A 113,058-nucleotide genomic window follows, 5' to 3' on the forward strand; every position below is an offset into this window, starting at 1 on the left:
TCGCGACCTGGCTGGTCGGGCGCCGGCTTTTCCCCCGTTACGCCGTGATTGCCACCCTGCTGGTGGGCGTGGGCGTTGCCGTTGCACAGGGCCTGCTGCATGCCGAACAGCTGCGGCTGGAACTGGCCATGCCGGTGTTCACCTGGCCCACCCTGTCATGGCCGGCGGTGTTCGGCATCGCCCTGCCCCTGTTCGTGGTCACCATGGCCTCGCAGAACATTCCCGGGGTCGCCGTGATCCGGGCGTCCGGCTACGACACCCCGATTTCCCCCGTCATCGGCTGGATCGGCGTGGCCAACATGGTGTTGGCCCCCGTTCGGCGCCTACGGCCTCAACCTGGCGGCGATCACGGCGGCCATCTGCATGGGACGCGAAGCGCATGAGGATCCGGCCCGGCGTTACACCGCTGCCGTGGCCGCCGGTGCCTTCTACATCGTGGTGGGCCTGTTCGGCGCGACGGTGGCCGCGGTATTCGCCGCCTTCCCGAAGGAACTGGTGGCCTGCGTCGCCGGTATCGCCTTGTTCGGCACCATCGCCAACAGCCTGGCCATGGCCCTGCGCGAGGAAAGCGACCGCGAGGCCGCACTGGTCACCTTCCTGGTGACCGCCTCGGGCCTGTCGCTGGGCGGGATCGGCTCTGCCTTCTGGGGCCTGGTGGCCGGCGGCATCTGCCTGCTCGCCTTGCGGCCGCGCGGTCCCGCCCTGCCCTGAGCACTGACCGCGCTTACTGGGGCAGGACGCGGAGGGTCTGCACCAGGCTGTGGCGCGCGCCCGGGGCCAGGGTGACCACGTCAGGGCCGGCGTTGGCCGCCTCCAGGCACACATAGTGCTTCCAGCCGGCGCCGACGTCGGCCATCTTCGCCGCTCCTGCCTGGCCGGGGTTCCAGGCCACCAGCGAACGACTGCCCTGGGTACTGATCTCGATGCTGCGCTTGAGCCCAGGGTCTTTCAGCACGTAGCGGCCACCGGCCTGGGTATAGATGCGGTCGCTGCGGCCGGGGTCACGCGGGTCGTTGAGCGACCAGTCGCCCTGTTGGGTGCGCGGGGTGGCGTAGTTCTCGAACTTGTCCAGGTAGGTCAGGCCATCCAGCCCGGACACGCTGACCTGCATGGCGTCGCTGACCTTGAAGTAGTTGTGCAGTGCCTGGGTGAAGGTGACCGGCTGGCGGCCGGTGTTCTCGGTGACCAGGCGCTGTTCGAGGGTGCGGCCGATCCGCAGCTGCATGCTCAGGCGCAGGTCGAGGGTGTCCAGCGCCGGCGGGGCGAGGGTCAGCACCACGGTGCCATCGGCTTCGCGCTGCGCGCTCTGCAGGGTCCACGGCACGTTGCGCACGAAGCCATGCGAGGGCACGTCACTGCCCTGCCCTTGTTTGCCGAAGTACGGCCAGCACACCGGGCTGCCGCCGCGGATCGGGGTGGGCAGCGCCTGCGCGGTGGGCGACAGCCACAGCACGTCCTGGCCGCCCTTGGGAATGAAGGACAGCAGCTGCCCGCCAAACACGGAGATCGCGGCAGTGGCCAGCGGGGTTTCCACCTTCCAGGCCGGGAAGCCCTGGATGTCGACGATGCTCAGGCCCTCCAGCTTCGGCAGCGCGGCGCCGGAGGCAGCCGGCGACTGCACGAGGCGGGCATGGTTGGGCGGCAGGGAGAACGCGGTGGTGTCGGGCATGGCGGTAGTGGGCTTGGGTAGAGGGGGTGCGCTGCGCAGCGCGGTGAGGATGCGTTGGCCGGCGCGGCCGTCCGGATTGGGCCAGCCCAGCGCCTGCTGTTCGGTCTGGATGGCACGCCGCGTGGCAGTGCCGACCATGCCATCGGCGGCACCGATATCGTGGCCGCGTGCCAGCAGCAGGGTCTGCAGCTCGCGGCGTTCAGTACGGCCAATGCCGGGATCGTCGGTGGGCCAGGCCGCCACGATGCCGGGGCCGCCGCGCAGGCGGTCGGCCAGGGTGGCAATGGCCAGGGCATAGCTCTCCGCAGCGTTGTAGGCGTAGATCGCGTCGTAATTGCGGAACACCAGCCAGGCCGGGCCCTTGGCACCGGTGGGCAGCAGCAGGGCGGCATTGGCATCCTCGGGCAGTCCCGCAGGCGCGAGCGCGCCGCCGCCGACGGGGGCGATGCCCAATGCCCGCCAGGCCGCCAGCGGCTTGCGCTGGGTGCGCCCGGAGAGGCTGGCGCTGAAGCCGGCGGGGATCGTGACTTCGATGCCCCACGGCTGGCCGGTGCGCCAGCCGGCCTGCTTGAGATAGTTGGCGGTGGAAGCCAGCGCGTCGGGAATGCTGGCGACCAGGTCGCGGCGGCCATCGCCATCGCCGTCCACCGCGATACGCGCATAGGTGGAGGGCATGAACTGGGTGTGGCCGAAGGCGCCGGCCCAGGAGCCGGTCAGGCCATCGGCACTCAGATCACCGGCGTCGAGCAGCTTGAGCAGGGCCAGCAGCTCGCCGCGGAAGAACGGCTGGCGGCGGCCGTTGCAGGACAGCGTGGCCAGCGACTGCAGCAGCGGGCGCTTGCCGAATACGCGGCCGTAATCGCTCTCCACGCCCCAGACCGCGACGATGGTGGCCGGATCCACGCCGTACTGCGCCGATACGCGGGCGAGCAGGTCGCGGTGCTGGTCCAGGCGGGCGCGACCGTCGTCGACGCGCTGGGTATCGACCAGGGCGGCCAGGTAATCCCACAAGGGCGTGGTGAACTCCGGCTGCGCATCCAGCAGCGGCAGCACGCTCAGGTCCGGGGTGAGGCCGGCGGTGAGCCGGGTGAACCCGGCCGCGCTGACGCCCTGCTTGAGCGCCTGCGGCTGCAACGTGGCCAGGCAGCGGTCGAAATCGTCCTGCGGCGCGGCAGCGACCGGGGTGCCGGCCAGGCACAGCGCGCCCAGCAGGCCGACGTTGGTAAACCTCATTGGCGTGAATCCCTGCAGCCAAGTGTTACCGCATCATAGCGGCAACCCATGCGGTTCAGGCCCGTTCCAGCAACCGCAGGCCGAAGGCGGGGGCATCGGCATTCCACTGCATGCGCACGCGCAGGCCGGCCTCGGCGATCAGCGCGCCGAAGGCGGCGTCGGTGTACTTGTGGCTGTATTCCACCGTCATCGCTTCGCCGTCGGCGAAATCGAACGCGCGGCCGGCCACGTGCACCCGCTGTGCGCAACGGCTGACCAGCTCGGTTTCAATGCGCAGCCGCGGCACGCTGTAACGCGCGCGGTGCTCGAAGCCGTCCAGGTCGAAGTCGCTGCCGATCTCGCGGTTGAGCCGGCGCAGCAGGTTGAGGGTGAACGCCGCCGTGACCCCGGCCGCATCGTTGTAGGCCGCTTCGATCAGTGCCGGGTCCTTGTGCAGGTCGATGCCGATCAACGCCAGCCCGGTGGGCCCCATGGTCTGGCGCATGGCATCGAGCAGCGCCACGGCATCGTCGTGGGCGAAGTTGCCAAGCGTGGAACCCGGGAAGAACAGCAGCCGGCGTGCCGGTTCGCGCTGCGGTTCGGGCAGCGTTACGGGGCGGGTGAAGTCAGCGCAGACCGGCAGCATCTCGATCTCCGGCAGCGCTTCGGCCAGGCGTGCCACGCTGTCGAGCAGCGCCGCGCGCGAGATCTCGATGGGGGTGTAGGCCACCGGATCGGCCAGGGCATGCAGCAGCAGCTCGGTCTTGCGCCCGCTGCCACTGCCCAGTTCCACCACGTGCAGGTGCGGCCCCACCGCGCGGGCGATCTCCGCGCTGACCTGCTGGAGCAGCTGCAGCTCGGTGCGCGTGGGGTAGTACTCCGGCTGGCGGGTGATCTGTTCGAACAGCTGCGATCCGCGTGCATCGTAGAAATACTTGGAAGGCAACTGGCGCGGGCGCTGCGACAGGCCGTGCAGGATGTCGGCGGTGATCCGCGCGCGGTCCGGCTGCAGGTCGGTCAACGCATCCAGGGCATCACTGACAGTGCTCATGCGGCATCCTTGGCCAGGCGCAGGCCGGCGAACTGCCAGCGCGCCGACGGTGCGAAGAAATTGCGGTAGCTGGGACGGATGTGGTCGGCCGGGGTGGCGCAGCTGCCGCCACGCAGCACCCATTGCCCGCACATGAACTTGCCGTTGTACTCGCCGAGGTTGCCTTCGAAGGTACGGAAACCGGGATAGGCCCCGTAGGCACTGCTGGTCCACTCCCAGACATCGCCGAACAGCTGCAGGTGGCGATCGGGCGCGCTGCCCTGGTCGGGCGCGGCCGGATGCAGGCGCCCGCTGTCGGCGAAGTTGCCCTGCGGCGCCTGACCGGCGGCGGCCGCTTCCCATTCGAACTCGGTGGGCAGGCGCGCACCGGCCCAACGGGCGTAGGCGTCGGCCTCGAAGTAGCTGAGGTGGCAGACCGGTGCATCGGGGTCGAGCGCGCGCCAGCCCGCCAGGGTGAACTCGCGCGCCAGTGCGTCATCCCAGTACAGCGGGTGCTGCCAGTGTTCCTGCTGGCACAGGCTCCAGCCCTCGCTCATCCAATGGGCGGGCTCGCGGTAGCCGCCGGCTTCAACGAAGCGGCGGAACTCGCTGTTGCTGACCGGGCGGTTGGCCAGCGAATGGGCAGGCACCAGCACGCGGTGCACCGGCGATTCGTTGTCATAGGCGAAGGCGGCATGCGCCGGCCACGCGGGCGCGCCGATCTCCACGATCTGTTCCGGGCTGTGGATCCACGCCAGCGGCGAGGCGGTGCCGGTGCTGCGCGGCAGGTCGTCGCGGTAGGCCGGCTGCAGCGGGTTGCTCCACAGCGCGTGTTTGATGTCGGTGAGCAGCAGCTCCTGGTGTTGCTGCTCGTGGTGCAGGCCCAGTACCAGCTGGCGGGTCGCCTGCTCATCCAGTGCATCCGCCTGCAGCGCCGCCAATACGCGCTGGTCGACCAGGTTGCGGAAGCGCAGCACTTCGTCCAGTGAGGGCCGCGACAGCAGGCCGCGCTGCGGCCGCGCATGGGCCGGGCCGATGCTCTGGTAGTAGCTGTTGAACAGGTAATGCCAATCGGCGTCGAACGCGACGTAGTCCGGCTGGGTCGCCAGCACGAAGCGCTCGAAGAACCACGTGGTATGGGCCAGGTGCCATTTGCTCGGGCTGGCATCGGGCATGCTCTGCACCATCGCATCTTCGGCGCTGAGCGGTGCAGCCAGGGCCACGCTGCGGGCGCGTACCCGGGCGAACTGGGCCGCCAGTGCGGTGGCAGCGGTGACGGCGGTAGGAGGCGGGGCAACGACGGCGTTCATCGCACGAAGGATCGGCGAGCATGGGTGAGCGCGATGTCATGGCGCGGCGTACGCGGTGTTACGCCGTTCAAGTTGAATAGGCGATCAGGGCAGCGCGTCGAGATAGAGCCAGCGCCCATCGAGGCGCACGAAGCGGCTGTGCTCCTGCATCTTCACCGCGCTGCCGCCGCCGATCCGATAGCGCGCGGTGAAACGCACCTGGGCGTGGTCGGCATCCTGCAGGGTCTGTTCGTGCACGGTCAGACCCAACCAGTGCGTGCGCTGCCCGGCCGGCTCGTCCAGAGACAGGGTTTCCGGGCGGGTATCGGGGTGCCAGCTGGCCAGAAGGTATGCGGGCAGCTGCTTCACATAGGCGCTGTAGCGCGAGCGCATCAACGCCTCGGCATCGGGCGCGGCGTCACCGGCGTGGAAGCGGCCGCAGCAGGCGGCGTAGGCGACGGGGCGGCCGCAGGGACAGGGATCGGCAGGGGTCATGGGCGTATTGTGCCGCGGGGAGGCGTATGCTGGCGCGCTTTCCGCCGTGATGCGCTGCCGTGTTCGAGCTGGTTCCCCCTGAACTGTTGTGGTTGGTGGCGATCGCCTTCATCGCCGGCCTGGTCGATGCCGCCGTCGGTGGTGGTGGGTTGGTGCAGTTGCCCGGGCTGTTCACGGTGCTGCCGCAGCACACCCCGGCGATGCTGTTTGGTACCAACAAGTTCAGTTCGATGTTCGGCACCGCCGCAGCGGCGTTCCGCTACGCGCGCAATGTGCGCTTCCCCTGGCGACCGGTACTGTTCGCGGCCGCCACGGCCTTCGTGTTCTCGTTCGCCGGGGCCACGGCGGTGAGCCTGCTGCCCAAGGACGCGGTGCGCCCGCTGGTGCTGGTGCTGCTGGTGGCGATGCTGGGCTACACGCTGTGGAAGAAGGACTTCGGCGCCCTGCACCGGCCGCGCGAGATCGGCCGCAAGGAACTTGCCACGGCGCTGGCGATCGGCGCGGTGATCGGCTTCTACGACGGCTTCTTCGGGCCGGGCACCGGCAGCTTCCTGATCTTCCTGTTCGTGCGCTTCTTCGGGCTGGATTTCCTGCGCGCCTCGGCCGCCTCGAAGGTGGTCAACCTGGCCACCAACGTGGCCGCGATCTCGTTCTTCGTGCCGACCGGCAACATCCTGTGGCTGTTCGCCATCCCGATGGCCACCGCCAACATCGTCGGTTCGGTGGTCGGGACCCGGCTTGCGCTGCGCGGCGGCACGCCGTTCATCCGCAAGCTGTTCGTGGGCCTGGTGGTGGTGCTGATCGCCCGGATGGGCTGGGACACGTTCGCCGGCTAGGCAGGTCAGTCCTCGACCTGCCCGGCCGCGCTGCGGGTGCGCTCGGGAAGCTTGAGCCGCTTGCCTTCTTCGTCGTACTCGATCAACAGCACGCCGGAGTCGTGGCGGCCGCTGATCTCGACGAAACAGGCGCCGCCGATGAAAGGCTCCAGCGTCATCACCGATTTCAGCGGGGTGGCCACCACCATCTGGAAGCCGAAGTTCTCGAAGATGTTCATCGCCAGGGCGGTGAACTCGTTGTCGGCCTTGTCGAACGCTTCGTCCAGCACCACGGCGGCGTAGCTGGGCAGCTGGCTGTCGGCGCCGCCGAGCTGGTAGCGCAGCGCCGCCGCCAGGCAGGTGGTGGCCAGCTTCTGGCGCTGGCCACCGGACTTGCCGGCGCCGCTGCGGTAGATCTCGACCTGCTGGCGGGTGGCGGCGTCCAGTTCCACGCCGATGAACTCCACATGCAGGCGTACGTCGAGCACGTTCTCGCGCCAGCGCTTGTCCTCGCCTTCCTGCGAGCCCAGCCGCTTGACCAGCTCGCGCAGCACGGCGAACTGGGTCTCGGCGACGTCGCGCTCTTCGGTCTGGTGATGCGACAGCACTTCGCGCAGGTGCTGGTGGAACTCGAGCACTTCCGGCAGACGCCGGTCGCTGAGCTCGATGGTCAGCAGGGTGCCGCGGTTGAACGGCACCTGCTCCAGCGATGCATTGACCTCGTCCAGGCGCTGGCCGATCGACTTGCGCGCTTCGGCGCTGTGCCGCTGCAGGGCGAGCAGGTTGTTCTTGCTCTGGTTCTGCAGCAGATCGAAGAAGCGCTCCTCGTGCTGCGGCAGGCCGTCGCGTTCCAGCCGCGCCAGGCGCGCCAGGTAATCCTCCGCGGAAGCCACCGAGGCGGTGAAATCACCGGACTCCTCCGGCCACGCCTGCGCGAAGCGCCGGAAGCAGCCCACCAGCTGGGTCTCGACCCGGTGCACGTCCTGCTGGGACGAGGCCAGGCTTTCGTTGATGCCCTTGCTGATCTCGCGCATGTGCGCTTCCAGCGTTTCCAGGCTGAGCCCACCGAGGAGATCCAGGCGCTTCTTGAGCCCGGCTTCCTGGGTGGCGCCCAGCGCCGGCAGCACCAGGGCGCGGCTGCGCTGGCGCTGGGCATCGAGCTTGTCGCGCTCGCGCGAGAGCTGGATGAGCTCGACCCGGGTGTCTTCGTAGGTGCGCCGTGCCTGCACGATGTCCGCCCGGGCCTGGTCGATCTGCTGGGCCAGGCGGGCCAGGTCGGTATTGCCTTCGCGTAGCTCACGCAGTGCCGTTTCGATGTCCTGCAGCCGTTGCAGCGCCGTTGCGACGTCGACCTCCTCCCATGCCACGTTCACCAGCTGGTGGCAGGCCATCCGACGCTCGTTGTCGAGGTCACGCTGGCCGCGCAGGCGCACGACATCCTCGTCGCAGGCGGCAATGCGTTGCGCCAGTTCCTGCGCTTCGCGGCGGAACAGCGCCAGCTTTTCCTGGTTGTTGAAGCCCAGCAGCCAGCGACGGCGATCGCCGATCGCGCTGCGGTCATCCTTCTCGAACCGGTCGCCGGGATGCTTGACCTGGCCTTCGCGTGAAATGCCGCGTTCGACATCGCGCAGCTGCCTGGCATCGACGCACTCATAGTCGAAGCGCTTGCCCAGCTCGCGGCGCAACCATGGCTCGAACACGCTGTCGCGCAGCTCCAGCTTGTGCAGCAGCGAGCGCGCGGACGGCGAGCGTGCGATCGCGTCGTCGTTGCGGCGGACCCGGTAGTAGGTCAGGCGCATGCCCAGCTGGGTGCGATTCACCCAGGCGTTGATCTCGTTGTAGTGCTTGTCTTCGACCAGCAGCGACTGTGCAAAGCCGAACAGCACGCGCTCGATCGCCCCCTGCCAGGCACTCTGGTCGTCGTGGACCTGGATCAGCTCGCCCACGAACGGCAGTGCGGCCTCGGGCACGCCGGTTTCTTCGGACATCCGGCTGCGCAGCTTCTGCAGCGGCGCGGGAATGCTGGAAGGATTGCGCTCCATGGCCTCCAGTTCCGCGCGGACATCGGCGAAGCGGCGGGTATCGTCCTGCTTGCCAGCCTGGCGCTCGGAGATGGCGTCATCCAGGGCGGCGGCGGCCTGCTGGCGGTTGTCGAGTTCGCCCTGCGCGCGCGCAACCAGCGCAGCGAAACCATGGGCGTCATCGGGAAGTTCGTTCTGCAGCCTGGCGGCGGCCTGGCGGGCCTGCTCGCGCTTGGACTGGCGGCGGTCCAGTTCGGCCTGGGCCCGGCCCTGTTCGCGTTCGAGTTCCTCGATGCGCTCGCCGCCCTGCTGGCGACGCTGCAGCTCCAGCTCGGCCAGGTGCTCCTCATGGTTGGCCAGGGCCTGCCGGCGCTGGGTTTCTTCACCCTGCAGCCCGCGGTTGCGCACATCGATTTCCTGCAGCCGCTTCTCCAGCAGCAGCTGCAGGCGCGACTCACGGAAACTGTCCAGGCCCAGCTTCAGCGTTTCCTCGTCGGCACGCTGCAGGTTCATCGCCTTCAGTTCGGCATGCAGCGCGCGCGCCGGCAGCAGGGTTTCCACCTGCAGGCGGGCGGTGACCACCGACTTGTGCGCGCCATCGAGCTCGGCGAAGTCGCTGACCAGCCGTTCGGCGGCATCGAAGGTGCGCGGCGTATCCAGCATGAAATCGCGCAGGAAGACGTTCAGGTCGCCCAGGTTCTTGGCCGACTGCGTCTTGTGCAGCAGGCGCAGCGCCATTTCATTGTCGATGCCCAGCAGGTGCCGGAAGCGCTCGGCGTAGCCGGTGAAGCTGTCGAAGTGGTGTACATCGCCCAGGCGCTGTTTGAGCTTGCGCAGGTCCAGGTCGAAGCCGCCGAGGTCCTTGGCGATATCGAACGGGCGCTCGGCGATCAGGTAATGCTTGCGGACGTCGGCGGCGGCGGCGCCGTTGCCGGCGATCCAGAACAGCCGCACCAGGCTGACCACGCGACCATCGCCGGCGCGGTACTCCAGCACGAGCGCGGTCCAGGTGGCGCCCTTGCGCAGGTATTGGGTGGCAATTTCGCCGGTGCCCCGGTCCTGCTGGTCCGCCCACGCGCCACGCACGTAGGAGACCAGGTTGCGGTCGCGGCCGCTGCGTTCGGCTTCGCGGGCGGCGGCGTTGAAGTCCACGATCGACGGCGGCACCAGCATTGCCGACATGGCATCGAGCAGGGTCGACTTGCCCGAACCGGAACGGCCGACGAACAGGAAGCCGCGCTCGGCGATCGGAACTTCGGTCAGGCCGTTGAAGGTGCCCCAGTTGTGCACCTGCAGCCGGCGCATGCGGAACTGCTGCTGGCGCGGGTCGGGCAGCCCTTCGGTGAACAGGGCAGGAGTGTTCTTGGAGATGGCCATGCGTTATCGGTCGTTCCGTTCAGGCTTTGGCAGCAGGGGTTTCGCGCAACTGGCGGTACACCGACGAAAGTGCGGACACGTCTTCGGCGGAGAACAGCAGCTTCAATGCGGGCGATACTTCGTGCCGGTCTTCCTGGCCCGCCAGGCGGGTCAGGATGTGGTTCTCTTTCATCTTCTGCACCGCCGCGGCGACGCGACGGTTGAACCCGGCGCGGTCGGTGGAGAGGTTCTTCTCGTAGATCGCCAGCGCTTCGGCCATCTCGGTGTCGGCCACGACCGCGCGATTGCCACGCGCGTCGGCCTCGGCCAGCTGCTGGCGCAGGTACAGCAGCAGCACCGAATCGATGAAGGTCAACGGCGAGCTGCGCAGCAGCACCGGCGCTTCGACGTCCTCGGTGTCGGCCTGGCGGGTGAAAGCCACGCCACTGTCGCGGTCCAGCACCAGTTCCAGGAACAGGTCGGCCAGCGAGGAGCGGATGGCCGCTTCACTGCGGATCAGCGCCGGCCACAGCTTGGGGTGGCGCAGCTGGTCGATGCTGGGGCCGATCAGCAGCTGGCACAGCGCGCGGCGCCCATCCAGCGGCAGTCGGCCGGTGTCGCCCAGGTAGTAGACGTCGTTGTTCCGCCGCGGCAGCGGCGTGACCACCACCGGCTCTGCGTCGAGGTCGGGTGCGTCACCGTCGATCAGGGCGGCGTCGTTGGAATCTTCATGCCAGCTCATGGCGTTTCTCCTGGGTGAACCAAACCAACGGGATACGGGCCCGCCGCCACTGTCCATCGCCGCCACGCCAATGCGCGGTTTCCTGTTCGCCTTCCACCACCGTGCCGTGGCGCGTGCCCAGCGACAGGTAGCCGATCACGCTGCCCAACCCCTGCGGCGCGTCGCGCTGCGACAGGGCCTGGGCAATGCTCAGCTTCGGTTGTATGGCCAGCAGGTCGTGCAGGTCGCGGCGCAGGGTGCGGAAGTCGATTTCCGACGAAGCCACCAGGTCGCCAACGCTTTCAAGGGAAATGCTGGCGGCATCGTTGCGCTGCACGCTGCCATCGACGTGGGCGCTGCGCGGGTCATGCAGTTTCCACTGCGACCACGAGCGCAGGCGGCTGGTGGTCAGCTGCAGATCGCGGCCGATCGGCCGCTGGGCGGTGAATTCATCGCGCAGCGCCAGTGCTTCGGACTGCGCCTGCTTGAGCAGCTGGTTGAGCCGGCGCTGCTCAAGGTACCCACGGCTCTGCACGAAGCCGCGCAGGCTGCGCGCGAAGTGCTGCAGGACATCGTGGACCTGGCCGCCGCGGTCGAGCATGGTACCGGTGAAGCCGCGCAGGAAGGCGCGCTCGTCACGGTCCAGCTTGCGGGCGAAGCCGCGCGCGAGCACGGTCTCCAGCGCCGCATCCAGCTGGGCGCTCTGTTCGGCATCGTTGAGCAGCCGCCAGAACGCCTGGAAGCTGCGCCCGGCGTCGCTGTCGCCGATCACATCGACGCCCTCGAACAGCCGCGACAGCACGTCGCCGCGTTCGCTCTCGTCGTCGATGATGCGTTCGCGGAACTCGCGGTTGAGCCGTTCGAAGTCGTCGCGGACACGGCGGAAGTCTTCAGTGAGATCGTCGGCCAGGCCGATGATCTGGCGCGCCCGCTCCAGCGCGCGCTTGCCATCCAGGGTCGCCACGCGGCCAACGCCGACCCGCGCGATCTCCGCGTCGATGCGGTCGCGCTCGTCGCGCAGCGCCGACAGGCGTGCGTCCGGATCGGATTCGGTCTGCGCGGCCAGCTGCGAGAGCTGCTCGATGACCAGCGCCAACCGGCTTTCGGTGGCTGCCACGCGCGTCTGCTCCAGGCTGTCGGCGAAACGGATCGCCTGCAGCGCCTGGGTGGACAGTTCGTACTGCTCCTGGTCGGCGCCCTCGGGCAGGCGCCGCTCCAGCCAGCCCTGGGCCAGCCAGTGGGCGATGTAGGCCTGGGCGGTGCGCGGCAGCTCGCGCGACAGTTCTTCGCCATTGAGCTGGTCCAGCGCGCGCTGCAGGCGCTCGTGCAGCGCTGCCGCCGGCAGGGTGCGCTCGCCGTCCATCAGCAGGCTCTGCAGCAGGCCGATGATCTCCGGGGCGTTGGCAGCGGCCAGCAGCTTCCACTGGGGCTGTTCGCGCAGGGTGCGGTAACGGGTGATGCGTTCGCGGTGCTTCATGCAGCCAGGACATCCGGATAGACGCCGCGCGGCCAGGCGCCGCGCAGCGGGAGGGGCATCGGCCCGGCACGCTCATGCCGGGCGCGCGGCGTACTCAGCGCTTGCCGCCCACTTCGATGAAGCGCAGGAACTCGGCCCGGGTGCGGGCGTCTTCGCGGAAGCTGCCCAGCATCTTGGAGGTGACCATGCTCACGCCGCGCTTGTGGATGCCGCGGGTGGTCATGCACTCGTGCGCACCTTCCACCACCACGCCCACGCCGATCGGCTGCAGCACGTCCTGGATGCACTGGGCGATCTGCGCGGTCATCTTTTCCTGGACCTGGAAGCGGCGGGCATAGGCCTCCACCACGCGGGCCAGCTTGCTGATGCCCACCACCTTGCCGGCCGGCAGGTAGCCGACGTGCACGCGGCCGATGATCGGCGCCATGTGGTGTTCGCAGTGGCTTTCGTACTCGATGTCGCGCAGCACGATCAGTTCGTCGTAGCCGGCAACCTCTTCGAAGGTCCGTTCCATGTAGGCACGCGGGTCGTCGCGGTAGCCGCTGAACCAGTCGCCATAGGCTTCGGCGACGCGCCGCGGGGTGTCCAGCAGTCCTTCACGGGTGGGATCTTCACCCGCCCAGCGCAGCAGGGTGCGCACGGCCGATTCGGCCTCGTCCTGGGTCACCGGGGTCACGTCGTTGTCTTGTTTGCTCATTACATACAGCACCCGAAGGGGGGCGAGCATCGTACCCGACAGAGCCCCCGGGCGTCCCCCGGCCGTTGGGCTGCGGTTGGGCCGGGGGTATTGATAGGAATGAAATTAGTAGTATCCTATCTATCTGCCATGAAACGCTCCCTCGACGAACGCACCCAGCTGCAGATGCAGCTCAGCTCCGGCCTGCTCCACTCAGGGCGGCAATGGCAGCGCCTGGCCGACCAGGCGTTGGGCAGCTATGGCATTTCCGCCGCCTGCACCATGCCGCTGCTGATGATCGGCCGCGCCGGCGGTGGTATCCGCCAGGTCACCCTGGCTCAACAGCTGGGCATGGAAGGCCCCTCGCTGGTGCGCCTGCTGGACAAGCTGTCGGCCAGCGAGCTGGTGCGCCGCGAAAGCGATGCCAGCGACCGCCGGGCCAACCTGCTGTGGCTGACCGACAAGGGCGAGGCGCTGGTAAGTGCGCTGGAGAGCCAGCTGATCGGCCTGCGCCAGGACGTGTTCGGCGAGCTGACCACCGAGGAACTGCGCACCGTGCTGAAGCTCTGGAAGCTGCTGGCCGAGGCGTCCGACCGCGTGACGTAAGCCGCTGCCCTGCCCCACCTCCCGGTGTTGTCCTGCGACGCCGTGGTGTTCCCCTTTCCGCTTTCCTGCGAACTTCCTGCCCCGATGTACGGTGAATTCAGTCTCTATGGTGTGTTCGTCCCGACCCTGCTCGGGCTGATGCTGCTGGCCTACCTGCTCAAGAGCGGGCTGCGCCTGGTCCTGCAGCGCACCGGCGCCTACCGCCACATCTGGCACCCCGCCCTGTTCAACCTGGCCGTGTACGTGATCGTGCTCGGCGGGTTGTTTTCCCTGATGCGTTGGATGCAATCGTGAACAAGATCCTCAAGCACACCTTCCCGGTCGTCCTGACCGTGGTTGCCGTCATTGCCGCCCTGCTGGTGCTGCGCCACCTGTGGTCGTACTACATGGACGAACCGTGGACCCGCGATGCGCACGTCAGCGCGGACGTGGTCCAGGTCGCGCCGGACGTGTCCGGGCTGGTGGAAGCGGTGAAGGTGGCCGACAACCAGCCGGTGAAGCGCGGTGAGGTCCTGTTCGTGGTGGACCGGGCGCGTTACCAGATCGCGCTGGAACAGGCCCAGGCCACGCTGGGCGAACGCCGCGCCACGCTGGAGCAGCTGCGGCGCGAGATCGCCCGCGACCGCAGCCTGCAGGACCTGGTGGCCGCCGAGGACGCCGAAGTGCGCCGCGCCAAGCTGCAGGCCGCGCAGGCGTCCACCGCCACCGCGCAGGCCGCGGTGGACCTGGCCAAGCTCAACCTGGCCCGCACCGAGGTGCGCAGCCCCAGCGACGGCCACGTCAACGACCGCACCGTCCGCGCCGGCGACTACGTCACCGCGGGCCGCCCGGTGATGGCGGTACTGGATACCGGCTCATTCCGGGTGGATGGCTACTTCGAGGAAACCCGCCTGCGCGGTGTGCATGCCGGGCAGAAGGTCGACATCCGCCTGATGGGCGAGGCGCAGCCGCTGCAGGGCCACGTGCAGAGCATCGCCGCCGGCATCGAGGATCGTTACCGCAGCGAGGGCTCCAGCCTGCTGCCGAACGTGACCCCGGCGTTCGACTGGGTGCGGCTGGCCCAGCGCATCCCGGTGCGCATCCACATCGACACCATTCCCACCGGCGTGAACCTGATCGCCGGGCGCACCGCCACGGTCACCATCGAGCCGGACGCCGCCACTCTCCCCCCCACGCCGGCGCAACCGGCACGGGCGGCCCTGTGAACCGCCCGGCCCTGCACCGCATCGCCTTCGCACTGGCGCTGACCAGCAGCCTGGCCGCATGCCGCACGGTCGGCCCGGATTACGCGGTACCGGCCGGTTCGGCTTTCCAGCGCCCTGAGGCCAACGCGGCGTTCATCGACACCGCCAACCCGCAGGTGGCCCCTGGCGCCGAGCTGCCGGCACGCTGGTGGGAGCTGTACCAGGACGCCACGCTCAATGGACTGGTGGAACAGGCACTGCGCGACAACGTGGAACTGAAGGTGGCCGATGCCAACCTGCGCCGCGCCGCCGCCGTGTACGAGCAGGCGCTGGATGCCGGTGGTTTCGAATACGAAGCCGAGGCCGGGGTCAGCCGCGCGCAGCTCTCGGCCGAATCGTTCCTGCTCGAGCACGAGCTGCCGCCGATCAACCTGGCCGACGGCAAGTTCGCGGTGTCCTACCAGTTCGACCTGTTCGGCAAGCTCAAGCGCGCCACCGAAGCCGCGCGGGCCGATGAGCAGTCGGTGGCCGCGGCGATGGACCTGGCACGGGTCTCGCTGGTGGCCCAGGTCGCCGGCAGCTACGTGGAGATCTGCCACGCCAACCACGAACTGCACGTGGCCGAACACTCCCTGCAGCTGCAGCAGCGCAGCCGCGACGTGACCCAGCGGCTGATCAGCGCCGGGCGCGGCACGCCGCCGGAGCTGGCCCGCGCCAACGCGCAGGTGGCGATGCTGGAAGCCGCACTGCCGCCGCTGCAGGCGCAGCGCCAGGCTTCCGAATACCAGCTGGCCGCCCTGCTCGGCCGCACCCCGGGCCAGCTGCCCGAGGGCGTGGACGCGTGCGACCACGCCCCGACCCTGGCCCAGCCGCTGCCGGTGGGCGATGGCCGCGCGCTGCTGCAGCGCCGCCCCGACATCCGCCAGGCCGAACGCAAGCTGGCTGCGGCCACCGCGCGGATCGGCGTGGCCACCGCCGAGCTGTACCCGGACATCCGCCTGGGCGCGTCGCTTGGCGCGGCCGGCCTGCTTGCTGATTTCGGCGAACCGCTGACCCAGCAGTGGTCGTTCGGCCCTCTGATCTCGTGGACGCTGCCGTCCTCGGGCACCCACGCGCGCATCCACGCCACCGAAGCCGGGGCCGATGCGGCGCTGGCCGAGTTCGACCACAGCGTGCTGCAGGCGCTGCGCGAAACCCAGACCGCGCTGAGCCGCTACGCACACGACCTGCAGCGCCTGCAGTCGCTGCAGCAGGCGCAGGCCCAGGCGGCGCTGGCCGCCGAGCAGAACCGCCGGCTGTACCAGGGCGGGCGTACCCCGTACCTGTCCAGCCTGGACGCCGACCGCACCCTGGTGTCGGCCGATGCCACGCTCGCGCAGCAGCAGGCGCAGGTCTCGCGCGACCAGATCCAGCTGTTCCTCGTCCTCGGCGGCGGCTGGAACGCCGACGCGGTGGCACAGGCGCCCGCACCGACGGTAGTGCCGACGGTAGTGCCGACTGTTAGTCGGCATGCTGCCAATCGGCAAGCTGCCAGTCGGCACGCCACAACCCAGCAGCACTAACCCAATGCTCCTGCTCGACCGCCAAGCCTGGCTGTTCTCGGTAAAGACCTTCCTGGCCGCCCTCGCCGCGCTCTACATCGGCCTGGCCGGCAATCTGTCACGCCCGTACTGGGCGATGGCCACCGTCTACATCGTCACCCAGCCGATGCTGGGTCCGACCCGGGCCAAGGGCGTCTACCGCATCGTCGGCACGCTCATTGCCGGCGCGGCCACGCTGTGGATGCTGCCGCACCTGGTGGAAACGCCGCTGCTGCTGAGCGCGGCGATGTCGCTGTGGCTGTCGGCGTGCCTGTTCATCGCCCTGCTCAACCGCGGCCCGCGCGGCTATGCGTTCCTGCTGGCCGGTTACACCACCGCGTTCATCGGCTTCCCGGCGGTGACCTCGCCGGACACCATCTTCGACACCGTGGTGGCGCGCAGCGAGGAAATCATCCTGGGCACGGTGGTGGCGGTGCTGTTCGCCTCGCTGTTCTTCCCGACCTCGGCGCGGCCGATGCTGCGCGCGCGGATCGGCAACTGGATGGACGATGCCGCGCAATGGTGCCGGCAGATCCTGCTGCGCGGCCAGGCCCATGGCCCGCGCAACCGGCTGGCCGCCGACCTGGTGCAGTTCGAGGCGCTGATCGAGTTCCTGCGCCGCGATGACCCGCGCCATGCAGGCGCAGCGGTGTCCATGGAGCGCCTGCGCGAACGCATGTTGCTGATGCTGCCGGTGCTGTCGTCCATCGCCGACCGGCTGGGCGCGCTGCGCGCGGGCGGCCGCGCGCTGCCGCCGGGGCTGGAGCCGCTGGTGAACGACATCGCGCACTGGCTGGAACAGCCGGGCCGCTCCAGCGCCAGCGCGTACGCCGCGCTGCGCGCGCGCATCCTGGCGCTGAAGCCGGCGGTGGATGGCGAGCTGGACCACCTGCTGCTGGTCACCCTGCTGCTCCGGCTGGAGGAACTGGTGGACCTGTGGCAGGACTGCGCCACGCTGCACCAGGCCATCGAGAACGGGACCGCGCCGCTCGACGTCGCCCACTACAGGATCAACGCCAAGCGTTTGGGCGCCAGCCGCCACGTGGATTACGGCATGGCGCTGTTCTCGGCCGCCAGTGCCGGCGTGGCGCTGATGACCTACTGCGCGCTGTGGATCGGGCTGGGCTGGGAAGGCGGTGGCAACGGCGCGATGATGGCCGCGGTGGCCGCCGCGTTCTTCGCCGCGCAGGACGACCCGGCGCCAAGCATGCTGCAGTTCCTGCTGTGGGCGATCGTGGCCAGCCTGGTGGCGGCGGTGTACCTGTTCGGCGTATTCCCGGCAGTGCACGACTTCGGCAGCCTGGCGCTGGTGCTGGCGGTGATCTTCCTGCCCCTGGGGCTGCTGCTGCACCAGCCCAAGACCGCGCTGATCGGGCTGCCGTTGACGGTCAACCTGGTGGCGCTGCTGAACGTGCAGAACACCTACAGCGCCAACATCCAGAGCTTCATCAATTCGTCGGTGGCGATGTTCATCGGCATCGGCTTTGCGGTGGTGATGACCCGGCTGTTCCGCTCGGTCGGCGCTGAATGGACCGCCCGCCGCCTGGTGCGCCAGGGCTGGACCACGCTGGCCGAAGCGGCCGAAGGCCGAGGCCAGCAGGACCGCCAGCAGTTCGCCGCGCGCATGCTGGACCTGCTGGGCCTGCTCGCCCCGCGCCTGGCGGCCACCCCCGAAGGCAGCGACATCGCCTCGGTGGACATGCTCACCGAGGCCCGCATCGGCCTGAACATCCTGCAGCTGCGCCGGGCACGGCATGGGCTGCCGGCGACGAGCATGCAGGCGATCGAGGCGATCCTGGACGACGTGGCCGCGCATTACCGCGCCCAGGTGGCGCTGCGCCGGCCACAGCCGGCGCCACCCGCGCTGCAGGCCAAGCTGGAGGCCTCGCTGAAGCGGGTGCAGACGGTGGAGGCCGGCAAGGCGCGTGATGAAGCGCTGATGGGCGTTCTGGGGCTGCGCTATGCGCTGTTCCCGGAGCAGCCGGCGGTCACACAGGGGGGAGTATCCTGACGCCCTGCATTCCTGCATGGAACAAGGTAATCCCAATGAGTTACGACGTGATGGTGTTCGACCCGGCCGTGGCGCCGCGCGAAGCGGAGGCGTTCCTGCAGTGGTACAACGCGCAGACCGAATGGAACGAGAAGCACGAGTACGACGACGCCGCCGTCTCGGTGCCGGCGCTGCAGGCCTTCTTCACCGAACTGGCCGAAGATTTCCCGCCGATGGACGGCCCGCTGTCCGATGACGAGGATGACCGCCCGCAGGTGACCGACTACAGCATCGGCACCCATATCATCTATGCCTCGTTCGACGACGAGGTGGCCGAAGACGCCCATGGCCAGGTGCAGATCCTGGCCAACAAGCACCAGATCGGCTTCTTCGATGTCAGCGGCGACGGTGCGATCGTGTACCCGGACGGCACCGTGCTGATTCCCGGGGAAGAAGAAGAAGAAGGCGACGCCTGATTCTGCAAGCGGCGGTAGCGCCTTTCTCTACCAGAGTTCGCCTTGGGCGGGCGCTGCAGGTACAGCCGGGCAAGGCCCGGCTCTACCCTCCAGTCGCTGCGCCAGCCCGGACAACCGGCTGGCATGCCGCGCCAATGCGGCCTGCATCACCTCTGCACTGCCCAGTACATGCAATGCCTGCCGCGCGCGGGTCATGCCGGTGTACACCAGCTCGCGCGACAGCACCCGGTTGTCGCGCCGGGGCAGCTGCAACCAGACCTCATCGAATTCCGAGCCCTGTGCCTTGTGTACGGTCATGGCGAAGGCACTTTCATGGGCGGGCAACGCCGCCGGGTGGAAGGCGCGTGGCTGCTCCGGGCTGTCGCCGGGGAACCAGGCCAGCATCGCGCCTTCGCGGCTGCGCAGGCACAAGCCGATATCGCCGTTGAACAACCGGTGCCGGTAACTGTTTTCGGTGATCAGCAGCAGCCGGCCATGGAAATAGCGGGGCCCGCTGCCCGGGCGCGCGCTGCCGGCCAGGGCGGCTTCGATCCGCTCGTTCAGCCCGCGCGCTCCCTGCGGCCCCTCGCGCAGCGCGGTGAGCAGGCGCAGCCGTCCGGCCTGCGCCAGCGCCTGCACCGGATCATCGGCTTCGCCCAACCCGCGCCAGTGCGCCAGCAGGGTGTGCCGGTGCTGCAGCAGTGGGTCGACCTGGTCTTCGTGGAACGCCACGCCGGCCAGGCTGCCGCCGCGCAGCAGCTGCAGCGCGGTAGCGCTGTCGCCCTCGCGCACCGCGCGCGCCAGCGGCGCCAGGTCCAGCGCATCGCTCTGCCGGTACCCGCGCTGCAGCTGCACGCGGCGACCGGCGAACGCGCGGGGCGGGGCCAGCGGCAGCAACGCAGGGGCGGCCAGCAGCGGGCGCAGCGCGGCCGCGTCATCGGCCTGGGTGCCCAGGCCGTCGCCGCTGGCCTGCAGGATCGCGCTGAGCACGTCGCCGGCTTCCACCGACGGCAGCTGGTCCGGGTCACCCAGCAGCACCAGCCGGGTGCCGCTGGCCACCGCTTCGACCAGCTTGGTCATCAGCGGCAGGTCGATCATCGAGGCCTCGTCCACTACCACGATGTCGTACGGCAGCGGGTTGTCGGCGTGGTGGCGGAAGCGTGGCGAATCGGGAATGACGCCGAGCAGCCGGTGCAGGGTCGCCCCGGTGGTCGGCATGGCCTCGGCCAGTTCGGACGCGACACCCACCAGGCGCAGCCGCTGCAGCGCCTGGCGCAGGCTGTCGGCCATGCGCTCGGCGGCGCGGCCGGTGGGGGCGGCCAGTGCCACCCGTGGCAGGGCCGCACCGGCCTGCTGCGCCTGCGCGGCCAACAGCACCAGCAGGCGCGCGATGGTGGTGGTCTTGCCGGTACCGGGGCCACCGGTGACCAGCACCAGTGGATGGCGCAGCGCCACTGCAGCCGCGCGCGCCTGGTGGTCGATGCCCTCCAGCGCCTGCGGGAACAGCTGGGCGAACAGCGTGGCGAGCCCGCCCGGATCGTGCGCCGGCAAAGAATGCGCGGCGATGCGCTGCAGGCCGAGTGCCAAACGGCGTTCATATTCGCGGTAACGGCGCAGGTACAGCAGGCCGTGTTCGAGCACCAGCGGTGCATCGGCGGCCAGCACGTCGTCGCTGTCGGGGGATGCCACCCACGGCGATGCACGCAGCTGCGCCAGCCATGTGTCCGGCGAAGGCCAGTCCAGCTCGGCATCCACCAACCGCCGGGGCGCCGCCGGGTCGACGCCGGCGTGGCCCTGCGCCACCGCCAGCGAGGCCAGCGCGGCGGCGGCCAGCACCGCATCCGGCGTCTCCGGCTGCAGCCGGCGCAGGCTCTGCGCCAGCGCATGGTCGAGCGTGCGCAGGGTGCCCTGCTTCAGCAGTGCGTCGAGCAGGCTCATGCCTCACCCCGCGCGCGTGCCACCAGTTCGGCGTGCTTCCCGGGGCCGCCTGCAAACAGTGCATCCATCGCCTCGACCAGGGCCGGGGCAAAGCGCTGCGCATGCACGCCCGGTGCGTCCGCGCGTCCCGCTTCCAGGCCGCGGCAGAACAGATAGCGGATGCCGCCCAAGTCGCGCTCCTGTATGTAGTGGCTGCCCAGCCGGAAGCGCAGCCAGCGGTGCAGTGCCACGGTGTAGATCAAGGCCTGCAGGTCGTACTCGCTGCTTTGCATGGCGGCCGCCAGGCGCGCGGCGTCGTAGCCGGGCAAGCGGTTGGATTTGTAGTCGAGCACGTACCAGCGTCCGTCGCGCACGTAGGTCAGGTCGATCTTGCCGGTCATCAGCCCCTCGAGCTGGCGTCGCGTGCCAAAGCCGCGGCGGTCCGGCACCAGCCCGTGGTGGTGCAGCAGCTGCAGCAGCGCCGGCACCGCGGTGGGCTGCATGGCGAAGTGGAACTCGATCTCGGCCCGCCTGTCGTGCAGCGGCACGCTGTGCAGCGCGCCGCCTTCGGGCAGCTGCACGGTCAGGGTCTGGCCGACCAGCGGCACCAGCACCGCCACGCCGTCGTCCAGGTCGGCATCGGCGTAGCCTTCGCTGCGCAGCGATTCGCGCAGCACCTCGGCCTCATCGCCTGGCGCCGGGTCGCCCGCGCGCCAGTCCGCCCAGCGCGCGAAATCGGTGTTCTCCAGTGCATCGTGCAGCACGTTGCCGAAGCGGCTGCCCATGAAGCGCGGGTCGATCTCCGGCTGCGGCTCACCGGGCGCGGGCGGTTCCACTTCCAGCGGCAGTTCCACGCCGGCCGGTTCGTCGGCTGCCGGGGCGGGCGCTTCGGTGGCCACCGCGTCGGTGTCGTGGCCGGCGTCGGCGTGGGCCAGCTGGGTGAAGCTGTACACCCACCAGTCGTGCGGCACCCGCCGGGTGATGGCGCGCACCGGCGGCAGCTCGCCTTCGCGCTGCACTGGCAGCTGCGCCGGGCGCGCCTCCACCAGGCCTTCGATGACCGCGATGTCCGGGTGCGCGCGCAACGCGTCGAGGTCGGACAGCATCGGCGCCAGCCGCGTCTTCGCCAGCCCGGCCAGGTCGCCGGCCGCGATCCACAGCGCATGCTCGGCGCGGGTCAGGCCCACATACAGCAGTCGCGCGTCTTCAGCGCGTTGCTCCTGTGCGCTGCGCTCGCTGGCCGCGCTCCAGGCCTCGTCCTTGTCCAGCTTCCAGTGCAGCTCGCGGCGACCTTCAGCGTACACGGTGCAGTTGGAGTCGGTGTTGCCGCCACCGCTGTCGATGCCCACGAACGGCAGGAACACCAGCGGGTATTCCAGCCCCTTGCTCTTGTGCAGGGTGATGATCTGCACCCGGTGCGCATCCGATTCCAGCCGCAGCAGCTGTTGTTCATCGTCCTGGTCGGCGTGTGCCATCTGCACCTGCAACCAGTCCAGCAGGCCGTGCATGCCCAGCGCCTGGCCCGCGGCCTGCTGCAGCAGCTCGCCGAGCTGCAGGTAGTTGGTGAGCCGGCGTTCGCCATCCAGCAGGCCCAGCAGGCGCTCGGCGTGTTCGGCGCACAGGTCGGCGATGACCGCGAACGGCCCGCCGCGCAGCCAGCGTTCCCGCCACAGCAGCAGCCGGGTCTGGAACGCGCGCTGCGGGTCGCCGTCGCGCTCCATCGCGTCGATGGAGGCGGCGTTTTCGCCCAGCAGCACGGTCGACAGCGCCGCGCGCAGGCGGCCTTCATCGGCCGGCTGCAGCAGGGCCAGCAGCAGCACGCGCAGCTCGCGGGCTTCGGCGGTCGCATACAGGCTCTGCTTGCCGGCAGCCACCGCCGGAATGCCCACCGCGCTCAGCGCGCGCTGGATGCGGGTGGCTTCGTGGTGGCGCCGCACCAGCACTGCGATGTCGCCTGGCTGCACCGGCTGCCCGCGCAGCAGCGCGCGGCCTTCGCGACCCTCCAGCAGCACCTGGTGGATCGCGGCCACGCAGGCGTCGGTGGCCTGCTGGCGCGAGGGGTCTGCCTTGAAGTCAGCACCATCGTCACTGCGCAGCAGGCGCAGGGTCAGCCCGGGTGCGGGCTGGCCATCGCGCAGGAAATCGGCATCGTCGCGGGTACTGCCCGGCAGCACCGGTTCAAAGGCGATGTCCGCTTCCAGGAACGCGCGCTCGCCTGCGGCGTCGTACAACGCCTGCAGCGCGCGCAGCACGCCGGGGCGCGAGCGGAAGTTGCGGTTCAACGCCGGTGCGGCCTCTGCTTCGCGCTTGGCCTTGAGGTAGGTGTGGATATCGCCGCCGCGGAACCCGTAGATGGCCTGCTTGGGATCGCCGATCAGGAACAGCGCCGGCGCCAGCCCGGCGTCGCGGGTTTCGGGCGAATCGCCAAACACGCGCTGGAAGATGCCCCACTGGCGGTCGTCGGTGTCCTGGAACTCATCCACCAGCGCAATGGCGTACTGTGCGCGCAGCTGCTGCACCAGCGCCGCGCGGTGCGGGCCCTCCAGTGCGGCGGCCACGCCGTCGATCAGGTCATCGTAGGTCTGCACGCGGCCGACCCGCTTGAGTTCGTCCAGCCGCGCACGGGCCTGCCCGCGCAACTGGTGCAGCAGCAGCAGCGCCTGCTGGCGCAGCCACTGGTCGCGGGCATCGGCGGCGTGCCACCAGGTCTGCAGCGCATCGAACAGCGGCGAGGCCGGGCAATGGCCCTGCTGGTCCTCCTTGCAGAACCCGAGCAACGCCACCGGCAGCAGCTTGCCCAGGTGCGAGGTGGAACCACGCGGCCAGGTGCGCGCTGCACGACCGGCCAGCAGCTCGGCAAAGGCTTTGTCGAAGCTCGGCCTCCGCGCGCGGCGACCGTCGAAGAGCTTGCGCTCGAAGGCGTTGGCGATGCTGGCCTGGGCGGCGTCGACATGCGCGTCGATCGCACTGCCGAGCGCCTCGGCGGCCACCTGCAGCGCGGGGCTGGGATCCTCCAGGTGCTGTTGCGGCAACGCGGGCAGCAGCGGCAATGGCTTGATCAGCGCCGACAGGTCGCGCGCCAGCGCATCGGGCGCGGACCACAACCGGGTCAACGCATCCACCGTGGCCGGGTCGTTGGCATGCACGCGCCACAGGTCGGCCGCCAGCTGGTCGTGCAGTTCGCGTTCGCTGGGCAGCAGCGTGGGCGGGTCGAAGGTATGCCCGCTTTCCAGCGCGTGCTCGCGCAGCACGCGGGTGCAGAAGCCATGGATGGTGAAGATCGAGGCCAGGTCGATCTCATCGGCGGCGGTCTGCAGGCGCTGGGCCAACGCTGCGGGTGTTTCCCGGCCCAGCGCCAGTTCGCGCTGCAGCAGGTAGCGGGTCAGCTGCACCTCGGGTGCGTCGTCGGCGGCCGGTGCGCGCGCCAGCAGCTGCGCGGCCAGCGCCAGGCGCTCTCGGATGCGCTTGCGCAGTTCCTGGGTGGCCGCGTCGGTGAAGGTCACCGCCAGGATCTGGCCGATGCGGTAGCCCTGCTCCACCACCAGCCGGGTGAACAGCGTGGCCAGGGTGAAGGTCTTGCCGGTGCCGGCGCTGGCCTCGATCAGGCGCACGCCGTCCAGCGGCAGCGACAGGTAGGGGTCGTCCTGCAGCATCAGCCCGCTCATGCCACGGCTCCTTCGTCGCTGAAGCCCTGGAACACCCGGCCCTCGCGGACCGCACTGAACACCACGAAGCTGGTGTGCAGCAGCTGTTGATAGCTGTCTGCGTCGGCGAACGGATCGCGGCCGCGCAGGGCCAGCTGCACCGCATCGCCGCTGGCTTCGCCCCAGCGGCGTTCGCCGCCATGCCATTGCGCCCAGCCTTCGCTTTCACGCTTGGCGGCGGGCGCGCGGTACAGCGTCCAGGCGGTGTACGGCCCGTACAACAGGGGCGCGCACATGCCTTCGCGACGCAGCTGCAGCAGCGCCTGCAGCGCCGCCCTGGCGGTGGACGCGGGCACTGCAGGCAGCACGTGCGGCCCTACCCCGTCGTCGCCGCCGTCGTGGAATTCGACCAGCGCCAGTGCATCGCCGGCGGCGTTGGCCAGCAGCCAGTCCAGCCCATGCCGGATCGCCGCCGGGCCGTTCAAGCTGCCCGCGCGCAGGCGCACGATGCCCTGCGGGTGGATGTCGTCCACCCGCCCATGCAGGCGCACGCCATCGATCTCCACCTCATAGCGGCGGCTGTCGGCGTCGCTGTCGCCACGCCATTGGGCCAGTGCCAACGCATACGGGCGGGTCTGCTCCTGCAGGGCCTGGAACTGGCGTTCGCCCAGTGCGCCCGACGGCAGCAGCGCGCGGGCGCGCAGGCGTGCATAGAGAGGGGTGTCATCGCCCTGCAGGGTCGCCTCGATCACCGCGTGCTGCAGCAGGCGCTGCTCCAGTCCCCGGCCGGCCAGCACCAGTGGCTCCAGGTCGTCGGCGGTGGTCAGGTCATCGGGCAGGCGCAGGCCCAGCCGCTGCGACAGGAACTGCCCGGCGGGATCGACCAGGAAGCGGCGCAGCGCGTCCAGCGAGAGTTCGGGCGCGCCCTCCTGCTCCAGCGGCGCCAGCGCCTGCTCGAACCACGCCGGCGGCGCGCGACGCACGCTGCCCAGCGAACCGGCGGCCGGGTGCCACTGCTGGCGGTAGCTGAAACGTCGCGGCTCATCGCCGCCACCGAAGGCGGCCGGCGAGAACGGCTGCAGCGAATGGCGCACGGTCAGCTGCTTTGCCGCCGCCGAGGGGTCCTCATGGTATTCGGCGGCGGCATCGATCAGCTCGCTGACCAGCACCGAGGGCTCGCGTACGCTGCCATCGCGCGGATCGGCGCCCAGGTAGCTCAGGTAGAACACATCCTGCGCCGAGGCGAACAGCTGCAGGAACAGGAAACGGTCGTCCTCGCGCAGCGAGCGGTCGCCGTGGCGGCGCTTGTCGGTACCCAGTTCGGCAGTGAGCTGGTTGAGCCCGGCGGCCGGGTCGCGGCGCGGGAAATCGCCATCGTTCAGGCCGAGCACGCAGATCACCCGGAACGGCAGCAGCCGCATCGGCACCATGCGCCCGAAGCTGATGCCACCGGTGAGCAGCGGCGCGCGCGTGTCGGCCTCGCTCAAGGCGCCGGCGAAATGTGCGCGCACTACCTCTGGCGGTACCGTACCGGTGAACCCGGCGCGTTCGGAATCGCGGGCGAACTCGTTGACCAGCTTGCGCAGCCGTTCCAGCGCGCGCTGGCTGCTGGCCGCTTCCGGTGCCTCGGGCAACAGCGCATCCAGCATGGCCAGCAGGCGCTGGCGCCAGTGCGCCGGTGTCAGCGCCTCGCCCAGTGCGCGCTGGTAACGGGCCAGTACCCGCATCAGCCCAAGCAGGCGGTCCAGCGCATCCAGTGCGCTGCCTTCCAGCTCCGGCCACGGCGCCACCCCGGCGATGTCGCCGTCGCTGCCGCTGGCATGGCCCAGCAGCAGGCGGTCCAGCGCGAACTGCCAGGTGTAGGCATCATCGTCCGGTGCCTGGTGCTGCGCGCGGTGCGCCGCACTCAAGCCCCAGCGCGCACCGGCGGCCTGCAGCCAGTCGTGCAGGCGGTCGAACGCGGCCGCATCCAGCCCGGCCGCTTCGGCCAGCGGCGCGCTCGCCAGCAGGTCCAGCACTTCATTGAGGCCAAAGCGCGACACCGGCAATCCCAGCAGGTGGACGAACACATCGGCGAGTGGTTCGCCGGTCAGCGGACTGGTATCGGCCAGGGCGTAGGGAATGTGGTCTTCGCCACCGCTGCGGCCGCCAAACACCGCTTCCAGGTACGGCACGTAGGGGTCGATGTCCGGTGCCAGCACCGCGATGTCGCGTGCCTGCAGCGGCGGATCGAAGCGCGGGTCCTGCAGCAGCGCACGCAGCTGGTCGTGCAGCACCTGCAGTTCGCGCAGGCGGGTGTGGCAGGCATGCACCTGCAGGCTGGGGTCGTTGCGCAGCAGCCCCGATCGCAACGCACCGGCCGGTTGCGCGCGGCGGTGGAACAGGTCGCGCTGCAGGCGGTGCAGCAGGCTGTCGGACAGGCCGCCGTGCGCCATGTCCGGGCGCGCGTCTTCTTCGGGATCGTCGTAGGCCGCGATCTCACCGGACGGATGCACCACTTCATAGCTCCCCAGCACCGCCATGAAGTCGCGCCCTGCCGCGCCCCAGGCCTGCAGCAGGCGGTTCTCATCGCTGCCATTGCCGAACGGATCAACCGCGCCAGCACGCAGCCGCCCGCCCAGCGTCTGCAGGTCGCCCCAGTAGGAACGTGTCGGCGTGGGCAGGTAGAAGTGCAGCGTGCCGACCCGCGCCTGGGTGGCCATCACGCGCAGCACATCCGGCGAGACGTTCAAGGTGGCGAAGGCGAACAGGCGCGGCGGCAGCCCCGCCGGCAATGGACGGTCCGCGCCTTCGAAGCCGTCGAGATAAGCATGGATGCGGCGCGCGCGGTACTGGTGGCCGCTGCCGATGTGGCGCCACAGGATCGCCTGCGGATCCAGCGGGTCGGCGCCGGCCTCCCAGCGCAGCAGCCAGTCGCGGCGCCAGGCCTGGTACTTCTCGAACACCGAGGCCAGCTCCCCGGCCAGCGCCCACGGCTTGAGCGGGTCGGGCTGGGACAGGTACGCCTGCAGCGCGCGCAGCGGCGGCTGCGCCATCAGCAGCGGGTCGGTCAGCGCGGCGTACAGCTTCCAGTGCAGCGCGGCGGCAGTGAGGTCGTCATGTTCGCCCGGCACATTGGCATTGAGCGCGCGGGCCACGAACTCGCCCGGGGTCAGGAACGCCAGGTTGGCGGCAATGCCATACTCCGCCGCCAGGGTGGACTGCAGCCAGCGCCGCATCGCCACCTGGGGAATCAGCACCACGTCCGGCTCCAGGATCGACTGCCCCGCCACCGGCTCGCGCAGGGTGCGGGCCAGCAGCGCGGCCAGCACGTCGAGCGAATTGGAGTGGTACAGGCGGAAGTCTGAAGCGGGGTCGGTCATCGCGGCAGTGTGCCGCAGCCCGGCGCCAATCTCGACCCTCGCCGATACGGGCGGCAGGCCGGTGACGTCTGTGACCTCCCGCACAGATCAGGGCGGTACGCAGTGTTGCGGGCCGGGAACCGCGCCGTGGCGGGGCTTGGGATGCCGACATGCGACAATACTGCACGGTCCAGTTCGGTTTTGTTCAGCCGCCCACCACGATCTTACAACGTTGGAATTTTGTTAATGGCGTCCATGACGGCTTCCGCAGAACCGCTGGTGCAGTTGGAGAACGTGCGTATTGATCGCGGCGGTCGGGCGATCCTGCGCGACGTTTCGCTGTCGGTACCGCGTGGCAGCATCACCGCCGTGCTCGGCCCGTCGGGCAGCGGCAAGTCGACGCTGCTGGCCGCCCTGACCGGCGAGCTGCGCCCCGCGGCGGGCAGCGTGACCCTGTTCGGCCAGCCCATTCCCACCGGCAGCAGCGCGTTGCGCGCGATGCGCCGCAGTGTCGGCGTGCTGCTGCAGGGCAATGGGCTGCTCACCGACCTGACTGTGGCCGAGAACGTGGCGCTGCCGTTGCGCACGCACACCAAGCTACCGGCGCCGGTGCTGCGCCGGCTGGTAGACATGAAGCTGCATGCGGTGGGCCTGCTGGCCGCCGCCGATGCCTGGCCGCGCGAGCTGTCCGGCGGCATGGCGCGCCGGGTGGCACTGGCGCGCGCGCTGGCACTGGACCCGCCGCTGATGATCTACGACGAACCGCTGACCGGGCTGGACCCGATCGCCAGCGGCGTGATCATGAGCCTGATCCAGCGCCTCAACCACAGCCTGGGCCTGACCAGCATCATCGTCAGCCACCATGTGCACGAGACCCTGCCGATCTGCGACCAGGTGATCGCCATTGCCAATGGCGGTGTGGTCTTCCAGGGCAGCCCGGCCGCGCTGGAGTCCAGCCAGGACCCGCTGCTGCGCCAGTTCCTGCACGGACAGCCGGACGGCCCGATCCCGTTCGATGCCGCGCCCCGCGCGAAGGTGGCCTGATGCCGTTCGTTGAAAGCACCCGTTCACTGGGCCGGGCCGGCCTGTTCTCGCTGACCGTGCTGCGCGGTTCGCTGCCGACCGCGGACTTCCTGGCCGAGCTGACCCGCGAGATCTACAAGGTGGGCGCGCGTTCGCTGCCGATCATCGCGGTGGGCGGTGCCTTCGTGGGCCTGGTGCTGACCCTGCAGGGCTACCGCACGTTGACCACGTTCGGCGCCGCAGATGCGCTGTCCACCCTGCTGGGCCTGTCGCTGTACCGCGAACTGGCACCGGTGCTGACCGCGCTGCTGTTCATTGGCCGCGCCGGCAGCTCGATTGCCGCCGAGCTGGGGCTGATGCGCGCCACCGACCAGATCAAGGCGCTGGAGCTGATGGCGATCGACCCGGTGGCCAAGGTGGTGGCACCGCGCTTCTGGGCGGCGGTGCTCACCGTGCCCCTGCTCACCGGCATCTTCTGTTCGCTGGCGATCAGCGCCAGCTACTTCGAAGCCGTACACGTGCTGGGCCTGGACAACGGCGTGTTCTGGTCGGCGCTGAGCAACAGCGTGGATTTCTGGGACGATTTCGGCGTGGCAATGCTGAAGTCGGCCATTTTCGGCGGCACCGCCGCGCTGGTGGCGTCGTACGTGGGCTTCCACGCCGAGCCCACCATCGAGGGCACGTCGGTAGCCACCACCCGCGCGGTGGTGAACGCCTCGCTGCTGGTGCTGATGTTCAACTTCGTGCTGTCGGCCATGATGTTCCGCTGACCCGCAACCCCCTTTGATCAGATACGGTGAGATGAACATGGCCATCCGCGGTCCCAGACTCGAATTTTCCGTCGGCGCGTTCCTGCTGCTGGCGCTGGCCTCGCTGCTGGTGCTGGCGATGGCGTCCACCAACCAGCGCTGGGGCTTCGGCAGCGAGGGCTATGAACTCAAGGCGCGCTTCACCCAGATCGGCCAGCTGCGCAAGCAGGCGCCGGTGAAGATCGGCGGCGTGGTGGTGGGCCAGGTGGGCAACATCGACCTGGACCCGGTCCGCTTCGATTCGATCGTCACCCTGAAGCTGGACCCGAAGTTCAAGGATCTGCCGGCCGACACCTCCGCCGGCATATTCACCAGCGGTTTGCTCGGCGAAAGCTATATCGGACTGCAACCGGGCGGTGACCCGGAGGTGCTCAAGTCCGGTGACGAGATCGTCTTCACCCAGCCGGCCGTGGACCTGATCCAGATGGTTGGCAAGTACATGTTCAGCGGCCCGGGCAATGCCGGCGCCGCTTCCCAGGAAGCTCCCGGCGCGGAAGCGCCGGCAACGGAACCGCAGAAATGAAAAAGACCCTGATTCCGGCGCTGCTCGCTTCGGCCCTGCTCGCCACCCTGCCCTCGCTGTCGTTTGCCCAGGCCGCCCCGGCCACCGCCGCCGCGCCGCAGAGCCAGGCCGGCAAGGTGGTACTGGATGCCAGCACCCGTATCCTTAACACCCTGCAGCAGCGCCGTGCGGAGTTCAGCAAGAACCCGACCGCGCTGCGCAGCTATATCGACAGCGAGCTCAACCGCACCTTCGACCGTGATTACGCGGCGCGCCTGGTGCTGGGTTCCAACGCGCGCACGGCTTCGGACGCGGACGTGAAGCTGTTCGCCGATGCCATGGCCGACAACCTGATGCAGCGCTACGGTTCGGCCCTGCTGACCATCCAGGGCAAGCCGAGCTTCCGCCTGAAGGGCGAGCAGCCGCTGCCGGGCAACCGCGGGGTCAAGGTATCGACCGAGCTGCTGCGCGCCGGCAGCGAGTCGACCCCGGTCGAGTACCTGATGCGCAACGTCAACGGCCAGTGGAAGATCTTCGACGTCAATATCGAAGGCATTTCCTACGTGCAGACCTTCCGTACCCAGTTCGACGGCCCGCTGCGCCAGAAGGGCATCCAGGAAGTGGCCAAGGAACTGCGGGGCGGTACCCTGCAGGCCGGGCCGGCCGGTAATGGCAAGTAACGCCACCGTACAGCTCGACGGTCCGCGCGCCCTGTTCACCGGCGTGCTGGACCGCGATGCGGTCGTGGCGTTGTGGCCGCAGCTGAAGGCCCTCCCCGACAGCATCTCCCAGCTCGACCTGGCGGCGGTGGAGGGCGTGGACAGCGCCGGCCTGGCGCTGCTGGCCGAGCTCTCGGCGCGCGCGCGCGCGAACGGGCGTACGCTGGTTCTCAACGGTACCCCTCCTGGTTTCACCGAACTCAGCGCCGCCTATCGGCTGGCGCCGTCCCTGGATTTCAATGCCCCTTCTGCCGCGAGCTGACATGAACGTCATACGCACCGCCTCCCTTCTCCTGCTGGCCTTGGCGCTGAGTGCCTGTGCAACCAAGCCGGCCCGCGACAGCGCGCCCGCCAGCGTGGCGGTAGCGCCCGCCTCCGCACCGGCGGCTCCCGCAGCGGCCGACAGCGCCGCCGATGCAGCGACCTCGCCGACCGTCGCCAGCCCTGCGGCACCCGTGGCCGCCGTTGATTCCGCCCAAGGCGATGGCGCGCCCGTGCCGGCCGCCACGGAGGTCGCGCCGACGGGTGCCGAGGACGACTTCGCCGCGCTGTACGGCGGTCCGGCGCCGACCGCCGACGGTGCCGAACCGGGTCGCTCGCCGTACGACCCGTGGGAAGGCTTCAACCGCCGCGTGCACGCGTTCAACAACGTGGTCGACCGCGCGGTCGCGCGCCCGCTGGCCACCGCTTACGTGAATGTCGTGCCGCGCTTCGCACGCACCGGCGTGACCAACTTCTTCAGCAACCTGCGCGCGCCGGTGACCATCACCAACCAGCTGCTGCAGGGCCGCCCCGGGGATGCCTGGGACAGCCTGGGCCGGTTCATGATGAATTCCACGCTGGGTATCGGTGGTCTCTTCGACCCGGCCAGCCGCGCGCTGGTACCGCGCCGCAGTGAAGACTTCGGCCAGACCCTGGGTGCCTGGGGCTGGCGCAGCTCGCGTTACGTGGAGCTGCCGTTCTTCGGCCCGCGTACCGTGCGCGACGTGTTCGGCCTGGCTGGCGACATTCCGCTGTCGCCGATCCGCACGATCGAGGAAGACAAGGTCCGCATTCCCCTGCAGGGCCTGCAGCTGGTGGACATGCGCTCGCAGCTGCTGGCACTGGACGATATCCGCGACGGCGCCGTGGACGAGTACGCGCTGACCCGCGATGCCTGGCTGCAGCGCCGCAACTACCAGATCCAGAACGACCTGCGCGGCCGCCGTGACCGCGGCAAGGACGCGGACGACGCGCCGATCCCGGTCGACGCGATGCCGATGCCCAACTGGGGCAACTAAGAAAAAACCCCGCTTCGGCGGGGTTTTTTCGTACCTGCCGGATTACAGCACTGCTTCAAGGCCCTTCCTGTCGATCAGATTCAGGAGCTTCAGCGATGGCCCGCTGGGCCGCTTGTCTCCCTGCTCCCAGCTTCGCACCGTGGAAACGCTGGTGTTCAGGACACCGGCCAGCACGGCTTGGCTGATCTTCAGCATGTCGCGCAGCGCGCGGATCTGCGCACTGCTGTATTCGGGTACAGGTTCAAGGCACAGTGCGTCGTACTGATGCATCCGTCGCTGGTCGATGAAGCCGTGATCCTGCAGGCCGCGGGCAGTGTCATGCACTGCGTCGAGTACCGCACTCCGGGTACCAGCCTTAAGGCTCTTGTTTGCCATGACAGATCTCCTGCAATTCGCCTCGTTCGAGAGCCAGGTCCAGGGAAGCCGACGGCATGCCCAATAGATCCACGGCCAAAAGCTGCAATGCATCGCGTTCAGCAGGCGTGACGTTGGCACGCACATTCTTCTCGTAGCCGAACAGAAAGAACCAGCGGTTTCCACGATTGCTGGCGAGCAATGTGCGCGTACTTCCCCGCTTGCCCCGCCCCGGTAGCGCAACCCGCTTCTTCAGGACGCCGCCCCCAAGATCCGCATCGACCAGTCCGTGGATCATCTCCTGCACCGCTGCGCAGAGTGCGGCATCGGTCAGATCAAGCTTGCGCATCATGCGGACGAACACCCGCGTCTTGAATACTCGCGTCATGAGTTTACCATACCACTGAGTGGTATGGTAAATCTGAGCATCTGGTCACCTGCGGGCGCATGGGCGCGCAGATGCGAGGCCCCTCAGGCGGCGAGTGCGGCGTCGATGGCGGCGATCAGGCGCGCGTCGTCGGCCGGCACGTCGGGGGCGAAGCGGGCGATGACCTTGCCGTCGCGGCCCACCAGGAACTTCTCGAAGTTCCACAGCACGCCGGGGGCCGGGTTGACGACCAGATCCGCGTACTTGGCGACCGCACCCTGCAGCTTCTCGCGCATCGGACCTTCGCCGGTGGCGGCCGGCTGGGCCTGGGTCAGCTGCTGGTACAGCGGGTGGATGTCATCGCCAGCCACGCTGATCTTGGCGAACATCGGGAAGCTCACGTTGTATTCCAGCTGGCAGAACTGCTGGATGTCAGCGTCGCTGCCCGGCTCCTGGGCCAGGAAATTGTTGGCCGGGAAGCCCAGCACTTCCAGGCCGGCAGCCTGCTTGTCGGCATACAGTGCCTGCAGGCCTTCGTACTGCGGGGTCAGCCCACACTTGGAGGCGACATTGACCACCAGCAGCACCTTGCCGCGGTAGTCGGCCAGCGAACTGGCCTGGCCTTCAATGGTGGAAACGGGAATGTCGTAGACGGTCTGGCTCACGGGAAATCCTGTGCGAAGTGAAAAGGGCACATCGGAGATGTGCCCTGGGAATGGGAAATCAATCGACGCAGATCGTGCCCTGGGCCACGCCGTTGTCGATGCGCTGGCGGCAGCCGAAGTTCTGGCTCACGTCGGTCTGGCATACACCACGCGCCTTCGCACCGGCCACGAGTTCGGTTTCGCCGTCGGCCAGGCACTGGCCGGTGCAGTCGGTCTTGGCGCTGCAGGCCTTGCCGGCATCCGCGTACGGCTTCACGCACTGCACCCGCTGCAGGCGGCCGAGCGGCTTCATTTCACCGCCGGCGGCGGCACAGCTGGCCGCATCCGCAACGGCTCCTTCGGTCCCGGGCGTAGTTGCGGTGGTATCGGTCGGGTGGGACGCGGTGCTGCAACCGGCGAGCACGAACATCAGGGACAACATCAAGCCAAAGCGCATCGGTTCAATCCTTTTGGAAACAATGAAGGCGGGGAGTGCAGTGTGCGGGCAGGAGGTGTCAGTCCTGCGCGAGGGTGGTCTCATCCACGCCGGTATCGTCATCGTCGCCGCTGGCATCGCCCAGCAGCAGATCGGTCTGCTCGCTGCCGAGTGATTCCACCCCGCGCAGGCGGCGTTCGATGGTGCGGGTCTTGCGGCTGGCCTCGCCCAGGCTGCGGCCGACCGTGCTGATCTGCTTTTCGGCCTTTTCCAGGATGCCGGCGAACTTGCCGAACTCGCTCTTCACCGCGCCCAGCAGGCTCCACACTTCACTCGAGCGCTGTTCGATGGCCAGGGTGCGGAAGCCCATCTGCAGGCTGTTGAGCAGCGCGGTCACCGTGGTCGGTCCGGCCACCACCACGCGGTGTTCGCGCTGCAGCAGGTCCACCAGCCCCGGGCGGCGGATCACCTCGGCGTACAAGCCTTCGGTAGGCAGGAACATCACCGCGAAATCGGTGGTGTGCGGCGGCACGATGTACTTGTCGCAGATCGACTTGGCCTGGATCCGGATCGCGCGTTCCAGCTGCGCGCCCTGCACGCGTACGCCATCGGCGTCACCCTGCTCCTGCGCATCGAGCAGGCGCTCGTAGTCTTCGCGCGGGAACTTGGAATCGATCGGCAGCCAGACCGGGGTGTCCTCGTGGCCGCGCCCGGGGAGGCGCACCGCGATGTCCACCATTTCGCCGCTGTCCGGGCGCACTTTGACGCCGCGTGCGTACTGCTCCTGCGTGAGGGTCTGTTCCAGGATGTTGTCCAGCTGCACCTCGCCCCAGCTGCCGCGGTTCTTGACGTTGGTCAGCACGCGCTTGAGGTCGCCGACGCCGGTGGCCAGCTGCTGCATTTCGCCCAGCCCACGCTGCACCTGTTCCAGGCGGTCGGAGACCAGCTGGAACGATGCACCCAGCCGCGCTTCCAGCGTGGTCTGCAGTTTTTCGTCGACGGTGACCCGCATCTGGTCCAGCTTCTGCGCGTTGTCGGCCTGCAGGCTCCGCAGCTGCTGCTCCAGCGTGGCGCGCATTTCGCCCATGCGCTGTTCGTTGCGCTGGGTCATCTCCTGCAGGCGCAGGCCCAGGGATTCGCCGAACCGGTGCTGCGACTGAGTGGCTTCCTCGCGGCCCAGTCGGGCATCGTCGGCCACGGCCTGGCGCAGCGCGGCCATGTGGGCGTCGCTGCGCTGCTGGGCCTGGCCGGCGTCCTCGCGGGCCTTGCGCGCGTCTTCGCCCAGCGCATCGCGCAGCTGGTCCAGGCGCTGGTCGGTGCGGGTGGACAGGTCGGTCAGCGCGCGCGCGAAGGTTTCCAGCCGTGCGTCCTGCTGCCGGCCCAGCCCTTCGAGCTGCTCGCGCAGTTCACTGCGGCCGGTCCGCGCTTCTTCGCGCAGGCTCTGCTCAAGGTCGCCATGGCCGGAACGCCGCAGCAGGGCCACCAGCTGCAGGATGAGGACGGCACACAGCAGGCCGCCAAGGATGAGGAATTCAGGTTGCATGGAAGAAGTGTAGGCTGAGCCGGTCTCATTCGCTGCGCCGGATCGCTCCATGCTGGATCTTCTGGGAAAGTCGACGTCGATCAACGTGCGCAAGGTGCAGTGGCTGTGCGCCGAGCTGGGCCTGCAGTACCGGCAGCTCGGGGCCGACGGCCACGATGCGGATTTCCTCGCGGCCCTGCACCCGCTCAACCCGAACGGCCAGGTACCGGTGATCCGCGATGGCGACTTCGTGCTGTGGGAATCCAACAGCATCTGCCGCTACCTGGCCGCGGCAGCCGGCCGCCACGACCTGCTGCCGCGCGACCTGCGGTCCCGGGCCCGGGTGGAGCAATGGATGGACTGGCAGGCCACCGACCTCAACACCGCCTGGCGGCACGTGTTCATGGCCCGCGTGCGCCAGCACCCGGCTTACCCTGACGATGGCGCCGCGCAGGCCAGCCTGGTGCAGTGGAACCGGCTCATGCAGCACCTGGATCAGCAGCTGGCCGGGACCGGCGCCTACGTGGCCGGCGAGGACTTCACCCTCGCCGACATCGTGCTGGGGCTTTCCACCCAGCGCTGGCGGCTGACCCCGGGCGACAAACCCGAACTGCCGGCCGTGGCGGCGTGGTTCCACCGCCTCGGCCCGCGCCCCGGGTTTGCCCGCCACTGCGACAACGGCGTGGCCTGAGGCTCAGAAGCCTTCCAGGACCACCTTGCCCACCGCGCGGTGGCTTTCGATGTGCGCATGCGCGCGGCGCAGGTTGGCCGCGTCGATGCGGCCGTAGTTCTCGCCCAGCGTGGTGCGCAGCACGCCGCTGTCGACCAGCTCGGCCACCCGGTTGAGCAGCACGTGCTGCTGCTGCAGGTCGGGCGTGCTGAAGCTGGAGCGGGTGAACATCGATTCCCAGTGCAGCGACAGGCTCTTGCGCTTGAGCGCCATCACATCGAGCTGGCCGGGGTCGTCGATCAGGGCCAGCTGGCCCTGCGGTGCCAGCGCGGTGACGATCTGGGCGTAGTGCTGGTCGGTGTGGGTCAGGCTGGCCACGTGGCTGACGGCCTCGATCCCGATCCGGCCCAGGCCTTCGGTCAGCGGCTGGCTGTGGTCGATGACGTGGTGGGCCCCCAGCGCGTACACCCAGTCCTGGGTGTCCGGGCGCGAGGCAGTGCCGATCACGGTCAGCCGGGTCAGCTGGCGCGCCAGCTGGACCAGGATCGAGCCCACCCCGCCGGCCGCACCGATCACCAGCAGGGTCTGGCCTTCACCACCGCCTTCGGCGATGCGCAGGCGGTCGAACAACAGCTCCCACGCGGTGATCGCGGTCAACGGCAGCGCCGCGGCGGCGCCATCGTCCAGGCTGGTCGGCTTGCGGCCCACGATGCGCTCGTCCACCAGCTGGTACTCGGCGTTGCTGCCCGGCCGGTTGATGTCGCCGGCGTAGAAGACCGCATCACCCGGCTGGAACAGGGTCACCTCGCTGCCCACCGCGTCCACGATGCCTACCGCGTCCCAGCCCAGCACGCGCGGCGCCTCGACGGCCACGCCGCGGCGGACCTTGGTGTCCACCGGGTTCACCGACACCGCGCGCACCTGCACGCGAAGGTCGCGCGGGCCCGGGGTCGGCACCGGCAGGGTGATGTCGACCAGCGCAGTCGGGTCGGTGATGGGCAGGCCGTGCTGGGTATAGGCGATGGCTTTCATGGGAAGGTCCTTGGATGAGGCGCTCAGGTTGGCTTGCCCGGCCCCAGCCGGAAAGGCGCAGAATGCAGCAGCACTTTCACTCCTGGAATGAAAATGGTCCGCTTCGAGGATCTTCAGCTGTTCGTCCGTACCGCCGCGCTGGGCAGCTTCTCCAGTGCAGCGCGCGAGGCCGACCTGCTGCCCGGCCAGGTAGCCGCCGCCGTGGCCCGGCTGGAGCGGGAGCTGGACCTGCGCCTGTTCGTGCGTTCCACCCGCAGCCTGCGCCTCACCGCTGAAGGCGTGCTCTATCTACCGTATGCCCAGGACCTGCTGGACACCCTGCACGAGGGCCAGGCCCGGGTGCGCGGCGAAGATGCCGAGCTGCGCGGCGTGCTGCAGGTGGCCGCGCCCTCTGATCTCGGCCGCAATGTGCTGCTGCCCTGGCTGACCGAGTTCCGCACCGCGCACCCGAAGCTGCAGCTGCGCCTGCTGTTGTCCGACCAGGTGGCCGACGTGTTCCGCGACCCGGTGGATATCGCGTTCCGGCTGGGCCGCTTCGACACCGCCAGCTACGTGGCGCTGCCCCTGCTGCCGGGCAACCGTCGCGTGCTGTGCGCCGCACCGGCCTACCTGCAGCGGCAGGGTACGCCGGCCTCGCTGGACGCGCTCAAGGACCACCACTGCCTGGTCTACCAGCTGGCCGGGCGTCCCTACGACCGCTGGAGTTTCGAACAGGACGGGCGGCGCGTGGTGGTACCGGTGCGCGGCCAGCTGGTGTGCGATGACGCTGACGTAGTGCGGCGTTGGGCGGTGGCCGGCGAAGGGATCGTGTTCAAGTCGTGGCTGGATGTGGCCGACGATGTGCGCGCCGGGCGCCTGCAGGTGCTGATGGGGGGCGCAGGCGACAGCCTGCCGTTGAACCTGGTGTGCCCGCACCGCAAACAGTTTTCGCCCGCGATCCGCCAGCTGCATGCGTTGTGCGCCCATCGGCTGCAGCCGATGCTGGCCGATCTGCCGGGACGTGCGCTGTAGCGCTGTCGGCAGCGGGCCGGGTAGCCGACAATGGCGGCCCCCGAAGTCGAGTCACCGCCATGCCGTGGATGGGCATCCAGGACCTGTGGACCTTTGTCATCGCCGTGCTGGTGTTCCTGGCGCTGCCCGGGCCGGGCACCTTCACCCTGCTCACCGCCACCGGGCGCGGTGGCGTGCGCGGCGGCTATACCGCGCTGTTCGGGCTGCTGCTCGGCGACCAGATCCTCATGTGGCTGGCGGTGGCCGGCGTGGCGGCATTGCTCAAGGCCAACCCGCTGGTGTTCCACGCGGTGCAGTACCTCGGTGCGGCCTATCTGGTGTGGGTGGGCATCGGCCTGCTGCGGCCCGCGCCGGCCAGCGGTGACACCGGCGGCATCCGGCTGCAGCCGGGGCACTACTTCCGCCAGGCGGTGCTGATCAGCCTGCTCAACCCCAAGGCGATCATCTTCTACATGGCGTTCCTGCCGCTGTTCATCGACCCGGCGCGGCACCAGGGCGTGGTGACGTTCGCGACCATGGCCACGCTGATCTTCGTGCTCAGCCTGGCGTACTGCTCGGTGCTGATCGGGGTGGGCAACCTGTTGCGCCGTCGGATCATCCAGCACCCGCGTGTGGGGGTAGTACTGAAACGCGTCGCGGGGGTTTTCCTGATCGGGTTTGGCGTGCGCCTGGGGCTGAGTGGCTGAACCCTTGTCGGGGTGGGCGTTTCGCCTGCATTGCCGGCGCGCGGCGATAGGCAACGTCATCGAAATTGTCCTCGGCGATCGATAGCGCGTAATTCTTCCCAGGCGCCGGCAGGTGTCAAATCGTTGCCATCGCGGGCATCCGACCCGTGGCGAGGCAACCGCGAGATGACCACTCCCATGTACTTCGTGCAGCACCTGGCCGGCCACGACGAGCGCCTGCTGGCATTGAGCACCGACCGGGTCGACCTGGCCCATCCGTCGGTCCAGCGGATCGTGGCGGACCTGCAGCCGCTGGATCGCATCGAGCTCCGGGGCTGCCGCTTCGATTGCGCCGCCAGCCTGTTGCTGGGGCTGCGCCGGCGCATCTGCGAAGCCGAGGCCGACGCGTGCGGCTGGCGGGTATTCGATGAACGGGGGGTTCTGCGCTGCAAGAAGCTTCCCGACGACACCTGCGTGATCTATCCACAGGGCGCCGACGATGTGGCGCGCTGGGGCCCGTTGATCGCGGCCAGCCGTGTCGTGCCAGATTCGTCAAGACGGGCTATTTGAAATGATCGTCAAGGGATTCACGACGTCCGGCAGTAGTAATGCTGCGCCGCGTTCGGTCACACTCGGAAAATTGTCGATACCAGTCACTCTGTGAGGTTCCATGTCATCGCTGCTACGGCGCAAGCCGCTCGATTCCGTCACCGTCCATGAAGCCGGCAGGAGCCTGGTTCGTACCCTCAGCTGGCCGCACCTGATCGCCATGGGCATCGGTGCCATCGTCGGTACCGGCATCTACACGCTGATCGGCGTGGGTGCCAATCTCGCCGGCCCCGCGGTGCTGATCTCCTTCGCCATCGCCGGTGCGGTCTGCGCCTGCGCGGCGCTGTCCTACGCCGAGTTGTCGACCATGATGCCGGCCGCCGGCAGCGCTTACACCTACAGCTACACCGCGCTGGGCGAAGTCTTCGCCTGGGTGGTCGGCTGGAGCCTGATCCTGGAGTACTCACTGGTGGTGAGTACCGTGGCGGTGGGGTGGTCGGGGTATTTCGTCGGCTTCCTGGAATGGATACACGGCAACACCGGCATCGACCTTCGGCTGCCGTTGGCGCTCTCGGCCGGCCCGCACGTGGAAGGCGGCGTGTTCAACCTGCCCGCGGTGCTCATCACCTGGGTGGTCGCCGGCGGCCTGATGCTGGGCACCAAGGAAAGCGCCACGCTCAATGCGATCCTGGTGGTGCTGAAGATCATCGCGCTGGGCGTGTTCGTCGCCGTGGCGCTGCCCGCGTTCGATTCAGCCAACCTGCACCCGTTCATGCCGCACGGCTTTGCCAAGTCGCTGGGCCCGGATGGCGTGGAGCGTGGGGTGATGGCCGCGGCCGCCATCATCTTCTTCGCCTTCTACGGCTTCGATGCCATCTCCACCGCCGCTGAAGAAACCAAGAACCCGGGCCGTGATCTGTCGATCGGCATCATCGGCTCGATGGTCGGCTGCACCATCATCTACATGCTGGTGGCGCTGGCCGCCGTTGGCGCGATGAGCTACGCGGTGTTTGGCAGCAGCGCCGAACCGCTGGCCCTGATCATGCGTGAACTGGGCCAGCCCAAGGCGGCGGCGGTCATCGGTGTGGTGGCCATCGTCGCGCTGCCCACCGTGCTGCTGGCCTTCCTGTTCGGCCAGAGCCGCGTGTTCTTCGTCATGGGCCGCGACGGCCTGCTGCCGCGCGGCCTGTCGGCAGTGAACAAGCGCACCGGTACCCCGGTGGCCACCACGCTGTTCAGCGCTGCCGTGGTCTCGGCCCTGGCCGGCGTGGCGCGGCTGGACGAGATTGCCGCGCTGGCCAACGCCGGCACGCTGGCCGCCTTCACTGCCGTGGGTATCTGCCTGGTAGTGATGCGCAAGCGTGCACCGGGTGCCAAGCGCACCTTCCGCACGCCGATCGCCTGGTTCATCGGCCCGGCCGCCGCGCTGGGCTGCATCTACCTGTTCATCAGCCTGCCGAGCAGCACCCAGCTGTACTTCCTGATCTGGAACGTGATCGGCCTGGCCGTCTATTTCCTCTACAGCCGCCGCAATGCGCTGATCGGCCGTTGAGGCCTTGACGATAAGGGTGCCGGGCGTTGCCCGGCACCCCAACGGTCATTTTTTGTTGGCATGATCCTGCGCCTGCTGCAGCACACGCAGCAGGTTGCCGCCCCAGATCCCCGCGATCTGTTTCTCGGTGTAGCCCTTGCGCAGCAGCCAGGCGGTGATCTTCGGTAGATCGCTCACGTCCTGCAGGTCGGTAAGCCCGCCGCCGCCGTCCCAGTCCAGCCCGATACCCACATGCTCGGGGCCGACCACGCCCAGGATGTGTTCGAAGTGGGCGAAGAAATCGTCCAGGGTTGCCTTCCGCAGGGGCAGGCGCTGGTCGATCTCGGCCAGGCCCTGCTTCAGCTGCACGCCCTGGGCCATGCTCAGGTCGTCGTAATCGGCGCCGATCTGCTTCATCAGGGCGTCTTCGGCCTGCGTTCGCGCCGCGTTCTTGCCGGTGTCGATCAGGTAGCCGCCATAGGCATTCACCTGGATCACCCCGCCGGCCTTGGCCAGCTGCTTCAGGCGCACGTCGTCCAGGTTGCGCGGGTGGTTGTAGATTGCCTTGGCCGAACTGTGCGACAGCACGAACGGCACCGGCATGCGCTGGATCAGGTCATCGAACACCGCATCGGAGGCATGCGACTGGTCGATCACGATGCCGAGCCGTACCGCTTCGTCCACCAATGCCTTGCCGGCCGGGCTCAGGCCCTTCCATTCGGCGCCTTTGGTGTCGGTGGCCGAATCGGCGAACTCGTTGTTGGCGAAGTGCACCGTGCTGAGCAGGCGCAGGCCGGCCTGGTGGTAAAAGCTGAGCAACGTGGGGTCGTCGACCAGCGGACTGGCGTTTTCCATGCTGATGTACACCACGCGCTTGCCGGCCGCCTTGATCCGGGCGGCGTCGGCGGCGGTCAGTGCCAGCGCGAAGGTCTCCGGATGCGCAGCGAGCATCTCGCGGATTTCCATCAACCGCAGCAGGCCCGCATCGCGGTCGTGCTGGTGTGCGGCCGGGCTGCGGTCGCCCTGGTCGGTGTAGATGGCCCAGAACCCGCCATCCAGCGCGCCGTCCACCATACGCGGCAGATCCACCTGCGACAGCGCGTTGTGGTCGTGTCGCTGCTGGATGTCGAAGCCTTCCCGGTGGAAGTTCGCTGGCGTGTCCAGATGGCTGTCGAGGGTAAGCAGTTTCTTCTGCAGGGTGGCAGCGCGCGCAAGCTCCTGCGCGCTGAACTCGATGGCGTGGGCCGACAGCGGCGCACACAGCGCCAGTGACACCAGCAGGAACAGGCTGCGCAACGTCATGACGCCTCTCTTCGGATGGGAATGCGTCAGACCATAGCAAAGCGTACCGACCAACGGTCGGTACCTACCCTGCCATTTCGCGGTGGGTGCCGACCGTTGGTCGGCACGCGAGGGTCAATCCAGCACGCGGCAGAACACGGCCTTGAGGTAACGCGATTCCTGCACGTGGGCCATGAACGGATGATCCGGGCCGGCGCCCGCGACCTTCAGGATCTGGATGGTGCGCCCGGAGTAGAACGCCGCGCGACGCAGCATGTCCAGGAACTGGTCCTCGGCCACCAGGCCGGTGCACGAGAACGTGGCGAACAGGCCACCCGGCTTGACCACGCCCAGCGCCAGCTTGTTCATGTCCAGGTACTTCTTCAGCGCAGTGATCACCTGGTCGCGGTCGCGGGTCATCTTCGCCGGATCCAGGATCACCACGTCGAACTGCTCGCCGCGGTTGGCCGCGTCGCGCAGCCACGGGAAGATGTCGGACTGCACGAAGCGTGGGCGCACGTTGTTCAGGCGCGCATTGCCCTTGGCGATGGCGATCACGTCTTCGTCGATGTCGATGCCCAGCACATCAGAGGCACCGCGCGCGGCCGCGTACACCGCAAAGCCACCGGTGTTGCAGCACAGGTCCAGCACCGACTTGCCTTCCACTTCCTGGCTCAGCCACTGGCGGTTTTCGCGCTGGTCGGCGAAGAAGCCGGTCTTGTGCGCACCGGCCGGGTCGGCGCGGAACTTCACGCCGTACTCGGTGATCACCGCTGCTTCGGTGGTGGTGTTGCCGTGGAAGTCGAAGCTTTCCTGCTTCTGCACGTGTTCGTCGGCGAAGCTGTGGAAGCGGCAGCCTGGGAACTGCTCGCGCAGCGCCTCGTAGACCCATTCGCGGTGGCGGAACATGCCGGCGGCGAAGAACTCCACCACCACCAGGTCGCCGTAGCGGTCCACCACCAGGCCGGACAGGCCGTCGCCCTCGCTGTGCACCACGCGCCAGGCATCGGAAATCGTGTCCAGCTTCAGGACATCACGGCGCAGCGACACCGCCTGGGCGATCTTCCGCGAGAACCAGCCGGCATCGACGGGGACGCGCTGGTCGGTCTCGAGGATACGCACGGCGATGCGCGAATGACCGTTGTAGAAGCCACGCCCGATCCACTCCCCATCCACGCCGACCACGTCGACGATGGCGCCGGGTTTCGGGCGGACGGCGGGCTTTTCGACCAGTTTCTGGAAGATCCACGGGTGGCTGGAGCGCCAGGCGTTTTTAAGGCGGACAACGGGATTGGGGACGGTATTCATCTGCCTATTGTAGACGGGCCCTATGGCCCGGCAGGCCGCCGATTTGACGCCAACCCATTCAGCCCGCAGAATCGGCCCCAGAAGGGGAGTAGCTCCCAGACGTTGTCGCCGTCAATTCGAGCCCGCAGGCTCCGGTGCAACGGCAGTCCCACCCGGTGGGACTGCGAGCGAGACCTTCGCCGTATGGCGAAGCTCTGTCCCCGGATCCCCTCCGATCCTCCGTTGCAGATCCTCGCCGTCCGGCTTGAGGCATTTCATTCATTCAACGGACAAACTCATGCAGACGATCGGTAATTTGTGGTTATGGGGCGGCTTCGGCGCGGTGGTGATCATCGCGCTGCTGGTCGATCTGGTACTGATGCGACACGGCGGCCCGCACAAGGTGACCTTCAAGGAGGCCCTGTGGTGGTCGATCGGCTGGGTGGTGCTGGCCCTGGCCTTCAACGGTGGCCTCTGGTACTACCTGAACGAGACCGCCGGCCAGGTAGTGGCCAACAAGGTCGGCCTGGAGTTCCTGACCGGTTACCTGGTCGAGAAGGCCCTGGCGGTGGACAACATCTTCGTGTTCCTCATGATCATGGGTTACTTCGCGGTACCCGAGGAACAGCGGCAGAAGGTGCTGATCATCGGCATCCTGGGTGCGATCGTGCTGCGTACGATCATGATCTTCGCCGGCAGCGTGCTGCTCACCAAGTTCCATTGGCTGCTCTACGTGTTCGGCGCGTTCCTGCTCTTCACCGGCTGGAAGATGTGGTTCTCGGCCGGGCAGGAGCCTGACCTGGAGACCAACCCAGCCCTGCGCTGGATGCGCAAGCACCTGCGCCTGCTGCCCGATTACGCCGGCAATGCCATGAGCGTCATGCGCGACGGCAAGCGCTGGTACACCCCGCTGTTCGTGGTGCTGATCCTGATTGCCGTCACCGACGTGATCTTCGCGGTGGACAGCATCCCGGCGATCTTCGCCATCACCACCGACCCGTTCATCGTGCTCACCTCCAACGTGTTCGCGGTGCTGGGCCTGCGCGCCATGTTCTTCCTGCTGGCCGGCATGGCCGATCGCTTCCACCTGCTGCCGTACGGCCTGGCCCTGGTGCTGGCCTTCATCGGCGCCAAGATGATGCTGATCGACATCTTCAAGATCCCCACCCCGATCTCGCTGGGCGTGGTTGCGGTGATCATCGCCGCCACCGTGGTGCTGAGCCTGAAGAACCCGCCGAAGACCGGCGACGCGTAACCCCTGATTGCCGCCGGCGGGATTGTCCCGTCGGCGGCACCTCTGTCTCCCGTCGCGTTGCCCTTGTGTTCAGGCTGGCGCGACGCAATCCCTTTGGGTATGAACGCCAACCTGCCCCTGCCTGCCGGCGAGCCGCCGGTCTCTCCCCGCAACGACCGCGGCCGCGTGGTGCGGGCGTTCAACCTGAGCCTGGCCTTCGTGCTGGTGCTGGTGGCGGTGTTCACCGCGCAGGGCCACTTCGATTGGCGCCCCTGGGCCGTGGCCCCGCTGGAAAGCGAAGGCCTGCTGGGCATCCTCGGTGCGCCGCTGCTGCATGGCTCGGTCCAGCACTTGGCCGCCAATAGCTTTGCTCTATTAATTCTTGGCACTTTGGCAGGCAGCGTCTATCCAAAGGCGACCCTGCGGGCCTTCCCGCTGCTGTGGATCGGCTCCGGGCTGGGCGCCTGGCTGCTCGGCGATATCGGCAGCCGCCACCTGGGCGCCAGCGGCATCACCCACGGCCTGATGTTCCTGGTGTTCGTGCTGGGCCTGCTGCGTCGGGACCGCCCCGCCATTGCCGCCGGCCTGATCGCCTTCCTGTTCTACGGCAGCATGCTCATCACCATTCTCCCGCATGAGCCGGGTGTGTCCTGGCAGTCGCACATGGGTGGCGCCTTCGCCGGCATCATCAGCGCGCTGCTGTTCCGCCTGTCCGACCCGATGGCCCCGCGCAAGCGCTACAGTTGGGAAGAGGAAGACGAGGACGCGCTGGAGGCACAGCGCGACAGCGACCTCGAGCCGCCCTCCCCGCACCGCGTGCCGGTGCTGTGGCAGCCGCGCGAAGGGCAGGATTTCGTCGTGTTGCCGTTCCGCCCGCGGGATTCGGATTCCTCCCGGTAGGCATCGCAAGGAACGGTAATGCCGTTCCTAACGTCGCTTGCGACGGCCCGAAGGGTGCCCGCCAACGGCGGGCATACCGTTGGTCGATGCGCTGCGTGCCGATCATTCTCCGTACCGACCAACGGTCGGTACCTACCTGCGCGGCGTCGTTTTTACGGGGTGCCATCCACCGCTTTGCGCCCCAATGCCGGATCATCGGTGAAAAACGCATCGATCCCGGTGGCCAGGTAGGCGCGCATCTCCGCCACCGACCCGTCGGGATTGCGCGTGTTTGGCTCACCCTTGCGGAATTCGGCGGCCATGAAGGCATTCTCCGGCCGGAACGTATACGGCACCACCATCAGGCCTACCGCGTGCGCATCACGCACCAGCGTGGTCGGCGTGCCCAGGCGGCCGGCGGCATCCAGCGGAATCACCATGCGCAGGCTGGGTCCAATGCCATCGGCATAGCCGGCGATCTGGTCCAGCCCGGCGGGCGTGATCATGTCGCCATAGCGCTGGCTGCCCTTGGCGGCGAGCACGTCGCCCGGCTGCTGCTTCGGGTCGCCCAGCAACTGCAGCAGGCGGATGTTGCTGTCGCGGCCGAGCTTGGCGCGCAGATAGCGCAGGTTGCCCACCTCGAACGACTGGATCGTCACCGGGGCCACGCGGGTATACGGGTTGGCCTGGAGGGTTTTCACCAGCAGGTCTTCCATCGGCAGGCCGATGCCCTTGAAGTAGGTGCCGTGCTTGATCTCCGGCACCAGCCCGATCCCGCGCCCGGCGCGACCGGCCTGCTGGACCAGGAAGGTGACGATCTCGTCCAGCGTAGCAATGCGGAACTGGCCGTCGAAGGCAGTGCTGCGCAGCTGCGGCAGGCGCTCGCGGGCGTACAGGGTCTTCAGCTCGGCCAGGGTGAAGTCTTCGGTGAACCAGCCTTCGATGCGTTCGCCATCGATGGTCTTGGTCGTTCTGCGGCTGGCGAACTCGGGATGGGTGGCCACATCGGTGGTGCCACTGATCTCGTTCTCGTGCCGCGAGACCAGCACGCCGTCCTTGGTCATCACCAGGTCCGGCTCGATGTAGTCGGCGCCATCGGCAATGGCCTGCGCGTACGCGGCCAGGGTGTGTTCGGGCAGCAGCGCGCTGGCGCCGCGATGGCCGTACACCGCCGCCTTGCGCGGCGCGGGTGGGGAAGATTCAGCGCTCATGGCCACCGATGGTGCCACGGCCAGCGAGAACAGCAACGCACAACCCCACAACGACTTCGACACTGCAAACCCCTGTTGGTACCGCCCCGCCGACGCGGCGGGGCCGGAGACGTGGCGCATTCTGCCAGCGCGGTGTTACAGCCGGAAGAAGAGGTTACTTCCCGATACAGAAGCTCGAGAAAATCCGCCCCAGCAGGTCATCGGCGCTCATCCGTCCGGTGATCTCGCCCAGCGCCTCATGCGCCAGCCGCAGTTCCTCGGCGGCCAGCTCCAGGTGTTCATGCACCAGCTCTGCTTCGGCGCGCTCGGCGTGGCCGATCGCCAGGGTGATCGCTTCCACGTGGCGGGCGCGCGCGGAAAACTCGCCCTCCACGCTGTCGCCGGCGCTGCCGCTGGCCAGCTCGCGCAGGCGTGTGTGCAGGCGGTCGAGGCCCTGGCCGGTGGCGGCCGAGACGTGCACGACGTTGGCATCGATGTCGGCCGGCAGTGCCTCCAGCAGGTCGCTCTTGTTGTGGATCCACAACTGCAGCGGCACCCCGGCGATGGCATCGGCCACGGCGGCATGGCCGGCCTGCGGGTCGCGCGCGTCGAGCACGATGATGGCCAGGTCGGTGCGCTGCATCTCCGCGCGCGCACGCCGCATGCCTTCGCGTTCAATGGCATCGCCGCCGTCGCGCAGGCCGGCGGTGTCGACCAGGGTCAGCTCGAGCCCATCAATGCGGATGGTTTCGCGCAGGGTGTCGCGGGTGGTACCGGCAATGTCGGTGACGATCGCGCGTTCGCTGCCAGCCAGTGCATTGAGCAGCGAGCTCTTGCCTGCGTTGGGCGGGCCGACCAGCACGGCGTGCAGGCCATCGCGCAGGCGGCGGCCGCGTTCGGCGTCGTCGCGCAGCGTCGCCAGCGCCAACTGCACTTCGCCCAGGCCCTGCCGAACCTGATCGCCTCCCAGCGTATCCAGCGGTTCGTCGGCGAAGTCGATCGCGGCTTCCACATGGATGCGCAGGCGCACCAGCTGCTCGCCGGCATCTTCCACGCGGCGCGAAAACACGCCATCCAGCGAGCGCCGCGCTGCGCGCGCGGCACGGGTATCGCTGGCTGCGATCAGGTCGGCGATGGCCTCAGCCTGGGCCAGGTCGAGCTTGCCGTTGAGGAAGGCGCGCTCGCTGAATTCCCCTGGCCGTGCCTGTCGCGCGCCGAGCGCGATGCAGCGGCCGACCAGCTGCTGCAGCACCACCGGGCTGCCGTGGCCCTGCAGCTCCACCACGTCTTCGCCGGTGAAGCTGCGCGGATTCGGGAAGTACAGGGCGATGCCGTCATCCAGCACCTCGCCGGCGGCATCGCGGAAGCGCGCGTAGTGCGCGTGCCGCGGCTGCAGTTGCGGGCAGCCCAGAGCCACGGCGATGCGCAGCGCCTGCGGGCCGGACACGCGCAGCATGCCCACGCCCCCGGCACCGGGCGCGGTGGCGATGGCAACGATGGTGTCGGTGGCGGCGTTCATGGCTCAGAGCTTCTCCAGCTGTGCGCGGGCCTGGGCAGCGCCGCTGCCCTGCGGCTGCAGCGCCAGGTAGGTGGTGTAGGCCTGCCTGGCCTTGGCCTTGTCGCCGCCGTGGAAGTAGGCATCGCCCAGGTTGAGGTGGGCTACCGCGCGTGACGGGTCGATCTTCAGCGTGTTTTCCAGCCAGCGTGCCGCTTCAGCGTAACGCTGCTGGCGGTAGTAGACGAAGCCGAGGTTGTTGGCCGCCTGGGCGAAGTCCGGGCGCAGCTTCAGCGCTTCGGTGAACTGGGCAACGGCCTCGTCATAGCGCTTCTCGCGGTACAGCTGCAGGCCCCGGTCGTTGGCCTGCTGCGCCCGCTGGCGGTCGGAGGTCGGCACGGCGGCCGGCACCACCAGCGTGCTCTTGCCGCCCTGCAGGTCGGCCACGGTCACCGGCGCCTCGCCAGCGGGCTTGGCGTCCTGCGCCGCATCCACCCGGTTGTTGAGCGCGATCGCGTCCGCCGAGAGCTGGCGGGTATCAGCAGTGAGGTATTCCTGGCTGTCGGGCACCTGGAACACGAACTCACCGCCCTGCGAACCGGGCAGACTGCCGAACGCCGGGGTCTGCCGCGACACCGCCGACACCGCCGGCGCCACGTAGGCCGCCAGTTCGGTGCCGGTGATCAGGCCATCGCCATTAAGGTCGCCCTTGCCTGCCAGCGCCTGCAGCAGCACCCAGGTGAACACCGAATGGCCGTTCGGGCCGCTGTCGGCCACCTGCTGGTCGCTGCCACCGGCGGTGAGCATCTGCCGCGCGCTGCGCTTGGCGTTCTCGCGCAGGAAGGCCGACGACGAGGGGCCGCCACGGGTCAGGCCCAGGCCGCTGTAGCAGGCATCCATCACGAACATCACGTGCTTGGCCTGCATGCTTTCGGCGATGTTCTGGATGTCGGTCATCGCGATGGCATCGGTGGCGAACTCGTTGGGGTCCGAATCCACCGGGATGATGTAGCCCAGGTCGCGGCCCGACGCCAACCGCCGCGTGGCGCCATGGCCGGCGAAGAACACGAACACGCGGTCGTTGCGGCCGGTGCGGTCGTCGGCCAGGCGGTCGTGGAAGGCGGCCAGGATATTGTTGCGGGTGGCCTGTTTGTCCTTCAGCACGATCACCTGCGAGGACGGGAACCTGAACTGCCCGGTCAACGTATCGGCGATGGCCTGCGCATCGTGGCTGGCGTATTCCAGCCGCGGCCACTTGGCGTATTCGTCGATGCCGATCACGATCGCCCACGACTTCTCGTAGCCGGTGGTGACGGTGGCTTCGCTGGCAGCCGCGCTGCGCGGGCGGCTGACGGTGAACTCGCGGCCATTCCAGCCGGCGAACTGGTAGCCCTCGGCAATCAGCCGGTCCAGGATCTGCGGCAGTGCCTTCACCGCGCGGTCGTGGATGTCGTGGAACAGGATGATCCCGCGCTGTTCCTTCTGCACCTGGCCCAGCACGCGCTGCACGATCGATTCGGGCACCGGGTCGGCCCAGTCCATCGAATCGATGTTCCACATGATCGACTTCAGGCCGGCCTCGTTGAGCAGCTGCAGGCCTTCGGCATTGCGCGCGCCATAGGGGAAGCGGAACAGCGGCGCGCGGCGCTTGTCCACGCCCTTGAGTAGCGTGTCGGTCACCAGCACCTGCTGGCGCAGCGCCTCGCCGGTGGTGCGTGACAGCTGCGCGTGGGTCAGGCTGTGGTTGCCCACCGCGTAGCCCTGTTCCATCAGGTTGCGGCTGATGCCGGCCATCGGACCCAGCTTCACGCTGCCATCGGCATGCACTTCGCCCAGGTTGCGGCCGACTTCGAAGAACACGCCTGGCACGTCGTAGCGCTTGAGGATGGCCACCACTTCGTCGGTGTAGGCCTTGTGGGGTCCGTCATCGAAGGTGAGCACCACGGTCTTGGGCGGCAGGTCGCGGCCGAAGATCTCGCGGTCGCTGTCCTTCATCGACATCGGATAGGGCTCGATCACGCCGTAATCGCGCAGGATCGCCTCACGGCTGTACTGCTTGTGCAGGTGGGCCAGGTAGTCGTCCCACTTCTCGCGCTTGAGGGTGATCGCGCGCGTGCGGTCGAAGCGGCTGAAGATGTTGGTGATTTCCTGGTTGTAGTTGCGCTCGATCTCATCGAGCGCGTCCAGGTCTTCGCCCACGCGCTGGTGCAGCTTCACCGCCGGCAGCGAGGAATCGGTGCCGATGCGCTCGTGCAGGTCACGCAGCACTTCGCGGAACGCCAGGCGGTCGGCGTCGTACAGCTCCGGCGCCGATTCGACGTAGTCCAGCACCGTGCCCAGGGTGGCAAAGCGCTGTGGGCTGCCGTCGCGCAGCAACGCATCGAACTGGGTCGCAATGGCCTGGCGCTGGTCCAGCCCGTCGTGGAACAACTGCTGGCCGATGCGGCTGGAGGTGTCACGGTCACGCGCGGACTGCTGCGCTTCGTCGGCCAGCAGCACGATGATGCGGCGGTGGCCGTCGAGCTGCTTCTGCAGGGCGGTGAGCAGCGGCGCGGCCGCGGGGTCGGCGGAGGCCGCAGCCTGCGCGCTGGGCTGCGTCGGGGTGGGCGTTGCCGGGGCGGCGGGGTCGTTGTTGCCGCAGCTGGCAACGGCCAGGGTCAGCAGCAGCAGGGACGGCAGGCGGAACAACGACGACGCACGGGGCATGGGGGGCTCGGTGAGGTGCTGCGGGTGGGTGAGTGCAGGCGATTGTATCGCCGGCAAAGAAAAACCCGCCGGAGGGCGGGTTTTTCAGGGGTTTTATTTTTTGGCGGTGGCCGGGACCGGGTCGCCGCCATGGCGCTTGGTCATCCACCACTGCTGCAGCAGGCCCAGGCCGCCGTTGACCACCCAGTACAGGACCAGGCCGGACGGCATGAAGGCCATCATGACGCCGAAGATCAGCGGCATCATCTGCATCATCTTGGCCTGCATCGGGTCCATGCCCGGTGCCGGGGTCAGCTTCTGGGTGGCCCACATCACCGCCACGTTGATCACCGGCAGGATGAAGTACGGGTCGCGTGCGGTCAGGTCCTGGATCCAGCCCAGCCACGGGGCCTGGCGCAGTTCCACCGATTCCACCAGCACCCAGTACAGGGCGAAGAAGATCGGCATCTGGATGAGGATCGGCAGGCAGCCGCCCATCGGATTGATCTTCTCTTTCTTGTACAGCTCCATCATCGCGGTCTGGAACTTCTGGCGGTCATCGCCATAGCGTTCCTTGAGCTGCGCGATGCGCGGCTGGAAGCGACGCATCTTGGCGCCGCTCTTGTACTGCACCGCCGACAGCGGGTACAGCACCAGCTTCAGCAGCACCACCAGGCCCACGATGGCCCAGCCCCAGTTGTTGACGACCTTGTGGACCTGGTTCAACACCCAGAACAGGCCCTGGCCGATCACGGCCATGATCGAGAAGCGGCTGTAATCGACAACGCGATCCAGGCCCGGCACATCTTCCTTGGCGATCTGGTTGACCAGCTTCGGGCCCACCCACAGGCGTGCCTCGCTGCTCACCTGCTGGCCCGGGGCCACGGTGAACGCCGGGCCGGTGGCCTGGATCTGGTCGCGGCCATCATGCTGGGACAGCGAGTAGTTCGCGGCCTGGTCCTTCTGCGGCACCCACGCGGTGAAGAAGTGGTGCTGCAGCATCGCCACCCAGCCACCGGTGACCTGCTGGTTCAGCGGGCCATCGTCCAGGTAATCCTTGAAAGCCCGGCGCTGGTACTTGCCGTCCTTGTCGAACCAGGTGGCGCCGTTGAAGCTGAACGAGTCCGGGTTGGTCATGCTGCGCGACAGGATCGTCGGCGTGCGGTCCAGGGTGCGGTACACGTAGCCGCTCCACGGGGCGGTGCCGGCGTTGATCACTTCGTCCTTGACCTTGACCGCGTATTCATTGCGGTTGACGGTGAAGGTGCGGCGGATGCTCACGCCATTCGGACCATTCCACACGAACGGGATCTGCAGTTCGTTCTGGCCCTTGGCCAGCACGAAGTCCTTGGCATCGCCCACCAGCGTGAAGCCGTTGGCTTCCGGCACCGGCATGCTCTTGTCCTGGCTGGTCCAGCCGGTCACCGCGCGGTACGGGTGAGCCGGGTCTTCGGTCAGCAGGCGCACCGGCGGGCTGCCGTCGTCCTTGGTCTGCGGGAACTGCAGCAGCTCCGCATCCAGCACGGAGCCGCCGTCGAGCACCAGGCGCAGCACGTCGGTGGTCACGGTCACGCGCGGCGCGCCGGCCTGGGCCTGCGCGGTCGGCTGGGTGGCCGGGGCACTGCCCGGGGCCTGCGGCACGTTGGCAGCGGGCACGGCGCCCGTTGCACCCGGCACCGGTGCCTGGGTCTGGGCGGCCACCGGCGCGGTAGGCGCCGGCTGGGCCTTGTCGCTACCCCACTGCATCCACAGCAGGATGGCCACCATCAGCCAGGCAACAATCAGGAAAACGCGGGTCTGGTTCATCAGCGTGCAGGCTCGACGGGGCCGGCAGCAGGTGCCGGCTCGGACTGGGAAAGGGGTGCAACCCCGGGCGGCGGCATTGTGCCGTCCGCGCCCGGCATGGGCAATGCGCCCAGCCGGCGCAGCAGGCGCTCGAAGGCCTGGCGGATCTCGGAATTACTTGCGGTACGGGCGGAACTGCGGGCAACCACGACGTAATCGCCGGACGTCATCCACGGCCGTAGGTGGCGGGTGGCGTCGCGCAGCACTCGCTTGATACGGTTGCGACCCACGGCTCGGGGATCGACTTTGCGCGAAACGGCAAGACCCAGCCTGGCCGGCGTGTCGCTCTTCAGCCAGTGCAGGGTCATCAGCGGTTCGGACACACGGCGGGCGCCGTTGAAGACCGTTGTATATTCGGCACGCGTACGAACCCGCGCAGAGCGAGGAAATCGCTTGCGCGGGTCGGAACTGCTCACAGTCAGGATTGCGTCTGCCGCGGGAAGCGGCATTGCAATCAAGCGCTCAGGACTTTACGGCCCTTGGCGCGGCGACGCGACAGGATCTTGCGGCCGTCAGCGGTCTTCATACGGGCACGGAAGCCATGGTCGCGCTTACGCTTGAGGTTGCTGGGTTGGAAAGTGCGCTTGGTGGCCATGCGGGCCTCTATATGAAGGGGACGGAAAGAACCGGAAATTCTATAGACCTACCCCGGGGCGCGTCAAGCCCATGTCACTACGGGATTTCACCGGCCTGTGCAATAGCTGTGGATCATTTTGTGAATAACTTCGGGACAACCATTCCCGGCACCCCGCGTCGGTGGTAGGCTGCGCCATCCATTCTTTCCCCTTCCGGCCTGCGGCACGGCGGCTTTCTGCGCCCCAACCGCCGGCCCCAGACGATTATTGCCGATGGATGCCTGGTCCCGTTGTCTCGAACGCCTTGAGGCGGAGTTCCCGCCCGAAGATGTTCACACCTGGTTGAAGCCGCTGCAGGCCGATCTGCGCGCGGACAGCCTGGTGCTTTATGCGCCAAACGCCTTCATCGTCGACCAGGTGCGCGAGCTGTACCTGGCGCGGATCAAGGAACTGCTGGCGCACTTCGCCGGTTTTGGCGACGTTTTTCTTGAAATCGGCTCGCGTCCGCGGGCCGTGGAGGCGCAGATCGCGCCGATTCCGGGCCATTCGGCGCCCGCTGCGCCGGTTGAGCCGCTGGTGCCGTTCGCCGGCAACCTGGATTCGCACTACACCTTCACCAACTTCGTGGAAGGCCGCAGCAACCAGCTGGGCCTGGCCGCAGCGTTCCAGGCCGCCCAGAAACCGGGCGATCGGGCGCACAACCCGCTGCTGCTGTACGGCGGCACCGGCCTGGGCAAGACCCACCTGATGTTCGCCGCCGGCAACGCCATGCGCCAGGCCAACCCGGCCGCCAAGGTGCTGTACCTGCGTTCGGAACAGTTCTTCAGCGCCATGATCCGTGCGTTGCAGGAAAAAACCATGGATCAGTTCAAGCGCCAGTTCCAGCAGGTGGACGCGCTGCTGATCGATGACATCCAGTTCTTCGCCGGCAAGGACCGAACCCAGGAAGAGTTCTTCCACACGTTCAACGCCCTGTTCGACGGCAAGCAGCAGATCATCCTCACCTGCGACCGGTACCCGCGCGAAGTCGAAGGCCTGGAAGCGCGCCTGAAGTCGCGGCTTGCCTGGGGCCTGTCGGTGGCCATCGAGCCGCCGGACTTCGAAACGCGCGCCGCGATCGTGCTGGCCAAGGCCCGCGAACGCGGTGCTGAGATTCCCGACGATGTGGCGTTTCTGATTGCCAAGAAGATGCGCTCCAATGTCCGCGACCTCGAAGGTGCGCTCAATACCCTGACCGCCCGTGCCAACTTCACCGGCCGCGCGATCACCACCGACTTCGCCCAGGAAACCCTGCGCGACCTGCTGCGTGCCCAGCAGCAGGCCATCAGCATTCCCAACATCCAGAAAACCGTGGCCGACTACTACGGGCTGCAGATCAAGGATCTGCTGTCCAAGCGCCGGACCCGCTCACTGGCCCGTCCGCGACAGGTCGCCATGGCGCTGACCAAGGAGCTGACCGAGCACAGCCTGCCGGAAATCGGCGATGCCTTTGCCGGTCGTGACCACACCACGGTGCTGCATGCGTGCCGGCAGATCCGGACGTTGATGGAGACCGACGGCAAGTTGCGGGAAGACTGGGACAAGCTGATCCGGAAGTTGAGCGAATGATGCATGTACGCCGCATAGGCGTCATCGCATAAAACGGTGCAAAATCCGGGTGTAAGCGAGGGACAGGCTGTGGATAAAAAACCGGTTTGAGTTGGCGGGATTTTTATCCACAGGCTTCCCCACCCCTTGGGGGGTAGTAGTGCAGAGGGTTTCGAGGCCATAAAAGCCTTTATTTACAAATACTTAGATGTGTTTTCCCGCAATTCTGGCTCTACCATCACCACCAAGCTTTTGATTTATTCCACATCTTTTTAAAGCATAGGGGCACGGAACCACATGCGTTTCACACTGCAGCGCGAAGCCTTTCTCAAGCCGTTGGCACAAGTCGTCAACGTGGTCGAACGCCGCCAGACCTTGCCGGTTCTGGCTAATTTCCTGGTCCAGGTCCAGAACGGGCAGCTGTCGCTGACCGGTACCGACCTGGAAGTGGAGATGGTGTCGCGGATCGCGGTGGATGATGCCCAGGACGGCGAGACCACCATCCCGGCACGCAAACTGTTCGAGATCATCCGCGCCCTGCCCGACGGCAGCCGGATCACCGTCTCGCAGACCGGTGACAAGATCACCGTGCAGGCCGGCCGCAGCCGCTTTACCCTGGCAACGCTGCCGGCCAATGACTTCCCGTCGGTGGACGAAGTGGAAGCCACCGAGCGCGTGGCCATCGGCGAAGCCACCCTGAAGGAGCTGATCGAACGCACCGCGTTCGCGATGGCCCAGCAGGACGTGCGCTACTACCTCAACGGCCTCCTGTTTGACCTGCGCGGCGATGCGCTGCGCACTGTTGCCACCGACGGCCACCGCCTGGCGCTATGCGAAACCGACCTGGAAAAGGCCAGTGGCGCCAAGCGCCAGATCATTGTGCCGCGCAAGGGCGTAACCGAACTGCAGCGCCTGCTGGAAAGCGGGGATCGTGAGATCGAACTGGAAGTCGGCCGCAGCCACGTGCGCGTCAAGCGCGACGATGTGACCTTCACCTCGAAGTTGATCGACGGCCGCTTCCCGGATTACGAGGCCGTGATTCCGATCGGTGCCGACCGTGAAGTGAAGGTGGATCGCGAAGCCCTGCGTGCCTCCTTGCAGCGTGCCGCGATTCTGTCCAACGAGAAGTACCGCGGCATCCGCGTGGAAGTCTCGCCGGGCAACCTGAAGATCAGCGCGCACAACCCGGAGCAGGAAGAAGCCCAGGAAGAGATCGAAGCGGATACCACCGTGAGCGATCTGGCCATTGGCTTCAACGTGAACTATCTGTTGGATGCCCTGTCCGCACTGCGCGATGAGCACGTGGTCATCCAGCTGCGCGACTCCAACTCCTCGGCCCTGGTTCGCGAAGCCAGCAGCGAGAAGTCGCGCCACGTGGTAATGCCGCTGCGTCTCTGACCGGATGCTTGGTTCCACGTGGAACCGCGGTAACCAGGAAGCCCGGCCAAGCGCCGGGTTTCTTTTTGCTCGGACGTTCCACGTGGATCCTCGGACAAGCAGCACGCGTATAGCCAGGCCGTGCGTGACTGCTTGTGATCTTGCTTCTTGCCGCTGCGGTTGGACAACCGAACCTACTCGAGGCGGGGGACGTTCAAATCTCACGACAAGATCAGCCAAGCAGGGCATGGTTCACCAGGTTCGCAGAACGCGTGGGTTTGCCCCCTGATTCCCAGCTCTAAGCTTTTAAAAACTGTATATAAATCTAAAGCTAGGTGGTGGTGGTAGAGGCAGATTTGGTTGAAAAGTACCTTATCTCCCTGAATTTAAAGGGAAATATGGTGCTGAAACCCCCGGTAGAACAGGGTCTGAGCCTGGGGTTCAACCTGTGGATATCTTTCAGCGGTACCCAAGGTGCCTTTTTTATCCACAGATTGTGCAGAGATTGTGCATAAGTCATACAGACCCCCTGTGGATAGCCAGAAATGGAAGACGTCAATCTCGCAAGATCTGAGAACGCCTACCCTGCTCCGCGTTTCAGATTTCAAAGAATCGAGCGGGTAATCCCATTTGCCCGACGTGCACCCCCATCCCGAAGACGCGCGAATTTCTTGAAATCTGCACGGCTTCACCCTTGACGCTCTGTCAGATTTCAAAGGATTCACGGCGTCTCGAACGTGCGGCGAATCCACCCCGATGCAGTAAGCTGATCGATTCCCCCAACCTCTCTGCCGCATCTGCGGCGTTGATCCGACCGCATGCACATCCGTCGTCTGTCCCTGCACCAGGTTCGCCGCTTCGACAGCGTGGAACTGGCGCCGCAACCGGGCATCAACCTGATCACTGGCGACAACGGCGCAGGCAAGACCAGCGTGCTCGAAGCGCTGCACGTAATGGCCTACGGGCGCAGTTTCCGCGGTCGCGTGCGGGATGGGCTGGTGCGCCAGGGCCAGGACGCTTTGGATGTCTTCGTTGAATGGGACGAACAGCGTTCAGGGGCGGAATCGGCCGCGCGCCGCAAAGCCGGGCTGCGCCACAGCGGGCAGGAATGGAAGGGACGGCTGGATGGTGAAGACGTTGCGCAGCTGGGAAACCTTTGCGCGGCCTTGGCTGTTGTCACCTTTGAGCCGGGCAGCCACGCGCTGGTCAGCGGTGGCGGCGAGCCGCGTCGCCGGTTCCTGGATTGGGGTTTGTTCCACGTGGAACCAGACTTCCTCGCCCTCTGGCGGCGGTACTCGCGGGCGCTGAAGCAGCGCAATGCCCTTCTCAAGCAAGGCGGGCACCCGAATGCACTGGATGCATGGGACCGCGAGCTGGCAGAAGCCGGCGAACCGCTCACCACCCGGCGCCAGCACTACCTGGACCGCCTGCAGGACCGAACCATTGGCCTGGCGCAGGATCTGGCCCCGAACCTGGGCATCCAGTCACTGACCCTGAGCCCCGGCTGGCGCAAACACGAGCTTTCCCTGTCCGACGCCCTCCTGTTGGCCCGGGAACGTGACCGGTTGGCGGGCTACACCTCCGTGGGCCCGCACCGGGCCGACTGGAGCGTGGGGTTTGCCAGCATTCCCGGCCGCGACGCGCTCTCGCGCGGGCAGGCCAAACTCACCGCCCTCACCTGCCTGTTGGCCCAGGCAGAGGATTACGCCGAACAGCGCGGCGAATGGCCGGTAATCGCGCTGGATGACCTCGCGTCCGAGCTGGATCGGACCCATCAAGCCCGGGTACTGGATCGTCTGCGCGCAGGCCCGGCGCAGATATTCATCACCGCCACCGAAACGCCCGCCGCGCTGCAGGACCGCACCGATATCACCCGGTTCCACGTGGAACATGGCCACGTCCAGCTTGTGCCATAGTGCCGGCAGGGGCCGAAGCGCCCGGCTGGTATAATTGCTGTTGCAACCCCTTATCCATCGGCGCCCCGCTTCCTGCGGCGGCCCGAACTGCGGAGCCTATGGCAAGCGCAATGACTGAAGAACAGAACACTCCGGCACCTACCGGCAATTACGACGCCAACAGCATTACCGCCCTGGAAGGCCTGGAGGCGGTCCGCAAGCGGCCCGGCATGTACATCGGCGACGTCCATGACGGCACCGGTCTGCACCACATGGTGTTCGAAGTCGTCGACAACTCCATCGACGAAGCGCTGGCAGGCCACGCCGACCACGTTGCGGTGACGATCCACGCCGACGGCTCGGTCTCCGTGTCCGACAACGGCCGTGGCATCCCCACCGGCAAGCACGGACAGATGAGCCAGAAGCTCGGCCGCGACGTGTCCGCTGCCGAAGTGGTCATGACCGTGCTGCACGCGGGCGGCAAGTTCGACGACAACAGTTACAAGGTTTCCGGCGGCCTGCACGGCGTCGGCGTCAGCGTGGTCAACGCACTGTCGCAGAAGCTCACCCTGGACATCTTCCAGAGCGGCTTCCACTTCCACCAGGAATACGCCGATGGCGCGGCCGTAAGCCCGCTGGCCCAGGTCGAAACCAGCACGAAGCGCGGTACCACCCTGCGCTTCTGGCCGTCGGTGGTCGCGTTCCACGACAACGTCGAGTTCCACTACGAGATCCTGGCGCGCCGCCTGCGCGAACTCTCGTTCCTGAACTCCGGGGTCAAGATCGTCCTGGTCGATGAGCGTGGCGATGGCCGCCGTGACGACTTCCACTACGAAGGCGGCATCCGCAGCTTCGTGGAGCATCTGGCGCAGTTGAAGACCCCGCTGCACCCGAACGTGATCTCGGTCACCGGCGAATCCAACGGCATCACCGTCGACGTGGCGCTGCAGTGGACCGATTCCTACCAGGAAACGATGTACTGCTTCACCAACAACATCCCGCAGAAGGACGGCGGTACCCACCTTGCCGGCTTCCGCGGCGCGCTGACCCGTGTGCTCAACAATTACATCGAGCAGAACGGCATCGCCAAGCAGGCCAAGATCAACCTGACCGGCGACGACATGCGCGAAGGCATGATCGCCGTGCTCTCGGTGAAGGTGCCCGACCCCAGCTTCTCCAGCCAGACCAAGGAAAAGCTGGTCAGCTCGGATGTGCGTCCGGCCGTAGAAAGCGCGTTCGGCCAGCGCCTGGAAGAGTTCCTGCAGGAAAACCCGAACGAAGCCAAGGCCATCGCCGGCAAAATCGTCGATGCCGCCCGCGCCCGCGAAGCCGCGCGCAAGGCGCGCGACCTGACCCGCCGCAAGGGCGCGTTGGATATCGCCGGCCTGCCCGGGAAGCTGGCCGACTGCCAGGAGAAGGACCCGGCGCTGTCCGAACTGTTCATCGTCGAGGGTGACTCCGCAGGTGGTTCGGCCAAGCAGGGCCGCAACCGCAAGAACCAGGCCGTGCTGCCGCTGCGCGGCAAGATCCTCAACGTGGAACGTGCCCGCTTCGACCGCATGCTGGCCTCCGACCAGGTCGGTACGCTGATCACCGCGTTGGGCACCGGCATCGGCCGCGACGAGTACAACCCGGACAAGCTGCGCTACCACCGCATCATCATCATGACCGACGCCGACGTCGACGGTGCGCACATCCGCACCCTGCTGCTCACCTTCTTCTACCGGCAGATGCCGGAGCTGATCGAGCGTGGCCACGTCTACATCGGCCTGCCGCCGCTGTACAAGATCAAGCAGGGCAAGCAGGAGCTGTACCTGAAGGACGACCCCGCGCTGGATGCCTACCTGGCCAGCAACGCGGTCGAAAACGCCTCGCTGATTCCGGCCGAGAACGAGCCGGCCATCGAAGGCGTCGCCCTGGAAAAGCTGCTGCTGGCCTACGCCTCGGCGCAGGAAGCGATCGGCCGCAATGCCCATCGCTACGACCGCCAGGTGCTTGAAGCCCTGGTCGATTTCACTCCGATGGACCTGGAGCACCTGCGCAAGGCAGGCGCCGACGAAGGTCTGGCCGCACTGGCCAAGCGCCTCAACCAGGGCAGCCTGGGCTCGCCGCGCTTCAGCCTGGAACTGCAGGAACCCACCGAAGAGCGTCCCGCTGCGCTGCTGGTCACCCGTCGCCACATGGGCGAACAGTTGATCCAGGTGCTGCCGCTGTCGGCCTTCGAAACCGGCGAACTGCGTGCCCTGCACCAGTCCTCGCTGCTGCTTCATGGGCTGGTGCGTGAAGGTGCCAAGATCGTCCGCGGTGCCAAGTCGTCGGAGATCGGTGGTTTCGCCGATGCCCGCAACTGGCTGCTGGACGAAGCCAAGAAGGGTCGCCAGATCCAGCGCTTCAAGGGCTTGGGCGAAATGAATCCCGAACAGCTGTGGGACACCACCGTGAACCCCGATACGCGCCGGCTGCTGCAGGTGCGCATCGAGGACGCCGTGGCGGCCGACCAGATCTTCAGCACCCTGATGGGTGACGTGGTGGAACCGCGCCGCGATTTCATCGAAGACAACGCGCTGCGGGTCGCCAACCTGGATATCTGACACAATCGGCTCAGGGCCGGCCGGTTGCGACCTGCAACCGGCCTGGCCACCGCCTATTGCTGCCAGGAACCCGATGTCCGCTACCGCCCCGGCGTCCACCACGCCTCCGCTGCCGCCCGCCCTGCCCAAGGCGCCCCAACGGAAACCAGGCTCCCCGATCGCGGGATTCCTGATCGATCTCGGTATCGCCACGCTCTCGCTGCTCGCCTTGAGCATGGCCAGCGGCCTGCTATGGGGCCTCTACCGCGCCGTGATCGTGGTTCGCGACACCGGCGCGCAAGCGGCCGATGCGCTGGCCCAGCAGGTGGGCCAGCCTGGCGCGCTCGCGCAGATCCTGATGGCCGTGTTCGCCACCGGCGGCGCTGCGATTTTCCTGTACTTCCTCAGGCGCCGTGCCGACGCCACCGAGCGCCGCGCCTCGTTCGAGGCGGCCCGCCGGCCGTCCACCTGGGGCTGGACCGCGCTGGTTGCGGTGGGCGTGATCATCGGCAGCAACGGCATCGCCTGGCTGGCCCGGCAGGCGGGCATTGAACCGGTACCCACCAACCTGGCCCTGATGGAACAGGCGCTGGCCCGTTTCCCGTGGTTCCTGGCCCTGTTCGCGATCGTGCTCGCCCCGGCCTACGAAGAACTGCTGTTCCGCCGCGTGCTGTTCGGCCGCCTGTGGCAGGCCGGTCGCCCATGGCTGGGCATGCTGCTCAGCAGCCTGGCGTTCGCGCTGGTCCACGAAGTGCCCGGCACCAGTGCCAACGGCCCGTGGGAAATCGCCCAACTGTGGCTGGTGTACGGCGGCATGGGCGCCGCGTTCGCGTGGCTTTACCAGCGTACCGGCACCTTGTGGGCCCCGATCGTGGCGCATGCGTTGAACAACGCCATCGCCCTGGCGGCGCTGGTATTCCTGGGCTTGCACTGACTCGACGGTTTGACAAAACCTTACATTCGGCCCGCCACACTGCAGACATGAACACGGGAGTCCCCGCCTTTGAAACCCTTGCTGCTCGGACTTGTCATCACCTTGGCGCTCAGCGCCTGCGCCACCACCACCTCGCCCACCGGGCGCAAGCAGATGGTGGGCGGTGTATCGCAGGCCGAGCTGGACCAGCTTGGCGCGCAGGCCTTCGCCGAAACCAAACAGAAGCAGAAGATCAGCAGCGACGGCCGCCAGAACGGCTACGTGCAGTGCGTGGTCAATGCGCTGGTCGCGCAGCTGCCGCCTCAGTACCGTGGCGTACGGTGGGAGACCGCGGTATTCGTCGATGCCGAGCCGAACGCCTTCGCCTTGCCCGGCGGCAAGGTCGGCGTGAACACCGGCATCTTCACCGTGGCCAAGAACCAGGACCAGCTCGCCGCCGTGATCGGGCATGAGATCGGCCACGTCATCTCGCGCCACCACGAAGAGCGCCTCACCCGCCAGATGGGCGCGCAGACCGGCCTGGCCGTGCTTGGTGCGCTGGCCGGCGCGGCATACGGCGACGGCGCGGCCAGCACGGTCAACCAGCTCGGCGGTGCCGGCGCACAGGCCGCCTTCCTTCTGCCCGGGTCGCGCACCCAGGAAAGCGAAGCCGACGTGGTCGGCCAGCGGCTGATGGCCGAGGCAGGGTTCGACCCGGCCCAGGCGGTCAACCTGTGGCAGAACATGATGGCCGCCAGCGGCGGGCGTTCCCCGCAATGGCTGTCCACCCACCCGGACCCGGCCAACCGGATCCGGGAGCTGCAACGCGATGCCCCCGCCCTGACCGGCGTTTTCCAGCAGGCCCAGGCCGCTGGACGGCGCCCGAAGTGCGGGTGATTCGACTAAAGGATGCTGTATTGCAGCATCGGAAACGATTTCTCACGCCATCGGTTTCTGATACGTTTGGCGGCTCAGATTTTTCTGACAGTCCGTTTTGATGCCGCCGCGGCGGTTCGATCGAGGTGAAAGATGATTTTCCGCAACCACAAGCAAGCCGTGCTTTCCGTCCTCATCGCGACCGCCATTGGTGGCGTTGTGGTCACTGACGCCGTCGCCCAGACCCGCTCCACCGATCGCAGCGCCGATCGCCGTGGTGGCAAGAAGGACCAGGCCAAGGCTGAAGCGCTGTACCCGCAGGCCACCCGCGCCGAGCCGGACATCAAGGCATCGCCGAAGCTGGGCAAGCAGCTGCAGAAGATGATCGACAGCTACAACGATCAGAAGTTCCCCGAGACGCTGGCTGCGGCCAATGAAATCCTGGGCAACAGCGCCGCCAATGCGTACGACAAGTCGCTGGCCGCGCAGCTCGCCTCGCAGGCCGCCTACAACACCGACGACAACGCCGCTGCCAAGAAGTACCTGCTGCAGGTGCTGGAATTCAATGGCCTGGACAACAACGGCCACTTCCAGTCGATGTTGATGCTGGGCCAGCTGCAGATCCAGGACGACCAGCTTGCCGAAGGCCTGGCCACCCTGGACAAGTACTTCGCTGAAACCAAGTCGACCAAGCCGGAAGAGCTGATCATCAAGGGCCAGGCCCTGTACCAGCTCGAGCGCTACCAGGAAGCGGTGCCGGTGATCCAGCAGGCCATCGCCGGCGCCACCGAGCCGAAGGACAACTGGAACCAGCTGCTGATGGCCGCCCTGTCCGAGTCCGGCCAGACCGGTGAAGCAGTGAAGCAGGCTGAAGCCCTTGCTGCCAAGAACCCGGCCGACAAGAAGGCCCAGATGAACCTGGCCAGCATGTACCTGCAGGCCGACCAGATGGACAAGGCCGGTGCGGTCATGGACAAGCTCTTCAAGGGCGGCCAGCTGACCGAGGAGCGCGAGTACAAGCAGGCGTACTCCATCTACGCCAACTCGGACAAGAAGGAAGCCGAGGTCATCGCGGTGATCAACGATGGCCTGCAGAAGGGCATCCTGAAGCCGGATTACCAGGTGTACCTGGCCCAGGCCCAGGCGTACTACTACTCGGAACCGCCGCAGGTCGAAAAGGCGATCGAAGCGTGGCAGAAGGCCGCCCCGCTTTCCAAGGACGGTGAAACCTACTTGAACCTGGCACGTGTCTTGCATTCGGAAGGTCGCATTCCGGAGGCCAAGACGGCCGCCCAGCAGGCGCTGGCGAAGGGTGTGAAGAACCAGGCGGATGCCAAGAAAATCATCAACCTGAAGTAAGTAGGAATAACGCCTGAACGCCTGCGTGAGTGATGCGCAGGCGCTCAGGATTGGTATAAGCTTGGAGGTTCCTGCGGTGTCATGCACCGCTGATCATGGGCTATCTGTCCCCAGGTACCCGGCCCCACTAATGAGCTCTTGGCGCATGACGGAACAACTAGTCGTTCACAGGTACGAACAACGCGATGACACCGGCCTCAGCTGGCCGCGCATCGTGGGTATCGCCTTTGTAATCGCATTGCATCTCGCCGCCCTGATGCTGCTCCTCATCCCCGCCGTGGCCCCCAAGGCCGTGACGGAGAAGGAACGCAACATCATGGTGACCCTGGTCGACGCTCCGCCGCCGCCCCCACCGCCGCCGCCGCCGCCGCCGCCGACTGAAACGCCGCCGCCGCCGGTCAAGAACCTGTCGCCGCCCAAGCCCTCGCCGGTGCCGCCGCCGCCGCAGGCGCCGGTGATCGACGTGCCGGAACCGCGTCCGAACGACATCGTCACGCCGCCGAGTCCGCCGAGCCCGCCGCAGCCCCCGAGTTCCATCGAGGCCAGCGTCGATATCTCGTCCAAGGCCATGAATCCCCCGCGTTACCCGCCGGCCGCGTTCCGCGCAGGTATCCAGGGTGAAGTGATCCTGATCATTGATGTCGATGCCAACGGCAACGTCACCAATGTGTCGGTCGAAAAGTCCAGCCGTAACCGCGATCTGGACCGTGCAGCGATGGAAGCCGCCCGTAAATGGCGCTTCAACGCAGCCGAATCGGGCGGGAAGAAAGCTGCAGGTCGCGTCCGCGTCCCGGTCAACTTTGCGCTGAATTGATGGGCCGGGTGGCCTGCCGGCCACCCTCCTGTCACTTGAACCTAGCTACAACATTCATCACCACACACAACAAAGGTAAGCGTCATGCTGCAGGAACTCTTCATCGCCGCTGCTGCCGGGGGCAACCCGTCGAATGCCCTCTCGCAGATGGGCTTCGAGCATCTGATCCACGAAATGACCTCCAAGCCGGGCGACTTCGCCGTCTCCTGGGTCGTGCTTCTGACCCTGGTGATCATGTCGGCCATGTCCTGGTACTGGACCGTCATCAACATCTTCCGTGCTACCCGCCTGAAGAGCGCTGCTGACAAGGTCGTGAGCCTGTTCTGGGATACCCCGAACGCACAGGACGCCATCCGCGCCATGGAAGAACAGCCGGCTTCCGAGCCGTTCTCCAAGATCGCCCTGGACGCAGCCCAGGCTGCTGCCCACCACCAGCGTGCCGAAGGTGGCGCCACCGGTGGCCTGGGTGAAAACCTGAGCCGTTCGGAGTTCGTCGACCGCGCCCTGCGTCAGGCCGTGACCCGCGAAAGCAACAACCTGCAGTCGGGCATGACCCTGCTGGCCACCGTCGGTGCAACCGCTCCGTTCGTCGGTCTGCTCGGCACCGTGTGGGGCATCTACGGCGCGCTGATCAAGATCGGTGCAACCGGTTCGGCCTCCATCGACGCCGTTGCCGGCCCGGTGGGTGAAGCCCTGATCATGACCGCCATCGGTCTGTTCGTGGCAATCCCGGCCGTGTTCGCCTTCAACTTCTTCAGCAAGATCAACAGCGCCACGATCAGCAAGTTCGATACGTTCGCTCACGACCTGCACGACTTCTTCGCCACCGGTTCGCGCGTCCGCTAATTGCGACGCGCTGTACCCAGCGAGAACGTAGTCAACACGATCTAGACGGAGCCCGTTATGGCTTTCAGTAGTGGTAACAGCGGCGGCCCCATGGCCGACATCAACGTTACGCCCCTCGTGGACGTGATGCTGGTGCTGCTGATCATCTTCATCATCACGGCGCCCCTGATGTCCCATAAGGTCAAGGTCGACCTGCCTGAGGCCAACCTGGTGCAGAAGCCGGAAGATGCGGCTGATCGCAAGGGCCCCATCACCCTGGCGGTGAAGGAAGACGGCTCGATTTACTGGAACGACGAAGAGATCGACAAGCAGACTCTCGAGTCTCGCCTGGCGACCGCCGCCCAGCAGACCCCCCAGCCCCCGCTCAATCTGCGTGGTGACCGCACCACCAAGATGCGCGTCATCAACGAGATGACGAAGGTCGCGCAGGAGCAGGGCATGCTCGACGTTGGCTTCGTGGCCACCAAAGAGAAGGGGCAGTAAGCCATGGCATTCAGTTCTGGTGGTGGCAAGGGCCCAATGGCCGACATCAACGTTACGCCCCTCGTGGACGTGATGCTGGTGCTGTTGATCATCTTCATCGTTACCGCGCCGATCATGACGTACCCGATCGCCGTGGACCTGCCGCAGCGCGTGCTCAACCCACCGCCGCAGCTGGTCGAACCGCCGCCGCCGATCGAGCTGCGGATCGACGCCAGCAACCAGGTGTTCTGGAACAACAGCCCGGTTGCAACGGCTGAGCTCCAGCAGCGTATGGAACAGGAAGTGCAGCGTGACCCGACCAACCAGCCCGAGCTGCGCATCGACGCCAGCCCGGACTCCGAGTACGACGTGATGGCCAAGGTTCTGGCCGCCGCGAAGAACGCGCAGATGAAGAAGATCGGGTTCCAGCAGCAGCAGTAAGACGCAACACCAAGTCATGACGCGACTGGAAAGCGCCCCTGGAAACAGGGGCGCTTTTTTTGTTGGCGCGTTCGGCCATTGACATCAATCCGGGGCCGTTCCACCATGGTCAGGCGCAAGCAACACATAGCCGAGCCATTGCGCATCCCACCTGGTCACCAGGTCCCGGCCGGCCCGGGTATATTCAAGGGAATCGGACTCACGGAGCCTCGCCCAGCATCGCTGGCCGGGGCTTTCGTTCTTGAGGCGCCTCCAGTACATCCGCGAATCGTCTTGGATCGGGTTCATCGTCCTGCTTTGCGCGTCCCCGCAGGATCTCTCCCAATAAAAGATTGAAGGAATAGCGTCCCTTGCCGGGATGCGGCTTGCGCGGATCAAGCGGATACGCGGATTGCACCAGCAGCAGCACACTGTTCGAGCCGTGCCGCTTCCACCGTTTAAGGTTGAAGAAGACGCCATAGCGTTCGCCGCTGTCCAGCCGCACGGCGACATAGTTGTCCGCTGCGGTGCGCTCGCAGGATTGTCGCCCTTCGATCACGTGGCGGATGATCTCCGGAAGCCGCTTCGACAACGTGTATCGAACACCATCAAATGCGCGGCACTCGCGATTGTCGGAAATCATGTCGTCATCAGCTCCACGACTCTGCACAGAGAAGCAATGAAGCCCAAAGCCGACATACAGCACGACCTCCCGGCTGGGGTGCCCCTTAGCGGCAAGCAGGGCGTAGTTGAGACGAAAGGGATGCAGGTGATTCAATGGGAAGGCCTTGCCCTGCCTGTCCCTGTGGGGCATCCAGCGGATTAGACCGCCTGACCAGTTGACCGCCATCCCTTGCTCCATGACACCCTGTTGTGCGTCAAGAGACTCGGGCTACAGGCGCCCCGACTTCAAGGCCAAAACAGTCACGCATGCGTCGGACGCCTTTGTCCGGCTATGATCCGCGGATGCTTGCCACCTACCCCGCGCTTGCCGACTGGCTCCACTGGCTGGATGCCTTTCCGCACCTGCGCCCGCTGCTCATCGCTGCCTACGTCCTGTACCTGCTGTGGTTGATCGGCTGGATCATGCTGCAGAAGCGCGAGCCGGTGGCCACGCTCAGCTGGATCCTTTCGCTGGCCGCCCTGCCCTATCTGGGCCTGTTCGTGTACTACCTGCTCGGGCCGCAGAAGGTGAAACGGCAGCGCCTGCGCCGTGGCCGCGCGCGGTCCGGCATGGAGCACTACAGCAGCGTGTGCCCGCCTGATGCGGACTGCACCGAACTAGCCAAGATCGCGCAGGCCACCACCGGCCTTTCCCCCAGCTCGGCCACCGAAGTGGAGTGGCTGGTGGATGGCGCGCAGACCTATGCCGCGCTGTTGAAGGCCATCGCGCAGGCGCGCGACCACCTGCACGTGGAGTACTACATCTTCAATCCCGACCACGCCGGCACCGCGCTGCGCGATGCCCTGGTCGAACGCGCCAAGGCCGGCGTGCGCGTGCGCCTGCTGCTGGATGCGGTGGGCTCGTCCGGCATCCGCACGCGGTTCCTCAAGCCGCTGCGTGATGCGGGCGCCGAAGTGGCCTGGTTCCACCCACGCCAGCTGCTCAAACCGTTCAAGCGGCCGTGGATGAACATGCGGACCCACCGCAAGCTGGTGGTGATCGATGGACGCGTCGCCTTCACCGGTGGTATCAACATCACCGACGAAGAAGACGAAAGCCGCCGACCCGATGCCTACCGCGACCTGCACATGCGCCTGACCGGCCACGTGGTGCGCAGCCTGCAGCTGGTGTTCGTCGAAGACTGGATCTACGCCACCGGCGAACCGAAGGAGCGCTTCAACATCGCCCAGCTGTGGCCCACCGACATGCCGGGCCGCCAGGACGGCGCCATCAACGCCCAGGTGCTGGTCTCGGGCCCGGACTCGGGCTGGGAAACCATTCACCGCCTGCAGGTGGCCGCCATCCATGAAGCGCGCGAGCGCGTGTGGCTGGTCACGCCCTACTTCGTGCCGGGTGAAGCCGCGCGCATGGCGCTCACCTCGGCCGCACTGGGCGGGTTGGACGTGCGCCTGCTGGTGCCCAAGATGAGCGACTCCTGGTTCGTCACCCAGGCCGCCCGCTCCTACTTCGACGAGCTGCTGCAGGCCGGGGTCAAGATCTACGAGTACGGCCCGCGCATGCTGCACACCAAGGCGTTCATCGCCGACCACGACGTCTGCATCGCCGGCAGCGCCAATTTCGACCACCGCAGTTTCCGCCTCAACTTCGAACTGTCGATGATGATCAGCAGCGCCCAGTGCGTGGCGGAACTGGAGAAAATCCTCATCGCGGAATTCGCCGCTTCCACGCCCGTGCGCAACGACCGGCAGCGCTCGCTGTGGCTGCACCGGGTGCCCGAGGCGTTCGCCCGCCTGGCCTCCCCGCTGCTGTAGCCGCCACGTGGAACCGTCCCCCACCCCGGCGCTACACTGCGCAGGTCAACGGGGAGAATGACAATGTATTGGCTGTTCCTGCTGCTTTCGCTGGGCTGTTTCACCTTTGCCATCAAGACACCGTCCACCGGCCTGATGATGCTGTGGCTGGCCGGCGCACTGGTGTTCCTGCTGGCCTGGATCCGCGGCCGCTACCTGGCCAGCTTTGGCGGCAGCCAGCGGGATACGGCCGGGCCGCACGACATCTACAACGCGATCGACCCTGCCGAGCTGCGCCGGCTGCGCGAGCAGGCCCAGGCCCGGCGCGAGGCCGACCGCGACCCGAATGACCTTCCCCCGAGCCTATGACCCACCTCAGCGTCAACGTGAACAAGATCGCCGTCCTGCGCAATTCGCGCGGCGGCCAGGACCCTGATGTACTGAAGGCGGCCACCGCCTGCCTGGACGCCGGTGCCCACGGCATCACCGTGCACCCACGCCCGGATCGTCGGCATATCCACGCCGAGGACGTGCTCGCCCTCTCGGCGCTGACCACCGCGCGCGGCGTCGAATTCAACATCGAAGGCAACCCATTCGCACCGCCCCGACCGGGTTACCCGGGCCTGCTGCCGCTGTGCGCGCAGACCCGCCCCGCCCAGGCCACCCTGGTGCCCGACAGCGACGGCCAGCTCACCTCCGACCACGGCTTCGACTTCAGCCGCGACGCCGACCGCCTGCGCCCCTTGATCGCCGAACTCAAAAGTTACGGCTGCCGGGTCAGCCTGTTCGTGGACGCCGGCAACCCGGACCTTGCCCAGGCCGCCGAGATCGGCGCCGACCGCATCGAGCTCTACACCGGCCCCTATGCCGAGGCGCACGCCGCAGGCGACGCCACCGTCATGCTCGCTCTGTTCGCCAACGCCGCCCGCCGCGCCCAGGCCGCCGGCCTCGGGGTCAACGCCGGCCACGATCTCTCCCAGGATAACCTCCGGGATTTCCTGCAAACGGTCCCGAACGTCCTCGAAGTGTCGATCGGCCACGCCCTGATCAGCGAAGCCCTGTACGCCGGGCTGGACGCAACGGTAAAGGGCTACCTCGCCCTCCTTTGATGGATCCCGCGCAAACCGTAGATCCGGGCCCTGCCCGGATGCTCTTGGCCGCAATCCAACCGAGCTGAAGAATCCCCTGTGGATAACCCTGGGGAACAAACCCCAACCATTCAGCCCAAACCCAACAGGGGCGCGGATTGCGCTTCCCATCGACCCTGTGGTTAGTAATACTACTAACCCATACCTACCGCTCCGCCCTCCGCCACGCTCCACCCAAGGTCTCAACCCCTGAGACGTCTCGCCGGTAGCCTCTGAAGATGGGTATCGCAATCAAAGGCCGTGGTTCCACCACGCACCTCGCCGGACGTTTCGAAGTCACGGTCAGCGAAGCCATGGACGACGGCTGGGAACCGGAAACCAGCGAAGAATTCGCCGCCCCGCGCCTGCGCACCGAAGTGCGGGCCGAAACAGCGCGGAGCATCATCAGCCGCAACAAATCCCCCGATGTAGGTTTCAGCCAATCGGTGAATCCCTACCGCGGCTGCGAGCACGGCTGCTCGTACTGCTTCGCGCGCCCCTCGCACGCCTTCCTCAATCTGTCCCCCGGCCTGGACTTCGAAACCAAGCTGTTTGCCAAGACCAACGCGCCGCAGCTGCTGCGCAAGGAACTCTCGCGGCCCGCCTACACCCCGCAGCCGATCGCCCTGGGCATCAACACCGACGCCTACCAGCCGATAGAACGCAAGCTCAAACTCACCCGCCAGCTGATCGAAGTGATGCTGGAAACCCAGCACCCGTTCTCGCTCATCACCAAGAACGCCCTCGTCGAGCGCGACATCGACCTGCTCGCCCCACTGGCGGAAAAGAACCTGGTCAGCGTGCATTTCTCGGTGACCTCGCTGGACCCGCACCTGTCGGCCCGCCTTGAGCCGCGCGCATCGGCCCCGCACGCGCGCCTGCGCGCCATGCGCCGCCTGCACGACGCCGGCATTCCCGTGGGCGTGATGGTGGCCCCGGTGATTCCCTGGATCAACGATTCCGAGCTGGAAGCGGTGCTCGAAGCATCACGCGACGCCGGCGCCAGCACCGCCGGCTATGTGCTGCTGCGTTTGCCTTTGGAAGTGGCACCGCTGTTCCGCGACTGGCTCGATACGCATCACCCGGACCGCGCCGCGCACGTGATGAGCACCATCAACCAGCTGCGCGGTGGCAAGGATTACAACAGCGAGTTCGGCACCCGCATGCGCGGCGAAGGCGTCTACGCCGACCTGCTCTCCAGCCGTTTCAAGCTTGCCCGCAAGCGCCTGGGCTTCGACGCGCAGAACAGCCATTGGCCGAAGCTGGACTGCACGAAGTTTGTTCGGCCGCTGCCGCCGAGGGAAGAGTCGCCGCAGGGGTCGTTGTTCTGAATCCCAAGATCTACGACGAAGCCGCTAAGAGAACGGAAGCGGCCAAGACCAACGCTGGAGGTGAGGGCTGTGGCTGCACAAACTAAACCTGTTCTCTATCTTGCTGCAGTTCTTTTATTGGCAGCTTGCAATAGCACGTCAGTAAATTTGAGAACAGGGGAAATTCCTAATGCGACCAACTGCCGTCCGACCTCTGCAATCGCCGATGAAATAGCTGGATCACAGATGGCATGCCATCAAGGAATTGCGGGAGATGGAGTTCAAGTGCTTATTTCGAACGCAAATAGGCGCGCGTCCGTGCGCAGTGACAAGGCTGAAAGAGAGATGACATCGATCTTTATTCGGCCGGCTAGCGCAATAGGCGAGGCAGGCCCTGTCAGGTTCGATGCGTTCTATTCGCAGGGCTTGTTTGACCTGAGGGGAAAAACTGGCTGCGTAGGCGTGTTGGAAGATGGAACAGCGGAGATCAAGAAGTCGGCAAATACAACTACCCTGCACTACAAACTCCAGTTTCGGCTTGTGAGTCCGCTCGGTTGGCCGGAGGACTGCAAAGAACCCCATCGCATAGCAGGAGCTGTTGAGCTGTAGAACCCGCGGGCAAACACCGGCACCGCTTGGCACCAACGCAGGGCAATTTGATGGCACCTTCCCGGCTCTGGTACAACGGATTCGGGCGCTACGACGCCAGTGTCGGCAGCTACATTCAGAGCGACCCAATTGGGCTGAGTGGAGAAGGATCGAGCTGGTAAGGTTCCAAGCGGACTTTCTTTGAGAAATGTAAATGAAGATGAGTGGTCAGGCCCAAAGATGGACACTTCTTGGAGCGCGCACGATCTCCTTGGTCGCTTTCTTCTATGCGCAGTTCAAGGCGGTCAGCACATACAAGCAACTACGCGAGTGCGTGGAACAAGTAGCGCAGCCGGTGGTAATCGAGCTCTGCCAGAATTATCCGGTTTCGATTGAGGGCTACATCTATCTCATCATTGCATCTGTTCTTGTCCTCTTCATTGCTTCTCACCTTCTTGACAAGCAAATCTGAAGTTCGCCTCCTGACCCCAGGTGAATCGTGTAGCCATCTGGATGGTGAGTCCTCTGCCCTGTAACCTCCACCAAGACAGTGAGCCGGCCCGCTTTCCGGCAGAGGTGTCTGCTCCGTCGCCCGTCGCGGCCGCCGCGTGAGGATTCGCCGCAGGGGCAGTTGTTCTGAAGCGTCACACGCCGATACCATTCCGCAGGAGCTGCTCATGGAAGGCAAGAGGACAATCGCACCACCGCTCTCCCCGAAAGAAAGAACACGCCTCTGGGTCGGTTTCCTCCTCTCATGGATCGCGTTGCCTGGGTGCTGGACACCGGCACCGACCTGGTCACGTTTTCAACGGAGCGCGTGATGGACATTGAGAGCTACCTCGCACTCATGCACTTTCACCCCAAGTGGAAAGAGTACGGGCTGGTACCGGCGGACCAGCTGCAACTGCTGATGGAGAGCTACGAACCTGGTATGGAGGATGCTTCCGAACACGACCGCAATGGCGTCTTCCATTGGTGGCTGAAGCAATCTCCGTCGAAAGACGTTCTGCTGAAGCTGGTCGAGCTTTCCTACCTGGACGCTGACCAGCTGATGGCCGACGACGTCAGAAGACACATCACCAAGAGTGAGCGCTTTGACAGAGAAGTCGCGCAAGCCATCGCCCACGGCGCCATCAGAGAGCGTTGAGCTGGGAGCTGCGCGCCCGGGAAAGCAGGATGTCCGTACGCGCCCGCAGCCGCTCCGGATGTTGGGCATAGAGGCCAGGTGCCCATGTGTAGGCAACCACCATCGCAGCCTCTTCGTCCGACAGCGCATCCAATGGCTTGGTGAACAAGCGCTGCGAAAGGGAGTTCAACCCCTGCCCCTTTCCGTTGTAGGCAAGGCTCGCATAGAGTCCCAACACCTCGTCCTGTGACAGGTGCAGGGAGACAAGCCGCTCCCAAAGGAAGCTTCGCACGTGCCAGTCAAGCATGCCTCTGCGGGGCAGCCAACGGGAGTGCAACTGACGCGCCACCACTGCGGACGGCAACGCGCCATCATGCTGTGCGCGGATGTAGGCGCGAACCTTTGAAGGCGGCGAACGATCCAGCGGATCTGCATTCTCCAGGACGGTTCGCATGTGATCGCGATGCGGCCAGAACACCAATGCGTCATAGATCAGGAATGCCACGGCGGGCGCCAGCATCAAGGTGCACACGATGGCGATCAGTACTTTTGCGCGGCGCTTCATGTGCCCTCCTATCCCTGAATGACAGAACCATGGCCTGGCTGTACAACCTCGCCACCGCGACCGCCAGACAGCATATCGCCCTGGCGCCCGCCCGCGCATGCAGGAAGTGAAGACGCAGGTCTCGCCGATTTCACCTGCCTTCGCGCAGCCTCTGGGTGCCAGCTGCACATGCAGCATCCAGACGGAGCGAAGTACCGATGAACACCCGAGTTGATTACCCTGATCGAGGCGCCCTCGGGCCCGACATCGCCGTTGTGACTGAAACATCCGTCATCGAACCCGCGCCCGAAAGCGCGGTGTCATGGGGCGCGATCCTGGCCGGTGCCGTCGCCGCCGCAGCACTGTCGCTGGTCCTGCTGATCCTCGGCGTCGGGCTGGGCCTGTCCTCGGTATCGCCGTGGGCATTTGATGGCGTCTCGAAGGAAACCTTCGGCTGGGGCAGCATCGTCTGGCTGACCTTTACCGCACTCGCAGCCTCCGGCTTGGGCGGCTATCTGGCCGGCCGTCTGCGCACCAAGTGGACTCGCCTGCACGGCGATGAAACCTACTTCCGCGACACCGCCCACGGCTTCGTCTCCTGGGCCGTCGCCACCCTCCTCACCGCCGGCCTGCTGACCTCGGCCATTGGCGGCGTGCTCGGCACCGGCGTCAAAGCCGTCGGCGCAACTGCAGGTGCTGCAGCATCCACCGCCGGTGTTGCCGCCGCGGGCGCCGGCACCGCCGTCGCGGGCTCAGACCAGGGCGACCTGAACTACTGGGTGGACTCGCTGTTCCGCACTGGCAGCATGCCCGCACCCATGCCCGGCCAAACGCCGGCTGATCCGGCCGCACCGGTCGATCCGTCGGCGATGGTTCCCGCGGTGGGTCCTGCAAACGCTGCACCGCCGCGCCCGCTGCCGCCGCAGGGCCCGCGACCGGGCGGCGACCGCCGTGAAGTACGTGCCGAGGTGAACCGCATCATCGTCACCAGCCTGCAGTCCGAAGGCCTCAACCCGGCAGACAAGCAGTACCTGGCCCAGGTGATTGCCCGCGAGACCGGCATGAGCCAGGCCGAGGCCGAGGCCCGGGTTACCGAAACCCAGACCCGCATGCGTGCTGCACTGGAAGAAGCCAAGAACACCGCCAAGCAGGTGGCCGACGATGCGCGCAAGGCTACCGCCTACGCGGCACTGTGGCTTTTCATCACCCTGTTGATCGGCGCCTTCTTCGCCAGCCTCAGTGCCACCTGGGGCGGCCGTCGCCGCGACCTGTAACTTCCCAATCGAACAAGGAGACTTCCCATGAAGACCCTGCTGCTCTGGGCGCTTGGCGTTCCGATTCCGCTGCTGATCCTCTACGCGATTTTCTTCTAAGCATCGCAACCTTTAGACCATCAGGCCGCCCATGGGGCGGCCTGATGCGTTGCACAGTAAACTTGCCCCGGAAGTAGAACCCTATAGCGCAAATGGAATGCCTCATGACCAATACCCAAGGGAAGCCGCATCAGCGCGGCGCAACCATCAAGATCCTTACTACCCTGCTTGTTGGCGCCTTGTTCGCTCCGGCAGCGCAGGCGTTCGACGCGGCGCAATGGCAGGCCGTAGCACCCGCGATCCAGGCGGCTGTTGAATGCCGCGCAAAGCCCGATACCACCGCTACGGCCTGGAAGGCGCTGCCCCGCGACGAATCCGGTGCCATTGAGGCAATCAAGCCACCCGTGCCATTCACGGTGTTCGGTCTACCGGTGCAGGAAGTAGCCATCTTCATCGACGCGGACGGCGAACTGGGCGAGAGTTACACCGCAACCCTGGGTGCCAACGCAGCGGCGGTGCGCAAAGCTGCAAAACTCAGCACGGCGGGTGGGCGCACGACTACGATGGGGGAACTCATGCTGGGCGAGGGCGTAGCGCCGCAGCTGACCTGCACGGTTGCGGGCACGTACGATGAAAGCGATTATCAGGAAAACTGATCGATTTGCCGGGCTCAACTACTCGCCATCCCGCCCGGCAAGCTTCATGACCCAGCCAGGCACCGTGGGCTCGCCCGCGTAGAAGGACTTCGGCACCTTCTCGGCCATCGCCCAGCGCTGGATCCAGCTCATGCCGCTGCCGCCGTTGTAGCCGTCGGCGTGCTGGTACGCAGGATCCTGCAGCGCGGCTTCGAGCGAAATGAAAAGGTAGCCGCGCCGACGGGTGGCGGCTACCAGCTCGCCTACGGAATCGACATTGAGCGCATTGGCATGCATCAGCCAGACCTGTGCCGGCAGCCGGCCGAGTAGTTCCTGCGAGCGCTGTTCGTAGTAGTCGAGCTTGTTGAGCATGTACGGCACGTAGCCACGGCGCAGCTGCTGCATCAGCGCATCCCGCTTGGCCGGATCGCTTTCGGTGTCGCGCACGTGGTCGTACGCAAAGGCCCAGATCCATTCACTGTTGTCGATCGTGACCGGGGCGATCTTATAGCCGTGCCGCTTCAGGAACGCGCCAAGCTCCGCGCGCACCTCCGGCGATTGCCCGGCATGCAGGTAGGGATGCCGGAACCAGCGCGGCGTCTGCCCGGTTTCGGCCAGCAGCGGGCGCAGGGTGGCTTCACCGCGCAGGATGTCCTGCTCGTAAGCTTCCAGCGGCATCGCATGCAGGTCGACATGCCCGAAGGTGTGGTTGCCCAGCTCGAACCCGGCATCACGCCAGTCGCGCAGCATCTGCACGCGCGTGGGTTGCACCTGGCCGCCGACCTCAAGCTTGGCCTCGTTGACGAAGCCCACCACCGGGACGCTGGCGTGCTTCAGCGCGGCAAGCAACCTGGCGTGTTGGGCGGCGAGCTCCGGCTCGGTACGTTCGCCCAGCCGCTGCCAGGGAAGATCGTCGATGGTCAGCGCGATGCGCCGATCCGGCTCGGCCGCATGGGCCATACCCGAAATGCACGCGAGTGCCAGAACGACACACCAAGCCCATCCACTTCGCACCCGCAGCTCCCTTCTTGATAGCTGGGCCAGCATAGCGCCGTCTCCGGTCACCCTCAAACGCTGGGCCCAGGCATGCCACTATCTGTCGTGCCCTCGCGGCGGGTATGGTTGCGAGAAATTCCGGAGGTACCCATGAAGACTCCCCGCAAACCAGCCTCCCAGACACACCATTTGGAATCGGGAACGCCCTCGGCGTTGTTCGTCGCATTGCGCGATCTGCTGCTGGCCCACAAGGAGGCGCTGGCGGTCGTGCACGATACCGACACCCACTTCTACGCCAACTGCAAAGACGATGACAGCAAGGGCAAGGCGCAGTTCTTCGGGGCGGTGAAAGTCTCTGCCAGAAAGCACGCCTTCCACTTCATGCCGGTCTACGACTTTCCCGAGCTGCTGCAGAGCCTCAGTCCTGGCCTGAAGAAGCGCATGCAGGGGAAATCATGCTTCAACTTCGACGTCATCGATCCCACCCTGCTGCAGGAGCTCCAGCAGCTGATCGAACAGGGCGTCTCCCGTTACAAGGCAGCTGGCAAACTCTGAAGCAACGGTCAGACCAGCAGGACTTCGCAGGCCACCCTCCCCGTCGCAGTTTCTGAGAGCCGGAACGGTAATGCTCTCGCCCATGCTCCCGCCCGACTTCCGATGGATCAAACCCGCCGCCACCGCCTACGACGAAACGGTGATCGCCCATGGCGACACGTGGGTGGTCCACATCTATCAACCCGAGCGAGGTAGGGAATGGGTGGCCATGCTTGATGCGCATCGCGAGCCGGAAGTCCGGCGGCATCGGCGCTGCACCGCCTTTGCCAATGGCAAAACCGGCGCCGAGCTATGGGTGCAGCGGGAGCAGGCGCGGCTTAGGTTGGAGATACAGGATAGGGTGGGAACTCAGAGGTTTCTGATACAACGAACCTGAGGAAGCAGGTAGCCTTCTGCATTCTTGCCCAGGTCGCGACGCGCCGGGTCTTACACGTTGAAGGAACCAACGATGACGAACGAAGAAACTTCCGTTGAGGACTTCAACAGCAAGATCGCCCGCATGCGGAAGGACCTGGCTGCTCGAGGCGGTAGCCTGAGCCTGAGCTTGGCCGCTCCACCGCTTTGGAGAATCGCCTGGCGGTTGGGCTTGAAGTGGACACCGCCGTTGTTCCGGAGCTTCTGGGTCAATGCCCTGGCGTTCGGGAGCGTATGGGCCGTGGTGTGGCTGATCGCCTGGATGTACCTTCCGTTCCTTCCAATGCCCGATGGCGTAGCGGCCGTTGGAGCGGCACTATTCGGCGGATCGACCTTCGCGGTGGTGATGGCCGGCGTCGCGGATGTTCACCGCAAACGACTGCAACTTCCACCCTGGCGCAGATACTGATCCGAAATGGGCTGCACTTGGCGGTGAGTACTTCTGCCGCTCACGCCATCAGCCACACCCGGATCAGCGATACCAGCTTATCCACGTCCAGCGGCTTTGCCACGTAGTCGTTCGCACCGGCCTGGATGCATTGCTGCTGGTCATCGGGCATCGCCTTGGCGGTGAGGGCGATGATCGGCAGCTTGCCGAAGCGCCCGTCCTGGCGGATCTCACGGGTGGCGGTAAGGCCATCCTTGACCGGCATCATGATGTCCATCAGTACCAGTTCGATGGGCGACGCGCCGCCCACGGCCGCCGTCAGCACGTCAATGGCTTCCTGGCCGTTGCGCGCGATGGTGACCTTGCACCCGTGGGGCTCCAGCACGTTCATCAGCGCATAGATGTTGCGCACATCATCCTCGACCACCAGCACGCGGCGGCCTTCCAGCGCGGTGTCGCGGTGCTGCGCAGAACGGATCATGCCCTGCTGTGATTCGGGCAGGTCGCTCACTACCTTGTGCAGGAACAGCGTGACCTCATCGAGCAGGCGTTCGGGTGAGCGCGCGCCCTTGATGATGATCGAACTCGAGTACCGCCCCAGCCGCACTTCTTCGGACGGCGACAGCACCCGGCCGGTGTAGACGATGATCGGCGGCAGCGCATGCGGGCTCTGCTCGCTGAGCAGCTCGAGCAGCTCGAAGCCGGAGGCATCGGGCAGGCTCAGGTCCAGCACCATGCAGTCGAACGTGTGCTGGGCCAGCGCCTGCAGGCACTCCGAGGCCGAGCGCGCGCCGATGGTTTCCACATCGGCCAGCGCCAGCAGCTGGCGCACCGCGTCCAGCTGCACATCGTCATCTTCCACCACCAGCACCAGGCGCGGCCGCTGCGACAGCCTGCGCTCCAGCGAGAGCAGCACGTTGCCCAGCTCCTCGCGGGTGGCCGGCTTGCCGAGATAGCCCACCGCACCCAGCGCCAGCGCCTTGCGCGAATGGTCCGTCGCCGACACCACATGGATGGGAATGTGCCGCGTGCGGATGTCGTGCTTGAGCACGTCCAGCACCGACAGGCCGGATTGGTCGGGCAGGCCGATGTCCAGCACGATGGCGTGCGGAAGCTCCGTGCGCGCTGCGGCCAGGGCCTCTGCCGCCGTCTGCGCCACCTGTGCACGGAAGCCCATCTCCACCGCCAGGTCGCTGACGATCTGGCCGAAGGCCGGGTCATCCTCGATGATCAGGATCAGGCCGCGGCCGTTGCTGCTGGCCTTGCTGCCTGGAGCGGCCAAGGGGCGCGCCTCCAGCGCCATGGCCACACCACCCGCTGCGAACGGCGCGCGTGCAGGCACCGGCGCCGGCAGTGCTTCAGGCGCTGCCGGGCGCTCGGTGGTTGCCAGCCGTGTGGCCACCACCAGCCGGAAGCAGCTGCCCTTGCCGGGCTCGCTGTCCACCGTGATGTCGCCGCCCAGCAGGCGTGCAAGTTCCTGGGAAATGGACAGCCCCAGGCCCGTGCCGCCATAGCGCCGGCTGATCGAACCATCGGCCTGCTGGAAGGCATCGAAAATGCGCGCCTGCTGCTCCGGCGCAATGCCGATGCCGCTGTCGGTCACCGCGAACGCCACCTTGCCGTTCCCGGCCGACGAAACCGACACCGTCACCCCGCCGGTTTCGGTGAACTTCAGTGCGTTCGACAGCAGGTTCTTCAGGATCTGCTCGATGCGCTGGCGATCGGATTCGATCACCACCGGGCAATCGGCCGTCATCGACACGTCCAGCGTCAGGCCCTTCTCGCTGGCCACCGGACCCAGCAGCGCCGAGATGTCGGTCAGCAGCTTTTCCACGCCGAAGCGCTCGGCGTGCACTTCAATGTGCCCGGCCTCGATCTTGGACAGGTCCAGGATCTCGTTGATGAGGTTGAGCAGGTCGGTGCCGGACGAATGGATGGTGCGCGCGAACTTCACCTGCTCCGCGCTCAGGTTGCCGTCGCGGTTGTCGCCCAGCAGCTTGGAAAGAATGAGCGCGGAGTTCAGCGGCGTACGCAGCTCGTGCGACATGTTGGCCAGGAACTCGGACTTGTACTGGCTCGCGCGCTGCACCTTGTCCGCCTCGGCCACGATGGCCGCGTTGGCCCGCGCCAGCTTGTCGCGCTCGTTCTCCAACTGCTGCGACTGGTCGAACAGCTGGTTGTTGGTCTGCTCCAGCTCGGCCTGCTGCTCTTCCAGCTCGTGCTGGGAGCCGCGCAGCGCCCGGCTTTGCTCCTCCAGTTCCTCGTTGGAAACCCGCAGTTCCTCACTCTGCACCTGCAGCGCTTCGGTCTGCCGCTGGGTCTGTGCCAACAGCTCGGAAAGCTTGGCGCGGTACGCCGCTGACCGCAGCGCTACCGCCATGTCGCCGGATGCCAACTGGAGAAGCTCCACCACTTCGCTTGGCACCGCGCTGAAGAAGCCCAGCTCGATCACCCCGCTCACTTCGCCCTCGTGGATGCTGGGGGCGATGACCAGGTGGCGCGGCTGTGCCTGCCCCAACCCGGAGCCGACCGTGAAGTAGCCCTGCGGCACGTCCGACACTACCAGCACGCGCTTCTCGTCCACCGCGCGGCCGAGCAGGCTGCCGCTGTCGCGCAACTGGTCGGTCCCGTCCGGGGCGGACGCGGTGCCCACCGCACCGATCTGCCGGAAGCCGTTGTCCTCCGGCACGAACAACATGCCGGCTTGTGCGCCGGTGAAGCCGGCCAGGAAGCCCAAGCTGGCCCGCGCGAGCGAACCGCTGTCCAGGTCGCCACCGGTGGCGGTGGTGAGCTCCAGCCGACCCCGCTGCAGCCACGCATCGCGCTCGCGGGCGCGGGTATGGCGGCGCAGCAGGATGGCGATGAAGATCGTCAGCACGATGCCCAGCACCGCGCTGGCCGCGCCGGAGCTCAGCGCCGTGTTGTAGGCCGATTCCATCTCTTCAAGACGCTTGGCGCGCTTGTCCAGTTCGATGGCCCCCATTGAGGCCAGGCGCGCACGGATGTCGTCCATGGCTGCCTTGCCGCGGTTGGAACCGACCACCTCCAAGGTGGGCTCCAAGCCTTGGGTGCGCCGCACCTCGATGGTTTCATGCAGTTCGTCCAGCTTGTCCTGGACCCGCCGTGCCAGCAGCTTGAGCCGGTCGACCTGGGCCGGGTCATCGGCCAAGGACTTTTCCACTGTCTCCAGCCGGGTGCTGGCTACCCCCAGGGCGGTGCGATAGGGCTCCAGGTAGCTGTCATCGCCAGTGAGCAGATAGCCGCGCTGGCCGGTCTCGGCGTCCTGCACCGCAGAGAGCACATCGCCCAGCGCGGTCATCGTCTCCTGGGAGCGGATCACCAGCGCGTTGCCCTCGCGGATGGTGTGGATGTTCTTGCCGGCCAGGAACCCACTGCCGAGGAAGAACAGCATGACCGCCAGCAGGGGCCAAAGCGTGCGGAAGCCGGTTCCGGCCTGGGTGGCAACGCGGGGTTTGGGCGTGGTGGGCATGGGTTGGCAGGTGGGTGGGTGCAACCCATCAGATTATCACGCGCGCAGGCTGTGGAACTCTTGCCGGATCGCTTGTCAGCCTGTGCTGTCTGCTGGATGGTGAACTCCATCCTCCACGGGAACGTTGGGTATGGCGAAGGGGTTGATGCCTTCCAGGCACCCGACGTTGAACCCGTACTGATGAGGGTTCGAGCGGCGCTGGTGGTGGGTATAGATCCCGCAGATGCCGCAGAAGTAGTGCTTGGCCGTGTGGGTGTTGAACTCGTAGCGCTTGAGGTGCTCTGCCCCCTTCACGACACGAAGCCCGGAGAGAGGGACCGAAGCCACCACCGCGCCTTTGCGCCGGCAGATCGAGCAGTCACACCGGCGTGGGCTCTCGATACCGTTGGGAAGATCAAGCTCCAGCTCCACGGCGCCGCAGTGGCACGTGGCGCGGTGCTTGGGTTGGATGGGGACGCCGCCAACTTCCTTCAGCATGTTCAGTTCACCTTGGCTCTAACCAAATCCAATCTGGTGCGCGGACCGAATCCACGTCGTATCCACTGGGCCATTGAAGCCCACCACGGCATCCACTCCGCAACGCGGGCAGAGCGCGGTCTGATCCTGATCATCGCCATCGCACCATTCGTCGACGGCGCTGGGCGGAAATTCCGAGAAGCAGTAGTAGCAGGCCGCCACATCGCTTGCGAGCAACTTCTCGCGGTGCAAGGTTGAATCGCAGGTTCTTCCCACTGCCCTACTCCTAAGGTTCAGACCGGATTGCCTACCCGGCGAAGGTTAGCACCGCCAAAGGGCCACGCCATCGGCAGCACCCGATGATCAGACGATGTGGTTTTCAACCGAACCAAGTGCCGCAGCGACTCGGTAAGAGGTCATAGCGTCGGTTGGAGCCTGTACCGGCTCCACGGAAAATCGCGCGCATGCGGGGCGAAGTACCGCGTTGGCAACTGCAGCCCAATGCGCAAGAGCCCATCGCGTAGTGCATCAGGTGCGGCCGGCGAGCTGCTTTCGGAAACATCTGTGCAAAGGACAGACTCCGCAGGCGAGTAAACCAGGGTGCATTCGAACTCCAGCTCTCCGGCCCACATCTCACACCTGTAGTGCAGGATGGGCTGTCCAACCTGCAGCGCCAGATGCGCGGTAGAGAGGCGACGCTGCTCTGGTATCTGTTTGTCGGCAGGCAAGTGCTCTGCCAGCACAGCCGTCGCAGTCACGCTTAGCAGATGCCTGGCCTGTTCTCCCTCCTCTCGCCACTCGCCAGCTCCTGCAGACGCTCCATCAGGCAGGCGAATGGCGAGGAACCCGCCTTCCGGAAGGCCATGGGCTGCCTCCGGGCGATGCCACGGATAGCCGTCGAGGTCAGTGATGTGAAACGCATAGGGCGCAAGACTCGACCTACCGACAATCTCCACTGCACGCCTGCTGCCGGCAAGAAGGATCTCGTCTGCGGACCAGGTCACGCGGTGCACCAATCAATGCAATGAGGCGCCGCAAGCCCGCCTGGTCGCTCACATCGCATACTGCGCCAAGCCATTGCCGAACGACCAGTTCTCGCGCTTCACCTCCACCAGGTTGATGAAGACATCCTCAAGGCGAATGCCCACCGCGTCGTGCAGGCCATGGGCGACGGCGCTGTAAAAGGCTTTCTTCTGCTCCAGCGTGCGGCCCTCGTTCCAGGTGACCTGGATGCAGATGAAGTCATCGGTGCGCGCAATGCCCAGGTAGCCGGGGTCGTAGATGAGTCCATCCGGTTCGTGCTCCTGGATGATCTGGAAGCGGTCATCCTTGGGCACCCCGATGCTGAGCATCGCGTCATAAACCACCTGGCCAATCTGCTGGCGGTAGGCGGCGGGCTTGCCTTTGCGGAGGTCAATGCGGGCCAGGGGCATGGCGGACTCCTCACGGATCTGTGTGCCTGGCAATGGAAGCACATGGGCGGGTGCGGTGCCACTACATGGCGCTGCGTGGGGGCCCGCCCAGCCTCGGTCCTCAGCGGTCCTTTACTTGCGCCCGCCACGTGATGGGCTTGTCTGCCGCAGTGCCCTGGCCTTCGAACTGGCTGTCGTTCCACAGCGGCCTGACGGTGATCTGGCCGTGGACCACTTCAATTCTGATATGGACACCCACTTCAAAGCCGAACCTGCGCAGCCAGGTGCCGCGCAGCATGACAAAAGGGACGGGGCCAACGTGGTCGCGGTCGCGCTCGCAGATCTGCGGAACCGCACGTACGTTGTTGATCTGGCTGTACTGCATCCACCGCTCGCGCGGGACGCGTTGGTCTTCAGTCGGCTGGGCCGGGTCGCTCTTCATGGTTTGCCTCCAAACGGGGAATGGCCCTCGCCGGTGAGGGCGAGGGCGTCGGGAGGTCAAAAACCGTACAAGACAACGGCGGGCGTATTCCCCCATTGAGGGTGTTGTATTAGCCACCCTCCCGACATGGGGCATCCGGATATTGCGTCTTGTGGAGTTTTTGAGCTCCGGCACCCACCTTGCAGACCTCGCCCGCGCAACACAAAACGATTGTTTCTGTTGAATTTTCGATTTCAGTAGGCACAGCCTACTGATTGACGCGTGCAGCCCGTTGCAGCATTCCGATTGGTGTTTCTGTGTGAACCAGCCCACGCATCTCACCCACCCCCGTAAAGCTTCTCCGCGCTCTGGAACAGGATCCAGCTTGTCGCAATGAACTTGTCCCCGCCCTGCGGGCGGTTGCCCCGGTGGGTGTGGGTGAATGCGGTAGGCGCAATCAGCAGGCTGCCGGTGCGCGGGGCGATCTTCCGGTCCTGGAACAGGAACTCGGTTTCGCCGGCGTCGAACTCGTCGTTGAGGTACAGCGTCCACAGCAGGTGCCGGTGCAGGGTCTCCGCACCGGGGTCGCGCGGGTAAAGCTCGCAGTGCCAATAGGGGTAACCGCCCTCGCCCGCCGCGTACCACTGCAGGTTGATGGCGCCCGGGCGCAGGCAGGTACGGGCCAGTTCGGACAGCGCGTTGTCGTCCATGCCGGGGAAATCTTCAGCCTTCAGGCGGCGCGCGGTGCCATCGTTGTCTTGAACCTGCAACATCAGCGGGGAGATCAGCGCCTGTGGATAACGGCGTAGATAAGTCAAAACCCCGCTGAATACTGCTTGTTGCAGCTGGATTTCCGCCTGGCGCCACTCGGGACGCCCACTTATGCGCAGATCCTTGCTGTGCTTGAGTTCCGGGAACACGCCGCTGCCTACTTCGCCGGGCTTCAACTGTGCGCTGGCGCGCATCTGGGCCTGTATGGCGGCGCAGGTCTCAACGGGGATGGCGTTGTGGATTACTTCGATGAAGTCGAGCGGGGTATCGGCCGGCATGGGGTCATCCGTGGGCGTTTCAGCCCGATGGTGACCTGTGTTGGTGCAGGTGTCACCCCGTTGCCATGATTGGGAACGGGGTCACAAAGGGTCGCGCTACGTCAGGCCCGGGCGTCGTGCTCGCGGTGGTAGCGGGTGGCTTCGGCCACTTCGTTGCGTGAGCCGAGGAACACCGGCACGCGCTGGTGCAGGTGGTCGGGCTGGATGTCCAGGATGCGCTCGCGGCCGGTGGTGGCGGCGCCGCCGGCCTGTTCCACCAGCAGGCCCATGGGGTTGGCTTCGTACATCAGGCGCAGCTTGCCGGCCTTGCTGGGGTCCTTCTTGTCCCACGGGTAGATGAAGATGCCGCCGCGGGTAAGGATGCGGTGCACGTCGGCCACCATGCTGGCGATCCAGCGCATGTTGAAGTTCTTGCCGCGCGCGCCTTCCTTGCCGGCCAGCAGGTCCTGCACGTAGCCCTGCATCGGGGCTTCCCAATGGCGCTGGTTGGACATGTTGATGGCGAATTCCTGGGTGTCCTCTGGAATGCGCATGTCACGCTGGGTGAGCACGAATTCGCCGGTTTCACGGTCCAGGGTGAACGAATGGGTGCCGTGGCCGGTGGTGAGCACCATCTGCGTGCTGGGGCCGTAGATGCAGTAGCCCGCCGCGATCTGGGCAGTGCCCGGCTGCAGGAAGCTCTCGTCGGTGGGCTGTTCGGTGCCCGCCGGGCTGCGCAGCACCGAGAAAATGGTACCGACCGAGACGTTCACGTCGATGTTGGAGCTGCCATCGAGGGGATCGAACAGCAGCAGGAAGTCGCCGCGCGGGTAGGTGTCCGGCACGGGCTGGCAGTGGTCCATTTCCTCGGAGGCACAGGCCGCCAGGTGGCCGCCCCAGGCGTTGGCCTCGAGCAGGATCTCGTTGCTGATCACGTCGAGCTTCTTCTGCGCCTCGCCCTGGACGTTGCCGGTACCGGCGTCGCCGAGCACGCCGCCCAGCGCGCCCTTGCTGACCGCGATGGAGATGTTGGTGCAGGCGCGGCCAACCACTGCGATGAGCTGGCGCAGGTCGGCATTGATGCGGCCTGCGTGCTGCTCTTCAATCAGGTACCGGGTAAGCGACGTACGGGACATGGAATGGCTGCCAAAGACATTTCGGGGGCCGTATTGTGGCCCGTTCGGCAGGGCATTACGAGGCAACCGGGACACGTAACCGGTTTCAACCTGCCTGCACGAAAAGAAAAACGGCCGCACGTGGCGGCCGTCCTTCATTTCACCGTTGCAGCAGCTCAGCCCCTGGCGACGGTCGACACGGCCTTGGCCACGTATTCCAGGTTGCCCTGGTTAAGCGCGGCCACGCAGATGCGGCCGGTGCCGACAGCGTAGATGCCGTACTCGTCGCGCAGGCGGTCCACCTGCGCGCGGCTCAGGCCCGAATACGAGAACATGCCGGCTTGGTCGTTGATGAAGGCGAACTCCGGTGCACCGGCAGCCACCAGCTTGTCCACCAGGCCGTGGCGCAGGGCGTGGATGCGCTCGCGCATCTCGGTCAGTTCCTGCTCCCACAGCTGGCGCAGCTCGGGGCTGGTCAGCACGCCGGCCACCAGGGCGGCGCCGTGGGTGGAGGGGCTGGAGTAGATGGTGCGGATGATGCGCTTGACCTGCGACTGCACGGCCTTGGCGGCGTTCGCATCCGGGGCCACCACCGACAGCGCGCCCACGCGCTCGCCATACAGCGAGAACGACTTGGAGTACGAGTTGGCGACCACGAAACTGTCGATGCCGGCCTCGGCGATGATGCGCACGGCGGCGCCGTCTTCGTCGATACCCTTGTCGAAGCCCTGGTAGGCCATGTCGATGAACGGGAACAGCTGGCGTTCCTTCAGCAGCTCGGCCACCTGCTTCCACTGGGCCACGGTGAGGTCGGCGCCGGTGGGGTTGTGGCAGCAGGCGTGCAGCAGCACCACGGTGCCCGGCTGCAGCTTGTTCAGGTCAGCCAGCATGCCGGCGAAATCCACGCCGTGGGTTGCCGGGTCGAAGTAGGCGTACTCGACCACTTCAAAGCCGGCCGCGCCGAACACCGCGCGATGGTTTTCCCAGCTCGGGTTGCTGATGGCGATGGTGGCGTGCGGGAGCAGGCGGTGCAGCAGGTCCGCGCCCACGCGCAGGGCACCGCTGCCACCGATGGTCTGCGAGGTGGCCACGCGGCCGGCGGCCAGCAGCGGCGAATCTTTGCCGAAGACCAGTTCGCGGGTGGCCTGGGTGTAGGCAGGCAGGCCGTCGATCGGCAGGTAGCCGCGCGGTTTGGCTTCGCCAGCCAGCTGCTGCTCGATCTGCTTCACGGCGCGAAGCAGCGGAATGCGGCCGCTTTCGTCGTAATAGATGCCCACGCCCAGGTTGACTTTGGTGGGGCGGCTGTCGGCGTTGTATGCCTCGGTCAGGCCCAGGATCGGGTCGCCCGGGACCAGTTCCACATTTGCAAAGAAGGACACGGCGGTACTCATTCGGATGACGGATGGGGGAGGTTGGCGCGAAACTACCTCATCGTAACAAAGCCTCGGCGTGGGCGCGGCGGCCGCCGTCACGCTTGGGACCGTACCCTGTCGTGCGGTGCTCATTTTTTGGAGATTCCCCTCTGCGTATGTTCCGTCTTACCCCGCTGGCCCGCTGCTGTGCGCTGCTTTCGGCCACCGCCCTGCCGAACCTGGCACAGGCCCAGGCTGCCCCGTCCTCTGCCGCACCCATCGAGCGGCTGCCCACGGTTCAGGTGCAGGCCGCACGGGGCCAGCAGGTGGCCGATGTGGATCTGCCGGCCTCGCTCAGCACGGTGTGGCTGGATGACGATGCCAACGGCACCCTGGCCCAGATCGCTGACGCATTGAGCGGGGTGCCCGGCGTGGTCGCGCGCGACCGCCAGAACCTGGCCCAGGACACCCAGCTTTCCATCCGGGGCTTCGGCGCGCGTTCCACCTTCGGGGTGCGCGGGGTGCGGGTGCTGGTGGACGGGGTGCCGGCCACCATGCCCGATGGGCAGGGTCAGCTCTCGCACGCCAGCATGCTTTCCGCCCAGCGCGTGGAGGTGCTGCGCGGGCCGTTCTCGGCGCTCTACGGCAACTCGTCCGGCGGCGTGGTGCAGGTGTGGAGCGCCGATGGCCAGGCCGGCGATCCGTGGCGGCTGCGGGTGGCTGGCGGCAGCGACGGCACGCTCAGCGCCGGGGCGCAGCTGCGCGGCGAGCAGGGCCCGGTGCGCTACAACGTGGCGGCCAACCACTTCCGCACCGATGGCTGGCGCGAGCACAGCGCAGCGCGCCGCGAATCGGTGAACGCGCGGCTGGGCACCGACGTGGGCGGTGGCCAGCTGGACCTGGTGCTGAACTACTTCGATTCCCCCGACGCGCAGGACCCGCTGGGCCTCACCCGCGAGCAGGTGCGGCAGAACCCGCGCCAGGCCACGGCGGTGGCCATCCAGTACAACACCCGGAAATCGGTGCGCCAGGCGCAGGCTGGGCTGGTGTTCACCCGCATCCAAGGGGCCCAGACCTGGCGCGCGATGGGCTATGCCGGGCAGCGCAGCGTGGAGCAGTTCCTGGCCATTCCGCCGGGGCCACAGGCCAACCCGCTGCATGCCGGCGGGGTGATCGACCTGGACGGCGGCTATGGCGGGCTGGACCTGCGCTGGGCGTGGCAGGGCGACTGGGCCGGGCGGCCGCTGGAAGTGGTGATCGGCGCCAATGCCGACCAGCAGCAGCAGGATCGACGCGGTTATGAGAATTTCGTCGGCGATGCGCTGGGTGTGCGCGGCGCACTGCGGCGCGACCAGGCCGACCGGGTCCGCAACGTGGACCAGTTCGCGCAGGCGTTCTGGCAGTGGGCGCCGCGCTGGTCGCTGCTGATGGGCGTGCGCCACAGCGAGGTGCGGTTCCGCTCCAACGACCACTACATCACCGCGCGAAACCCGGACGACAGCGGCGTGCGCGACTACTCGGCCACCACGCCGGTGGCCGGGGTGGTGTTTCACGCCAGCGATGCCTGGCGGGTGTATGCCTCGGCCGGACGCGGGTTTGAAACGCCCACCTTCAACGAACTGGGCTACCGGTCAGATGGCGCGGCCGGGTTGGCGCTGAACCTCTCGGCCGCGCGCAGCCGGAACCTGGAGCTGGGCGGAAAGTGGCGCGGTGCCGGTGGCGCGTCCTTCGACGCGGCGGTGTTCCGCGCCGATACCGATGACGAGCTGGCGGTGGCCAGCAACACCAACGGGCGCAGCACCTACCGCAACATCGGCAGGACCCGCCGGCAGGGCGTGGAAGCCAGCCTGCAGCTGCCGATCACCGCGGCGCTGGAGGCCAGCCTGGCCTACACCTACGTGCAGGCCACGGTGCGCGAGCCGTATCTGGTGTGCGCGGGCACCGGCTGCGCCGTCCCCAACACGGTGGTGGCGGCCGGCTCACGCCTGCCCGGCGTGCCGGAGCAGCAGTGGTTCGGGCGGCTGCAGTACCAGCCCGGCGCGTGGCAGTGGGCGGGCGAGGTGGTGGCCTCAAGCGATACGGTGGTGAACGACCTGGCCACCGACCAGGCGCCGGGGTATGCCCTGTTCAATCTGGAAGCGGCCCGCAGGTGGACCACCGCGCAGGGCGCGCTGCGGGTGTTCGCGAGGGTGGACAACGTGCTGGACCAGCGTTACATCGGCTCGGTGATCGTCAACGACGGCAACCAGCGGTTCTTCGAACCGGGGCCGGACCGACGCTACAGCGTGGGCGTGCAGTGGGCGTGGCAATGATCCACGCCCACCCTGCCCCATTCACTTGGGAATCTTGGCCGGCACGAACGGCGACGTAGGGTCGCTGGCGGGGAACGTCTCCTCCAACGCCTCGTCCTGGTTGTCGCTCTCATGCGCCTTGCGCGCGGCGCGGTGATGCTCGTGCTCATCCCCGCCCGGGTGAGGCGCGGCGGCCGGGTCCTTGCGGTCGCGGGAGGGGTGTACCTCACCGGCGTGGACCGGGTCGATGCCGGTGCGCATGTGCTCGGGCGCTTCGGAGGGCGACATGCCGGCGCCGCGGTCTTCTTCGTTCTGCAGGTCGTGCTTGGCGCGCTGTTCGCCCGGTACCGGGGCGGTGGCTTCGCGCAGGGGATCGCGTTGCATGGTGGTGGTCTCCGTGGAGGGTTGGCTGGACTGTACGCACCCCGGAGGGGAGGCCGACGTGAAGCGGAGCGCGCCGATCTCAACGGATCTGTCACGGCTGGATAACGGCGGCGGGGCTATTCCTGCCAACCCCCCACCCCTGCCGGAGACGTGCCATGCCCCGCCTGGATCGCCGTACCGCACCCGCGCTGTTCAACGCCTACCTGCAGCCGGACCGGAACGCGCGCCGCGGCCGTCGTCCGCGCGCCGAAGAGCCGGAGGCCGTGGCGCAGGACTACCTGCAGTACATGCGCAGCGATTACGAACGCCGCCGCAGTCAGGGAAGGCGCAGCTGGAAGGATCTTTACCCGGCGTATGCCTTCGCGCTGACCACCCACTATGCAGACTGGCCGCGTGGCAGCGACGACGACACCGACGGCGAGCTGGCCGAGCACTGGGAACAGATGCGCGGCCAGTCACGGCTGGGCTGGCAGCAGGCGCGCGCGATTGTCGAGGACGCCTGGATGGCGCTGGACCACATGCCCGCCGCCGCAGTGCACGGGCAGCTGCAGTAAGCGGCGCGTGCAGCCGGCCTTTACGGGCCGGACACGGGCGTTTCACGCCCTGCGCGGTACAGCTGGCCTCCCGCCTTGCACTGGAGTGGCGCCGCCATGGCCCGACCGATCTGGACTGGAACCCTGTCATTCGGGCTGCTGAATGTGCCGGTGTCGCTGATGTCGGGCGAGCGCAAGACCGACCTCAGCTTCCGCATGCTCGATTCACGCGACCGCAAGCCGATCCGCTTCGAGCGGGTCAACGCCGATACCGGCGAAGAAGTGCCATGGAAGGACATCGTCAAGGCTTACGAATACGACAAGGGCAGTTATGTCGTGCTGGATGAGGCCGATATCAAATCGGCCGCGCCGGAAAGCCACGAAACCGTGGAAGTGGAAAGCTTCGTCGACGCCAGCCAGATCGACCCGCGCTACTTCGAAAAGCCCTACCTGCTGGTACCGGGCAAAAAGGCCGAGAAGGGCTACGTGCTGCTGCGCGAAACCCTGCGCAGCACCGGCAAGGTGGGCATTGCCCGCGTGGTGGTGCGCACCCGCGAATACCTGTGCGCGGTGATGCCGCACGAGCATGCGCTGGTGCTGCTCATCCTGCGCTACCCGCAGGAGCTGGTGGATCCTGAAGAACACAAGCTGCCTACCGGCTCGCTGGCCGACTACCGGATCAGCAGCAAGGAAACGGCGATGGCCGAGCAGCTGATCGAATCGATGTCCGGTGAATGGAAGCCGGACGACTACCACGACGAATTCCGCGAACGCCTGCAGGCAGTGCTGACCAAGCGCATCAAACAGAAGGGCGGCACCACCACCGTGGAAGACGAGCCGGCCGCGCCGCATGACGCCACCACCAACGTGGTGGACTTCATGTCGCTGCTGCAGAAGAGCCTGGATGCGAAGAAACGGACCCCGGCCAAGAAGACGGCGGTGTCGAAGGTGGTGAAGAAGGCGGCACCTGCTAAGAAGGCAGCCAAGACCACCAAGGCGGCAACCAAGGCAACCAAAGCCACGAAGGCGACGAAGAAGACTGCCAAGAGCGCGCCGACGCGCAAGGCCGGGTAAGCGCCATGTCATTGCAGGAGTACCGGCGCAAGCGCCGCTTCGGTGAAACCCCCGAACCCGACGACGAGCGCCGGGGCGCCGTCGCGCGCCGCCCCATCTTCGTGGTGCAGCTGCATCACGCCAGTGCACGTCACTACGATTTCCGGTTGGAAGCCGATGGCGTGCTGAAGAGCTGGGCGGTGCCGAAGGGACCGTCGCTGCGCGTGGGCGAGAAGCGGCTGGCGGTGGAGGTGGAAGACCACCCGCTGTCCTACGCCACGTTCGAGGGCGATATTCCCGAAGGCCACTACGGCGCCGGGCATGTGGATGTCTACGACCACGGCACGTGGGCCTGTGATGGCGACCCGCTGGAGGCGATCGCCGCCGGCAAAGTCGACTTCGTGCTGCATGGGAGCCGGCTCAAGGGCGGCTGGAAGCTGGTGCGCACCAACATGAAAGGGAAGCAGCACCAGTGGCTGCTGATCAAGCGTGATGACGAAGAGGCGCGCGATACCGACGCGGACGCGCTGCTGGAGGAAGGTGTGACCACAAAGACAAGCTCCAGCCGCTCTTCCAGGACGACAAGGACAATCAAACCGGTTGCACGCCGCAATGCCGACGCGCGCTGGGAAAAACGCGCGCTGTCACTGGAGCATGCACGCGACAAGCCCTATCCCCACGACTTCAAACCCCAGCTCACCGATCACCGCGACACCGCACCCGACGGCGAAACCTGGCTGCACGAGATCAAGTGGGACGGCTACCGCCTGCTGGCCGATGTGCGCGATGGCGTGGTGGCGCTGCGCTCGCGCAACGGCCTGAACTGGACCGAAGACTTCCCGGAAGTGGTGCAGGCCATTCAGGCACTGCCGGTCACCGACCTGCGCCTGGATGGCGAGCTGGTGGTGCTGGATGCGCAGGGCCGCAGCGATTTCACCGGCCTGCAGAAAGTGATTGACGGCACCGCCAGGCAGCCGCTGCGCTACGTGGTGTTCGACATGCCCGGCGTGGCCGGTGTGGATATCAGCCGCGCGCCGCTGCTGGAACGCAAGACACTGCTGAAGGACCTGCTGGGTGACACGCCCGGCACACTGGCATACAGCGACCACGTGCTCGATCACGGCCCGGCGGTTTTCGAGGCAAGCGGCAAGGCCGGTTTCGAGGGCATCATCAGCAAGCGGGTGGATGCGCCGTACGTCAACGCGCGCTCGCCCAGCTGGGTGAAGGTGAAGCACGAGAACACCGATGAGTTCCTGGTGGTGGGATACACCGACCCGAAGGGATCGCGCAGTGGCTTCGGCTCACTGTTGATGGCTGCGCCCGACAAAGGCGGTCTACGTTATGTGGGCCGCGTGGGTACCGGCTTCGATGATGCCAAGCTGGCTGCCATGCACCGCCAGCTGAAGGCATTGGATACCGACAAGGGCGCCGTGGAACTGCCTTCGCACGTGCCGTTCAAGGCGAGCAGCGTGCATTGGGTCAAACCCACGTTGGTGGCCGAAGTCGCCTTCCGTGGCTGGGCCAAGGAAGGGCTGCTGCGGCAGGCCAGCTTCAAGCGCCTGCGCGAAGACAAGACGGCCAAGGAGCTGGGTGCGGCTGCCAGTGCGGTACCTGCCAAGGCCGCGAAGGCGACGAAGGCACCCGCAAAGGCGAAAGCGCCCGATCGCGCCGCCGACGGCGTGAACATCTCGCACCCCGAACGTGTGGTGTTCGCCAAAGCCAGGCTGACCAAGGGCGACGTCGCCGACTATTACCGGCAGATGGCGCGCTGGATCCTGCCCGAGGTCGCCCGCCGCCCGCTGTCACTGCTGCGCTGCCCCGATGGCGTGGACAAGCAGTGTTTCTTCCAGAAGCACCACGGCACCGGCCTGGGCGACGCGGTGGAAGCCATCCCGCTGGAGCAGAAGAGCGGCCGCGAGGACTACCTCTATATCGAAGACACCGAAGGCCTGCTGCAGCTGGTGCAGATGAACACCCTGGAACTGCACCCGTGGGGCGCCAGCGTGGACGACCCCGAGCATCCGGACCGGTTGGTGTTCGACCTGGATCCCGGTGAGGGCGTGACCTGGGCGGCGATCAAGGCCGCAGCACGCGATGTGCGCGACCGCCTGCAGGATATCGGGTTGGAAAGCTTCGTACGCCTGTCCGGCGGCAAGGGCGTGCACGTGGTGGTGCCACTCACGCCCAAGGCGGATTGGGCGCAGGCCAAGGATTTCTGCGAGTCGTTCGCCCAGGCGATGGCCGAGCACGCACCGGATCGCTACGTGGCCACGATGAGCAAGGCCAAGCGCACCGGCGTGATCTTCATTGATTGGCTGCGCAATGCGCGCGGCGCCACAAGCGTGTGTTCGTGGTCGCTGCGTGCCAGGCCATCAGCCGGCGTGGCAGTGCCGCTGCGCTGGGAAGAGCTGGGACGCATCACCGCCGCCGATGCGTTTCCATTGCCCAAGGCGCTGCAGCGTGCGCAGAAGCTGAAGAAAGATCCCTGGGAAGGGATAGATCAGGTCAAGCAGGTGTTGCCTACGCTGTGATCGGGCGCGCGGACTCACCGAGTCCGATACCGCGCCCCCAACCAGATTCCAATCGCCTGTACCGGCAACGACACCAACAACGTCACCACGAACCAGAACGGGTAATCGCTGCCCAGGTCCCACGCGGCAAACACCGACGCGGCGGCAATCAATACCCACACCACGCCGCCATGTGCGTACGGCCACATCGGCGCATAGCGCGCAGCAAATGCCGTAGCGGCAATGCCACCCAGGATCGTCCAGCCCAGGTCCCACGCCAGCCGCACCTCGCCCTCGCCCAACCCCAGCCAGGGCGCGATCCATCCACCGGCACCGCTCACCATGCCCAGCACGAACAGCGCCACCACGACGCAGAGCACCGAGAGCACTACGGTCTTCGCGGTGGACAGTGCGGACATCGAGCTCAGCCCACCAGCGCCGCCGACGCCCGCGCCAGTTCCTCGATCCCCGCCCAATCGCGCGCCTGCAGCAGCGCCCGCGTGGTCAGCCATGAGCCACCGACGCACAGCACATTGGGCAGGTGCAGGAAATCGCGCGCGGTCTGCGCGCTGATTCCGCCGGTCGGGCAGAACCGCACATCGCCGAACGGGCCGTTCCAGGCCGACAGCATTGCCGTGCCACCGGCCTGCACGGCGGGGAAGAACTTGAACGTATCCAGCCCGTGCTCCAGCCCCAGCATCAGCTCGGACGAGGTGGCCACGCCCGGCAGGAACGGCAGGTCGGTATCGCGCGCGGCGGCGTACAGCCGTTCGGTCGCACCGGGCGCCACCGCAAAGCGGCCACCTGCGGCCTTGACCCGCTCCGTCTGGGTGGCGGTCAGCACGGTACCGGCACCGACCACTGCATCGGGCACGGCTTCCACCATCGCCTGGATCGCCTCCATCGCAATGGCGGTACGCAGGGTCACCTCGATCACCGGCAGCCCGCCGTTGAACAGCGCCTGCGCGACATGCACCGCCTCGTCCACGCTTTCAGGGGTGTACACCGGAATCACCGGGGCCAGTTTCAGGACTGCGCGTACGCGCGGATCAGCGCCGGACATCGAATCGCTCCTCGCCCGTCAGGGCCAGTACGTCAGCTTCACTGACGGGGTTGAAATCACCGGGGATGGAATGCTTCAGGCTGGCCGCGGCCAGGCCGAAACGCACGATCATGTCCGGTTCGAACCCTTGCATCATGCCATGCAGGATGCCGGCAGCGAATGCATCGCCGCCGCCAATGCGGTCGACGATACCGATCAATTCGCGCGTGGGTGCCACGGCGCGGGTGCCGTCGCGGCCCAGCAGCATCGCGCCGAGCGTATGGTGATCCACGCTGACCGGGGTGCGCTGCGTGCATGCCATCCACTGCAGGCGCGGGAAGGCGGCGAAGGCCTGTATCGCAGCGGCGTCCACGCGGTCGGCCAGCGCGGCCTGCTCGAATTGCCCGCCCAACACCACGCCGATGTCGCGGTAGTCGGCAAACGCCACCGTGGCGCAGCCGAACAGCTCGCGCAGGATGCGCGGTGCATCGCCTTCCCAGCGCGCCCACAGCGACGGGCGGAAGTTGCCGTCGAAGGAGACCTTGACCCCGCGTTCGCACGCCGCGCGCGCTGCGACCAGGGTCGCCTCGGCCATCGCCGGGTTCAGCGCCGGGCTCACCCCGGACAGGTGCAGCCACTGCGCGCCGCGCAGCAGCGCATCCCAGTCGTAGTCGGCCGCCGTGCCCAGCGAGAATGCAGAGTCCACGCGGTCGTAGACCACTTCGCTGGCGCGTTGCACCGCCCCGGTGGTGAGGAAGTACAGTCCCATGCGGCCGGGACGGGTCTGCACAGTGGAGGTGCCCACGCCATGCTTTCGCAGTTCCCCGGCCACGAACTGGCCCAGCGGGTTGGCCGGGAGCGTGCTGACCATCTGCACGGTGTGCCCGAAGTGGGCCAGCGAAACCCCCACGTTGGCCTCCGCGCCGCCGGCATGCACGGCCAGCTGCGGCGTCTGCAGCAGCAGCTTGCGGCCCGGCGCGCTCATGCGCAGCAACAACTCCCCGAAACAGACAACACGACTCATGGCGATGGATCCCTTCGTGGTGGGCATGACCTGCGGGTCAGGGCCCGGACAGTAATGGCTAGCGGTGTCATTTTAGCGGTGCGGCGGCCTTCGTCTACCCGGCCGGTTTGTCGGAACCTATGTCCCGCAAGCGTCTACGAGACATTGAAAGTCTGTTGCGGTGCAAGATGCCCGATCCCCAACGGACTGTTAACGTCCGCCCTGACCAGCGGTGTCATTGCACTGACATGTCGCCGGATAGCTGTTTCATGTAGCACCTTGGGAGAGGGAAAACATGCAATATCGAAACATCCATAAAAAGACACCGGTTACCTTGCTCGCCCTGTCCATCGGCCTGGCGCTGAGCGGTACCACCCTGGCGCAGGATCCTGCCCCGGCCACAGCCACCGACCTGGATACCGTCACCGTCACCGGCTACCGCGCCAGCGTCGAGAAGGCGCTGGACATCAAGCGCAGCGAATCGGGCGTGGTCGACGCCATCGTTGCCGAGGATATCGGCAAGTTCCCCGATCTGAACCTGGCCGAGTCGCTGCAGCGCGTGCCGGGCGTGGTCATCACCCGTGAAGCCGGTGAAGGCCGCAACATCTCGGTGCGCGGCCTGGGCCCGGATTTCACCCGCGTCCGCATCAACGGCATGGAAGCGCTGACCACGGTAGGGGCGGGCGACCAGAGCGGCGGCACCAACCGCGGCCGTGGCTTCGACTTCAACGTGTTCGCCTCGGACCTGTTCTCGCAGCTGATCGTGCGCAAGACCGCGTCGGCCGACGTGGAAGAAGGCTCGCTGGGCGCCACGGTCGACCTGCGCACCGCGCGCCCGTTCGATTACGACGGCTACACCTTCGCCGCCAGCGGCCAGGCCAGCTACAACGCCATGGCCGAGAAGGCCGACCCGCGCGTCGCCGCGCTGATCTCCAACACCTGGGCCGATGGCACCTTCGGCGGCCTGCTGTCGGTGGCCTATTCCGAGCGCCAGGCGCTGGAAGAAGGTTCCAACACCGGCCGCTGGGCCAACGGCCCGAGCAACGGCAACTTCAGCGCGTCTTCGCCGTTCGCCGCCGCGCGTTCGGCCAACGTCTACCACCCGCGCTTCCCGCGCTACGTGCAGATGGAACACGAGCAGAAGCGCCTGGGCGTGACCGGCACCCTGCAGTGGAAGCCGACCGACGCCACTGAAATCTCGCTGGATGCGCTGTACTCGAAGATCGACGCCGAGCGCGACGAGCACTACATCGAAGCCATTTCCTTCAGCCGCGGCACCAGCAGCACCCCGCGCCTGGTCGGCAAGCCGAACATGATCGTCAAGGATGGCGTGATCGAGAACAACGCGCTGGTCTACGGCGAATTCGACAACGTCGACATCCGCACCGAAAACCGCCACGACGAGTGGAGCACCGAGTTCAAGCAGATCGCATTGAACGGCCAGCACCGCTTCGGCGATGACTTCACCTTGTCCGGCAAGGTCGGCATCTCGCGCTCCAAGCACGAGAACCCGATCCAGACCACCATCATCATGGACAAGTACGATGTGGATGGTTACAGCTACGACTACCGGGGCAACAGCCGGTTCCCGAAGCTGAACTACGGCATCGACCCGACCAACCCGGCGGGCTGGGAACTGGCGGAAATCCGCCTGCGCCCGCAGTACGTGGACAATGACTTCGACACCGGCCAGGTCGATTTCAACTGGAACATCAGCCCCGGCTTCCGCCTGAAGGGCGGCATCCTGGCCAAGAACTACACCTTCAGCACCGTGGAACTGCGCCGCGCCAGCGAACTGGCCGTGCCCAACTTCCCCAACGGCACCAAGATCGTGCCGGTGGACATGACCGAGCAGGCCGGCCTGAAGGGCATCACCGGTACGCCCGACCAGTGGGTCGTGCCGAACCTGGACGCCATTGCCGACCAGTTCGACATCTACAGCAACTCGGGCATCTTCGCCGTCGCGCCGCGCGCCAACAACGTGCGCAGCGTGGATGAGGAAGACCGCGGCGGTTACCTGATGGGCGAATTCTCCACCGACCTGGGCAGCATTCCGTTCTCCGGCAACTTCGGTGTGCGCTACGTCAAGACCAAGCAGAGCTCCACCGGTCTTTCCACGCTGGCCACCGGCACCGTGTCCACCACGGTGGACCGCAGCTACGACGACACCCTGCCTTCGTTCAACGTGGTGGCCGAAGTGGCGCCGGACTTCCTGATCCGCCTGGGTGCGGCCAAGGTGATGAGCCGCCCGGGCCTGGGCAGCCTGACTCCGGGCGCGACGGTGGCCGTGGCCGGCGGTGCGCGCACGATCTCCAGCGGCAACCCGAACCTGGACCCGATCCGGGCCACCAACGTGGACCTGGGCTTCGAGTGGTACTTCAGCGAAGGCGCCATGGCCGGTATCGGCCTGTTCTACAAGGACATCGAAAGCTTCGTGCAGACCACCCGCGAAGTGGCGCCGTACAGCGCCAGCGGCCTTCCGGCCGAGCTGCTGATCGGTACCGGCGCGTCGCCGGCCGATGACTTCACCTACACCAAGCCGGTCAACACCCCCGGTGGCGAGCTGCACGGTGTGGAAGCGAACTACACCCAGCCCTTCACCTTCCTGCCGGGCAACTGGTCCAACCTGGGCATCCAGTTGAACTACACCTGGGTTGAATCGCAGATCCAGTACATCAACTCCAGCGGCCAGCCGGTGATGAAGGCCGACCTGACCGGTCTGTCCAAGTCGAGCTGGAATGCCACGCTGTTCTACGAAGGCAAGGTGTTCTCCGGCCGCGTTTCGGCCACCAACCGCGACGATTACCTGACCCAGGTGCCGGGCACCGAAGCAGGCTTCAACGTGGACGGTACCCACGGCATGACAGGCACCACCTTCATCGACGCCTCGATCCGCTACGCGATCAGCGACAAGCTGGAGCTGAGCCTGGAAGGCATGAACCTGACCAACGAAGCCAGCGACGAGTGGGTGTACTCGCCGGCCACCGGTCGCCTGCCGCTTCAGTACACCGAAACCGGCCGGCAGTTCATGCTGGGCGCGCGCTACAAGTTCTGATCCATCGCAGACCCGGCGGCGGCGTGCACGTGCACGCCGCCGCTGCTGCGACGCAAGATGTTGGGGAACCGCCGCTTTGCTAGCGTGTGCTGCGTGCAGGCGTGCGGCGGGGATGTCCGCGCGCCTGCGCGCAGCGCACGTGCACTGCGTTGTGCCGCTCTCCAACGCCACTGCCGTACTGCTGAGTTGTCGAAAGGAACCTGCCATGCCGCTGCACGTTGTCCGTTCGCCCCGCCGTACCCGCCTTTCCGCCAGCCTGATGTTGCTGCTGCTGGGAGGCAGTGCCGGCGCCTGGGCACAGGGCGCGCCGCAGCTGCTGTTCCATGTGTCGGCCGACAACGGCTTTACCGCCGATACCGCGCAAGGCGACGCGGTTCCGAACTTCCAGGACAAGGTCAAACGCGTGCCCGATGGCGCGCACGGTGCTGCCATCCAGTGGGAAGACGACGGCGTGCTGTCGTGGAACGCGCCGGGCAACATCCAGGCACAACGCGGCACCCTGGGCTTCTTCTGGCGCCCCCGCTACGCGGTGGGTGAAGCGCCGTTCGTGATTTTCCGGGTCGGCTATGCCGACCACAGCAGCTGGGACATGGCCTGGCTGCGCATCGACTGGAACGGCCACGGCTTCGATGCCTTCGTGACCGACGCCAACCTGGCGCGCACCCGCGTGTCGTTCAAACTGGATGCCCTTCCGTCGCCAGAGCAGTGGCAGCACATCGCCTTCGGCTGGGACGAGAACCACGGCGTGCGCCTGTACGTGGACGGCAAAGAGGTCGCCCGTCAGGAAACCACCGCCGATTACGATGCCGCCCTGGACCAGCTCGGGCTGGCCGGCCGGGTGATGGCGCCCTACCAGGTGCAGAGCCGCTACAACTTCCTGCGCGGCAGCGATGTCGACGAGATCCGGGTGTACGACCAGTTGCTGGATCCCGCCGGAATGTCCGCGCTGGCGGCGAACAAGGCACCGAGCACCGCCGTCGCCGATACCGGCGCGACGCGCGCCTGGAACCACCGCTTCGGCTGGGACAGCGCCGCTCCGCCCGCGTTGGCCAGCCCGACCACCACCATCCGCAAGATCGAGTTCGCCGACACCAAAGACCACAAGCAGTGGATGTGGAAGGCCACCGATGGCATCGCCGAGACCACCTGGCCGGGCGTGTACAACCGCTCGCGCCTGCCCGGCCGCAACGACTATTTCCAGCTGCCCGACTGGAACACCTATGTGGAAGGCGGGCAGCAGCTCGACCTGACCCTGCCTGACGGTGAGACCGTCAACCGCATCGAGGTGCGCGGCGCGGCCTTTGGCGCGCTCAGTCACAGCGCGGGCAGCGCGGCGCCTACACCGCTGCTGCAGCGCCCGCAGGGCGTGGTGCGCAGCGTTGACCAGATTCCGGCGCAGACCGGCGGGGTGCTGCACTTCCGCAACAGCGCGCAGGAAACCCCCATCCAGGAAATCTGGGCCTACCAGGTCAGCGACGCGGCCGAGCCGACGGGCACCGTCAAGCAACGGTACCTGATCGACAGCCGGGCGCTGCCCGACTACCTCAACATCACCGCGCTGCGCGACTACATCGACGGCCGCTATCCAGCGGCCGAACGCAGCACCGTGATGGCCCTGCCCAAGGGCGCAGGTTCGCGGCGGCGTGCGGCCGATACGCTGCCGGCCAACCCGCTGCCGATCGTGCACGTGCTGATTCCTTCGGGCGTGGGCGACGCCCCCGCTGCGCAGCCGTTGATCCGCAGCTGGGCGCACAGCTGGGAAAACATGCATGACGGGCTGGACGGCGTGGCCATCGACCTGCCTGCGCTGGACCTGCCGGCGGCGAAGGACGGGCTCATTCCGCTCAACATCCGCATCAAGGACCCGATCTGGCCGGCGCGTGACATGATCGACGTGTCGGTGTCGGTGAAACCGAACGAGAAGCGCACGCTGTGGCTGGACCTGCGCGACCGCATCCTCACCGCCGACAGCCTGTGGATCAGCATCGCTTCCGGTGCGCCCGGGTTCAACGCCGGCTCGCTGGACGGTGCGGAAATCCGCATGGTGTACAAGGATCGCGCCGAAGCGAAAAAGGAACATGTAGCCGACCGCTTCAACCAGGCCCGCGACAACTGGGGCTTCCTGGTCGAAGAGCACACCACCTCCAAGCGCCAGCGCCTGTATGCGCGCGTGTACGCGGACCTGACCGACCTCTTGCGGGTCGACCCGGACCACGAACTGGGGCGGCTGTACTGGAACTACATCAGCTACAACAGCCAGGGCAAACCGCCGTTCACGCAGCCCGATGCGCCCAAGGGCGTGCCGCTGTGGGCGTTCCGCCAGACCGAAGACCTGAAGTACGTGCGCCGCTTCGTGGACTGGTGGATCGACAACCGCCAGATCGCCTACGGCGATTTCGGCGGCGGCATCTCCGACGATACCGACCTGACCCAGCAGTGGCCGGGCCTGGCGCTGATGGGCGTGGAGCCGGACCCGCTCAACCGCTCGCTCACCGCGCTGTCCGATGCGGTGTACCGCAACGGCATGTTCTCCAATGGCCTGAGCACCATCGAAACCGATGAGCTGCACGCCTACGAGGAAGGCATCAACGCCAACAGCGCCATGCTCTACCTCAACTGGGGCGACCCGCTCACGGTGGAGCGCCTGATGGAAACGGTGAAGGCGTTCGACGAGCGCATCATCCTGCCCAACCCGCAGGGTCACCTGCTGTTTTCCAGCAACTGGTTCGGCGGCAACAAGGTCTACCGCGAGCCGAACTGGCAGTGGCAGAAGCCGTACTCGTTCCCGGCGCTGCACCCGGCCTTCCTGATGGGCCAGTACAACGCCGACCCCACCGGCCGCAAGCTGGTCACCGGACTGGCCGACAGCTACCTGGCCCACGCCTACACCGACGACAAGGGCCGCTGGGCGCTGCCCAACGAGATCAACTGGGCCACCGGCAAGGTGCGCGGCGGTGAGCTCAACAACGGTTCCGGCGGCGGCGATGTCATGCACACGTTCTGGGCGGCGTGGCGCTGGACCGGCGACGACAAGTACCTGAAGGCGCTGGACTACCGCGTGCAGCGGGGGGGCCCTGGCGCACTGGCCAACCTGGGCGAAAACTTCGTCGAGGTGCTGGGCAAGGGCGCGGATTGGAGCCCCGGCCTGGTCGCCGATGCCGATGCAGGCAACACCGGGTTCACCAGCCTGATGGCGTGGCAGGCCACTGGCGACAAGAAGTACCTGGAGGCGCTGCACGCCGATGGCATCCAGGCCAAGGCGCAGCGCGAGTACATGAACACCGAAGGCCACTGGTGGTCCGACCGCGTCGAAGCACCGAGCGAGTTCCTGCAGCGCGCCCGCCTGGGCGGTATCGCGCTCAAGCGCAACCAGAGCTGGCCGGGCCACACGGTGAGCTGGCGTTTCGCCCAGCCCGATGCAGCCGAACAGGTGGCGCTGCTGGTGCATGCACCGTCCACCGAGCGCTTCAAGGTGATTGCCTACAACACCGGCAAGCGCGCGGTGGATGCGCAGATGAGCACGTGGAATGTCACCGCCGGGACCTGGCGGATGACCAGCGGGGTGGACCGCGACGGGGATGACCGGATCGACGGCAAGGCCGACGTGCGCGAGGTGACGCTCGAGCGCAGCGCGTCCGTGCCACTGCGGTTCGCGCCGGGGCAGGCGCAGGTGGTGGAGTTCGAGCTGATCCAGGCGGGCATGCCGGTGGAACAGCGGCCCGACCTGGCGGTAGGCCGTGGCGACGTGCGCGTGGATGGCCGCCAGGTGCACGTGACCGTGCACAGCCTGGGGCATGTGGGCACGCCGTTGGGCACGGCGGTGCTGGAAGATGCGGGCGGGCGCGAGCTGGCGCGGATCGAGATTCCAGCGATGGCAGCGCCCACGGATCTGGTGCCGAAGACCACTACGGTGGCATTGCCACTGCCGGCCGGCAACCGCAGCGGCCTGAAGGTGCGGGTGATGTTGGCCGATGGCGGCGCCGAAGTGACCCAGCTCAACAACGTGGTGGCGGTCGAGTGACCGCCTACAACGTCACCGCCCCCTCGATACACGTCACGCAGGCACCCCCGATCCACAGCGCATCCCCCACCCGTTCCACCTGCACGCGGCCGGCGCGACCCATCACCGTGCCCTGGCTGATCACATACCGGTCCGGCGCCGCGCTCTCCCGCAGCAACCACCGCGCGATACCCGCATTGAGGCTGCCGGTCACCGGATCCTCTGGCGCGGCCTCGCCGGCAATGAACGCGCGCGATTCAAACTGTGCATCCACTGCGTCGCCTTCGCCACACGCCGCGAACACGCCCACCATCAGCCCATCCAACGCCGCGTAATCGGGGCGCACCGCCAACACGGCCGCACGGCTGCGCAATCGCAACGCCAACCACGGCGGGCCGTTGTCCACCCATTGCGCATCGACCAGTTCATCCACGGCCACCCCCAATCCCGCCCGCACCCGCTCGCGCAACGACGGGTCCAACGGCCCTTCCCGCCGCAACGGCGGCGCCTCGAACGCCAACCCGGCCGCATCGTGGCGGATCCGCACCAACCCGATCCCGCACTCCTGCACGATTTCCCCGCCATGCGGCACGCCGCCATTGGCCAGCCATGCATGGCAGCTGCCCAGCGTGGGATGCCCGGCGAACGGCAGCTCGCCCAGCGTAGTGAATATCCGCACGCGGTAATCGGCACGCGGGTCGTTGGGCTTCGATACGAACGTGGTCTCGCTCAGGTTGGTCCAGCGCGCAAAGGCGGCCATGCGCGCATCGCTCAACCCATCGGCATCAAGCACCACGGCCAGCGGATTGCCCAGCAGCGGATCGGTGCTGAAGACGTTGACCTGGAGGAAGGGGTGGGACGTCATGGGCAGCGGTTCCTTGGCGGGATGTGGCGACATGCGGGCATCCTGGCGGTGAACCCTGCATCAAATCTAGGATCTTTTTCAACGCACCACCCCAATGGCCGCAGATAGCATCTGGTCGTCATCACCACACCGATGCACAGCGCCACCTCTCTTGGGGAAACACCTATGAACACCAACGTCGCCGACATTGATGAGGCGGTGCCGATCGAGGCATGTCCGCGGCCACAGCCTGACGCTTCCGGCGCAACTCATGATTGGCGGGTGCGGGAGTACCAGGACGGCGGCGTGGACCACGTTGAAGTCCGCGACGGCACGGGCCGGGTGCAACTGGTCATCGCCTACGCCGCGGGCGTGTTCTGGGCACTCCACGTAGGGTTTCCCACAGCGCGGGTGTCGTTGCCGAACTGGCGGTTGAAGTTGCCCGAGGGCGCCAGCGCCACGGAGGTCTACGCCGGAACGCGCTTCTCCCTCACGCGTTTCAGCAGAGGCGAAGAAGCGGTGTGGCGCATCCAACCAGCATGACTGCGGGTGCGGCAACGCCGCGTCACGCGACGTCGGTTTCCATTTCCTTCATGCGGCGCTCGTACCAGCCGTCGTGGTCGGGTTCGAAGATCGCGCTGCGGGTCATTTCGCCCTGGTAGACGTGCACGGAAATGGCCAGCCGCTCGTCGCTGGTGTTGCGGATGGTGTGGTACTCGTGCGGCGGAATCAGGCTGCCGGCGCTGCCGCAGTCGCCGATCACCGACGGCTCGGCCTGGAAGCGGAAGCGTTCGCCCCTGCGTTCGAGCAGCCGGTACTGGGTGACTTCCAGTTGCCCCAGCCACACCCCTTCCACGCACCACAGGCCGCTGTGGTCATGCAGCGGCGTGCCCTGCCCCGGCGCCCAGCTCATCGCCACGATGCTGTAGCCGTGCGCCGGGCTGCGGTACAGCTCGCGGCGTGCGTAGTGGTCGCTGATCGGGCGGTGCACGCAGGCCGGCAGCTGGATGCGGCTGTCGGCAATGGCCTCGCAGAGCGCACCGCGCAAGGTTCTGGCGATCTGCTGGGGATCGTCATGCTGCACGGCGTGATCGATGGCGGCTATCAATCGATCGCGGCCATGGAACGGCGGAAAGGGATCGCAATGGTCCTGCATGCCCCCAGTCTAGGCGATGGAGGTTAAGGACATGTTTGATCTGAATCACGGCTGATCACCGCTTTTTGGCCGAAAATCTATTGGATTTCGTTGTTTGGTTGGCGCTGCCTATCGTTGTTTGGAGCGGGCCGACGGTGGGTGGGACACGCGTGGCGTGTCGCTACATCGTGCCTCGCTGTACAAACGGGGCCTGCTGGTACAGGCGTCGTTCGCCGCCACGCGGGTCGTCAGCGAGCTGCGGCGGGGTGTTGAACAGCATCGTCTGGCGGCGATCAAGCCCGTACTGCTCCCACTGCGGCAGCCCAGGGTGCTGCGGGTTGCCGGTGCGGGCGAAGGCGATCAGGGCATCGCTCATCGCTGCCGCCATGCGCTGCGCGTCGGCCGCTTCACCGGTACGCGAACCCTCTACCCGGGTGTTGTCGAACACCAGCGGGATATCCAGCGTGTGGAAAGCGCCCAGCCTGCCCCCGTCCAGCGGTGAGCCCCAATCGAGCTGGTACGCCCAGGTGGGCGCGCCCTGCCGCGCGCGTGCTTCCAGTTCCTCCACCGCCCCGCGCCAGGAGCGGCCGGCGGTGGTGGCGGCGAAGAACACATCAGAGGGCGTGTAGTGCGGATACAGGCGCCGATACTCGGCGATCACCACAGACGGAAGCAGATCGACGAACTGTTCCTTCTCCAGCCTGGCCGGCAACGTCTCCCAGGTCAGCGCGAAGTTGGCCGGGTCATGGCCCAGGAACGCGCGTGTTTCGTCGTGGGTGTTGCCGATTACCATGGGGATCCCGGCGGACTGCTCGGGCGCCTGCGGCCAGAACGGGTGTGCCGGCAGCGCGCCGCCATCGACCACGGGACCGAAGTACAGGCTGGTGTTCTCCACCCGTGACGGATCGCGCGCGCGGGTGGCCGCCAGCAGCGCCGACACCGGCAGCGCCAGCAAGCCCTCCACATCCTGTGCGCCTACCGCCTGCATGGCGATCTGCGCACGCTGGGTGGCCGCACGCGGGCCGGCCGCGGTGACCTGCTGGCCGCTCATGGTCCACGCGCGCTGGAACAGGCCGCGCGCGGCGGGCATGGCCATCAGCGTGGCGATCTTGGCGCCGCCGCCGGACTGGCCGAACACGGTGATATTGCCGGCATCGCCACCGAACTCGTGCGCATGTTCGCGCACCCACCGCAGGGCCTGGATCAGATCGAGCTGGCCCACGTTGCCCGAATCGGCGAACCGCGCATCGCCCAGCTGTGCCAGGTACAGGTAGCCGAACACATTGAGCCGGTGGTTGACGGTGACCACCACCACATCACCGCGTCGGCACAGCGCACTGCCGTCGTACTGCGGGTCGCTGCCGGAGCCGTTGTTGTAGGCGCCGCCGTGGATGTAGAACAGGATCGGCCGGGGCTTGCCGTCGCGCAGCGCCGGCGTCCACACGTTGAGGTACAGGCAGTCTTCGCTGCCGGGGCCGTCCTCCTTGCTGCCCTGCGGCGCGGCCGGGCCGTAGGCCAGTGCATCGCGCACCCCGCGCCACGGCAGTTCAGGCAGTGCCGGCTGGAAGCGCCGGGTCGCGGTGTCCGCGCCATAGGGCACGCCAAGGAAACGGTGCACGCCCTGGTCATACCGGCCGCGCAGGCGGCCGCCGCGCACCGTCGCCAGTGAAGCGCTCGAGTCGGTGCGGTTGGACGCGCCTGCAAGCGATGAAGCCAACGGCAACGTACCGGCCGCCAGCAGCATTGCGTAGCGCGCACTGTCGCGCAGGAAGCGGCGGCGCTGCAGGTCGGCAGGGGTGAGCGTCATGGCGCCTTCTCCCCGTTCTGCGCCTGCATCCAGCGCAGCGCGAGCGTGGGCCACTGGGTGGCAAGCGCAGCGGGCGGCAGGCGTACGCCGAAGCCGTGACCGCCGTGCGCGAACAGGTGCATTTCACTGGGTACGCCCGCCGCCAGCAGTGCCTGGTAGTACAGCAGGCTGTTGTGCACGGACACCACGTCGTCGTCCTGCGCGTGGACCAGGAAGGTGGGCGGGGTCTGCGCGCTGACCTGCGCCTGCATCGAATACTGCTGCTCCAGCGCGGGCGTGGGGTGTTCGCCCAGCAGCCGGGTGCGCGAGCCGCTGTGCGCGTGCCGGCCCATGTCGATCACCGGGTACAGCAGCAGCGCGAAATCCGGGCGCGCGCTGATCGCATCGATGGCATCGCCGATGCCCGGCAGCGCGGTGGCGTAGCCGTTGCTCAGCCGCGCAGCAACATGGCCGCCGGCGGAAAAACCGATGACGCCGATCCGTTGCGGATCCAGCTGCCACGTCGTTGCGCCGGCGCGGATCACCCGCATCGCGCGCTGTGCATCGGCCAGTGCGGCCTGGCGGTCCCCGCGCCCGGCCGGCAGCCGGTAGCGCAGCACGAACAGGGTTACTCCACCCTGCTCCACGAAGCCCGGCACCAGCGCGGTGCCTTCCTTGTCCAGGACGATGCGCTGGTAGCCGCCACCGGGAATGACCAGGAGGGCGGTGCCGTTGGGTCTGGCCGGGCGGTAGGCGACCAGGTACGGCGCGCTGAGGTTGTCGATGTAGCGGTCCGGCAGCGCGGGGTCGGCGCTGCGCTCGACCACGTTGGGCACTGCGGCGCGCTTGAGCTCACCGGGCACCCTGCCCGCCGGCCAGAGCGCGATGCGGGTGGGCGTGCCGGGGGCGGGCTCGCTCTGCGGCACCGGGCGCTCAACGGCCTGGGCCGGCGGTGGGGCAACGGCGGCCAGCAGGCAGCCGACCAGCAGGGACATCAACACAGCACAACGCATCCGCGGCAGTCCTCTCAGGGGTGGGCAAACGGTAGCGTGCCGGGCTCGTGCAGGTTCTGACGCGGTGCACATTGCCAATGACACCGGTTTACCATATACAGCTCATCCAAGTGCTGTCGATGGGCAGTGCAACAATTCACCGGGAGACCCGCTTGAGCAACGATCAAGGCAAACAGGACCTGCCAGAACAAGGGTTGGGCGACATCGCCCACGCGTTCGTCACGGCCCGCCAGCAGGGCCGTTCACTGCCGGATTTCCCCGGAACCATCCCGGAAGACCTGGTCACCGCCTATCAGGTGCAGGACCAGGCCATCGCGCTCTGGAACGACCAGGTGGTGGGCTGGAAGGTTGGCTACATCGCCGCCGAGCGCCGCGATGGCTCCGGCGACGACCGCCTGCTGGGCCCGATCTTCTCTCAGCGGCTCTGGAATGCTACCGGTGGAACAGTGGACATCCCGGTGTTCGTCGGCGGCTTCGGCGCGGTGGAAGCCGAGTACGTGATCCAGCTGCAGCAGGACGCCCCGGCCGACAAGCTGCACTGGACCGCCGAAGAGGCAGAAGCCCTGCCCGCCAAGTTGTTCATCGGCGTGGAAGTGGCCAGCAGCCCGCTCGCCACGATCAATAAGCTGGGCCCGCGCGTAGTGGTGTCGGACTTCGGAAACAACAACGGCCTGGTGCTGGGCCCGGAGATTGCGGACTGGACCCGGCTGGATGATGCCGACCTGCGCGCCGAAACCCGCATCGAAGGCGAAGTGGTAGGTACCGGTGGCGCCACCCTGCTGCCGGGAGGCCTGCGCACCGCGTATGCCTTCGCGCTGGCCCGTTCGGCCCAGCGTGGGCGCCCGCTGAAGGCCGGCGATCTGATCGCCAGTGGCAATGCCACCGGTATCCATGACATCGCCGTAGGCCAACAGGCACTGATCCGTTTCGCCGGTTACGGCGACATTACCTGCAGGGCCATCGCCGCCGGGTAACCGTGCGGCCATGGCGAGTACGCTTGGGAGGGCGCAGATGATTACTCGCAGAAGTTTCCTTGCCACCAGCGTGGGCGCGCTCAGCGTGCCCCTGTTGTCGGCCGGGTGTTCACGTTCCACCGGTGACGCGCCCGATGGCGCGCGCCTGCTGACCGCAACCGATGTGCATGTGGCCGACTACCCCACCGTGACCGCGGTGAAGTGGATCGGCCAGCAGCTGGAAGCGAAGACCGGCGGCCGCCTGCGGCTGCGCCAGTACCATTCGGGCCAGCTCGGCCGCGAATCGGAAGCGATCGACATGGCCCGCTTCGGGGTCATCGACATCACCCGCGTGTATTCCGGCGCGCTCAACAACGCCTTCCCGCTCACCCAGGCGCTGTGCCTGCCCTACGTGTTCGATTCGGTGGCGCACATGCGCCGCGCGCTCGACGGCGGCGTGGCCGATACCGTGCTGCGCGGCTTTGAAAGCCGCGACCTGGTCGGGCTGGCGATCTACGATTCCGGCGCGCGCTGCTTCTACAACACCAAGCACCCGATCGTGGAACCGAAAGACCTGCACGGCCTGAAGCTGCGCGTGGCGTCCTCGGACATCTTCATCCAGCTGATGCGCCTGCTGGGCGCCAACCCGACCCCGATGTCGCTGGGCGACACCTTCTCGGGCATGGAAACGCACATGATCGACGGTGCGGAAAACAACATGCGCAGCTTCCACTCCAGCCGCCACTTCGAGGCGGCGCGCTACTGGTCGCAGAGCGACCATTCGTATGCGCCGGACGTGCTGCTGATGTCGCGCCGCAGCTTCGAGTCGCTCAGCCCGGAAGACCGCCAGCTGCTGCTGCAGACCGCGCGCGAATCGGTGGGGGTGATGCGCCAGCAGTGGGATGCTTCGGAAAGCACCGCCCGCCAGGCCGTGGCCGACTTCGGCATCCAGTTCAACGAGGTCGACATGCCGGCCTTCCGCAAGGCCGCCGACCCGTTGCTGCAGCAGTACCTGCAGCAGCCGGAGCTGGCCGCCCTCACCCGTCGCATCCGCGACTTCGCCTGAGGCCTGCCGCGATGTCCGACCCGACTTCCGAAACCGCCGTAGACCTGCGCACGCTGCCGCAGCGCACACTCGACCGCATTGCCGACATCACCATCTACATCGCCGTACTTGCCCTGCTCGGGCTGGTGGTGGTGCAGGGCTGGCAGGTGTTCGCCCGCTATGTGATCAACGATTCGCCCAGCTGGACCGAGCCGGTGACCCTGCTGCTGCTGGCCACCGCCATGAGCCTGGGCGCGGCCACCGGTGTGCACACCCGACGCCACTTCGGCTTCTTCCTGCTGGCCGCGCACATGGGTCCCGGCCTGCGTCGTGCCGTGGACGTGTTCGCCTCGTTCGTGGTGGCCCTGCTTGGCGTGGTGATCGCCTGGTGGGCAGCCGTGCTGCTGCTGGATGGGCTGGACATCAAGACCGCCGGCGCCAACCTGCCGCAGAGCATCAACTACCTGCCGCTGTGCATTGGCGGTGCGCTGATGGCGGTGTTCGCCGTGAACCAGATGGTGCAGGCCGTGCAACCGGCCGTCGCTGAAGCAGAGGGAGACCGCTGAGTCATGGGTATTACGATTCTTTTCACTGTATTCGCGGTGCTGCTGCTGCTCGGCGTGCCGGTGGCCTACGCGCTGGCCGCGGCGGCGCTTGCCACCCTGTGGTACCTGGATCTGCCGACGCTGGTGCTGGTGCAGCAGATTTCGGCCGGTACCGGTTCGGCCTCGCTGATCGCCATTCCACTGTTCATCTTCGCCGGCGAAATCATGATGCGCGGCGGCATCTCAGAACGACTGATCGCGCTGGCCTCGTCGCTGGTCGGGCGCATGCGCGGTGGCTTGGGCCAGGTGTCGATCCTGTCCTCGCTGTTCTTCGGCGGTGTCTCCGGTTCGGCCATCGCGGACGTGTCTGCGGTCGGCGGCACGATGATTCCGCAGATGGTCAAGCGTGGTTACGACCGCGATTTCGCGGTGAACGTGAGCATCACCGCCGCGCTGGTGGCGCTGCTGGTGCCGCCCTCGCATAACCTGATCCTGTTCTCGGCCGCCGCCGGTGGTGGTCTGTCCATCGCCGACCTGTTCGCGGCGGGCATCGTGCCGGCGCTGTTGATGACCGTGGCACTGATGGTCACCGGCTACGTGGTGGCACGCCGTCGTGGCTACGGGGTGGAAGTGTTCCCGGGCTGGCGCGCGGTGTTGCTGCGCATGGTCTCCGCCCTGCCCGGCCTGGGCCTGGTGGCGTTGATCTTCATCGGTATCCGCGCCGGCATCTTCACTGCGGTGGAAAGCGCGGCCATTGCCGTGGTCTACGCGTTGCTGGTGACCACGGTGCTGTACCGCCAGCTCAACTGGCGCGAGTTCCTGGGCACGGTGACCCATGCGGCGCGCAGTACCGGTGTAATCCTGTTCGTGATCGCCACCGCTGCCGTGTTCGGCTGGCTGCTGGCGTTCCTGCAGGTGCCGGCGGCGGCGGTGGACTTCCTGCAGTCGTTCGCGCACAGCCAGTTCATGGTGCTGCTGATGATCGTGGTGATGTTGCTGTTGCTGGGCACCTTCATGGACCTGGCACCGATGATCCTGATCTGCACGCCGATCTTCCTGCCGGTGGCCAAGGCCTACGGGATCGACCCGATCCACTTCGGCCTGGTGCTGGTGCTGACCGGCGGCCTGGGCCTGGTGACCCCGCCGGTGGGCTCGGTGCTGTTCATCGGCACGGCAATCGGCAAGATCAGCGTGGGCGAAAGCATGCGTTCGATCTGGCCGTTCTGGTTCGCGGCGGTGGGCGTGCTGCTGATCGTGACGTTCTTCCCGCAGCTGTCGCTGTGGCTGCCGGCGCTGCTGCGCGCCTGACCGCACGGCGGCCCGGTGCCGCCATCGCCGACGTGGACCCGCCCCGAACGGGCGGGTCCTGCACCGAACCAGGGAGACACCCCATGCGTATGAAGACCCTGCTGGCCGGGCTGGCCACCGCCGGCCTGCTGCTCGCCGGCGCCCTGCATGCCGCCGATGTGCCGGCCACGTCGTGGAAGCGTGGCATCGAGAACCAGCGCCAGGCCGACCTGGGCAACGGCACTTTCCTCAACCCGGTGTTCGCCGGCGACCGCCCCGATCCGTCGGTGCTCAAGGATGGCGACGACTACTACCTCACCCTGTCTTCCTTCGACGCCTACCCGGGCCTGCCGATCTGGCATTCGCGCGACCTGGTGAACTGGCAGCCGCTGGGCCACGCGATCACGAAGAATGTCGGCGCGATCTGGGCACCGGACATCGTCAAGCACGACGGCCGCTACTTCATCTATTTCCCGGCACGCACCGGCGAAACCCGCAGCAACTTCGTGGTGTGGTCGGACAACATACGCGGGCCGTGGAGCGAGCCGATCGACATCGGCCTGGGCGGCTACATCGACCCGGGCCACGCGGTGGGCGAAGACGGCAAGCGCTACCTGTTCCTCAGCGGCGGCGCCTACGTGCAGCTGGCCGACGATGGCCTGAGCGTGGTGGGCAAGCCGAAACACGTCTACGACGGCTGGAAGTACCCGGAAAGCTGGGACGTGGAGGCCTACGCGCAGGAAGGTCCGAAGATCAATTTCCACAACGGCTGGTACTACATGACCACCGCCGTGGGCGGTACCGCCGGCCCGCCGACCGGGCACATGGTGATCACCGCGCGCTCGCGCTCGATCCACGGGCCGTGGGTGAACGCGCCGAACAACCCGATCACCCGCACGAAGTCCGCCAGTGAGCCGTGGTGGTCGCGTGGCCATGCCACCGTGGTGGAAGGCACCGACGGGCGCTGGTGGATGATCTACCACGGCTACGAGAACGGCTACTGGACCCTGGGCCGCCAGGCACTGCTGGAGCCGATCGAGTGGACCGACGATGGCTGGTTCGTGGCCAAGGGCGGCGACCTCGGCCAGCCGCTTGCCAAGCCCTCGGGCGAGTCGGTGGGCCAGCACGGCATGGCGCTGTCGGACGACTTCAGCGGCAAGACCCTGGGCGCGCAGTGGTCGTTCTTCAACCCGGCCCAGGACGAGTACAAACGCCTCGGCTTCAGCGCCAACGGCCTGACCCTGCAGGGCAAGGGCGACACCCCGAAGGACAGCTCGCCGCTGACCGCCATCGCCGGCGACCAGGCTTACCAGTTCGAGGTCGAAATGGACATCGCGCCCGGCGCGGTGGGCGGTGCCCTGCTCTTCTACAGCGACCGGCTGTACGTGGGCGTAGGCAGCAACGGCGAGAAGTTCATCATGCACCGCTACGGCGAGGAGCGCCCCACCCGGCTGGCCCCCAGTGCCAAAGGCGGCAAGCTGTGGCTGCGGGTGACCAACAACCGCCACATCGTGACCATCCATTCCAGCACCGACGGCAAAACCTGGCAGAAGTACCCGGTTCAGATGGAAGTCTCCGGCTACCATCACAATGTGGCCGGGAAGTTCCTCGCCCTGAAGCCGGCCCTGTACGCTGCCGGCGACGGCAAGGTGACCTTCCGCCAGTTCCGCTACCGCGCCCTTGATTGAGGGCGCCGGTAGACTCCTTCGACC

General features: G+C 66.9%; 96 protein-coding genes and 3 pseudogenes (1 of these 99 cut by a window edge). 56 read left to right on the forward strand and 43 right to left on the reverse strand.

The genetic code is table 11. From position 1 onward, the window contains the following. Positions 1-711: pseudogene (locus SOM39_RS09830) on the forward strand (benzoate/H(+) symporter BenE family transporter) (it extends 484 nt beyond the left edge of the window). A gap of 13 nt (positions 712-724) precedes the next feature. Here SOM39_RS09830 and SOM39_RS09835 read toward each other — a convergent pair. The 4 genes from SOM39_RS09835 to SOM39_RS09850 form a co-directional block, all read right to left on the reverse strand. Beyond that, positions 725-2,902: a lytic murein transglycosylase gene (locus tag SOM39_RS09835; RefSeq protein ID WP_320458226.1), complete on the reverse strand. Its 2,178-nt coding sequence runs from the start codon at positions 2,900-2,902 to the stop codon at positions 725-727. 55 nt (positions 2,903-2,957) lie between these two features. Further along, entirely contained in the window at positions 2,958-3,932 is a 975-nt protein-coding gene (gene egtD / locus SOM39_RS09840) for an L-histidine N(alpha)-methyltransferase (RefSeq protein WP_184126388.1), read from the reverse strand. Beyond that, complete coding sequence (egtB, locus tag SOM39_RS09845) at positions 3,929-5,221, reverse strand: ergothioneine biosynthesis protein EgtB (protein ID WP_320458227.1); 1,293 nt, start codon at positions 5,219-5,221, stop codon at positions 3,929-3,931. Before egtB ends, egtD begins: the two co-directional genes overlap by 4 nt. Before the next feature lie 84 nt (positions 5,222-5,305). Then, positions 5,306-5,695: a YchJ family metal-binding protein gene (locus SOM39_RS09850; protein WP_210132844.1), complete on the reverse strand. Its 390-nt coding sequence runs from the start codon at positions 5,693-5,695 to the stop codon at positions 5,306-5,308. A 59-nt stretch (positions 5,696-5,754) separates the two neighbouring features. Here SOM39_RS09850 and SOM39_RS09855 point away from each other — a divergent pair, with 59 nt between their 5' ends. Then, the gene (locus SOM39_RS09855) at positions 5,755-6,531 is read left to right on the forward strand and encodes a sulfite exporter TauE/SafE family protein (RefSeq protein ID WP_068847948.1); all 777 of its coding nucleotides are present in this window, start codon (positions 5,755-5,757) and stop codon (positions 6,529-6,531) included. A 5-nt stretch (positions 6,532-6,536) separates the two neighbouring features. Here SOM39_RS09855 and SOM39_RS09860 read toward each other — a convergent pair whose 3' ends face one another. From SOM39_RS09860 to folE, 4 genes are all read right to left on the reverse strand, one after another. After that, positions 6,537-9,908, reverse strand: coding sequence for an ATP-binding protein (locus tag SOM39_RS09860; protein WP_320458228.1), 3,372 nt, complete (start codon positions 9,906-9,908; stop codon positions 6,537-6,539). A 19-nt stretch (positions 9,909-9,927) separates the two neighbouring features. Then, positions 9,928-10,629: a DUF4194 domain-containing protein gene (locus tag SOM39_RS09865; RefSeq protein ID WP_093535508.1), complete on the reverse strand. Its 702-nt coding sequence runs from the start codon at positions 10,627-10,629 to the stop codon at positions 9,928-9,930. Next, positions 10,616-12,085, reverse strand: coding sequence for a DUF3375 domain-containing protein (locus SOM39_RS09870; protein WP_068847954.1), 1,470 nt, complete (start codon positions 12,083-12,085; stop codon positions 10,616-10,618). Before SOM39_RS09870 ends, SOM39_RS09865 begins: the two co-directional genes overlap by 14 nt. Positions 12,086-12,179: 94 nt before the next feature. Continuing rightward, positions 12,180-12,782 carry a GTP cyclohydrolase I FolE gene (folE, locus tag SOM39_RS09875; protein ID WP_068847956.1) on the reverse strand — a complete coding sequence of 201 codons (603 nt, stop codon included), beginning with the start codon at positions 12,780-12,782 and terminating at the stop codon, positions 12,180-12,182. Between the two features lie 129 nt (positions 12,783-12,911). On the opposite strand from folE, the gene SOM39_RS09880 reads away from it, so the two are divergent. The 6 genes and pseudogenes from SOM39_RS09880 (at position 12,912) to SOM39_RS09905 (ending at position 18,597) form a co-directional block, all read left to right on the forward strand. Then, complete coding sequence (locus SOM39_RS09880; RefSeq protein WP_068847958.1) at positions 12,912-13,367, forward strand: MarR family winged helix-turn-helix transcriptional regulator; 456 nt, start codon at positions 12,912-12,914, stop codon at positions 13,365-13,367. 84 nt (positions 13,368-13,451) lie between these two features. Then, positions 13,452-13,661 (forward strand): DUF1656 domain-containing protein, encoded by a 210-nt coding sequence (locus SOM39_RS09885; protein ID WP_017354740.1) that lies wholly within the window; start codon positions 13,452-13,454, stop codon positions 13,659-13,661. After that, positions 13,658-14,572: an HlyD family secretion protein gene (locus SOM39_RS09890; RefSeq protein ID WP_320458229.1), complete on the forward strand. Its 915-nt coding sequence runs from the start codon at positions 13,658-13,660 to the stop codon at positions 14,570-14,572. Before SOM39_RS09885 ends, SOM39_RS09890 begins: the two co-directional genes overlap by 4 nt. Then, positions 14,569-16,002: pseudogene (locus SOM39_RS09895) on the forward strand (efflux transporter outer membrane subunit); the annotation flags it as partial. The gene SOM39_RS09890 and the pseudogene SOM39_RS09895, both read left to right, overlap by 4 nt. Positions 16,003-16,117: 115 nt before the next feature. Beyond that, complete coding sequence (locus SOM39_RS09900) at positions 16,118-18,142, forward strand: FUSC family protein (RefSeq protein WP_320458230.1); 2,025 nt, start codon at positions 16,118-16,120, stop codon at positions 18,140-18,142. A gap of 35 nt (positions 18,143-18,177) precedes the next feature. Next, entirely contained in the window at positions 18,178-18,597 is a 420-nt protein-coding gene (locus tag SOM39_RS09905; protein WP_093535498.1) for a hypothetical protein, read from the forward strand. 27 nt (positions 18,598-18,624) lie between these two features. Here SOM39_RS09905 and recD read toward each other — a convergent pair whose 3' ends face one another. Genes recD through recC form a run of 3 tightly spaced genes read right to left on the reverse strand, consistent with a single transcriptional unit; the run spans position 18,625 to position 27,499 of the window. Then, a complete protein-coding gene (recD, locus tag SOM39_RS09910; RefSeq protein ID WP_320458231.1) occupies positions 18,625-20,514 on the reverse strand; it encodes an exodeoxyribonuclease V subunit alpha in 1,890 nt (629 codons plus the stop codon). Then, on the reverse strand, positions 20,511-24,158 hold the full coding sequence (recB, locus tag SOM39_RS09915) for an exodeoxyribonuclease V subunit beta (protein ID WP_320458232.1): 3,648 nt from the start codon (positions 24,156-24,158) through the stop codon (positions 20,511-20,513). Before recB ends, recD begins: the two co-directional genes overlap by 4 nt. Further along, positions 24,155-27,499, reverse strand: a complete 3,345-nt coding sequence (recC, locus tag SOM39_RS09920) for an exodeoxyribonuclease V subunit gamma (protein WP_320458233.1) — start codon at positions 27,497-27,499, stop codon at positions 24,155-24,157. Before recC ends, recB begins: the two co-directional genes overlap by 4 nt. 234 nt (positions 27,500-27,733) lie before the next feature. Between recC and SOM39_RS09925 the strand changes: the two genes are divergently transcribed. Genes SOM39_RS09925 through SOM39_RS09950 form a run of 6 tightly spaced genes read left to right on the forward strand, consistent with a single transcriptional unit; the run spans position 27,734 to position 31,811 of the window. Continuing rightward, a complete protein-coding gene (locus SOM39_RS09925; protein WP_320458234.1) occupies positions 27,734-28,522 on the forward strand; it encodes an ABC transporter ATP-binding protein in 789 nt (262 codons plus the stop codon). Continuing rightward, on the forward strand, positions 28,522-29,271 hold the full coding sequence (locus SOM39_RS09930; protein ID WP_068847974.1) for an MlaE family lipid ABC transporter permease subunit: 750 nt from the start codon (positions 28,522-28,524) through the stop codon (positions 29,269-29,271). The genes SOM39_RS09925 and SOM39_RS09930 overlap by 1 nt, the downstream gene beginning before the upstream one ends. A gap of 37 nt (positions 29,272-29,308) precedes the next feature. Next, on the forward strand, positions 29,309-29,833 hold the full coding sequence (gene mlaD, locus SOM39_RS09935) for an outer membrane lipid asymmetry maintenance protein MlaD (RefSeq protein WP_068854468.1): 525 nt from the start codon (positions 29,309-29,311) through the stop codon (positions 29,831-29,833). Then, positions 29,830-30,492 carry an MlaC/ttg2D family ABC transporter substrate-binding protein gene (locus tag SOM39_RS09940; protein ID WP_068847976.1) on the forward strand — a complete coding sequence of 221 codons (663 nt, stop codon included), beginning with the start codon at positions 29,830-29,832 and terminating at the stop codon, positions 30,490-30,492. Before mlaD ends, SOM39_RS09940 begins: the two co-directional genes overlap by 4 nt. Further along, on the forward strand, positions 30,482-30,793 hold the full coding sequence (locus tag SOM39_RS09945) for an STAS domain-containing protein (RefSeq protein ID WP_320458235.1): 312 nt from the start codon (positions 30,482-30,484) through the stop codon (positions 30,791-30,793). Before SOM39_RS09940 ends, SOM39_RS09945 begins: the two co-directional genes overlap by 11 nt. 1 nt (position 30,794) lies before the next feature. Further along, a complete protein-coding gene (locus tag SOM39_RS09950; RefSeq protein ID WP_320458236.1) occupies positions 30,795-31,811 on the forward strand; it encodes a VacJ family lipoprotein in 1,017 nt (338 codons plus the stop codon). Between the two features lie 42 nt (positions 31,812-31,853). Here SOM39_RS09950 and SOM39_RS09955 read toward each other — a convergent pair whose 3' ends face one another. The 5 genes from SOM39_RS09955 to rmuC form a co-directional block, all read right to left on the reverse strand. Next, positions 31,854-32,186 (reverse strand): helix-turn-helix domain-containing protein, encoded by a 333-nt coding sequence (locus SOM39_RS09955; RefSeq protein WP_095362372.1) that lies wholly within the window; start codon positions 32,184-32,186, stop codon positions 31,854-31,856. Continuing rightward, a complete protein-coding gene (locus tag SOM39_RS09960) occupies positions 32,167-32,553 on the reverse strand; it encodes a type II toxin-antitoxin system RelE/ParE family toxin (RefSeq protein ID WP_320458237.1) in 387 nt (128 codons plus the stop codon). The genes SOM39_RS09955 and SOM39_RS09960 overlap by 20 nt, the downstream gene beginning before the upstream one ends. Before the next feature lie 83 nt (positions 32,554-32,636). Beyond that, complete coding sequence (locus tag SOM39_RS09965) at positions 32,637-33,197, reverse strand: glutathione peroxidase (protein WP_320458238.1); 561 nt, start codon at positions 33,195-33,197, stop codon at positions 32,637-32,639. Between the two features lie 58 nt (positions 33,198-33,255). Further along, positions 33,256-33,633: a hypothetical protein gene (locus tag SOM39_RS09970; RefSeq protein ID WP_217537882.1), complete on the reverse strand. Its 378-nt coding sequence runs from the start codon at positions 33,631-33,633 to the stop codon at positions 33,256-33,258. A 58-nt stretch (positions 33,634-33,691) separates the two neighbouring features. Beyond that, positions 33,692-35,155, reverse strand: coding sequence for a DNA recombination protein RmuC (gene rmuC / locus SOM39_RS09975; protein WP_095362376.1), 1,464 nt, complete (start codon positions 35,153-35,155; stop codon positions 33,692-33,694). Positions 35,156-35,204: 49 nt separating this feature from the next. Between rmuC and SOM39_RS09980 the strand changes: the two genes are divergently transcribed. After that, positions 35,205-35,825, forward strand: coding sequence for a glutathione S-transferase family protein (locus SOM39_RS09980; RefSeq protein ID WP_320458239.1), 621 nt, complete (start codon positions 35,205-35,207; stop codon positions 35,823-35,825). Positions 35,826-35,828: 3 nt separating this feature from the next. On the opposite strand, the gene SOM39_RS09985 is transcribed toward SOM39_RS09980, so the two are convergent. Then, a complete protein-coding gene (locus SOM39_RS09985; RefSeq protein WP_320458240.1) occupies positions 35,829-36,836 on the reverse strand; it encodes a zinc-binding alcohol dehydrogenase family protein in 1,008 nt (335 codons plus the stop codon). Positions 36,837-36,923: 87 nt separating this feature from the next. On the opposite strand from SOM39_RS09985, the pseudogene SOM39_RS09990 reads away from it, so the two are divergent. The 4 genes and pseudogenes from SOM39_RS09990 to SOM39_RS10005 form a co-directional block, all read left to right on the forward strand. Next, a pseudogene (locus SOM39_RS09990) lies at positions 36,924-37,888 on the forward strand (LysR family transcriptional regulator); the annotation flags it as partial. Between the two features lie 18 nt (positions 37,889-37,906). Further along, complete coding sequence (gene leuE / locus SOM39_RS09995; RefSeq protein WP_217537879.1) at positions 37,907-38,533, forward strand: leucine efflux protein LeuE; 627 nt, start codon at positions 37,907-37,909, stop codon at positions 38,531-38,533. Positions 38,534-38,698: 165 nt separating this feature from the next. After that, on the forward strand, positions 38,699-39,082 hold the full coding sequence (locus SOM39_RS10000) for a hypothetical protein (protein ID WP_184126369.1): 384 nt from the start codon (positions 38,699-38,701) through the stop codon (positions 39,080-39,082). 100 nt (positions 39,083-39,182) lie between these two features. Further along, on the forward strand, positions 39,183-40,613 hold the full coding sequence (locus tag SOM39_RS10005) for an amino acid permease (protein WP_095362380.1): 1,431 nt from the start codon (positions 39,183-39,185) through the stop codon (positions 40,611-40,613). Between the two features lie 45 nt (positions 40,614-40,658). Here SOM39_RS10005 and SOM39_RS10010 read toward each other — a convergent pair whose 3' ends face one another. Both SOM39_RS10010 and SOM39_RS10015 read right to left on the reverse strand, forming a co-directional pair. Continuing rightward, positions 40,659-41,894, reverse strand: coding sequence for a dipeptidase (locus SOM39_RS10010; protein WP_249833382.1), 1,236 nt, complete (start codon positions 41,892-41,894; stop codon positions 40,659-40,661). A gap of 114 nt (positions 41,895-42,008) precedes the next feature. Continuing rightward, on the reverse strand, positions 42,009-43,181 hold the full coding sequence (locus tag SOM39_RS10015) for a class I SAM-dependent rRNA methyltransferase (RefSeq protein WP_210132876.1): 1,173 nt from the start codon (positions 43,179-43,181) through the stop codon (positions 42,009-42,011). A 277-nt stretch (positions 43,182-43,458) separates the two neighbouring features. On the opposite strand from SOM39_RS10015, the gene SOM39_RS10020 reads away from it, so the two are divergent. Both SOM39_RS10020 and SOM39_RS10025 read left to right on the forward strand, forming a co-directional pair. Then, the gene (locus tag SOM39_RS10020) at positions 43,459-44,415 is read left to right on the forward strand and encodes a TerC family protein (protein WP_184126365.1); all 957 of its coding nucleotides are present in this window, start codon (positions 43,459-43,461) and stop codon (positions 44,413-44,415) included. Between the two features lie 99 nt (positions 44,416-44,514). Next, positions 44,515-45,294, forward strand: a complete 780-nt coding sequence (locus SOM39_RS10025; protein WP_320458242.1) for a rhomboid family intramembrane serine protease — start codon at positions 44,515-44,517, stop codon at positions 45,292-45,294. Positions 45,295-45,446: 152 nt separating this feature from the next. Here the strand turns inward: SOM39_RS10025 and SOM39_RS10030 are convergent, their stop codons facing one another. The 6 genes from SOM39_RS10030 to rpmH form a co-directional block, all read right to left on the reverse strand. Next, positions 45,447-46,484 carry a glycerophosphodiester phosphodiesterase gene (locus tag SOM39_RS10030; RefSeq protein WP_320458473.1) on the reverse strand — a complete coding sequence of 346 codons (1,038 nt, stop codon included), beginning with the start codon at positions 46,482-46,484 and terminating at the stop codon, positions 45,447-45,449. A 154-nt stretch (positions 46,485-46,638) separates the two neighbouring features. Then, positions 46,639-47,982: a tRNA uridine-5-carboxymethylaminomethyl(34) synthesis GTPase MnmE gene (mnmE, locus tag SOM39_RS10035; protein ID WP_320458243.1), complete on the reverse strand. Its 1,344-nt coding sequence runs from the start codon at positions 47,980-47,982 to the stop codon at positions 46,639-46,641. Between the two features lie 3 nt (positions 47,983-47,985). Then, on the reverse strand, positions 47,986-50,664 hold the full coding sequence (locus SOM39_RS10040) for a polysaccharide deacetylase family protein (protein WP_320458244.1): 2,679 nt from the start codon (positions 50,662-50,664) through the stop codon (positions 47,986-47,988). Between the two features lie 93 nt (positions 50,665-50,757). Then, positions 50,758-52,449, reverse strand: a complete 1,692-nt coding sequence (yidC, locus tag SOM39_RS10045; protein ID WP_068848015.1) for a membrane protein insertase YidC — start codon at positions 52,447-52,449, stop codon at positions 50,758-50,760. Continuing rightward, entirely contained in the window at positions 52,449-52,937 is a 489-nt protein-coding gene (gene rnpA / locus SOM39_RS10050) for a ribonuclease P protein component (protein ID WP_083214014.1), read from the reverse strand. Before rnpA ends, yidC begins: the two co-directional genes overlap by 1 nt. A 5-nt stretch (positions 52,938-52,942) precedes the next feature. Then, positions 52,943-53,083: a 50S ribosomal protein L34 gene (rpmH, locus tag SOM39_RS10055; RefSeq protein WP_006404565.1), complete on the reverse strand. Its 141-nt coding sequence runs from the start codon at positions 53,081-53,083 to the stop codon at positions 52,943-52,945. Between the two features lie 253 nt (positions 53,084-53,336). Between rpmH and dnaA the strand changes: the two genes are divergently transcribed. The 11 genes from dnaA (at position 53,337) to SOM39_RS10110 (ending at position 66,203) form a co-directional block, all read left to right on the forward strand. Further along, positions 53,337-54,671 (forward strand): chromosomal replication initiator protein DnaA, encoded by a 1,335-nt coding sequence (gene dnaA, locus SOM39_RS10060; RefSeq protein ID WP_068848017.1) that lies wholly within the window; start codon positions 53,337-53,339, stop codon positions 54,669-54,671. A gap of 276 nt (positions 54,672-54,947) precedes the next feature. Further along, complete coding sequence (dnaN, locus tag SOM39_RS10065; protein ID WP_068848019.1) at positions 54,948-56,048, forward strand: DNA polymerase III subunit beta; 1,101 nt, start codon at positions 54,948-54,950, stop codon at positions 56,046-56,048. Positions 56,049-56,845: 797 nt separating this feature from the next. Beyond that, the gene (recF, locus tag SOM39_RS10070) at positions 56,846-57,943 is read left to right on the forward strand and encodes a DNA replication/repair protein RecF (protein WP_320458245.1); all 1,098 of its coding nucleotides are present in this window, start codon (positions 56,846-56,848) and stop codon (positions 57,941-57,943) included. 110 nt (positions 57,944-58,053) lie between these two features. Further along, positions 58,054-60,513, forward strand: a complete 2,460-nt coding sequence (gene gyrB, locus SOM39_RS10075; RefSeq protein ID WP_068848023.1) for a DNA topoisomerase (ATP-hydrolyzing) subunit B — start codon at positions 58,054-58,056, stop codon at positions 60,511-60,513. Positions 60,514-60,586: 73 nt separating this feature from the next. Beyond that, positions 60,587-61,426: a CPBP family intramembrane glutamic endopeptidase gene (locus tag SOM39_RS10080; RefSeq protein ID WP_093535449.1), complete on the forward strand. Its 840-nt coding sequence runs from the start codon at positions 60,587-60,589 to the stop codon at positions 61,424-61,426. Positions 61,427-61,495: 69 nt separating this feature from the next. Next, positions 61,496-62,302, forward strand: coding sequence for a M48 family metallopeptidase (locus SOM39_RS10085; RefSeq protein ID WP_093535447.1), 807 nt, complete (start codon positions 61,496-61,498; stop codon positions 62,300-62,302). Positions 62,303-62,434: 132 nt separating this feature from the next. Next, the gene (locus SOM39_RS10090) at positions 62,435-63,640 is read left to right on the forward strand and encodes a tetratricopeptide repeat protein (RefSeq protein ID WP_093535445.1); all 1,206 of its coding nucleotides are present in this window, start codon (positions 62,435-62,437) and stop codon (positions 63,638-63,640) included. A gap of 145 nt (positions 63,641-63,785) precedes the next feature. Beyond that, positions 63,786-64,454 carry an energy transducer TonB gene (locus tag SOM39_RS10095; protein WP_068848031.1) on the forward strand — a complete coding sequence of 223 codons (669 nt, stop codon included), beginning with the start codon at positions 63,786-63,788 and terminating at the stop codon, positions 64,452-64,454. Between the two features lie 84 nt (positions 64,455-64,538). Further along, on the forward strand, positions 64,539-65,300 hold the full coding sequence (gene exbB / locus SOM39_RS10100; protein WP_068848033.1) for a TonB-system energizer ExbB: 762 nt from the start codon (positions 64,539-64,541) through the stop codon (positions 65,298-65,300). 57 nt (positions 65,301-65,357) lie between these two features. Beyond that, positions 65,358-65,783 (forward strand): ExbD/TolR family protein, encoded by a 426-nt coding sequence (locus tag SOM39_RS10105; RefSeq protein WP_068848035.1) that lies wholly within the window; start codon positions 65,358-65,360, stop codon positions 65,781-65,783. Positions 65,784-65,786: 3 nt separating this feature from the next. Beyond that, positions 65,787-66,203 carry an ExbD/TolR family protein gene (locus SOM39_RS10110; protein WP_068848037.1) on the forward strand — a complete coding sequence of 139 codons (417 nt, stop codon included), beginning with the start codon at positions 65,787-65,789 and terminating at the stop codon, positions 66,201-66,203. Between the two features lie 199 nt (positions 66,204-66,402). Here SOM39_RS10110 and SOM39_RS10115 read toward each other — a convergent pair whose 3' ends face one another. Continuing rightward, positions 66,403-67,032 (reverse strand): hypothetical protein, encoded by a 630-nt coding sequence (locus SOM39_RS10115; RefSeq protein ID WP_320458246.1) that lies wholly within the window; start codon positions 67,030-67,032, stop codon positions 66,403-66,405. 116 nt (positions 67,033-67,148) lie between these two features. On the opposite strand from SOM39_RS10115, the gene cls reads away from it, so the two are divergent. The 7 genes from cls (at position 67,149) to SOM39_RS10150 (ending at position 72,769) form a co-directional block, all read left to right on the forward strand. Then, positions 67,149-68,618: a cardiolipin synthase gene (cls, locus tag SOM39_RS10120; RefSeq protein WP_068848041.1), complete on the forward strand. Its 1,470-nt coding sequence runs from the start codon at positions 67,149-67,151 to the stop codon at positions 68,616-68,618. Positions 68,619-68,681: 63 nt separating this feature from the next. Next, positions 68,682-68,966 carry a hypothetical protein gene (locus SOM39_RS10125; RefSeq protein WP_320458474.1) on the forward strand — a complete coding sequence of 95 codons (285 nt, stop codon included), beginning with the start codon at positions 68,682-68,684 and terminating at the stop codon, positions 68,964-68,966. Continuing rightward, positions 68,963-69,706: a pyridoxine 5'-phosphate synthase gene (locus SOM39_RS10130; RefSeq protein ID WP_320458247.1), complete on the forward strand. Its 744-nt coding sequence runs from the start codon at positions 68,963-68,965 to the stop codon at positions 69,704-69,706. Before SOM39_RS10125 ends, SOM39_RS10130 begins: the two co-directional genes overlap by 4 nt. A 257-nt stretch (positions 69,707-69,963) precedes the next feature. Next, positions 69,964-71,055 (forward strand): PA0069 family radical SAM protein, encoded by a 1,092-nt coding sequence (locus tag SOM39_RS10135; RefSeq protein ID WP_320458248.1) that lies wholly within the window; start codon positions 69,964-69,966, stop codon positions 71,053-71,055. Positions 71,056-71,124: 69 nt separating this feature from the next. Further along, a complete protein-coding gene (locus SOM39_RS10140) occupies positions 71,125-71,643 on the forward strand; it encodes a hypothetical protein (protein WP_320458249.1) in 519 nt (172 codons plus the stop codon). Between the two features lie 193 nt (positions 71,644-71,836). After that, positions 71,837-72,094 carry a hypothetical protein gene (locus SOM39_RS10145; protein ID WP_095362396.1) on the forward strand — a complete coding sequence of 86 codons (258 nt, stop codon included), beginning with the start codon at positions 71,837-71,839 and terminating at the stop codon, positions 72,092-72,094. Positions 72,095-72,376: 282 nt separating this feature from the next. Further along, positions 72,377-72,769 carry a hypothetical protein gene (locus SOM39_RS10150; RefSeq protein WP_237334296.1) on the forward strand — a complete coding sequence of 131 codons (393 nt, stop codon included), beginning with the start codon at positions 72,377-72,379 and terminating at the stop codon, positions 72,767-72,769. On the opposite strand, the gene SOM39_RS10155 is transcribed toward SOM39_RS10150, so the two are convergent. After that, positions 72,756-73,313 carry a transglycosylase domain-containing protein gene (locus tag SOM39_RS10155; protein WP_320458250.1) on the reverse strand — a complete coding sequence of 186 codons (558 nt, stop codon included), beginning with the start codon at positions 73,311-73,313 and terminating at the stop codon, positions 72,756-72,758. The genes SOM39_RS10150 and SOM39_RS10155 overlap by 14 nt on opposite strands. Before the next feature lie 197 nt (positions 73,314-73,510). Here SOM39_RS10155 and SOM39_RS10160 point away from each other — a divergent pair, with 197 nt between their 5' ends. Both SOM39_RS10160 and SOM39_RS10165 read left to right on the forward strand, forming a co-directional pair. Beyond that, the gene (locus SOM39_RS10160) at positions 73,511-74,566 is read left to right on the forward strand and encodes a hypothetical protein (protein WP_320458251.1); all 1,056 of its coding nucleotides are present in this window, start codon (positions 73,511-73,513) and stop codon (positions 74,564-74,566) included. Between the two features lie 203 nt (positions 74,567-74,769). Further along, positions 74,770-75,261, forward strand: coding sequence for a hypothetical protein (locus SOM39_RS10165; RefSeq protein ID WP_320458252.1), 492 nt, complete (start codon positions 74,770-74,772; stop codon positions 75,259-75,261). Positions 75,262-75,279: 18 nt separating this feature from the next. On the opposite strand, the gene SOM39_RS10170 is transcribed toward SOM39_RS10165, so the two are convergent. Further along, complete coding sequence (locus tag SOM39_RS10170) at positions 75,280-76,200, reverse strand: polysaccharide deacetylase family protein (RefSeq protein ID WP_320458253.1); 921 nt, start codon at positions 76,198-76,200, stop codon at positions 75,280-75,282. A 186-nt stretch (positions 76,201-76,386) separates the two neighbouring features. Here SOM39_RS10170 and SOM39_RS10175 point away from each other — a divergent pair, with 186 nt between their 5' ends. The 3 genes from SOM39_RS10175 (at position 76,387) to SOM39_RS10185 (ending at position 77,614) form a co-directional block, all read left to right on the forward strand. Beyond that, positions 76,387-76,791 carry a hypothetical protein gene (locus SOM39_RS10175; RefSeq protein ID WP_320458254.1) on the forward strand — a complete coding sequence of 135 codons (405 nt, stop codon included), beginning with the start codon at positions 76,387-76,389 and terminating at the stop codon, positions 76,789-76,791. A gap of 70 nt (positions 76,792-76,861) precedes the next feature. Then, positions 76,862-77,167: a hypothetical protein gene (locus SOM39_RS10180; protein ID WP_320458255.1), complete on the forward strand. Its 306-nt coding sequence runs from the start codon at positions 76,862-76,864 to the stop codon at positions 77,165-77,167. Between the two features lie 72 nt (positions 77,168-77,239). Continuing rightward, complete coding sequence (locus SOM39_RS10185) at positions 77,240-77,614, forward strand: DUF6404 family protein (protein ID WP_320458256.1); 375 nt, start codon at positions 77,240-77,242, stop codon at positions 77,612-77,614. A 40-nt stretch (positions 77,615-77,654) separates the two neighbouring features. Here the strand turns inward: SOM39_RS10185 and SOM39_RS10190 are convergent, their stop codons facing one another. The 7 genes from SOM39_RS10190 to SOM39_RS10220 form a co-directional block, all read right to left on the reverse strand. After that, positions 77,655-81,083 (reverse strand): response regulator, encoded by a 3,429-nt coding sequence (locus SOM39_RS10190; protein WP_320458257.1) that lies wholly within the window; start codon positions 81,081-81,083, stop codon positions 77,655-77,657. A 75-nt stretch (positions 81,084-81,158) separates the two neighbouring features. After that, positions 81,159-81,560: a GFA family protein gene (locus SOM39_RS10195; protein WP_320458258.1), complete on the reverse strand. Its 402-nt coding sequence runs from the start codon at positions 81,558-81,560 to the stop codon at positions 81,159-81,161. Positions 81,561-82,591: 1,031 nt separating this feature from the next. Next, positions 82,592-82,972: a tautomerase family protein gene (locus tag SOM39_RS10200; protein WP_320458259.1), complete on the reverse strand. Its 381-nt coding sequence runs from the start codon at positions 82,970-82,972 to the stop codon at positions 82,592-82,594. Positions 82,973-83,072: 100 nt separating this feature from the next. Further along, positions 83,073-83,393, reverse strand: coding sequence for a SymE family type I addiction module toxin (locus SOM39_RS10205; protein ID WP_320458260.1), 321 nt, complete (start codon positions 83,391-83,393; stop codon positions 83,073-83,075). 317 nt (positions 83,394-83,710) lie between these two features. Then, on the reverse strand, positions 83,711-84,421 hold the full coding sequence (locus SOM39_RS10210) for a 2OG-Fe(II) oxygenase (protein WP_320458261.1): 711 nt from the start codon (positions 84,419-84,421) through the stop codon (positions 83,711-83,713). Between the two features lie 101 nt (positions 84,422-84,522). Then, the gene (locus tag SOM39_RS10215; protein ID WP_095362405.1) at positions 84,523-85,536 is read right to left on the reverse strand and encodes a class 1 fructose-bisphosphatase; all 1,014 of its coding nucleotides are present in this window, start codon (positions 85,534-85,536) and stop codon (positions 84,523-84,525) included. Positions 85,537-85,691: 155 nt separating this feature from the next. Next, a complete protein-coding gene (locus SOM39_RS10220) occupies positions 85,692-86,894 on the reverse strand; it encodes an aromatic amino acid transaminase (RefSeq protein ID WP_095362627.1) in 1,203 nt (400 codons plus the stop codon). A gap of 149 nt (positions 86,895-87,043) precedes the next feature. On the opposite strand from SOM39_RS10220, the gene SOM39_RS10225 reads away from it, so the two are divergent. Further along, on the forward strand, positions 87,044-89,179 hold the full coding sequence (locus SOM39_RS10225; RefSeq protein ID WP_320458262.1) for a TonB-dependent receptor: 2,136 nt from the start codon (positions 87,044-87,046) through the stop codon (positions 89,177-89,179). A 21-nt stretch (positions 89,180-89,200) separates the two neighbouring features. On the opposite strand, the gene SOM39_RS10230 is transcribed toward SOM39_RS10225, so the two are convergent. Next, entirely contained in the window at positions 89,201-89,542 is a 342-nt protein-coding gene (locus SOM39_RS10230) for a hypothetical protein (RefSeq protein WP_184126341.1), read from the reverse strand. Between the two features lie 155 nt (positions 89,543-89,697). Between SOM39_RS10230 and SOM39_RS10235 the strand changes: the two genes are divergently transcribed. The 3 genes from SOM39_RS10235 to ligD all read left to right on the forward strand — a co-directional run bounded on the left by SOM39_RS10235 (position 89,698) and on the right by ligD (position 93,659). Beyond that, positions 89,698-90,096: a hypothetical protein gene (locus SOM39_RS10235; RefSeq protein ID WP_068848077.1), complete on the forward strand. Its 399-nt coding sequence runs from the start codon at positions 89,698-89,700 to the stop codon at positions 90,094-90,096. Positions 90,097-90,192: 96 nt separating this feature from the next. Next, positions 90,193-91,149, forward strand: coding sequence for a Ku protein (locus SOM39_RS10240; protein WP_093535409.1), 957 nt, complete (start codon positions 90,193-90,195; stop codon positions 91,147-91,149). A gap of 5 nt (positions 91,150-91,154) precedes the next feature. Further along, entirely contained in the window at positions 91,155-93,659 is a 2,505-nt protein-coding gene (gene ligD, locus SOM39_RS10245) for a DNA ligase D (protein WP_320458263.1), read from the forward strand. A 14-nt stretch (positions 93,660-93,673) separates the two neighbouring features. On the opposite strand, the gene SOM39_RS10250 is transcribed toward ligD, so the two are convergent. Genes SOM39_RS10250 through SOM39_RS10260 form a run of 3 tightly spaced genes read right to left on the reverse strand, consistent with a single transcriptional unit; the run spans position 93,674 to position 95,704 of the window. Further along, entirely contained in the window at positions 93,674-94,057 is a 384-nt protein-coding gene (locus SOM39_RS10250; RefSeq protein ID WP_095362409.1) for a hypothetical protein, read from the reverse strand. Positions 94,058-94,062: 5 nt separating this feature from the next. After that, positions 94,063-94,701, reverse strand: a complete 639-nt coding sequence (gene eda / locus SOM39_RS10255; protein ID WP_320458264.1) for a bifunctional 4-hydroxy-2-oxoglutarate aldolase/2-dehydro-3-deoxy-phosphogluconate aldolase — start codon at positions 94,699-94,701, stop codon at positions 94,063-94,065. After that, positions 94,688-95,704, reverse strand: a complete 1,017-nt coding sequence (locus SOM39_RS10260) for a sugar kinase (protein ID WP_414715867.1) — start codon at positions 95,702-95,704, stop codon at positions 94,688-94,690. The genes eda and SOM39_RS10260 overlap by 14 nt, the downstream gene beginning before the upstream one ends. Positions 95,705-95,978: 274 nt before the next feature. Between SOM39_RS10260 and SOM39_RS10265 the strand changes: the two genes are divergently transcribed. Then, positions 95,979-98,738, forward strand: coding sequence for a TonB-dependent receptor (locus SOM39_RS10265; RefSeq protein ID WP_320458265.1), 2,760 nt, complete (start codon positions 95,979-95,981; stop codon positions 98,736-98,738). A 205-nt stretch (positions 98,739-98,943) separates the two neighbouring features. Further along, positions 98,944-102,759: a LamG-like jellyroll fold domain-containing protein gene (locus SOM39_RS10270; RefSeq protein ID WP_414715868.1), complete on the forward strand. Its 3,816-nt coding sequence runs from the start codon at positions 98,944-98,946 to the stop codon at positions 102,757-102,759. Positions 102,760-102,763: 4 nt separating this feature from the next. Here SOM39_RS10270 and SOM39_RS10275 read toward each other — a convergent pair whose 3' ends face one another. Continuing rightward, entirely contained in the window at positions 102,764-103,603 is an 840-nt protein-coding gene (locus SOM39_RS10275; protein ID WP_320458266.1) for a PhzF family phenazine biosynthesis protein, read from the reverse strand. 165 nt (positions 103,604-103,768) lie between these two features. On the opposite strand from SOM39_RS10275, the gene SOM39_RS10280 reads away from it, so the two are divergent. Beyond that, positions 103,769-104,125: a hypothetical protein gene (locus tag SOM39_RS10280; RefSeq protein WP_320458267.1), complete on the forward strand. Its 357-nt coding sequence runs from the start codon at positions 103,769-103,771 to the stop codon at positions 104,123-104,125. 22 nt (positions 104,126-104,147) lie between these two features. Here SOM39_RS10280 and SOM39_RS10285 read toward each other — a convergent pair whose 3' ends face one another. The 3 genes from SOM39_RS10285 to SOM39_RS10295 all read right to left on the reverse strand — a co-directional run bounded on the left by SOM39_RS10285 (position 104,148) and on the right by SOM39_RS10295 (position 107,498). Beyond that, the gene (locus SOM39_RS10285; protein WP_184126333.1) at positions 104,148-104,738 is read right to left on the reverse strand and encodes a cysteine dioxygenase family protein; all 591 of its coding nucleotides are present in this window, start codon (positions 104,736-104,738) and stop codon (positions 104,148-104,150) included. 160 nt (positions 104,739-104,898) lie between these two features. Next, complete coding sequence (locus SOM39_RS10290) at positions 104,899-106,524, reverse strand: carboxylesterase/lipase family protein (protein ID WP_320458268.1); 1,626 nt, start codon at positions 106,522-106,524, stop codon at positions 104,899-104,901. Continuing rightward, entirely contained in the window at positions 106,521-107,498 is a 978-nt protein-coding gene (locus tag SOM39_RS10295) for an alpha/beta hydrolase (protein WP_320458269.1), read from the reverse strand. The genes SOM39_RS10290 and SOM39_RS10295 overlap by 4 nt, the downstream gene beginning before the upstream one ends. 170 nt (positions 107,499-107,668) lie before the next feature. Between SOM39_RS10295 and SOM39_RS10300 the strand changes: the two genes are divergently transcribed. The 5 genes from SOM39_RS10300 (at position 107,669) to SOM39_RS10320 (ending at position 113,034) form a co-directional block, all read left to right on the forward strand. Beyond that, positions 107,669-108,490, forward strand: coding sequence for a 2-keto-4-pentenoate hydratase (locus SOM39_RS10300; RefSeq protein ID WP_095362416.1), 822 nt, complete (start codon positions 107,669-107,671; stop codon positions 108,488-108,490). A 37-nt stretch (positions 108,491-108,527) separates the two neighbouring features. Continuing rightward, positions 108,528-109,535, forward strand: coding sequence for a TRAP transporter substrate-binding protein (locus tag SOM39_RS10305; protein WP_095362417.1), 1,008 nt, complete (start codon positions 108,528-108,530; stop codon positions 109,533-109,535). A gap of 11 nt (positions 109,536-109,546) precedes the next feature. Further along, positions 109,547-110,080, forward strand: a complete 534-nt coding sequence (locus SOM39_RS10310; protein WP_093535387.1) for a TRAP transporter small permease — start codon at positions 109,547-109,549, stop codon at positions 110,078-110,080. A 3-nt stretch (positions 110,081-110,083) separates the two neighbouring features. Next, on the forward strand, positions 110,084-111,367 hold the full coding sequence (locus SOM39_RS10315; protein ID WP_068848098.1) for a TRAP transporter large permease: 1,284 nt from the start codon (positions 110,084-110,086) through the stop codon (positions 111,365-111,367). A gap of 89 nt (positions 111,368-111,456) precedes the next feature. Next, positions 111,457-113,034: a family 43 glycosylhydrolase gene (locus tag SOM39_RS10320; RefSeq protein WP_320458477.1), complete on the forward strand. Its 1,578-nt coding sequence runs from the start codon at positions 111,457-111,459 to the stop codon at positions 113,032-113,034. Positions 113,035-113,058: the final 24 nt, after the last annotated feature.

Origin of the sequence: Stenotrophomonas sp. CFBP8994 (genome assembly GCF_034044835.1) — a bacterium.
Taxonomy (GTDB): Bacteria; Pseudomonadota; Gammaproteobacteria; order Xanthomonadales; family Xanthomonadaceae; genus Stenotrophomonas; species Stenotrophomonas rhizophila_A.

Excerpts from the sequence above, each read along its gene's own strand:
- SOM39_RS10210 (WP_320458261.1), bottom strand. The coding sequence starts at position 84,421 with ATGCCGGCCGATACCCCGCTCGACTTCATCGAAGTAATCCACAACGCC.
- SOM39_RS10275 (WP_320458266.1), bottom strand. The coding sequence starts at position 103,603 with ATGACGTCCCACCCCTTCCTCCAGGTCAACGTCTTCAGCACCGATCCG.
- SOM39_RS09880 (WP_068847958.1), top strand. The coding sequence starts at position 12,912 with ATGAAACGCTCCCTCGACGAACGCACCCAGCTGCAGATGCAGCTCAGC.
- SOM39_RS10115 (WP_320458246.1), bottom strand. The coding sequence starts at position 67,032 with ATGGCGGTCAACTGGTCAGGCGGTCTAATCCGCTGGATGCCCCACAGG.
- SOM39_RS10270 (WP_414715868.1), top strand. The coding sequence starts at position 98,944 with ATGCCGCTGCACGTTGTCCGTTCGCCCCGCCGTACCCGCCTTTCCGCC.
- egtB (WP_320458227.1), bottom strand. The coding sequence starts at position 5,221 with ATGAACGCCGTCGTTGCCCCGCCTCCTACCGCCGTCACCGCTGCCACC.
- SOM39_RS10005 (WP_095362380.1), top strand. The coding sequence starts at position 39,183 with ATGTCATCGCTGCTACGGCGCAAGCCGCTCGATTCCGTCACCGTCCAT.
- SOM39_RS10205 (WP_320458260.1), bottom strand. The coding sequence starts at position 83,393 with ATGAAGAGCGACCCGGCCCAGCCGACTGAAGACCAACGCGTCCCGCGC.
- mlaD (WP_068854468.1), top strand. The coding sequence starts at position 29,309 with ATGGCCATCCGCGGTCCCAGACTCGAATTTTCCGTCGGCGCGTTCCTG.
- SOM39_RS09945 (WP_320458235.1), top strand. The coding sequence starts at position 30,482 with ATGGCAAGTAACGCCACCGTACAGCTCGACGGTCCGCGCGCCCTGTTC.
- SOM39_RS10200 (WP_320458259.1), bottom strand. The coding sequence starts at position 82,972 with ATGCCCCTGGCCCGCATTGACCTCCGCAAAGGCAAGCCCGCCGCCTAC.
- dnaN (WP_068848019.1), top strand. The coding sequence starts at position 54,948 with ATGCGTTTCACACTGCAGCGCGAAGCCTTTCTCAAGCCGTTGGCACAA.
- SOM39_RS09950 (WP_320458236.1), top strand. The coding sequence starts at position 30,795 with ATGAACGTCATACGCACCGCCTCCCTTCTCCTGCTGGCCTTGGCGCTG.
- SOM39_RS10025 (WP_320458242.1), top strand. The coding sequence starts at position 44,515 with ATGAACGCCAACCTGCCCCTGCCTGCCGGCGAGCCGCCGGTCTCTCCC.
- yidC (WP_068848015.1), bottom strand. The coding sequence starts at position 52,449 with ATGAACCAGACCCGCGTTTTCCTGATTGTTGCCTGGCTGATGGTGGCC.
- ligD (WP_320458263.1), top strand. The coding sequence starts at position 91,155 with ATGTCATTGCAGGAGTACCGGCGCAAGCGCCGCTTCGGTGAAACCCCC.
- SOM39_RS09960 (WP_320458237.1), bottom strand. The coding sequence starts at position 32,553 with ATGACGCGAGTATTCAAGACGCGGGTGTTCGTCCGCATGATGCGCAAG.
- SOM39_RS10175 (WP_320458254.1), top strand. The coding sequence starts at position 76,387 with ATGAAGACTCCCCGCAAACCAGCCTCCCAGACACACCATTTGGAATCG.
- SOM39_RS10105 (WP_068848035.1), top strand. The coding sequence starts at position 65,358 with ATGGCTTTCAGTAGTGGTAACAGCGGCGGCCCCATGGCCGACATCAAC.
- SOM39_RS10130 (WP_320458247.1), top strand. The coding sequence starts at position 68,963 with ATGACCCACCTCAGCGTCAACGTGAACAAGATCGCCGTCCTGCGCAAT.
- rpmH (WP_006404565.1), bottom strand. The coding sequence starts at position 53,083 with ATGGCCACCAAGCGCACTTTCCAACCCAGCAACCTCAAGCGTAAGCGC.
- SOM39_RS10240 (WP_093535409.1), top strand. The coding sequence starts at position 90,193 with ATGGCCCGACCGATCTGGACTGGAACCCTGTCATTCGGGCTGCTGAAT.
- SOM39_RS10160 (WP_320458251.1), top strand. The coding sequence starts at position 73,511 with ATGAACACCCGAGTTGATTACCCTGATCGAGGCGCCCTCGGGCCCGAC.
- SOM39_RS09955 (WP_095362372.1), bottom strand. The coding sequence starts at position 32,186 with ATGGCAAACAAGAGCCTTAAGGCTGGTACCCGGAGTGCGGTACTCGAC.
- leuE (WP_217537879.1), top strand. The coding sequence starts at position 37,907 with ATGCCGTGGATGGGCATCCAGGACCTGTGGACCTTTGTCATCGCCGTG.
- SOM39_RS10020 (WP_184126365.1), top strand. The coding sequence starts at position 43,459 with ATGCAGACGATCGGTAATTTGTGGTTATGGGGCGGCTTCGGCGCGGTG.
- SOM39_RS10165 (WP_320458252.1), top strand. The coding sequence starts at position 74,770 with ATGACCAATACCCAAGGGAAGCCGCATCAGCGCGGCGCAACCATCAAG.
- SOM39_RS10080 (WP_093535449.1), top strand. The coding sequence starts at position 60,587 with ATGTCCGCTACCGCCCCGGCGTCCACCACGCCTCCGCTGCCGCCCGCC.
- SOM39_RS10090 (WP_093535445.1), top strand. The coding sequence starts at position 62,435 with ATGATTTTCCGCAACCACAAGCAAGCCGTGCTTTCCGTCCTCATCGCG.
- SOM39_RS10170 (WP_320458253.1), bottom strand. The coding sequence starts at position 76,200 with ATGGCCCATGCGGCCGAGCCGGATCGGCGCATCGCGCTGACCATCGAC.
- SOM39_RS09835 (WP_320458226.1), bottom strand. The coding sequence starts at position 2,902 with ATGAGGTTTACCAACGTCGGCCTGCTGGGCGCGCTGTGCCTGGCCGGC.
- SOM39_RS10000 (WP_184126369.1), top strand. The coding sequence starts at position 38,699 with ATGACCACTCCCATGTACTTCGTGCAGCACCTGGCCGGCCACGACGAG.
- SOM39_RS09865 (WP_093535508.1), bottom strand. The coding sequence starts at position 10,629 with ATGAGCTGGCATGAAGATTCCAACGACGCCGCCCTGATCGACGGTGAC.
- SOM39_RS10290 (WP_320458268.1), bottom strand. The coding sequence starts at position 106,524 with ATGACGCTCACCCCTGCCGACCTGCAGCGCCGCCGCTTCCTGCGCGAC.
- SOM39_RS10215 (WP_095362405.1), bottom strand. The coding sequence starts at position 85,536 with ATGTCCCGTACGTCGCTTACCCGGTACCTGATTGAAGAGCAGCACGCA.
- SOM39_RS09930 (WP_068847974.1), top strand. The coding sequence starts at position 28,522 with ATGCCGTTCGTTGAAAGCACCCGTTCACTGGGCCGGGCCGGCCTGTTC.
- SOM39_RS10015 (WP_210132876.1), bottom strand. The coding sequence starts at position 43,181 with ATGAATACCGTCCCCAATCCCGTTGTCCGCCTTAAAAACGCCTGGCGC.
- SOM39_RS10010 (WP_249833382.1), bottom strand. The coding sequence starts at position 41,894 with ATGACGTTGCGCAGCCTGTTCCTGCTGGTGTCACTGGCGCTGTGTGCG.
- recF (WP_320458245.1), top strand. The coding sequence starts at position 56,846 with ATGCACATCCGTCGTCTGTCCCTGCACCAGGTTCGCCGCTTCGACAGC.
- SOM39_RS09980 (WP_320458239.1), top strand. The coding sequence starts at position 35,205 with ATGCTGGATCTTCTGGGAAAGTCGACGTCGATCAACGTGCGCAAGGTG.
- dnaA (WP_068848017.1), top strand. The coding sequence starts at position 53,337 with ATGGATGCCTGGTCCCGTTGTCTCGAACGCCTTGAGGCGGAGTTCCCG.
- SOM39_RS10230 (WP_184126341.1), bottom strand. The coding sequence starts at position 89,542 with ATGCAACGCGATCCCCTGCGCGAAGCCACCGCCCCGGTACCGGGCGAA.
- SOM39_RS09970 (WP_217537882.1), bottom strand. The coding sequence starts at position 33,633 with ATGCGCTTTGGCTTGATGTTGTCCCTGATGTTCGTGCTCGCCGGTTGC.
- SOM39_RS09885 (WP_017354740.1), top strand. The coding sequence starts at position 13,452 with ATGTACGGTGAATTCAGTCTCTATGGTGTGTTCGTCCCGACCCTGCTC.
- SOM39_RS10135 (WP_320458248.1), top strand. The coding sequence starts at position 69,964 with ATGGGTATCGCAATCAAAGGCCGTGGTTCCACCACGCACCTCGCCGGA.
- SOM39_RS10265 (WP_320458265.1), top strand. The coding sequence starts at position 95,979 with ATGCAATATCGAAACATCCATAAAAAGACACCGGTTACCTTGCTCGCC.
- SOM39_RS10180 (WP_320458255.1), top strand. The coding sequence starts at position 76,862 with ATGCTCTCGCCCATGCTCCCGCCCGACTTCCGATGGATCAAACCCGCC.
- mnmE (WP_320458243.1), bottom strand. The coding sequence starts at position 47,982 with ATGAACGCCGCCACCGACACCATCGTTGCCATCGCCACCGCGCCCGGT.
- SOM39_RS10260 (WP_414715867.1), bottom strand. The coding sequence starts at position 95,704 with ATGAGTCGTGTTGTCTGTTTCGGGGAGTTGTTGCTGCGCATGAGCGCG.
- SOM39_RS10295 (WP_320458269.1), bottom strand. The coding sequence starts at position 107,498 with ATGTCCCTGCTGGTCGGCTGCCTGCTGGCCGCCGTTGCCCCACCGCCG.
- recD (WP_320458231.1), bottom strand. The coding sequence starts at position 20,514 with ATGAGCCTGCTCGACGCACTGCTGAAGCAGGGCACCCTGCGCACGCTC.
- SOM39_RS09870 (WP_068847954.1), bottom strand. The coding sequence starts at position 12,085 with ATGAAGCACCGCGAACGCATCACCCGTTACCGCACCCTGCGCGAACAG.
- SOM39_RS10110 (WP_068848037.1), top strand. The coding sequence starts at position 65,787 with ATGGCATTCAGTTCTGGTGGTGGCAAGGGCCCAATGGCCGACATCAAC.
- recB (WP_320458232.1), bottom strand. The coding sequence starts at position 24,158 with ATGAGCGGGCTGATGCTGCAGGACGACCCCTACCTGTCGCTGCCGCTG.
- cls (WP_068848041.1), top strand. The coding sequence starts at position 67,149 with ATGCTTGCCACCTACCCCGCGCTTGCCGACTGGCTCCACTGGCTGGAT.
- SOM39_RS10250 (WP_095362409.1), bottom strand. The coding sequence starts at position 94,057 with ATGTCCGCACTGTCCACCGCGAAGACCGTAGTGCTCTCGGTGCTCTGC.
- SOM39_RS10235 (WP_068848077.1), top strand. The coding sequence starts at position 89,698 with ATGCCCCGCCTGGATCGCCGTACCGCACCCGCGCTGTTCAACGCCTAC.
- SOM39_RS10040 (WP_320458244.1), bottom strand. The coding sequence starts at position 50,664 with ATGCCCCGTGCGTCGTCGTTGTTCCGCCTGCCGTCCCTGCTGCTGCTG.
- egtD (WP_184126388.1), bottom strand. The coding sequence starts at position 3,932 with ATGAGCACTGTCAGTGATGCCCTGGATGCGTTGACCGACCTGCAGCCG.
- SOM39_RS10305 (WP_095362417.1), top strand. The coding sequence starts at position 108,528 with ATGATTACTCGCAGAAGTTTCCTTGCCACCAGCGTGGGCGCGCTCAGC.
- rmuC (WP_095362376.1), bottom strand. The coding sequence starts at position 35,155 with ATGCAACCTGAATTCCTCATCCTTGGCGGCCTGCTGTGTGCCGTCCTC.
- recC (WP_320458233.1), bottom strand. The coding sequence starts at position 27,499 with ATGACCGACCCCGCTTCAGACTTCCGCCTGTACCACTCCAATTCGCTC.
- SOM39_RS10310 (WP_093535387.1), top strand. The coding sequence starts at position 109,547 with ATGTCCGACCCGACTTCCGAAACCGCCGTAGACCTGCGCACGCTGCCG.
- SOM39_RS10030 (WP_320458473.1), bottom strand. The coding sequence starts at position 46,484 with ATGAGCGCTGAATCTTCCCCACCCGCGCCGCGCAAGGCGGCGGTGTAC.
- SOM39_RS09900 (WP_320458230.1), top strand. The coding sequence starts at position 16,118 with ATGCTCCTGCTCGACCGCCAAGCCTGGCTGTTCTCGGTAAAGACCTTC.
- SOM39_RS10280 (WP_320458267.1), top strand. The coding sequence starts at position 103,769 with ATGAACACCAACGTCGCCGACATTGATGAGGCGGTGCCGATCGAGGCA.
- SOM39_RS10285 (WP_184126333.1), bottom strand. The coding sequence starts at position 104,738 with ATGCAGGACCATTGCGATCCCTTTCCGCCGTTCCATGGCCGCGATCGA.
- SOM39_RS09925 (WP_320458234.1), top strand. The coding sequence starts at position 27,734 with ATGACGGCTTCCGCAGAACCGCTGGTGCAGTTGGAGAACGTGCGTATT.
- SOM39_RS09940 (WP_068847976.1), top strand. The coding sequence starts at position 29,830 with ATGAAAAAGACCCTGATTCCGGCGCTGCTCGCTTCGGCCCTGCTCGCC.
- SOM39_RS09905 (WP_093535498.1), top strand. The coding sequence starts at position 18,178 with ATGAGTTACGACGTGATGGTGTTCGACCCGGCCGTGGCGCCGCGCGAA.
- exbB (WP_068848033.1), top strand. The coding sequence starts at position 64,539 with ATGCTGCAGGAACTCTTCATCGCCGCTGCTGCCGGGGGCAACCCGTCG.
- SOM39_RS10095 (WP_068848031.1), top strand. The coding sequence starts at position 63,786 with ATGACGGAACAACTAGTCGTTCACAGGTACGAACAACGCGATGACACC.
- SOM39_RS10225 (WP_320458262.1), top strand. The coding sequence starts at position 87,044 with ATGTTCCGTCTTACCCCGCTGGCCCGCTGCTGTGCGCTGCTTTCGGCC.
- SOM39_RS10150 (WP_237334296.1), top strand. The coding sequence starts at position 72,377 with ATGGATCGCGTTGCCTGGGTGCTGGACACCGGCACCGACCTGGTCACG.
- SOM39_RS10195 (WP_320458258.1), bottom strand. The coding sequence starts at position 81,560 with ATGCTGAAGGAAGTTGGCGGCGTCCCCATCCAACCCAAGCACCGCGCC.
- SOM39_RS10190 (WP_320458257.1), bottom strand. The coding sequence starts at position 81,083 with ATGCCCACCACGCCCAAACCCCGCGTTGCCACCCAGGCCGGAACCGGC.
- SOM39_RS09860 (WP_320458228.1), bottom strand. The coding sequence starts at position 9,908 with ATGGCCATCTCCAAGAACACTCCTGCCCTGTTCACCGAAGGGCTGCCC.
- SOM39_RS10315 (WP_068848098.1), top strand. The coding sequence starts at position 110,084 with ATGGGTATTACGATTCTTTTCACTGTATTCGCGGTGCTGCTGCTGCTC.
- SOM39_RS10320 (WP_320458477.1), top strand. The coding sequence starts at position 111,457 with ATGAAGACCCTGCTGGCCGGGCTGGCCACCGCCGGCCTGCTGCTCGCC.
- SOM39_RS10185 (WP_320458256.1), top strand. The coding sequence starts at position 77,240 with ATGACGAACGAAGAAACTTCCGTTGAGGACTTCAACAGCAAGATCGCC.
- SOM39_RS09850 (WP_210132844.1), bottom strand. The coding sequence starts at position 5,695 with ATGACCCCTGCCGATCCCTGTCCCTGCGGCCGCCCCGTCGCCTACGCC.
- SOM39_RS10125 (WP_320458474.1), top strand. The coding sequence starts at position 68,682 with ATGTATTGGCTGTTCCTGCTGCTTTCGCTGGGCTGTTTCACCTTTGCC.
- SOM39_RS10155 (WP_320458250.1), bottom strand. The coding sequence starts at position 73,313 with ATGAAGCGCCGCGCAAAAGTACTGATCGCCATCGTGTGCACCTTGATG.
- gyrB (WP_068848023.1), top strand. The coding sequence starts at position 58,054 with ATGACTGAAGAACAGAACACTCCGGCACCTACCGGCAATTACGACGCC.
- rnpA (WP_083214014.1), bottom strand. The coding sequence starts at position 52,937 with ATGCCGCTTCCCGCGGCAGACGCAATCCTGACTGTGAGCAGTTCCGAC.
- SOM39_RS09985 (WP_320458240.1), bottom strand. The coding sequence starts at position 36,836 with ATGAAAGCCATCGCCTATACCCAGCACGGCCTGCCCATCACCGACCCG.
- eda (WP_320458264.1), bottom strand. The coding sequence starts at position 94,701 with ATGTCCGGCGCTGATCCGCGCGTACGCGCAGTCCTGAAACTGGCCCCG.
- folE (WP_068847956.1), bottom strand. The coding sequence starts at position 12,782 with ATGAGCAAACAAGACAACGACGTGACCCCGGTGACCCAGGACGAGGCC.
- SOM39_RS10145 (WP_095362396.1), top strand. The coding sequence starts at position 71,837 with ATGAAGATGAGTGGTCAGGCCCAAAGATGGACACTTCTTGGAGCGCGC.